At 54.3% G+C, this 100,221-nt stretch carries 87 protein-coding genes, 1 tRNA gene and 1 pseudogene; 31 read left to right on the top strand and 58 right to left on the bottom strand.

Annotated elements, in window-relative coordinates; genetic code table 11:
* Positions 1-116 precede the first annotated feature (116 nt).
* Together B4O97_RS19360 and B4O97_RS19770 are read left to right on the top strand one after the other, a co-directional pair.
* On the top strand, positions 117-242 hold the full coding sequence (locus B4O97_RS19360) for an N-6 DNA methylase (RefSeq protein ID WP_269844569.1): 126 nt from the start codon (positions 117-119) through the stop codon (positions 240-242).
* A gap of 249 nt (positions 243-491) precedes the next feature.
* Positions 492-626 carry a hypothetical protein gene (locus tag B4O97_RS19770; RefSeq protein WP_269844568.1) on the top strand — a complete coding sequence of 45 codons (135 nt, stop codon included), beginning with the start codon at positions 492-494 and terminating at the stop codon, positions 624-626.
* A 200-nt stretch (positions 627-826) separates the two neighbouring features.
* Here the strand turns inward: B4O97_RS19770 and B4O97_RS19630 are convergent, their stop codons facing one another.
* From B4O97_RS19630 to B4O97_RS14310, 10 genes are all read right to left on the bottom strand, one after another.
* Positions 827-1,357 carry a hypothetical protein gene (locus B4O97_RS19630; protein WP_198947085.1) on the bottom strand — a complete coding sequence of 177 codons (531 nt, stop codon included), beginning with the start codon at positions 1,355-1,357 and terminating at the stop codon, positions 827-829.
* Between the two features lie 398 nt (positions 1,358-1,755).
* The gene (locus B4O97_RS14350; RefSeq protein ID WP_083051837.1) at positions 1,756-2,358 is read right to left on the bottom strand and encodes a molybdopterin-dependent oxidoreductase; all 603 of its coding nucleotides are present in this window, start codon (positions 2,356-2,358) and stop codon (positions 1,756-1,758) included.
* 399 nt (positions 2,359-2,757) lie between these two features.
* Positions 2,758-3,870, bottom strand: a complete 1,113-nt coding sequence (locus B4O97_RS14345) for an ABC transporter permease (RefSeq protein WP_083051835.1) — start codon at positions 3,868-3,870, stop codon at positions 2,758-2,760.
* 34 nt (positions 3,871-3,904) lie between these two features.
* A complete protein-coding gene (locus B4O97_RS14340) occupies positions 3,905-4,975 on the bottom strand; it encodes an ABC transporter permease (RefSeq protein WP_083051834.1) in 1,071 nt (356 codons plus the stop codon).
* 1 nt (position 4,976) lies between these two features.
* Positions 4,977-5,720 (bottom strand): ABC transporter ATP-binding protein, encoded by a 744-nt coding sequence (locus tag B4O97_RS14335; RefSeq protein WP_083051832.1) that lies wholly within the window; start codon positions 5,718-5,720, stop codon positions 4,977-4,979.
* Entirely contained in the window at positions 5,717-6,622 is a 906-nt protein-coding gene (locus B4O97_RS14330) for an ABC transporter ATP-binding protein (RefSeq protein WP_083051831.1), read from the bottom strand. The genes B4O97_RS14335 and B4O97_RS14330 overlap by 4 nt, the downstream gene beginning before the upstream one ends.
* A 7-nt stretch (positions 6,623-6,629) precedes the next feature.
* Positions 6,630-7,511, bottom strand: coding sequence for an HlyD family secretion protein (locus B4O97_RS14325; protein WP_158084312.1), 882 nt, complete (start codon positions 7,509-7,511; stop codon positions 6,630-6,632).
* Positions 7,512-7,531: 20 nt separating this feature from the next.
* On the bottom strand, positions 7,532-8,833 hold the full coding sequence (locus B4O97_RS14320; RefSeq protein ID WP_158084311.1) for a TolC family protein: 1,302 nt from the start codon (positions 8,831-8,833) through the stop codon (positions 7,532-7,534).
* A complete protein-coding gene (locus B4O97_RS14315) occupies positions 8,830-9,480 on the bottom strand; it encodes a TetR/AcrR family transcriptional regulator (protein ID WP_083051826.1) in 651 nt (216 codons plus the stop codon). The genes B4O97_RS14320 and B4O97_RS14315 overlap by 4 nt, the downstream gene beginning before the upstream one ends.
* Positions 9,481-9,727: 247 nt before the next feature.
* Positions 9,728-10,693 carry an AraC family transcriptional regulator gene (locus B4O97_RS14310; RefSeq protein ID WP_083051825.1) on the bottom strand — a complete coding sequence of 322 codons (966 nt, stop codon included), beginning with the start codon at positions 10,691-10,693 and terminating at the stop codon, positions 9,728-9,730.
* Positions 10,694-10,903: 210 nt separating this feature from the next.
* Here B4O97_RS14310 and B4O97_RS14305 point away from each other — a divergent pair, with 210 nt between their 5' ends.
* Positions 10,904-11,407 carry a type 1 glutamine amidotransferase domain-containing protein gene (locus tag B4O97_RS14305; RefSeq protein WP_083051823.1) on the top strand — a complete coding sequence of 168 codons (504 nt, stop codon included), beginning with the start codon at positions 10,904-10,906 and terminating at the stop codon, positions 11,405-11,407.
* Between the two features lie 85 nt (positions 11,408-11,492).
* Complete coding sequence (locus B4O97_RS14300; protein WP_083051822.1) at positions 11,493-13,313, top strand: alpha-amylase family glycosyl hydrolase; 1,821 nt, start codon at positions 11,493-11,495, stop codon at positions 13,311-13,313.
* Positions 13,314-13,317: 4 nt separating this feature from the next.
* On the opposite strand, the gene clpB is transcribed toward B4O97_RS14300, so the two are convergent.
* The 3 genes from clpB to B4O97_RS14285 form a co-directional block, all read right to left on the bottom strand.
* The gene (gene clpB, locus B4O97_RS14295; protein ID WP_083051843.1) at positions 13,318-15,933 is read right to left on the bottom strand and encodes an ATP-dependent chaperone ClpB; all 2,616 of its coding nucleotides are present in this window, start codon (positions 15,931-15,933) and stop codon (positions 13,318-13,320) included.
* 135 nt (positions 15,934-16,068) lie between these two features.
* Positions 16,069-16,299: a DUF3783 domain-containing protein gene (locus B4O97_RS14290; RefSeq protein ID WP_083051820.1), complete on the bottom strand. Its 231-nt coding sequence runs from the start codon at positions 16,297-16,299 to the stop codon at positions 16,069-16,071.
* A gap of 9 nt (positions 16,300-16,308) precedes the next feature.
* Positions 16,309-17,223: a ketopantoate reductase family protein gene (locus tag B4O97_RS14285; RefSeq protein ID WP_083051819.1), complete on the bottom strand. Its 915-nt coding sequence runs from the start codon at positions 17,221-17,223 to the stop codon at positions 16,309-16,311.
* Between the two features lie 138 nt (positions 17,224-17,361).
* Here B4O97_RS14285 and B4O97_RS14280 point away from each other — a divergent pair, with 138 nt between their 5' ends.
* A complete protein-coding gene (locus tag B4O97_RS14280) occupies positions 17,362-19,059 on the top strand; it encodes an FAD-dependent oxidoreductase (protein WP_083051817.1) in 1,698 nt (565 codons plus the stop codon).
* Positions 19,060-19,079: 20 nt separating this feature from the next.
* Here the strand turns inward: B4O97_RS14280 and B4O97_RS14275 are convergent, their stop codons facing one another.
* From B4O97_RS14275 to B4O97_RS14220, 12 genes are all read right to left on the bottom strand, one after another.
* Positions 19,080-19,526 (bottom strand): PTS sugar transporter subunit IIA, encoded by a 447-nt coding sequence (locus B4O97_RS14275; RefSeq protein ID WP_083051816.1) that lies wholly within the window; start codon positions 19,524-19,526, stop codon positions 19,080-19,082.
* Positions 19,527-19,549: 23 nt separating this feature from the next.
* A complete protein-coding gene (locus B4O97_RS14270; protein WP_083051814.1) occupies positions 19,550-20,035 on the bottom strand; it encodes a universal stress protein in 486 nt (161 codons plus the stop codon).
* Between the two features lie 10 nt (positions 20,036-20,045).
* The gene (locus B4O97_RS14265) at positions 20,046-20,675 is read right to left on the bottom strand and encodes a V-type ATP synthase subunit D (protein WP_083051813.1); all 630 of its coding nucleotides are present in this window, start codon (positions 20,673-20,675) and stop codon (positions 20,046-20,048) included.
* A 2-nt stretch (positions 20,676-20,677) separates the two neighbouring features.
* Entirely contained in the window at positions 20,678-22,093 is a 1,416-nt protein-coding gene (locus B4O97_RS14260) for a V-type ATP synthase subunit B (RefSeq protein WP_083051811.1), read from the bottom strand.
* Complete coding sequence (locus B4O97_RS14255) at positions 22,086-23,867, bottom strand: V-type ATP synthase subunit A (RefSeq protein WP_083051810.1); 1,782 nt, start codon at positions 23,865-23,867, stop codon at positions 22,086-22,088. Before B4O97_RS14255 ends, B4O97_RS14260 begins: the two co-directional genes overlap by 8 nt.
* Positions 23,864-24,514, bottom strand: coding sequence for a V-type ATP synthase subunit E (locus tag B4O97_RS14250; RefSeq protein WP_083051808.1), 651 nt, complete (start codon positions 24,512-24,514; stop codon positions 23,864-23,866). The genes B4O97_RS14255 and B4O97_RS14250 overlap by 4 nt, the downstream gene beginning before the upstream one ends.
* A 21-nt stretch (positions 24,515-24,535) precedes the next feature.
* Positions 24,536-24,844, bottom strand: coding sequence for a V-type ATP synthase subunit F (locus tag B4O97_RS14245; protein ID WP_083051807.1), 309 nt, complete (start codon positions 24,842-24,844; stop codon positions 24,536-24,538).
* A gap of 15 nt (positions 24,845-24,859) precedes the next feature.
* On the bottom strand, positions 24,860-25,228 hold the full coding sequence (locus tag B4O97_RS14240; protein ID WP_083051805.1) for an ATP synthase subunit C: 369 nt from the start codon (positions 25,226-25,228) through the stop codon (positions 24,860-24,862).
* A 14-nt stretch (positions 25,229-25,242) separates the two neighbouring features.
* Positions 25,243-27,300: a V-type ATP synthase subunit I gene (locus B4O97_RS14235; RefSeq protein WP_083051804.1), complete on the bottom strand. Its 2,058-nt coding sequence runs from the start codon at positions 27,298-27,300 to the stop codon at positions 25,243-25,245.
* A complete protein-coding gene (locus B4O97_RS14230; RefSeq protein ID WP_083051802.1) occupies positions 27,300-28,361 on the bottom strand; it encodes a V-type ATPase subunit in 1,062 nt (353 codons plus the stop codon). The genes B4O97_RS14235 and B4O97_RS14230 overlap by 1 nt, the downstream gene beginning before the upstream one ends.
* A complete protein-coding gene (locus tag B4O97_RS14225; protein WP_083051800.1) occupies positions 28,358-28,690 on the bottom strand; it encodes an SPFH domain-containing protein in 333 nt (110 codons plus the stop codon). The genes B4O97_RS14230 and B4O97_RS14225 overlap by 4 nt, the downstream gene beginning before the upstream one ends.
* A gap of 106 nt (positions 28,691-28,796) precedes the next feature.
* A complete protein-coding gene (locus tag B4O97_RS14220; RefSeq protein ID WP_198947084.1) occupies positions 28,797-29,876 on the bottom strand; it encodes a mannonate dehydratase in 1,080 nt (359 codons plus the stop codon).
* A gap of 336 nt (positions 29,877-30,212) precedes the next feature.
* Between B4O97_RS14220 and B4O97_RS14215 the strand changes: the two genes are divergently transcribed.
* The 6 genes from B4O97_RS14215 to B4O97_RS14190 all read left to right on the top strand — a co-directional run bounded on the left by B4O97_RS14215 (position 30,213) and on the right by B4O97_RS14190 (position 36,356).
* Positions 30,213-30,716, top strand: coding sequence for a nitroreductase family protein (locus B4O97_RS14215; protein ID WP_083051798.1), 504 nt, complete (start codon positions 30,213-30,215; stop codon positions 30,714-30,716).
* A 117-nt stretch (positions 30,717-30,833) separates the two neighbouring features.
* Positions 30,834-32,888, top strand: a complete 2,055-nt coding sequence (locus B4O97_RS14210) for a PAS domain S-box protein (RefSeq protein WP_158084310.1) — start codon at positions 30,834-30,836, stop codon at positions 32,886-32,888.
* Between the two features lie 96 nt (positions 32,889-32,984).
* Positions 32,985-33,917 (top strand): helix-turn-helix transcriptional regulator, encoded by a 933-nt coding sequence (locus tag B4O97_RS14205; RefSeq protein ID WP_083051795.1) that lies wholly within the window; start codon positions 32,985-32,987, stop codon positions 33,915-33,917.
* A gap of 79 nt (positions 33,918-33,996) precedes the next feature.
* The gene (locus B4O97_RS14200) at positions 33,997-34,446 is read left to right on the top strand and encodes a GyrI-like domain-containing protein (protein ID WP_083051793.1); all 450 of its coding nucleotides are present in this window, start codon (positions 33,997-33,999) and stop codon (positions 34,444-34,446) included.
* Positions 34,447-34,502: 56 nt separating this feature from the next.
* Positions 34,503-35,705, top strand: a complete 1,203-nt coding sequence (locus tag B4O97_RS14195; RefSeq protein WP_083051792.1) for a hypothetical protein — start codon at positions 34,503-34,505, stop codon at positions 35,703-35,705.
* Between the two features lie 117 nt (positions 35,706-35,822).
* The gene (locus B4O97_RS14190; RefSeq protein WP_083051790.1) at positions 35,823-36,356 is read left to right on the top strand and encodes a hypothetical protein; all 534 of its coding nucleotides are present in this window, start codon (positions 35,823-35,825) and stop codon (positions 36,354-36,356) included.
* Positions 36,357-36,375: 19 nt separating this feature from the next.
* Here B4O97_RS14190 and B4O97_RS14185 read toward each other — a convergent pair whose 3' ends face one another.
* From B4O97_RS14185 to B4O97_RS14175, 3 genes are read right to left on the bottom strand one after another with little or no spacing between them, the layout of a single operon-like run.
* Positions 36,376-36,993 carry an HD domain-containing protein gene (locus B4O97_RS14185; RefSeq protein WP_083051789.1) on the bottom strand — a complete coding sequence of 206 codons (618 nt, stop codon included), beginning with the start codon at positions 36,991-36,993 and terminating at the stop codon, positions 36,376-36,378.
* A gap of 13 nt (positions 36,994-37,006) precedes the next feature.
* Positions 37,007-37,477 (bottom strand): YbaK/EbsC family protein, encoded by a 471-nt coding sequence (locus B4O97_RS14180; RefSeq protein WP_083051787.1) that lies wholly within the window; start codon positions 37,475-37,477, stop codon positions 37,007-37,009.
* A gap of 4 nt (positions 37,478-37,481) precedes the next feature.
* Entirely contained in the window at positions 37,482-37,841 is a 360-nt protein-coding gene (locus B4O97_RS14175) for a DUF7670 domain-containing protein (protein ID WP_083051786.1), read from the bottom strand.
* A gap of 197 nt (positions 37,842-38,038) precedes the next feature.
* Between B4O97_RS14175 and B4O97_RS14170 the strand changes: the two genes are divergently transcribed.
* Genes B4O97_RS14170 through B4O97_RS14160 form a run of 3 tightly spaced genes read left to right on the top strand, consistent with a single transcriptional unit; the run spans position 38,039 to position 39,499 of the window.
* Positions 38,039-38,452 carry an SRPBCC domain-containing protein gene (locus B4O97_RS14170; RefSeq protein WP_083051784.1) on the top strand — a complete coding sequence of 138 codons (414 nt, stop codon included), beginning with the start codon at positions 38,039-38,041 and terminating at the stop codon, positions 38,450-38,452.
* 26 nt (positions 38,453-38,478) lie between these two features.
* A complete protein-coding gene (locus tag B4O97_RS14165) occupies positions 38,479-39,084 on the top strand; it encodes a DUF1697 domain-containing protein (protein WP_233143068.1) in 606 nt (201 codons plus the stop codon).
* Positions 39,085-39,097: 13 nt separating this feature from the next.
* The gene (locus B4O97_RS14160; RefSeq protein ID WP_083051783.1) at positions 39,098-39,499 is read left to right on the top strand and encodes a RidA family protein; all 402 of its coding nucleotides are present in this window, start codon (positions 39,098-39,100) and stop codon (positions 39,497-39,499) included.
* An 82-nt stretch (positions 39,500-39,581) separates the two neighbouring features.
* Here the strand turns inward: B4O97_RS14160 and B4O97_RS14155 are convergent, their stop codons facing one another.
* Both B4O97_RS14155 and B4O97_RS14150 read right to left on the bottom strand, forming a co-directional pair.
* Positions 39,582-40,145 (bottom strand): YeeE/YedE thiosulfate transporter family protein, encoded by a 564-nt coding sequence (locus B4O97_RS14155; RefSeq protein ID WP_083051781.1) that lies wholly within the window; start codon positions 40,143-40,145, stop codon positions 39,582-39,584.
* 9 nt (positions 40,146-40,154) lie between these two features.
* Positions 40,155-40,661 (bottom strand): YeeE/YedE thiosulfate transporter family protein, encoded by a 507-nt coding sequence (locus tag B4O97_RS14150; protein WP_198947083.1) that lies wholly within the window; start codon positions 40,659-40,661, stop codon positions 40,155-40,157.
* 185 nt (positions 40,662-40,846) lie between these two features.
* Between B4O97_RS14150 and B4O97_RS14145 the strand changes: the two genes are divergently transcribed.
* The 4 genes from B4O97_RS14145 to B4O97_RS14130 are packed head-to-tail and all read left to right on the top strand — an operon-like array spanning position 40,847 to position 47,439.
* Positions 40,847-42,337 carry a DUF3375 domain-containing protein gene (locus tag B4O97_RS14145; RefSeq protein WP_158084309.1) on the top strand — a complete coding sequence of 497 codons (1,491 nt, stop codon included), beginning with the start codon at positions 40,847-40,849 and terminating at the stop codon, positions 42,335-42,337.
* Positions 42,330-42,896: a DUF4194 domain-containing protein gene (locus B4O97_RS14140; RefSeq protein ID WP_083051778.1), complete on the top strand. Its 567-nt coding sequence runs from the start codon at positions 42,330-42,332 to the stop codon at positions 42,894-42,896. Before B4O97_RS14145 ends, B4O97_RS14140 begins: the two co-directional genes overlap by 8 nt.
* Positions 42,897-42,898: 2 nt before the next feature.
* Positions 42,899-46,309 (top strand): ATP-binding protein, encoded by a 3,411-nt coding sequence (locus tag B4O97_RS14135; RefSeq protein ID WP_083051777.1) that lies wholly within the window; start codon positions 42,899-42,901, stop codon positions 46,307-46,309.
* Positions 46,306-47,439: a Wadjet anti-phage system protein JetD domain-containing protein gene (locus tag B4O97_RS14130; RefSeq protein WP_083051775.1), complete on the top strand. Its 1,134-nt coding sequence runs from the start codon at positions 46,306-46,308 to the stop codon at positions 47,437-47,439. The genes B4O97_RS14135 and B4O97_RS14130 overlap by 4 nt, the downstream gene beginning before the upstream one ends.
* Positions 47,440-47,683: 244 nt before the next feature.
* Here the strand turns inward: B4O97_RS14130 and B4O97_RS14125 are convergent, their stop codons facing one another.
* The 18 genes from B4O97_RS14125 to B4O97_RS14040 all read right to left on the bottom strand — a co-directional run bounded on the left by B4O97_RS14125 (position 47,684) and on the right by B4O97_RS14040 (position 73,089).
* Positions 47,684-48,058 (bottom strand): response regulator, encoded by a 375-nt coding sequence (locus B4O97_RS14125; RefSeq protein ID WP_083051774.1) that lies wholly within the window; start codon positions 48,056-48,058, stop codon positions 47,684-47,686.
* Positions 48,058-48,528, bottom strand: a complete 471-nt coding sequence (locus B4O97_RS14120; protein WP_083051772.1) for a chemotaxis protein CheX — start codon at positions 48,526-48,528, stop codon at positions 48,058-48,060. Before B4O97_RS14120 ends, B4O97_RS14125 begins: the two co-directional genes overlap by 1 nt.
* Positions 48,529-50,676, bottom strand: coding sequence for an ATP-binding protein (locus B4O97_RS14115; protein ID WP_083051771.1), 2,148 nt, complete (start codon positions 50,674-50,676; stop codon positions 48,529-48,531).
* Between the two features lie 262 nt (positions 50,677-50,938).
* Entirely contained in the window at positions 50,939-51,484 is a 546-nt protein-coding gene (locus B4O97_RS14110; RefSeq protein WP_083051769.1) for a GNAT family N-acetyltransferase, read from the bottom strand.
* Positions 51,485-51,783: 299 nt separating this feature from the next.
* The gene (ygeW, locus tag B4O97_RS14105; RefSeq protein WP_083051768.1) at positions 51,784-52,980 is read right to left on the bottom strand and encodes a knotted carbamoyltransferase YgeW; all 1,197 of its coding nucleotides are present in this window, start codon (positions 52,978-52,980) and stop codon (positions 51,784-51,786) included.
* Between the two features lie 156 nt (positions 52,981-53,136).
* Positions 53,137-56,007: a molybdopterin-dependent oxidoreductase Mo/Fe-S-binding subunit gene (locus B4O97_RS14100; RefSeq protein ID WP_083051766.1), complete on the bottom strand. Its 2,871-nt coding sequence runs from the start codon at positions 56,005-56,007 to the stop codon at positions 53,137-53,139.
* Positions 56,004-56,804, bottom strand: a complete 801-nt coding sequence (locus tag B4O97_RS14095; protein ID WP_083051765.1) for an FAD binding domain-containing protein — start codon at positions 56,802-56,804, stop codon at positions 56,004-56,006. The genes B4O97_RS14100 and B4O97_RS14095 overlap by 4 nt, the downstream gene beginning before the upstream one ends.
* Before the next feature lie 348 nt (positions 56,805-57,152).
* Complete coding sequence (locus B4O97_RS14090) at positions 57,153-58,523, bottom strand: 8-oxoguanine deaminase (RefSeq protein WP_083051763.1); 1,371 nt, start codon at positions 58,521-58,523, stop codon at positions 57,153-57,155.
* Positions 58,524-58,886: 363 nt separating this feature from the next.
* The gene (locus B4O97_RS14085) at positions 58,887-60,350 is read right to left on the bottom strand and encodes a pyridoxal-phosphate dependent enzyme (RefSeq protein WP_083051762.1); all 1,464 of its coding nucleotides are present in this window, start codon (positions 60,348-60,350) and stop codon (positions 58,887-58,889) included.
* Positions 60,347-61,204, bottom strand: a complete 858-nt coding sequence (locus B4O97_RS14080; protein WP_233143065.1) for an FAD binding domain-containing protein — start codon at positions 61,202-61,204, stop codon at positions 60,347-60,349. The genes B4O97_RS14085 and B4O97_RS14080 overlap by 4 nt, the downstream gene beginning before the upstream one ends.
* Entirely contained in the window at positions 61,201-61,680 is a 480-nt protein-coding gene (locus tag B4O97_RS14075) for a (2Fe-2S)-binding protein (protein ID WP_083051758.1), read from the bottom strand. Before B4O97_RS14075 ends, B4O97_RS14080 begins: the two co-directional genes overlap by 4 nt.
* Positions 61,670-63,811, bottom strand: coding sequence for a xanthine dehydrogenase family protein molybdopterin-binding subunit (locus tag B4O97_RS14070; protein WP_083051757.1), 2,142 nt, complete (start codon positions 63,809-63,811; stop codon positions 61,670-61,672). Before B4O97_RS14070 ends, B4O97_RS14075 begins: the two co-directional genes overlap by 11 nt.
* On the bottom strand, positions 63,808-64,959 hold the full coding sequence (locus tag B4O97_RS14065) for a threonine synthase (RefSeq protein WP_083051755.1): 1,152 nt from the start codon (positions 64,957-64,959) through the stop codon (positions 63,808-63,810). Before B4O97_RS14065 ends, B4O97_RS14070 begins: the two co-directional genes overlap by 4 nt.
* Positions 64,956-66,191, bottom strand: coding sequence for a YgeY family selenium metabolism-linked hydrolase (locus B4O97_RS14060; RefSeq protein ID WP_083051754.1), 1,236 nt, complete (start codon positions 66,189-66,191; stop codon positions 64,956-64,958). Before B4O97_RS14060 ends, B4O97_RS14065 begins: the two co-directional genes overlap by 4 nt.
* 33 nt (positions 66,192-66,224) lie before the next feature.
* Entirely contained in the window at positions 66,225-67,553 is a 1,329-nt protein-coding gene (gene ssnA, locus B4O97_RS14055; protein ID WP_083051752.1) for a putative aminohydrolase SsnA, read from the bottom strand.
* Positions 67,550-70,684, bottom strand: a complete 3,135-nt coding sequence (ygfK, locus tag B4O97_RS14050) for a putative selenate reductase subunit YgfK (RefSeq protein ID WP_083051751.1) — start codon at positions 70,682-70,684, stop codon at positions 67,550-67,552. Before ygfK ends, ssnA begins: the two co-directional genes overlap by 4 nt.
* On the bottom strand, positions 70,684-72,051 hold the full coding sequence (locus tag B4O97_RS14045; RefSeq protein ID WP_083051749.1) for a dihydroorotase: 1,368 nt from the start codon (positions 72,049-72,051) through the stop codon (positions 70,684-70,686). The genes ygfK and B4O97_RS14045 overlap by 1 nt, the downstream gene beginning before the upstream one ends.
* 297 nt (positions 72,052-72,348) lie before the next feature.
* A complete protein-coding gene (locus tag B4O97_RS14040; RefSeq protein WP_083051748.1) occupies positions 72,349-73,089 on the bottom strand; it encodes an SDR family NAD(P)-dependent oxidoreductase in 741 nt (246 codons plus the stop codon).
* A 286-nt stretch (positions 73,090-73,375) separates the two neighbouring features.
* Here B4O97_RS14040 and B4O97_RS14035 point away from each other — a divergent pair, with 286 nt between their 5' ends.
* Positions 73,376-74,119: a GntR family transcriptional regulator gene (locus B4O97_RS14035; RefSeq protein ID WP_083051746.1), complete on the top strand. Its 744-nt coding sequence runs from the start codon at positions 73,376-73,378 to the stop codon at positions 74,117-74,119.
* 17 nt (positions 74,120-74,136) lie between these two features.
* Here the strand turns inward: B4O97_RS14035 and B4O97_RS14030 are convergent, their stop codons facing one another.
* The 5 genes from B4O97_RS14030 to B4O97_RS14010 form a co-directional block, all read right to left on the bottom strand.
* Positions 74,137-74,883: an SDR family NAD(P)-dependent oxidoreductase gene (locus B4O97_RS14030; RefSeq protein WP_083051745.1), complete on the bottom strand. Its 747-nt coding sequence runs from the start codon at positions 74,881-74,883 to the stop codon at positions 74,137-74,139.
* Between the two features lie 47 nt (positions 74,884-74,930).
* Positions 74,931-75,899 carry an NAD(P)-dependent oxidoreductase gene (locus B4O97_RS14025; RefSeq protein ID WP_158084308.1) on the bottom strand — a complete coding sequence of 323 codons (969 nt, stop codon included), beginning with the start codon at positions 75,897-75,899 and terminating at the stop codon, positions 74,931-74,933.
* Positions 75,900-75,933: 34 nt separating this feature from the next.
* Positions 75,934-76,251, bottom strand: coding sequence for a hypothetical protein (locus tag B4O97_RS14020; RefSeq protein WP_083051742.1), 318 nt, complete (start codon positions 76,249-76,251; stop codon positions 75,934-75,936).
* A gap of 2 nt (positions 76,252-76,253) precedes the next feature.
* On the bottom strand, positions 76,254-77,132 hold the full coding sequence (locus B4O97_RS14015; RefSeq protein ID WP_083051741.1) for an NAD(P)-dependent oxidoreductase: 879 nt from the start codon (positions 77,130-77,132) through the stop codon (positions 76,254-76,256).
* Between the two features lie 210 nt (positions 77,133-77,342).
* On the bottom strand, positions 77,343-78,632 hold the full coding sequence (locus B4O97_RS14010) for an NCS2 family permease (protein ID WP_083051739.1): 1,290 nt from the start codon (positions 78,630-78,632) through the stop codon (positions 77,343-77,345).
* Between the two features lie 177 nt (positions 78,633-78,809).
* Here B4O97_RS14010 and ade point away from each other — a divergent pair, with 177 nt between their 5' ends.
* A complete protein-coding gene (gene ade / locus B4O97_RS14005) occupies positions 78,810-80,534 on the top strand; it encodes an adenine deaminase (protein WP_083051738.1) in 1,725 nt (574 codons plus the stop codon).
* A gap of 6 nt (positions 80,535-80,540) precedes the next feature.
* A complete protein-coding gene (arcC, locus tag B4O97_RS14000; RefSeq protein WP_083051736.1) occupies positions 80,541-81,485 on the top strand; it encodes a carbamate kinase in 945 nt (314 codons plus the stop codon).
* Here the strand turns inward: arcC and B4O97_RS13995 are convergent.
* From B4O97_RS13995 to B4O97_RS13985, 3 genes are read right to left on the bottom strand one after another with little or no spacing between them, the layout of a single operon-like run.
* The gene (locus B4O97_RS13995) at positions 81,482-82,261 is read right to left on the bottom strand and encodes an ABC transporter ATP-binding protein (RefSeq protein ID WP_083051735.1); all 780 of its coding nucleotides are present in this window, start codon (positions 82,259-82,261) and stop codon (positions 81,482-81,484) included. The genes arcC and B4O97_RS13995 overlap by 4 nt on opposite strands.
* Positions 82,258-83,253 (bottom strand): FecCD family ABC transporter permease, encoded by a 996-nt coding sequence (locus B4O97_RS13990; protein WP_083051734.1) that lies wholly within the window; start codon positions 83,251-83,253, stop codon positions 82,258-82,260. The genes B4O97_RS13995 and B4O97_RS13990 overlap by 4 nt, the downstream gene beginning before the upstream one ends.
* Positions 83,250-84,326: an ABC transporter substrate-binding protein gene (locus B4O97_RS13985; RefSeq protein WP_083051732.1), complete on the bottom strand. Its 1,077-nt coding sequence runs from the start codon at positions 84,324-84,326 to the stop codon at positions 83,250-83,252. Before B4O97_RS13985 ends, B4O97_RS13990 begins: the two co-directional genes overlap by 4 nt.
* A 107-nt stretch (positions 84,327-84,433) precedes the next feature.
* Here B4O97_RS13985 and B4O97_RS13980 point away from each other — a divergent pair, with 107 nt between their 5' ends.
* Entirely contained in the window at positions 84,434-85,012 is a 579-nt protein-coding gene (locus tag B4O97_RS13980; RefSeq protein WP_083051731.1) for a nucleotidyltransferase family protein, read from the top strand.
* Here the strand turns inward: B4O97_RS13980 and B4O97_RS13975 are convergent.
* Positions 84,999-85,454: a hypothetical protein gene (locus tag B4O97_RS13975; protein ID WP_143305717.1), complete on the bottom strand. Its 456-nt coding sequence runs from the start codon at positions 85,452-85,454 to the stop codon at positions 84,999-85,001. The two genes, B4O97_RS13980 and B4O97_RS13975, sit on opposite strands and share 14 nt — an antisense overlap.
* Positions 85,455-85,549: 95 nt before the next feature.
* Between B4O97_RS13975 and B4O97_RS13970 the strand changes: the two genes are divergently transcribed.
* The 9 genes and pseudogenes from B4O97_RS13970 to B4O97_RS19840 form a co-directional block, all read left to right on the top strand.
* Positions 85,550-85,622 (top strand) — tRNA-Met (locus tag B4O97_RS13970).
* An 85-nt stretch (positions 85,623-85,707) separates the two neighbouring features.
* Entirely contained in the window at positions 85,708-87,111 is a 1,404-nt protein-coding gene (locus B4O97_RS13965) for a tyrosine-type recombinase/integrase (protein ID WP_158084307.1), read from the top strand.
* The gene (locus B4O97_RS13960) at positions 87,092-88,162 is read left to right on the top strand and encodes a hypothetical protein (RefSeq protein ID WP_083051726.1); all 1,071 of its coding nucleotides are present in this window, start codon (positions 87,092-87,094) and stop codon (positions 88,160-88,162) included. Before B4O97_RS13965 ends, B4O97_RS13960 begins: the two co-directional genes overlap by 20 nt.
* 222 nt (positions 88,163-88,384) lie before the next feature.
* Positions 88,385-91,504: a DUF499 domain-containing protein gene (locus B4O97_RS13955; protein WP_158084306.1), complete on the top strand. Its 3,120-nt coding sequence runs from the start codon at positions 88,385-88,387 to the stop codon at positions 91,502-91,504.
* Positions 91,501-92,082, top strand: coding sequence for a DUF3780 domain-containing protein (locus tag B4O97_RS13950; protein WP_083051723.1), 582 nt, complete (start codon positions 91,501-91,503; stop codon positions 92,080-92,082). Before B4O97_RS13955 ends, B4O97_RS13950 begins: the two co-directional genes overlap by 4 nt.
* Position 92,083: 1 nt before the next feature.
* A complete protein-coding gene (locus B4O97_RS13945; protein ID WP_158084305.1) occupies positions 92,084-93,760 on the top strand; it encodes a DUF262 domain-containing protein in 1,677 nt (558 codons plus the stop codon).
* Between the two features lie 9 nt (positions 93,761-93,769).
* Entirely contained in the window at positions 93,770-96,679 is a 2,910-nt protein-coding gene (locus B4O97_RS13940) for an anti-phage-associated DUF1156 domain-containing protein (RefSeq protein WP_083051720.1), read from the top strand.
* Positions 96,676-99,414, top strand: coding sequence for a phospholipase D-like domain-containing anti-phage protein (locus tag B4O97_RS13935; protein WP_083051719.1), 2,739 nt, complete (start codon positions 96,676-96,678; stop codon positions 99,412-99,414). Before B4O97_RS13940 ends, B4O97_RS13935 begins: the two co-directional genes overlap by 4 nt.
* A gap of 152 nt (positions 99,415-99,566) precedes the next feature.
* Positions 99,567-99,803 (top strand): annotated as a pseudogene (locus B4O97_RS19840) (FAD-dependent oxidoreductase); the annotation flags it as partial.
* 116 nt (positions 99,804-99,919) lie between these two features.
* Here B4O97_RS19840 and B4O97_RS19525 read toward each other — a convergent pair.
* The coding region (locus B4O97_RS19525; RefSeq protein ID WP_158084303.1) for a hypothetical protein at positions 99,920-100,221 on the bottom strand (302 nt) is incomplete at its 5' end.

Below are 100,221 nucleotides of genomic sequence, written 5' to 3'. Positions count from 1 at the left end.
AAGCGAACGACCAGGCGGGTCGCACAGCCGAGCAGTGAGCGAAGCGAACGACCAGGCGGGCCGCATAGCCGAGCAGTGAGCTAAGCGAACGACCAGGCGGGTCGCACAGCCGAGCAGTGAGCGAAGCGAACGGCCGGGCGGCGGTAGTACTGCCGGATAACGTACTCATCGAAAGCGGTGCGGGCGAGACGGTCCGCAAGCAGCTGCTCGATTCTGCGCCTGCCTACGAGGATCTTCTATAAACCCGGGGTAAAGGCCAATGTCCTCTTCTTCGACAACCGGCCAGGTCCCCGGTAGTCGTGGACCCGGAAGGTCTGGATCCACGACTACCGCACCAATGTTCACCATACCCTGGAAAAGAAGCCCCTGCGCCTCAAGGACCTGTCCGACTTTATCGCCTGCTACAACCCTGAAAACCGCAAAACAGACGAGAGACCTGGTCGGAGGAGAATCCCGAAGGCCGCTGGCGCAGGTTTACTTACGACGAGAGCATGGCCCGGGACAAAACCAATCTGGACATCTTCTGGCTTAAGCACAAGAGTCTGGCCGACGAGATCATCGAAAACCTAGAAGCGGGGCTCAAGGCTTTTCGGGAAGTGACGCCGATAATAAGCAACCCCAGATAGAATACATACCCGCTTCAGGGGCGCCAGGCATGAACACCTTTCTTGATTGTTACCTGTGCCTGTTGCGTCAGGTCCTGACCACCGCCCGGATCGCCCGAATATCGAACGCCTAAGGCTGGAGGCTTTATGAGGGGAAACTAAAAACACGACAGCCGCCTTCAAGGGGCGGCTGTCGCAAAACGGGGACCCGAGATTACCGATCAGTCGTCATCGTCGTTGTCGTCATCGTCATCGTCATCATCATCATCGTCATCATCATCGTCATCATCGTCATCATCATCATCATCATCATCATCATCATCATCATCATCATCATCATCATCGTCATCATTGTCGCCATCGTCATCGTAGTCATCGTTATCATCGTCGTCGCCATCGTCATCGTCATCGTAGTCATCGTTATCATCGTCGTTATCATCGTCGTCGTCATCGTCGAGAATGAACTCTTCGCCGTCCCGAATCACGGTCTTAACCTCAATTTCGAGGCTGTCGTCCTCACTCTCCATCTCGCCGCGGACCGTGAGCTCGTCGCCTACCGCCAGTCCGAGACGATCCATCTCATTCTGAGACATACGGACCCGATATTCGCCGTCGGATGTATTGAGAGTGACGTAGGGAGACCCGTTCACCTCTGTATCTATCGAAATAACGGTACCCGAGACCTCCACCTGCTCCGCTGCACCTCCGGCGAAGACGGCCGCCGCTGCGAGAACTACCAATCCTGTAATCAATGCAAGTTTCTTCATAGTATGCTCCTTAATCTGATATTTCTTGTCAGATATAAAGATACCCCCGGGTGAACGAAAAAACCGGTTTTATATAGTATTTTTTATATGTTTACCAGCGGAGAGATTACCGAAGGCTTCACTCGCCCCAGGGACGCGGAGGGCCGGGCGGAAGCCCGGGTCCGTCAGGACGGAAGCGGCCCGCCGGGCGCACGAAGTAGCCCGGCAAACAGGCCGCGAACCCCGGAGCAGGCCCGACGGCGAAGCCGGGGGGCCGAAAGAAAAAATCGGTACTGTTCTGTTTCGCGGACTTATTCGATGGCTACTTCAAAACGGTAATGAAAATACGTAACAGATCCACCATCAGGAACATTATTACCGGAATATGTGTCCGGGGCAAACTACTACTCGACCCGTATTATCTGCAGCCACTTGACCCAGTTGCTGCCCTCGGTATCGCCGGCCACCAGTCTGAGGGGAAAACCGTGAACCCGATGCAGGGTCTCTCCTTCGAAAGCCCAGGCGACCAGGAAGTCGTCCGCAGTGGCGCGTTCAACAGGAAACCGGGTACGGTAGCTCTCATCGGGTACGGCGAATATTACCGTTTTGGCATCATCCCTGATCCCGGCCTCCTTAAGAAGTGTCCTTACAAGAACGCCGCTCCAGACCCCTTCATCGGTAAAATAGCCTGGACAGACCAGCCGTACCCGTATATCGACAGTGGCCAGGGCCTTTACCTCAGCCAGGGAGAGGGAGAGCGGTTTGTCCACCTTGCCGGTGACTGTCAGCCGGTAGGTCTCTTCATCCAGATCGATGGGTTTCGCGGTATAGTGCAGCCCCATAAAGAGATCACCAAACTCGAGATCCTCGGGATTGAGAACCTCCTCTTCTACCCAGACGGAGGCGGATGATTCAGCATCCGAAGGCAGAGACTCGGTCTGTCCGCCGGAGAAGAGCATGAATATCATACTGATGAGAATAAATAGTGAAGAGATAAATCTTTTCATCCGGTACCCCGCTTCGTTTTCTGTTCATGATACCAGGGTATCACCTGATACCCTTTCCAGGTCGGAGGAAGCTTGCTGAACCTCGGCCCGAAGTGTCTCCAGCTGCCCCCTCGTTTCTTTCAGTATATTCTATATGGCCTGACATTTCCCCCTTCTTGCGCTTATCTTTACCCTGAAAATTCTGTGAATTGCCCGCCCCTGAGATTACCGAGCCTGGGTGGTGGGGAGAGGATGGACGGTACCCGGAGCTCCCAGCCCCAGGGACGCGGAGGGTCGGGCGCAGCCCGGGTCCGTCAGGACGGAGCGGCCCCCCGGGCGCACGTAAGTAGCCCGGGAAAAGGGCCGCGAACCCCGCAGCAGGCCCGACGGCGTCAGCCGGGGGGCCCGGAACACAGATTCTCAGCCGCTCTTTTTCTGGAAGGTGAAGATGCTGGTGCCGAAGATCACCAGTCCCAGGGCGCTCAAGGGGAGCAGCTGGTCGGCCAGGAGCTTCAGCGGCGTGGCCTTGAGATAGATCTCCCGCACGATGGTCATCATGAAGCGCAGGGGGTTCAGCATCGTCAGCCACTGCAGCCAGCGGGGCATGTTCCGGATGGGAATGAAGAAGCCCGAAAGCAGGATCATGAAGATCATGAAAAACCAGGCGATAAAGAGGGCCTGCTGCTGGGTGCCCGCCGCCGAGGAGACGAGCAGCCCCAGACCGAGGGTCGAGAAGAGGTAGAGCAGCAGCGCCAGGTAGAGGCTCAACAGGCTTCCGGCCAGGTGCAGACCGAAAACCAGCTCGGCGACCTTCAGCAGTACCGCCACCTCGATGAAGGCGTAGACCAGAAACGGAATCAGCTTGCCGAGGATAAGCTGGCTCCGGTTGATGGGGGTGACCATCAGCTGTTCGAGGGTGCCGACCTCCTTCTCCCGCACCAGGTTCATGGCGCCGATCATCAGAGTGATGATGGTGACGATAACCACGACGATGCCGGGAACCATGAAGGCGGCGTTCTTGAGCTCGGGGTTAAAGAGGTAGTGGTAGACCAGGCGCGGGCCGGGGGCGCCGCCGGCGTCGAGGGGCACGGCGGCCAGGCGGAGGCCCTGTTCGGCGGCGATCTGCTGCAGGTAGCCGTAGGCGGTCAGGGCCTTGTTGCCGTCCACCGCATCGATCAGGACCTGCAGTTCGGCGGAGGCGTCGCGCTTCAGGTCGCGGCCGAAACCGGGGGGAATGTAGATGCCGATGCTGGCCTGCCAGCGCTGAAGGGCGTCGCCGAGTTCCTCGTACTCCTCCACCGTGCCGATGACGTTGAAGCGCTCGTTGGTGCTGACGCTGCGCACGAACTCGCGGCTGAGCGCGGTCCTGTCGAGATCGCAGATGAGGGTCGGCACGTTGGTGGTCTCGATGGTCAGCGCGAAGCCGAGCACGATCAGCTGGAAGAGGGGCGCGATTAAAAGAAAGCGCAGATAGAAGGTATCGGCCCGCAGCTGGAGGATCTCTTTTTTTACCATCGCAATCAGGGTTCGCATCGTCGTCTCCTTAAATTCCGGTTCCCCGTCTGAATCAGCCCTCGAGATAGGCCTTGAAGCGGCGTATCGCCACCAGCAGGAAGAAGGCGCTGAAGGCGGAGAGCATCAGGATGGGGAAGATCAGCTCCCGCTGAGTGTTGCCCTTGAGCATCAGTCCCCGGATGATGATCAGAAAATACCTGGCCGGCACGATCCAGCTTATCGCCCGCAAAAGGGAGGGCATCGACTCGAGGGGAAAGATGAAGCCGGAGAGAAAGAGGGTCGGCAGCAGGGTTCCGATCAGGGAGAGCAGCATGGCCGTCTGCTGGCTGGCCGCCACCGTGGAGATCAGAATCCCGAAGGAGAGGCCGGTCAGACAGTAGAGGATCAGGTAGAAGAGCATGGCCGGAATACTGCCCCTCATGGGGACGCCGAACATCAGCACCCCGCAGAGCACGATCAGGGTGCCGATAACGAGCGACAGCAGCAGGTAGGGTACCACCTTGCCGATGATGACCTCGTAGGCGTGCACGGGACTCAGTTTGATCAGATCGAAGGTGCCCTGCTCCTTCTCCCGGGTGATGGTCAGACTCGTCAGCAGGGCGGTGACCATGATGATGATCAGCGCTGTCAGGGCAGGGACGAAAAAGAAGGCGCTGTCGAGCTGCCGGTTGTAGAGGAAGGCCGGGACGGCGACGATCGGCGGTCTGCGGGTCCGCGCGTCCGAGGCGCGCTCTACCACGGCATCGATGTACTGCCGCACGATCAGCGCCCGGTTCGAGTCGGAGGCGTCGATCTGCAGGTCGACCGCCCCACCCCGGCCGTAATCCCCGGGGATGGTCAGAAGCGCGTCGGCGACGCGGCGGCGGAAGAGCTCCCGCCCGGAGAGTCCCCCGGCCTCGGGGAGTGTAAAGAATTCCGAGCCCCGGAAGCCTGCGATCAGCTCCCGGGAGGCCGCCGAATTGTCCAGGTCCTCGACCGCCAGCCTGATATTCGGAATCTCCAGGGTCATCGCGTAGCCGAAGAGCACCAGCATCAGCACCGGCAGGATGAAGAGGATCATCAGCGTGCGGTAGTCCCGCACAATATGTTTGAACTCTTTCAGGATAATGCCGTAGAGTCCCATGCTACTCCTCCCGGTCGCTTTCGACGGCCCGGATAAAGGCCTCGTTGAGGGTATCGGATCCGTATTTGCGCTTGATGGCCGCGGGGCTGTCGAGGTCGATCAGGCGCCCCTGGCTCATGATGGCGATGCGGTGACAGTATTCGGCCTCGTCCATGAAGTGGGTCGTCACCAGGACGGTGCGCCCGGCGGACGAGAGGTCGTAGATCTCTTCCCAGAACTCCCGGCGCCCCAGGGGATCGACGCCCGAGGTCGGTTCGTCCAGGAAGATGACCGGCGGTTCGTGCAGCAGGGCGCAGGTTAGCCCCAGCCGCTGCTTGAAACCCAGGGGCAGCTTCCCGGCGCGGCCGCTGCCGGGAGCCCCCCCCAGCTGGGCGCGGATTCTCCTCTTCTCCGCCTCCAGGCGCTCGGGGTCGACGCCGTAGACCGCCCCGAAGAAGTCGATGTTCTGTTCCGGCGAGAGGTCGCCGTAGAGGGAGAACTTCTGGGACATGTAGCCCAGGCGCCGCTTGACCTGCTCGGGATCGGCGGAGACCGAGACCCCGTCGATCAGGATGTCGCCCTCGCTGGGGCTCAGCAGCCCGCACATCATGCGGATGGTCGTGGTCTTGCCGGCGCCGTTGGCTCCCAGAAAACCGAAGACCTCCCCGGGGGCGACCTCGAAGGAGATGTCGTCCACCGCGGTGAAGGCGCCGAAACGGCGGCTCAGGCCTTGAATTGAAATCATCATGGATGAATCGCTCGTCATCTGAGTATCCCCGCCAGAAAGATGTCTTCCAGGTCAGGTTCGATCTCACGGCTCGTCCCTGATGAGCGAGTCGGAAGGTCGGCCGCAGCGTCTCCTGCCGCGGCGGGCAGCACCAGGTGCACGCTGCGCCCCGACAGATAGACCGGCCGCCCGGACCAGGCGGCGGCCAGCTCCCGGCGCAGATCCTGAGGCGCCAGCTCGGAATCCTCGAACTCGATGATACGGCCGTCGAAACCGTCGATCAGCTCCCGGGGAGCTCCGGCGTTCAGGATGCGGCCCTCGTTCATCAGGTAGATCCGGTCGCACTGCAGGGCCTCTTCCATGTAGGGGGTCGAAACCAGGATGCCGATGCCCTCTCTTTTCAGTTCGCTCAGCATCCGCCAGAACTCCCGGCGGCTCAAGGGGTCGACGCCGGTGGTCGGTTCATCGAGCACCAGCAGACGAGGCTCCTGCATCAGGGCGCAGGAGAGGGCCAGTTTCTGCTTCATACCCCCCGAGAGCGTGCCGGCCCGGGCGGCCTTGAAATCGGAGAGGCGGTTGAAGGTGTAGAGCCGCTCGCTCCTGGCCGTGTACTCCGCAGGCCTGCCGCCGTGAATCCTGAAGGAGAAGCGCATGTTCTCCTCCACGGTCAGATCCGTATAGAGGGAGAAAACCTCGGGCATATAGCCGATTCCGCCGCGTCGGCCCCGCTCCGGGGTCTCGCCGAAGAGCTTCAGTTCGCCGCCATCACTTTCAAGCAGACCGAGGACGATGCGCATGAAGCTCGATTTCCCGGCTCCGTCGGGTCCGATAAGGCCGGTGATCTCCCCGGCGGCCGCATGGATGTCGACGCCCTCGAGGGCCCGAATCTCGCCGTAGCGCTTGCTGATCGCTTCTGCTTCAATACATTTCGCGGCGTTCATTCTACCTTTACCACTCCAGCACGACAGGCATGCCTATCTTCAGGATTCCGTCGGGATTCTCGATCCCGACCCGTACCGCGTAGACCAGGGCCTCGCGGTTCTCGGGGGTGAGTACCTCCCTGGGGGTGAACTCGGCGCTGGAGTTGATATGCTCGACCCGGGCGCGGAAGGTGTTTTCCCCCAGGCGGGCGGTCATCTCCTGACCGGGACTGATCTGCGCGATACCGGACTCGCCAAGATAGAGATAACACCAGACATATTCGAGACTGACCAGCTCCACCACCGGACGCAGCGCGGGAACGAACTCCCCTTTCTCGAAATAGACCTGATCCACATAGCCTGCGGCGGGACTGGTAAGAGTGGCCTTGCTGATCATCAGATCGAGTTCCTCGAGCTTGTAGCCGATCTCGTCCTGCTGCCGCTTGAGGGACTGTTCTTTGATACGCAGGGTCGTCAGCTCCCGCTCCCACTTGTCCGCGTTCAGTTTCAGATCCCGCACCTTCTGATCCGAGACCGCCTGTTCCTTCAGGAGCTCCAGATTGCGGCGGTAGGTGGTCGCATAGTAGTCGCGGGTATCCTTGACCTGCGCGGTAGTGAGGGTGAGCTCCTGGAGCTGCAGCCCGATCTGATCCCGCCCGGCGATCAGCGACTTGCGCTGAAGTTCCAGCGCGGCCGTATCGATGCGCCCCACTGTCTGCCCCTCGGCCAGTCGGTCGCCTTCCCAGACGCTGAGCTCCAGGAGCCGGTCGCTTACCGGCGAGGAGACGCTGTAGACCCGGCCTTCCACCTGCCCGGTAAAGCTGCGCTCGCCATCGCCCGCACCGCAGGCTGCCAGCAGCAGCACGAGCGCTGTAAAAATTCCGTTTCGAATTATCCTGTTCCGGTTCATCCCGGTACTCCTTGGCATACTCATTTGGTATTCCTCCACAGGGGACGATTGATCAGCAGCAGGTAATCCTGATAGAGCGACAGCAGCCGGATTTCCAGCCCCTTGGCCCTGATGTCCGCGGCGGTAAGCTCCTGTTCGGCCTCCAGCACCTCGAGGGTGCTCTGTTCGCCGGCGTCCCAGAGCTGCTGTATCAGTTCGTACTTGCGCTGCTTGTTCTCGAGCAGACTGCGGGCGGTGGTCAGCTGTTCGGCCGCCGACTGCAGGGACTCCCCGGTCTGCCGCCCCCGGGCCAGCAGATTCGTAAAGAGCTCCTCCCGCTCGGCCGCCAGCTGCTCCAGCCTGGCCCGGTCACGCTCGAGGGCGTTGCCCCGCCGGCCGCCGTCCCAGAGATTCATTGAGACCTCCACACCGCCCTGGTAGTAAAACTGCCACTCGTCGGCGAAGAAATTGGCTCCCGGCCGGCCGTAGTTGAAGCTGCCGAAAGCGGAAAGCCGGGGATAGTAGTCACCGCGATGAATCTCCGTTTCCAACTCGCGGGCCTGCCGTGTATAATCGGTAGCCCGGTAGTCGGCGTTGGACGCCAGGTCAGCTCCTTCGATATCGACGGCCTCCACGTCCGGCAGCGCGAGATAGGCCTCCTCCACGGCTAGCGCGTCGAGGTCCTCCGCGCCGCTGAGACTTCTGAGGCTGATCAGAGCCGCGCGGCGGTCCGCCTGCTGCTGCCGCAGCTGCAGGTTGAGCTCGGCGATGGAGGCGTCGATCTCGAGCAGGTCCAGCTCCGAGGCGAAGCCCTGAGAGAAGAACGACTCCACCCGGCGGCGATTCAGTTCCAGCCGGGCCAGACTGGCTTCCAGGGACTCCACCGAAAGATCGGCCAGGGAATAGCCGTAGGCCGCCTGGAGCAGACTGAAGCGCAGCGCATCCTCGCGCATACTTTTCTGAAAGCGTACTTCGGCCAGCCGGTTCTCCGCCGCCGCCAGCCCGTAGCGCCGTGTGAATCCGGCGAATATCAGCTGCCGGGCGGTGAGATTAGCCGCATAGGTATCCTTAACCCCCGCCTCGACAGTGGTCGTACCGCCGCCGGGTTTGGGCTGCTCCATCTCCGGCAGCTCGGATACGTATGAAACGCGAAATCCGGCGCTCAGATCCGGCTGAAAGGCGGCGCCGGCATCGGCCACGACGGTTTCGGCGGCGGCCACACCGGCCTCGATCCGGGCGAGCCGACTGTCCTCCTCCAATGCCAGCTCAAACAGCTGGGTCATGGAATATTCCCGGGCCCCCAGGGGCGTGGATATAAGCGCCAGCAGCGTCGCTAACTTCAAGATTCTGTGCATCCTGATTCCTCCCTTGGACGAATCGATTCCCAGATGAACTCCACCACCTGATCGGCCCGCTGCCCGGTCATCGCTTCCTGTTCTTTTTCCGGCACATTCAGAACAGCAAAAAACAGCGGCGAAGCGACAAAATAGAAGACGTCGAGACTGATGATGTTCATTAGAAAATGGAAGGGATTCACCCGCCTGATTTCGCCGTCGTCCATCGCCTGCTGCAGCCGGGCAAAGAACCTGGTCGTGATGATCTCGCGGTTCTCGGTTAACAGCCCGACGAATACCGGAATCACCTCCTCCCGGTTGGTCCACATCTCGGCCATGAAGAACTGGAAAACCTGCGGATTGCTCTTCAGCGCGCCGATGTGCCCCCGGATAAAGGCCTCGAGGACCTCTCGGATGGGCATGGAGAAATCGATGCTCTGCAGCATGGACTTCAGGAGCGAGGAGAGGACCTTCCTTAGAACCGCCTCGTAGATCCTGTCCTTGGAGCGGAAGTAGTAGTGCAGCAGAGCCTTGTTCACCCCCGCCTCGTCGGCGATCTCCTGCATGCGGGTACCGGACTTGCCGCGGCGGATGATCACCCGGTAGGCGGCGGCCAGGATCTGCTCTTCTGTGCCTCGATCGATATCATTGGTCATCTTGTAAAACCTCTTGGTTTAACCTTATGGTTAAACCAATACGGTAAATTATTGATCCCGTCAAGTCGCCTCCCCAAAAAACCCGGGAAATCGTCTCTTTTTACAGTTTTTCCGCCTTCTGTCCACGGAACGGGAACAGAGCCGGCAGGTCCGCACGATTTAAGAGAGCACAGGAAGCCCCTGCAGCCGGGGACTGCAGGGACCGTGCGGGGTGAAGATTGATTCTTTCTCTGTCAGTTCTTCAAGCTTACAGCGGGGCGACCGGGATGTGGATCGCCACCCGGTGCCTGCCTTCCGGGTGTTCTTCCGGATCGTTCAGATAAACCTCGTAGCAGGGCCCCTCACTGCACTGATACCCGCTTTCCGGGAGCCACCCGGCAAAGAGGCTGTTCCAGGCATCACCGTACTCATCAGCGGATATAAGAAACTCTCCAACCGCATAGCGCCCGGCGGGAATGGCGGTTTTACCTATATCTCCGGAGACCTCCGTATCCGGAGGAACGGTAATACAGACACTTATCCTGAGCTTCTCCTCTTCGGTTATCTCCGGAGAATCATGATAGATAGTAAGCATCTCCGTTTTGCCAGCCTCGAAAAGCTGCCGCGGGACGGCCCATTTCAACAGTCGGGAGAACAGACCGTGAAAGAGTTCCTCGTTACCGGCATAGGGACCGGTGTGTCGGACATAGGCCACTGTCTTTTCCTGCTGTTCATCTACCCGCACAGTGTAATCGAGATTTTTTGTCGGTGTTTTCATAGATACCCTCCATTTCTGTTGTGTATACACAGAATACGAGGATTCCACCGTGGTTGCTTCGCAATATATGCTCATGGGATGATATCGCTTGCTCTGCAGTTTGCAATTCCTGCTGTATTCAGCGTCACCACCGGCCCGCCATTCGCTGGGACTCATGCCGAAATGATCACGAAAAGCCCTGGAGAATACTGCAGAAGAGGAAAACCCTGATTCAATACCGATACGGGTTATCGTCATATCCGGACGTCCAGAGATATACCCTGCAGCCCGTTCCAGGCGCAACCGCTGAATATAGGCTCCCAGAGATTCACCGAGGGCTGCGGAAAAAATCCGGGCAAAGTGGAACCTGGAAAAGGCAGCTTCCCCTGCCAGGGTTTCGTGGTCCAGATCCTCCCCCAGGTGAGAGTCAATATACTCGAGGACCCGGTTCAAACGCCTGAGATATTCCACTTTCATGGAACGATTTTATAATTCTTGATCCAGCTGCTGCAAGACGTGTTCAAAACGGCAGCCTCTTTCCAGATAGAATGTCCCGCCAGGCAAGATTTGCCCGGTTTCCGGAATCACGTAATAAAACAGAACAGACCACTGAAAGCCGGGAATTTTTGACTGATTGCCATGAGATCCGTACCTTATTACCCAGCGAACACAATACAGGAGACAACTATGAAGAAAATTCTGGCTTTTATAGATGAACAGTTTGAAGATCTCGAGCTCTGGTATCCCGTACTGCGCTGCAGGGAGGCGGGCTTCCAGGTCGACATAGCCGGCAAGGAGGCGGGAAAGGTCTACCACGGAAAACACGGCGTACCCGCTACATCAGAGGTCTCCTTCGAGGATCTGAAGGCCGCCGACTACGACGGCCTGCTGGTCCCCGGGGGATGGGCACCGGACAAACTCCGGCGCTATGAAGCTGTATTAGGCTTGACCCGGGAGATTTTCAAGGCAGGGAAACCGGTGGGTCATATCTGCCATGCCGGATGGGTACTCGCCTCGGCTGACATAGTGAAGGGTTATACAATGACCTCGACCCCGGGTATCAAGGATGATCTGATCCATGCGGGAGCGGAATGGGTGGATAAAAGTGCCGTCACCGACCGCAATATCGTTTCGGCCCGAAAACCTGCGGACCTTCCCGATTACATGGCGGCATATCTGAAGCTTTTTTAGACAATTCCGTTGTTCGGCTCCTCCTCCCGGGCTTATAATTAATCATGATCCTTATGTATGAGTTTTCGTGGAGGAGAAGATGCCCATGAAAGAATTACGGAGTATTGGGGATATTGACTTTACAAGTCTGGTCCGAGACAGGGAATATTACCCCTCCCCTGATGACTGGGAGGATCAGGTAATCTATTTCCTCATGGCCGACCGCTTCTCGGACGGTAACGAAAACGATGAGGCCCTCTACGACGCAGAACGCGATTATGAGCTCGTAAAGAAGAGCGGAAAAGAAGAGGATTGGCAGAGCTGGGGGAAGCGCTGGAACGGTGGTACTCTTACAGGGGTTCTGTCAAAGCTCGATTATCTGCAGCAGCTTGGGATTACCGCCGTCTGGATAAGCCCCATCTTCAAGCAGGTCTCCTTCCAGGAGTCTTATCACGGTTATGGCATTCAGAACTTCCTGGCCATCGATCCTCACCTTGGCAGCGATCAGGATCTCAAGTTCCTTGCACAGGAGGCCCATAAGCAGGGCATGAGGGTCATCCTGGACATCATTATAAACCACTCCGGTGATGTATTCGCCTACGAGAAAGAGAACACTCCCTGGACCGGGGAGCAGTACCCGGTAAAAGGATACCGCAACGCGGAAGGTAAACCAGAGATTCCTTACGGGGAAGGAAAGGATCGGGAATCTGTGTGGCCCGACGGGGCCGTATGGCCGCGGGAAATGCAGTACCCCTCCGCCTATTACCGTAAAGGATATATTCAGAACTGGGAGAACTATCCGGAATATGTGGAGGGGGACTTTTTCAGTCTCAAAACCCATAACCTCGGTACCGGCGGCAGCGGAGAGGAGTTCCAGCCATCCCCTGCCCTGAAAACAATTACCGAAGCCTACAAGTACTGGATCGCCTATGCGGACGTGGATGGTTTCCGTATCGACACGGTTAAACACATGGAATGGGGAGCAACCCGCTATTTTGTGAGGGAGATCCACGAGTTCGCCAAGTCCCTGGGCAAGAAGAATTTCTATCTTATCGGGGAGATCACCGGAGGCCTGGAATATGCCATCAAGGCCTTTAAAGAGACGGGTCTGAACGCCGCCTTGGGAATAAATCGCATACCGAACCAGCTCGAAGGCTGTGCAAAGGGAGCGGTTAATCCGGAGGATTATTTCGCAGCCTTCTCCAACAGCCAGCTGCCGGGGGACGACGATAATCGCTGGTACCAGGACAACGTGGTCACCATGTTTGACGATCACGACATGGTCAGCCTGGAAGGAGACTGGAAATACCGCTTTGCCGCCGACAAAGAGACTGCCCCCCTCTTATTGAACGCCCTCTTTCTCAATGTCATGGGTCTCGGGATTCCATGCATCTACTACGGTACCGAGCAGGGCTTCGACGGCGGCGGCGGCGAGGACAGCTACATTAGGGAATGCATGTTTGCTGGGAACTTCGGGGCCTTCAGGACCCAGGGCAAACACTTTTTTAACACCGCCAATCTTATCTATGTGGAGCTGGCAAAGCTCCTAAAGCTTCGGCACAGCTACCTCATTCTTCGGCAGGGCAGGCAGTATCTGCGCCCTATCTCCCATGACGGGGAGCGCTTTGACTATCCCCGGAAAATCGGGGAAGGCCGGATAACCTCGGTCGTTGCCTGGGCCCGGATATTCAACACGGAGGAAGCTGTGCTTGCCTTCAATACGGATATGGAGAACGCTTTGACTGTGAGCATCGCCGTGGACTCATCTCTGCATACAGAAGGAGACGAGTTCCAGCTTCTATATAGCTCAGATCCCGGAAAGAGTTCGGAAAGGGTAAAGGTGGAACAGGCAGGGGATAACCTGGCCGTAAAAGTCGAGGTCCCCCCGGCAGGCTGCCTTATGCTCTACCGGGGAACTGCCTCCTGACTCTCTATACTTCGACCCGGGCGGCTCTCTTCGTATTCTTCCCGGCTTTTGCCGTAAAGACAAGCTCCCCGTCGGAAGCGCTGACGGACACCTGTGAACCTTCGGGGATCTCTCCTGCCAGGATCTTTTTGGCCAGGGGGTTCTCCAGTAAGCTCTGGATAGTCCGTTTTACCGGCCGGGCGCCGAAGGCGGGGTCGAATCCCTCGGCAGCGACCAGCTCTTTGGCTTTGGCGTCCAGCACAAGGGTCAGATTCCGCTCCTCCAGACGCTTTGCCAGGCGCTGCAGCTGAATATCGACAATCTTCAGGATCTGATCTTTCCCCAGGCGGCTGAAGATGATCGTCTCATCCAGGCGGTTCAGGAATTCAGGCTTAAACGAACCTTTTAAAAGCAGCTCGATCTTCTGCTTCACCTCCGCCGGATCCTCGACCTGGAGGATCAGGTCGCTCCCCAGGTTGCTGGTAAGGATTACGATGGCGTTGCGGAAGTCTACTACTCTGCCCTGGCCGTCGGTGAGCCGTCCGTCGTCCAGGAGCTGGAGGAGTACATTGAATACATCGGGATGGGCCTTCTCCACCTCGTCAAACAGAATGACCGAATAGGGCCGGCGCCGCACCGCTTCGGTCAGCTGGCCGCCCTGGTCGTAACCCACGTATCCGGGAGGCGCCCCGATAAGGCGGCTTACGGAAAACTTCTCCATGTACTCGCTCATGTCGATCCGGGTAAGGGCCCGCTCATCGTTGAAGAGAAAATCCGCCAAAGTCTTGGCAAGCTCCGTCTTGCCCACACCGGTGGGTCCCAGGAAAAGAAAGGAACCCAGGGGCCTCGCGGCATCGGAGAGGCCGGTCTTGTTGCGCCGGATCGCATCGCTGACTGCCTCGATCGCGTCGTCCTGGCCCACAACCCGCTCTTCCAGGATCTTTTCCAGTTTCAGATACTTGGCCATCTCCGAGGAGAGCATCTTGGACACGGGAATCCCCGTCCAGGTGGAGACTACCTGGGCTATATCCTCTTCCGAGACTTCCTCCCGCAAAAGACGATGGTCCCCTTTAAGTTCCTCCAGCTCTTTACTGCGGGCAGCGATCTGGGCATTGGCTTCCGGGATTTTTCCGTGTTTTATCTCCGCGGCCCTGGTAAAGTCGCCCTCCCGTTCGTAGCGGGTCTCCTGGAGCTTGTACTCCTCCAGCTTTGCCTTGAGGGAACGGATCTCGTCGATAATGTTCTTCTCGTTCTTCCACTGAAGCTGCATGGCATCCCGTTTATGGGTGAGCTCGTTCAGCTCCTCCTGCAGCTTAGCGAGCCGCTCCTTACTGGCGGCATCTTCTTCCCGGGAAAGGGCCTGTTTCTCTATGTTCAGCTGAAGAATACGCCGTTCAATCTGATCCAGCTCCGTGGGCTGGCTCTCTATTTCCATTTTCAGCCGGCTGGCCGCCTCGTCTACCAGGTCGATAGCCTTGTCCGGCAGAAAACGGCTTGTTATATAGCGGTCCGACAGGGTTGCCGCAGCGATCAGGGCGTCATCCCGGATACGAACCCCGTGGTGAACCTCGTAACGTTCCTGAATACCCCGCAGAATGGCAACGGTATCCTCCACCGAGGGTTCGGCGGTGTAGACCTGCTGGAAGCGGCGCTCCAGGGCAGCGTCCTTCTCGATGTGCTTGCGGTACTCATCCAGGGTAGTTGCACCGATGGCCCGCAGTTCACCCCTGGCCAGGGCCGGCTTGAGCAGGTTTGACGCGTCGGTGGACCCTTCAGCGGCCCCCGCCCCCACCAGGGTGTGAAGCTCATCGATGAAGAGTATGATCTGCCCGTCGGAAGCGGCGATCTCGTTGATGACAGCTTTCAGGCGCTCCTCGAACTCGCCGCGGAACTTGGCCCCTGCAATCAGGGCCCCCAGGTCCAGGGCCAGAAGACGCTTGTTTTTCAGGGAATCCGGAACGTCGCCGGAGACGATCCTTCTGGCCAGTCCCTCGACAATGGCGGTCTTACCGACTCCGGGTTCGCCGATTAATACCGGGTTGTTCTTGGTCCTGCGGCTCAGAACCTGCATAACCCGGCGGATCTCCTCATCCCGGCCGATTACCGGATCGAGCTTCTCCTTCCGGGCCAGGGCGGTGAGGTCTTTGCAGTACTTCTCCAGCACCTGGTAGCGTCCCTCCGGATCCTGATCGGTTACCCGCTGATTTCCCCGGATTGATTTCAATGCCGTGATAATCCTGTCCTTCGTCACTCCGTAACGGCGCAGCAGGTCAGCTGTACGGTTCTCGGCGGAACTCATGCTCATGAGGATATGTTCGGTGGAGACATACTCGTCCTTCAGGGACTCGGCATCCTTCTCCGCGCTGCTTAAAACCCGTGAAAGCTCCGGGGATATGGTAACTTGAGCTCCTTCCCCGGAGACCCTGGGCTTCGATGCGGATATCTGGGAAAGATCCCGTCTGAGGGTCCCGGCATTCACACCCAGGGAATCCAGAAGCGGGGGTACTACCCCGTCCTCCTGTTCCAACAGGGCCAGGAGCATATGGTCCACATCGATCTGGGCGTGTCCCGAGCGGTTGGCTTCAGAATGGGCAGCCTGCAGGGCCTCCTGGGTTTTGGTAGTCATCCTGTTGTATTGCATATATTCCTTCCTCATCTCCGTGTGTCACGGATTATATTCAATGGAGATTATGTACAAGTTTCTTTGTGTATGATTAATATAGCGATGAATCCCGGCGGGGGGCAACTTTTTTAAAACGGACTGCTCTCGGGCCAGCTACTCTTCGGCTTCCCTTTTCGCTGCCCGCTCTTCTTCCCTCTTGAGCATATACTCATGCTCCTCGACCACATCGCTTATAAGGTCCCTGATTTTCCATTCCAGATTGTTCTCTGTGGTCATGCAGAAGGCTACCTTCCGGGGTTCTGCAATATTTGCCTTTAAAAGGCGCATCAGGCCCAGTACTTCATCCTGGTCGAAGCCGTGAAACATGATCAGTTTTTCAGACATTGGGTCCTCCTAGGTCAGGTACAACAGTTCCTTCATCTTGATTATTCTGAACAGGGTCTGGTTTACCGGTACGGGTATGGAGTGCTTTTTTGCTCGTTCCATAAGTTTTCCCGCAAAGGCCTCGACCTCGGTCTTTCGTCGAGCCTCGACATCCTGAAGCATTGAGGTTTTCCCCTCCGGACCGAGCTTGTTCATTATGGAGTACCAGGCGGGGACATCCTCATCCCGCAGGTCCACACCTTCGGCCTTGGCGACCCGTACCGTTTCCAGCATGGCATCTTCCATCAATGCCTGCACGGTTTTATCGGCATGAAAGACCCCATAGGGAGCACCGGTTACGGCAGATACCTGGTTCATACCGATGTTGATCATCCACTTCCACCAGAGGGAACGGATAATATCCTCCGGTACATCCCAGGGGATTCCTGCAGTATCAAGGAGTGCGGTTAACTCGTTAAGGTCCCCGTCACGGGAATCGTTATTCTTCGTGCCCAGCAGAAGCTTTCCGGGGTTACTGTAATTGAGGCTGTTCCCCTCTTTAACTGCATCCATCCCCACGGCAACGCTGTAGAGCACCTTGGCCTGAGGGAACCTCTCTTCAATAAAGCGCTCGCTGTCGATACCGTTCAGCACCGAAACAACCAGAGTACCCTCTTCAAGAAGGGCATCCAGCAGCGGAACAATGGATTCAAGGTGGTGGTTCTTCACTGCCACCAGGACAATATCGGGCTTTTCGCCAAGCTGATCCGGAGAAAAAGCCTGGAACCTGTGTTCCTTTCCGTTGATGGAATAAACGGTTTCATTGATTCTTCGGACCCTGTCCCCTTCCGCGATAAAAAAAAGCTTGTCCTTCAGCAGGGTCGCCAGGGGTGCTCCGTACAACAGGCCTAAAGCGCCTGCGCCAATAACAGCAATCGAATTCATTAATCACCATGATATAACACAAGAAGGGATGAGGGCAATGCAATAAATAGTAGTTTCACAATATACGTTAACATGTTAATATATTGATAATGATATTCACTATATTTGCTCAATGCAACAAACGAAAGGAGAAGACTTATGGCAAAAAAAATTCTCGTAATCGGCGGCTCCGCCTCCGGTCCGAAGGCTGCGGCACGGGCCAGACGCCTCGATTTTGACGCTGAGATTATAATCCTGCAGAAGGCCCACGATCTTTCCATGGCCTCCTGCGGATATCCCTATTATGTTGGTGGTTTCTTTGACGACAGGAACCAGCTGCTCTGTACACCCACCGGGGTAGTCCGGGACCCGGTCTACTACATGAAGGCCAAGAACATAATCGCCAGGACCGATACGGAAGTTACCGGCATCGACCGTAAGGCAAAGAAGGTAACGGCAAAAAATCTGCTTTCCGGAGAGACCGAGACCTACGAGTATGACAAACTGATCCTGGCCATGGGGGCCACACCCAGAATGCCTCCTGTTCCGGGTATTGATCTGGACGGAATAACCACCCTGCAGTCCATGCCGGACGCCGATTATCTGCGCAAGGTTCGGGATGAGGGCAAGATACGAAAGGCCGTTGTCGTGGGCGGCGGCTTAATCGGAATAGAGACCTGCGAAGCCCTGCAGCTTGCGGGTATCAAGATTACCGTGGTGGAAATGCTGCCCCAGATACTGATGTTCCTGGACTGGCAGCTGGCAAAGATCCTTGAGAACCATGTCAAAGCCCATGCCGCGGATGTAATAACCGACAACGCTGTTTCGGCCTTCCTGGGGGATGAGAAGGGTAAACTCAGGGCGGTCAAACTGGCCAACGGAGATGAAATCCCCTGCGAAATGGCGGTAGTCGCCATAGGTGTAGTGCCGAATACAAAGATCGCAAAGGATGCGGGAATCGAAACAGGAAGAACCGGAGGAATCACGGTCAATGAGTACATGCAGACCAACGATCCCGATATATACGCTGTGGGTGACTGCACGGAAATCCCCCAGCGGCTGACCGGCTCCAACGTACATGCCCCCTACGGTGACCTGGCCAACCTGGAAGGGCGTGTTGCCGGGGAGAATGCCGCACGGGGCAACATTGTCACCTTCCCCGGAACCATTCAGACCGGCGTCTGCAAGGTCTTTGACTTTTCCGCCGGTTCCACGGGCATATCCAAAGCCCAGGCCGAGAAACTGGGTTACAGGAATGTGGTTTCCGTTACAACCTCGGGCCCCGATAAACCGGGCTTTATGGGGGCAAAGATTCTGATCAACAGGATGATTGCCGACGGAGATTCGGGAAAGATCCTGGGTTTTCAGTGTATCGGGATGGCCGATGCCAGCAAACAGATCGGTATGGCGGCAATGGCGATCATGGGGGGACTTACCGTTGACCAGCTGGTCAACGCCGATCTGCCCTACGCCCCTCCCTTCTCCCTGGCCATCGACAACATCGTCGCCTGTGCCCATGCCCTGCAGAACAAGATCAGAGGCCTGATGGAGGGCTGTTCGGCGGTAGAGGTCAAGGCAAAACTGGATAAGGGGGAAAAGCCTTTCATAATCGATACCCGCAGCCCCGAGGAGTGGGAAGAGATGCGCTTAGGTGTAGGAGAACACCTGATCCCTGTAGGCGCGTTGCGCCACCGGCTCAATGAGCTGCCGGAAGACAAGAACACCGAAATCATCACCTACTGCAAGATATCCCTGAGGGGTTATGAAGCCGCCCGGACATTGATTGCCAACGGCTACACAAACGTCAAGGTAATGGAAGGCGGTCTGATGGCCTGGCCTTACCACAGGGAGAAATAACTCTTCTGCTGTACAGCCTGTTAATCCCTGAAAAGGTCAAGAACCTCTTCGGAGGAACGGGCAGAGCTCAGCAGCCTCATGAAGGAGGCGGAGCGGGAAATCTTGGCGACCTCCGACAGGGCCTCGACATGGGGACCCGACTGGTCGGGGGGAGCCAGCAGCAAAAAGAAGACCCTGGTCGGTTTGCCGTCCAGAGAGTCAAAATCGACCCCCTGGGGGGCTACTCCCAGGGCAAGGGTCAAAGATGAGACCAGGTCGGTCTTGGCATGAGGAACGGCGATTCCCTCTCCCAGGCCGGTACTCCCCTGGTCTTCCCTCTGTCGAATCGCTCTAAAGGCTTTATCGAGGTCGCTGATTCGCCCGGAATCATACAGAAGGGTCAGAAGCTCCAGGATAATATCGTTTTTTTCCGTCTTTTCAAGCGGGGCTTTTACATTGTCGGGATACAGCATATCGGCAATGGCCATGGTTCAACCTTCCTTATCTTAACCTAGAGTTCTTCATAGAGCGACCAGATACGCTCCTCGTCCTTCGCTATTATAACGGTACAGTCCACACTTCGGACCGCCCTTTCCACCTCATTGTAGATCTCATCCCGACGGCTCTGAACCCGGGACAGGGCACCGATGACCAGGGTATCGATTTCCAGTTCCCGCACGGCCTTTTTAATTTCCGTCAGAACCGATCCTTCCACCTTGCGCCTGGCCAGAGGAACATTCTTGGCAGAGGCGAGTTCAGCCGCATGATTCAGATATCGCTCGGCATCAGCCTCCAGATCCCTGGCGTATTCCTGCTCCTCCGACTCGATAAAAATCCTGGCCCGAAGCAGATCCTGCAGGGCCCTGGTATTTACCACGTAAAGGGCATGCAGGGTGGCACTGCTGCTTTTTGCCAGGCATACGGCATACTCGGCGGCGGTAACGGACTCTTCGGTACCGTCAATATAGACAAGAATTCGTGATATTACATCGGACATGCTGGTGTACCTACCTTTTTTTCTTTTCAAGACGGTTTTTAACCATCTTCATCAGGATGATCATGTCCCGTTCATTCTCCTCCAGGCGGCTGCTGATAAAACGCACCGTCTCCTGGAGGTCGGGAATCGCGATCTTTTCCAGGGCGTTGACCTTCCGGATGGTCTTCTTGACCTCGTTGGCCAGGCGCATGATGGAAATTTTCAGTTCCGCCAGACGTCCCATGAGTTCCAGGGCTGTCTTGAAGCGGGAGATGCTGATATCGATCCAGAAGCTGGTATCCAGGGGAGAAAAATAGGGCGGATGCTCCTGATAGGAGGTCTCCACCTGGGGAAGAGAGACCCCCATGATGCGACGTTCGCTGATCTTTATGGAAGAGCTGATATTGACGGCACTGGCGATGGAGACGGTCCTGCGCTTTCCCATGGCAAGGGCCGCGGACTGGTAGCTCGAATAGGCCTCAGCCAGGGCGGTGTCCACCTTCTCCTGATAATCAACGGTCTGGTCTATCAGGTTCAGAAGCTCGTTGATCAGGATATTCCTCTTCTGATCCAGCAGGTCATAGCCGAGCCGGGCGAACTCAAGCTCATTCTTCAGTTTAAGGAGATTGGTCTTGGTTGGAGCAATACCGCCGCCGGCCATACCTAGCGTTTCTCCGCCGTCCTGCCGTAGTATTCGTCGATCTCTTCCTCGGTAACCCGGTGAAGCTCTTCCGCCGGCAGTTTGCTCAAGACCTCCCAACCCAGATCCAGGGTATGCTCGATGGGCCGATCCTCGTCTGATCCCTGGGTAACGAAGTGCTTTTCGAAGGCTTCGCCGAACTCCATGTACTGGCGGTCCAGGGGGGTGAGTTCCTCTTCTCCGATAACCGAGGCCAGGTTGCGCACATCCTTGACGTAACTGTAAGCCGCGAAGAGCTGGCTCGCCAGATGAGGATGATCCGCCCGGGTCATGCCCTCCCCGATTCCGTCCTTCATGAGCCGCGACAGGGAGGGGAGCCCTGCAACAGGCGGATATATTCCCCGGCCGTGCATCTCCCGTTCAAAGACAATCTGCCCCTCGGTAATATACCCTGACAGGTCCGGGATCGGATGGGAGATATCATCGTTGGGCATGGTCAGAATCGGCAACTGGGTAATGGAGCCCTTGAAGCCCTTCAGCATTCCCGAGCGTTCGTAAATCTCCGCGAGATCGGAATAGAGATACCCGGGGTAGCCTTTACGGGAGGGAATCTCCCCCCGCAGGGTGGAAATCTCCCTCAAGGATTCGCAGTAGTTGGACATGTCGGTCATGATGACCAGCACGTGCATATCCTCCCGGAAGGCCAGATGCTCCGCCAGGGTCAGGGCGCTTCTGGGGGTTATGAGCCGCTCGATGGAGGGATCATCCGCCAGGGAGAGAAAGAGGGCCACGTTCTCCAGGGAGCCGGACTCCTCGAAGGAGGAGATAAAATAACGGGCCACGTCGTGCTTGACCCCCATTGCGGCGAAGACCACTGCAAAATCGCTTTTTCCTCCCTGTATCTTCGCCTGCCGGGCGATCTGGGCGGCGAGCTCGTTGTGGGGCAGACCGCTTCCGGAGAAGATTGGGAGTTTCTGTCCCCGGATCAGGGTATTCATGCCGTCGATGGCGGAGATTCCGGTCTGGATAAAGTCCCGGGGATACTCCCTGGCAGTGGGGTTGATGGGGCGGCCGTTTACATCCTCCCGGGCATCCCCCACGGGGGCGGGACCGCCATCGGCCGGTTCTCCCAGCCCGTTGAAAACGCGGCCCAGCATGGACCGGCTTACATCCAGCCGGTGGGGCTCCCCCAGAAAGCGTACCCTGGTCGAAGGAAGGGTCATGGAGGCGGTACCGGAAAAAACCTGGACCACCACCACATCCTCCGAGGTATCCAGCACCATTCCGAGACGCACAGCCCCGGAAGAGTCGGTACACTCCACCAGTTCGCGGTACCCCACCGGATGGGTTTTGCGTATAAAAATCAGCGGCCCGTCGATTTCGTCGATTCCCACATACTCCCGGCCGGAACTCAGTTGTACAGTATCCGATTCAGACATAGATCGCCTCCAGTTTGTCGATGGACCGTTCCAGCCTGGCTGCCAGTCTGTCTATGCTTTCCACGTCTTCGTTGGCGACGGTGAATTTCATCTTGATAATCTCCTGAAGCACCTTCATGCGCCGCAGTTTTACCAGGGTTACACCCCGCCGGATTGCCTCGTTTCCCCGACGCCAGTAGAGGAGAATCAGCTCAAGCATACGCTGCTGCTTCTCCACGGTGGAAAAACGGTCGATGTCGTCAAAGGCGTTCTGCTGCAGAAAGGCGTTTTTGAAAACACTGCAGACCTCGATAACAAAGCGCTGGCTGTCCGGCAGGGCGTCGGGGCCCACCAGCTTGACCACCTGCTGCAGGCGCACCTCCCGCTGCAGGAGGTCGAGCATCTCCCGGCGGTCTTCCTTCCAGGCGCTTCCCACCCGTTCCTCCCACCAGGGGAGTACATCGTTCAGGTATTCGCTGTAGCTGTCGAGCCAGGAGATGGCCGGATAGTGGCGTGCATTGGCCAGCTGCCGGTCGAGCCCCCAGAAACAGCGCACAAAGCGCCGGGTATGCTGGGTGACGGGCTCGGAGAAATCACCCCCCGGGGGCGAGACTGCCCCTATAATGGTGACCGAGCCTTCTTCGTGTCCCAGGGTCTCCATATAGCCCGCCCGTTCGTAGAACTCGGCAATGCGGGTCGGGAGGTAGGCGGGAAAGCCCTCCTCGGCGGGCATCTCCTCCATACGTCCCGAGAGCTCCCGCAGTGCCTCGGCCCAGCGGGAGGTGGAGTCGGCCATTATGGCGACATGATAGCCCTGGTCGCGGTAGTATTCCGCCAGGGTCACCCCGGTGTAGATGCTGGCCTCCCGGGCGGAGACGGGCATGTTCGAGGTGTTTGCTATCAGGATGGTGCGGTTCATGAGACTCAGACCGCTCCGGGGATCTACAAGACGGGGGAACTCCGTCAGAACATCGGTCATCTCGTTGCCCCGTTCCCCGCAGCCGATGTAGACGATGATATCCGCATCGCACCACTTGGCAATGGCGTGCTGGGTCATGGTCTTCCCGGTACCGAAACCGCCGGGAATCGAGACGGTGCCTCCCTTGGCCAGGGGAAAAAGGGTATCGATGACCCGCTGGCCTGTTATGAGGGGAGTCGCCAGGGGCAGCCTTCCGCCTGATGGCCGGGCTTTCCGGATCGGCCAGCGCTGCACCATGCTGAGCTCCCGCAGGCCGGAAGCGGTTTCCACCTTGAGGATTACATCCTCGACCCGGTACTCCCCCGCCCCGGCGGCCCAGACGATCCGTCCGCTGCAGTCCGGTGGAGCGGGAATACGGTGCAGTACCTGTTCGGTCTCCTGAACGGTGCCGATTATCCTTCCTTCCGTGAGGGCTTCCCCCTCTTTTAAAAGAGGGGTATAGGACCAGCTGCGATCCCGGTTCAGGGAGGGTACGCTTATCCCCCGGCTGATGTACTCCCGGGAAATTTTATAGATCTCCTCCAGGGGTCGTTGAATACCGTCATAAATAGTCCCCAGCAGTCCGGGACCGAGTTCCACGCTCAGGGGCATGCCTGAACCGTAGATATTCTCTCCCGGACGTATGCCGGTGGTATCCTCGTAGACCTGGATAATGCCCCTGGAGCCCGAGAGCTTGGTAACCTCCCCGACAATCCGGACTTCCCCGACCTCGACCATCTCGAGCATCCCGGCGTCGGTAATTCCTTCGGCCTCCACAACCGGCCCGTTGACCCGCCGTACCCTGCCAATAATCCTGTCCGCTTCTTTTTTACTCATGATGCCTTTCCATCTTGCCCTTCGATCTCCCCGGCGATTATCCGTACAAGCTCCCGGCGCTGCCGCCGCATTCTCGCTTCGAAGCGGTTGTCAAAAACCATTCTGCCCGAAGGGTCCCTGCACACAATGCCGGGACCTGTCGCAGTGTCGTCCTCCTGCAGTTCAAGAGCGGTCTTCAGACCCCGCCGGGAAAGAAGCTCCTGTGCTTCCGCGAGAAGTTCCCGGTCGATGCGTCCCTTCCCGGAGGAGGGAACACACACCAGAACCTTAGCGGTTCCGATTCCTTCGGCGGCCTCGGCGATCAGTTCCCTGCAGATATCCCGATACCCGGGGCTCTGCTCAAGCTGCAGCAGCCGCTTCCTGAGCTGTTCAAGGAGCTCTTCGTTGAGCCTTTCCCGGGCTCTCAGTTCGATGCGCCGAAGTTCCGCCGCCACGGCTGTCTCTCCGGCTTTCAGCACCGAGCGGCGCTGAGTCTCCGCCCGCTGTCGGGCCTCCTCGAGTATCCTGCGGCACTGGTTTTCCGTGGACTGCTTCAGTTCTTCGGCCTTCTGTTCGGCTTCTGATCGGATACGTTCCGCCTCTGCTCCGGCCTCACCGAGGATTCCATCCAGAATGGGGAGTCCGGTATCTGCACTGTTGTCTCTCATGATGACATCCTTGACCTGTTTTCAGGAAAGATTGATGCCGATGGCTTTGTTCACCATCTCCCGCAGAGCAGGACGTTCCGGGTCCCTTCCCCTGCGGCCGGGGATCTCCACAATCAGGGGGAAATGCTCGCTGAAGATATACCGGTCTATCCGGGTGCGGATCAGATCCGCGGCATCCTCGGTGATGATGATTATACCGGTCTCTCCGGAGGAGATAGCTTCGTTAAAAGCCGACTCTGCCTCTGCAGCTGTCCCGGCTACCCTTCCGGGAACACCGACCATGGCAAAACCGAGGACCGCATCCTCATCACCGATCAGGAAATAATTCATTCCCCCTGATTTCCCTTAAATCTTTCCCAGAATCATCAGGGCGGTAATAAACCCGAAGACCACGAGTCCCTCGGCCAGGGCGATGAAGATCAGGGCCTGGCCTGCAATCTCAGGCTTCTCCCCAATGGCGCCCATGGCTGCCGCACCGACATGGCTTATAGCGATCCCCGCACCTATGGCCCCGAGACCGAAGGCCAGGGCCGCGGCTATGAGTCCGAACTGCTGGACCCCCGGGTCAACCGCCGCTGCAGCTTCTGCTGATGCCGCCTGATCGGTATCGGCAAAAAGCCCTGTCACGGATACCAGACTGATAATTGCCATAACGATGACCATTATCATCAGCCGCATTGAAACCTGTTGTCTGAATTTCTTTCGTACATCCATTGTATGCTCCTTGCTTACATGCTGCTCCGGAGGGAGATCGGGGCATAGGCCCTTCCCGAACCGGTAAAATATTTAGAGAAAAACTCGTAATAGTTCAGCCTCAGGGATTGAATACCCGCAGAGAGGCCTTCCAGGGTGATTACCAGAATATTGCCCGTCAGCAGGATCAGCAGGGACCAGAAAGAGAATGAGCCCGACGGGGAGGCCATTGAGGCAATCTGGTCAAAGGCTGTCATAAGGCTGACGTGGGCGATACCGAGGCCCGCAACCCGCATGAAGGAGAGGGTGTTGGCCAGGTAACCGGAAAAAATCTCCAGCAGTTCCACAATCCACTCCATCAGAAAGGTCATGATCGCGGTAAACCCCAGGCCGGCCCCCTTTGTCCTGTGGCGCAGCCGGTGGATCGGGTGCTTGAAGAAAAGAAGCAGCGCCGGTATGCCAAAACCTGCCAGCAGTACCGCATCCGACGGAAGCTCCCTGTAGCCGCTGCCGGCAAAGAAGAAGGCGGCGTATATACCCCATGCGTAGATCCAGGCCCCGAGGATTCCTCCCTTTTCAAAGGTCAGGGAGAACCAGTCCCGCTTTTTGAACAGATTGATCCAGTTCAAAAGGAGCCCCGTGGCCAGTACCGCTATGCCGAAAACAATGGTAATGAAGAGAATATCGTAGACCGACCGTACGGCAGGGTTTCCGCTGGAATGACCAGAGACCAGGGCATGATAATTGAACCAGAGAGGCGGCAGCCAGGGACGGCCGAACCAGGAACCGAAAAGGGTACCCGAAACAACCGCCGCAGCACCGCAATAGGCAATGAGGGTAAAGAGCCGGCGCATCTTACCGGCAATTCCCGGAATCAGACGGGGCCCCAGGAGTCCGATCAATATCAGGACAAGGCCCTGCCCCGCATCGGCGAACATCAGACCGAACATGCTCAGAAAAGCCACGGCCACAAAGGGAGTGGGGTCCACCGAACCGTACTCGGGGATGGCATAATTCTCCACCAGCATCTCGAAGGGTTTCAGGAAACCGGGATTATGAAGCTCCACAGGTGCCGGGACCTTTCCTCCCGTGGAAGTCCGGACCTCACCGGCCTCGTGCCATTCGATCCAGCAGCGGGAGTTCGACGCTTTCCGTATCACCGCTTCCAGGGATGAGGTTTTGTCAGCCGGGACCCAGCCGGTAAAAAGGACGGTTCGTTCTGTATGGGAAAAGTTCGACCTGATCTGAATAAGCTTTTCGTGTACCGCCAGGCTTACCCACTGTTCCTGCAGACGGGAACGCTTATCCTCCAGCATACCTTTATACTCTTCAGCCGCAGCCTGCTGCTGCTTACGGAGCGCCTCCTTCCGGGACTCAAGCTCCTTGAGGGCTTCAACGTGATGCTTCTGCCCGCCGGCCTCCGGAAGCTTTTCCTCCCGCCAGCCGTACTCTTCGAGGATCGAAAGGATCTCCCGGGAGTCCCTTCGCAGAGAGATGACCATCAGGGGAAGACGCCCCTCCCTTTCCGGCAGGTCCATCAGAACCGAGGGAAAGCGGTGGATACGCTCCCGGGCCTGCACCCGAAAGCCCGGTACGATGCTGCCGGTCCTGACGGATATGAAGGAATCCTCCCGCCGGGCAAGCTTTTCTATACCCCCGGGATCAGGCCCTTCCCCGGGCAGCTCGAAATGATGCCAGAGGTCATCCAGCTTCATCAGCTCCTGGTTCAGTTCCCGCTGACGGTTCCTGATCTCCTGCAGGCCTGCGGCAAGATGGTTAAGACCGTTTTCAATTTCATCAATATCGAGATCCGGTACCGTCTCAAGGCTCAAGGGGGCTGTTTTCAGGGAGAAACCCGGCATTGAGGAGGTCAGATTCTCGATCCTGAGCCGGTCGTCCCTGAGTCGGGAGGCGGATTTTTCTCCGCCCTTTTCAGCCTCGGAGCCCCTCTCAAACGACGAAGCTCCTTCAGGGAGGAACTCCTCTATCCGGACAAAATCAAGAAGACCGACCTTCAGGAGTTCTCTGGAAACCGCCTCGGAATCCCTGCGCAGCACTACAGCGGTAAGATGCCGCATGGTTGAGGTAAACATCAGAGATACCTCCCGATTGTCTCTTCTCCAAGGCCGTAGTATTTCGCGTTCAGAATTGTAGAAAGGCGCCGGACCTCACGGCTTCGAATACTGAAGTAGGCAAGAATTATACCCACGGAAAAAGGGTCTCCCCCCAGGAGCCTGCTTACTTCCTTGAAAAGGACCTGGCGCAGGTACTCTTCCAGCAGGAGCAGCCGTGACGACGCATCCCCGGAGGAACTGAAGGAGGACAATTCCGGATATCCCTGCAGAGCTTCAGGTGGCAGGTCCCGGGAATCCTGGGTGCCGAGGGAGGACAAAGCCGCTTCAGGATCGATGCGGTATCCCCCGGAAATCAGGCAGCCTCTGATCCGGTCTGCTTCGAAGCCGTAAAAGCTGCGGAAACGGACAATCCGCTCCAGATTTTCAAGATCAATTTCCATTCCCAGGATCCGTGCCACCACAGCCCGGTCCTCATCCCCCAACCCGGCAGAGGCCTCCCTTACGCGGGAATAATAGAAGCGGTCGAGGTCCGTCTCCAGAGAAAAGAGGGAACGGGAACTGATGATTTCCTCGGCGTTGGCAGAAACCAGGGACGCATAGGGAGTGCCTTCCAGGGCAACCTGAAGAGCCTCGAGGTCAGCGGAGTTGACAATCTGGTTGATATCCATTCCATGGTAAATGGTTCCCTGATACATATAGCCCAGGGGAGAACTGATGTCCCTTCGGCGAACAGTACGGTCCAGCCAGAGCCGCAGGGCTTCCTTGAGATTCTCTATTTCGGGACGAAGCAGCAGGGCATTGACAAAGACAAGCAGCTCACCGTCAACCATTTTCTGGATCTCCCGGTAAAAATGAAGTTCCATGGAAAACAGCTCCAGTTCAACGAGCTTGAGGTCTCCGGTTTCAGCATAGATACGCTCGAGGGGGGCGAAGGGAGTCTCCTTCAGAAGCTGTACCGCCTCGTTGGGGGTGGCAGTACGGCTCAAACGGATAAAAAACTCATCCGGCAGAACCAGGCTCAAACGGGTTTTGAGCTTGGCGTTGATAAAGGCGTAACGGTCGAGTCTGCCCCGGCTCATAGACGACCTGTGGTCCCCTTGAAAGGCAGAACCCTGGATACGAGTTTTTCCAGAAGGACCTCGGAGCCTTCACGGAGCCTCTGTTCACGGGTCTCTGCATTGCCGCGTGCTTCGTCCAGGGTTTTTTCCCGGTAAGCCTTCGCCTCTGAACGGGCCTCGGAAAGGGCGGTCTGGATGATCTTTTTAGCCTCGGCCCGGGCATCGGCAAGACGCTCTGATGATTCCTGTTCGCTCTGCTTCCGGAGCTTTCCAGCTTCCTCTCGGGCGGTCTCTATGAGTTTCTGGGCGGTCTTTTCGGTCTCTTCGACTTTTCTGATTATCTCATTCACTGTTTTCCGTACTCACATCACTTTCTCTGTACGCGACTGGTCTGTCGGCAGAATCATCATAGCGCAGCAGAGAATGTAGTGCAAGCACACATGCACGGTTAAAATATCAGCCGTAAACCTGGCACAATCCCCTCATATACCCCAGGGCATAGGCCATTCCGGCATGCCAGGGAGCGGCACAGCTCATCTGCGGGGTATGGTCAGGGATAATAACCCCGTCGTAGCCGTTCTCCACAAGGATACGGATAATGCGGGGCATATCGATGTCACCTTCGTCAACAAAAACCTCGTGGTATTCGGGAATCTTGCCCACAACATTACGAAAATGAATATAGGCGACTTTCCTCTCCCTGACGAGCTCTTCGGTTAAACGGTACACATCGCTTCCCTGCATCTCCTGAACCGTACCCAGGCACAGTTCTGCCCTGCTTGCAGGACTCTCCACCAGACCGAAGAGCTTCCGGTAAAGTGCATCCCGGTAGATCAGCCGCGGCTGCCGGCGTACCCGCTCCGCGGGAGGATCATCCGGATGGGCGGCCATGGTAACGCCGGCCTCCTCGGCCACGGGAACAACGCGCTCCAGAAAATAGCGCAGCCGTTCCCAGAGTTCCTCGTGGGAAATCTCCGGGAGCATCTCTCCGGTACGGGTGCTTTCGTAGGCCATATTCCAGACCATTCCTTTCGGTATCGGGGTATCATCCACACCGGAGACCCCCACCGACTCCGCGCCGCCCCGGGCAAAGGGACCGTGAACCCGGCCGGCAACACCGGCCAGGCTGAAGTTATATCCCATTACAGATATGCCGGCCTGGCCCATGTTGCGAATGATCTCCCTGATCCATTCAATCTGTTCATCCCTCCGGGGACCGGCAAGGAGTACATCGTACCAGTGGGCAGGATCAAAGTTTTCCAGGGCATAGAGATCAATGCCGTGAGCCGCCATGCGTTTCTTCAAATCAGTCAGGGAAGAGACGCTCCAGATCTCCCGATCCCCGGAGGTACTCCCCCAGCCGTTCTCGCCGTCAATGGGCTGATCATCCGTGACGGGTGCGCCTTTCAGCTGTCCGGTGTAGTCTGTCAGGTGTACAACCGCGTGGGTAGCACCCGCCTGCCGGGCAAAGCGGTAGTTGTCGTCATTCAGCATATGCCGGTAAAATCCAAAACCGATTTTCAGGCTGCTCTTCATTCATTACTCCTTCTGAAGGGTTAAATATCGTAAATCAATCCCCAAAAGTACAGTCCCCTCAGGTTTCCACGCCGACAGGGCTTGTTTATGCGGATTACATACAGGGTACCTCAACAACAGAATATACCCTCTTGACAATCCGGTCTTGAACTATTTGCATATAGGGCACCTCTAAAAACGTGGTATTTTTTCCATAGTCAAGGAGGAAAGATTTTGTAGCGCCCGCAAACTCTTGTGGTAACAAGAGTTGAGGACCGCGGGAAATCTTGACATCGCAGGATATGGGAAAAAGAGTAGTTGGTAGAGGTGCCACTCAGAATAAAAGGAGAGGAAGAGATGGATTTTTTCGAAGTCATTGAGAAACGCTTCAGTGTCCGTGGATATATTGACAGGGAAGTAGAACAGGAAAAACTCGACAGGATTCTCGAGGCAGGCCGCCTTGCGCCGACGGCATGCAATCTGCAGGCCTTCAGGATTCTGGTTATCCCGACAGAAAAGTACGCAGAAAGGCTGAAGAAGATCTATTCCAGCTCCTTTTTCAGCAAGGCACCTCTGGTACTCGGGGTCTATGCGGATTACGATGCATGCTGGGTCCGGGGTGACGGAAAAAATTACGCCTATGTGGACGCCGCCATCGTAATGGACCACATGATACTGGCCGCTGCAGCCCAGGGGCTCGGTACCTGCTGGATCGGGGCCTTCGACAGCCAGGCGGCCAGAGATTTCGCCGGGTTCGGTCCGCAATGGGAGCCGGTGGCTTTTACTCCCCTGGGATATACCGAACGGACTCCCCGGGAGAAACAGCGGAAGAATCTCGATGACCTGGTAAGGTATATGTAAACACCTGCGGCCAACACCACAATTCATGGATCATCCGCTCCACAGCCTCCTCTCCAGACAGTCGGCTGTCGGCCGTAGCTTGCAAAAGCCCTGAGGATGCAGAATACTGGATACCATATGACCCGACACAGCGCTTCCGGCGAACAACCGGACCTTACGATGTTTTTTTCCCTCAGCCCTGACCTGCTCTGCATCGCAGATACAAGCGGAATCATCCTCAAAACAAATATGGCCTGGAAAGATATTCTGGGGTACGAACCGGAAACCATGGAAGGAATAAATTTCCTGGAATTTATACATCCTTCCGAGAGAAAACAGACCCTTGCTGCTGTTCGCAGGAACCTGAACAGCGCAGGCTCCATAGCTTCCTTTGAAAACCGGATACAACACACCGAAGGCGGCTATCATGACCTCGAATGGCGGGCCATCAGACGAGACAAGCTTATCTACGCAACAGCCAGGGATGTAACAGAGCGAAAGCGGGCCGAACACAGCCTTCTGCTGCTTTCCAAGGCAGTTGAACACAACCCTGTCTCGGTAGTCATAACGGATACATCGGGAACAATCTCCTACGTCAACGAAAAATTCACCGAATTGACCGGCTATAAACCGGATGAAGCCATAGGTGAGAACCCCGGCATACTGAAATCGGGCGAACAGGATTGCGCCTTTTATACAGATCTCTGGAATGCCATCAGTTCGGGGAAAAGCTGGAGGGGAGTCTTCCATAACAGGAAAAAAAACGGAGAACTCTACTGGGAGTCCGCACTTATTGCTCCTATTTTAAAGGAGTCCGGAGAAATTTCCAATTATGTGGCCATAAAAGAGGACATCACCCTCAGGAAATCAATCGAAGACAAACTGCGACAGAGCAATGAGCTTTTAAATCTGTTTTTCCGCCAGTCCCTTGACGGATTCTTCTTCATGATGCTGGACCGGCCCCTGGAGTGGAATGAGTCGACAGACAAGGATGCGGCTCTGGACTATGCCTTTTCCCATCAGAAGATAACGCGAATCAACCGGGCAATGCTGGATCAGTACGGAGCGGAGGAAGAGAATTTTATCGGACTGACCCCCGCCGATTTTTATCAGCACGATATGGAGTACGGCAAAAAAGTCTGGAGAGAGTTCTTCGATAACGGAACGCTCCATGTGGACACTACGGAAAAGAAATTCGACGGAACACCGATGACCATCGAGGGAGACTATATCTGTCTCTACGATGAAGAAGGCAGGATCACAGGACACTTCGGTGTACAGAGAGATGTTTCCTTCGAGAGAGAAGTCAAGGAGAAGCTTCGGGAAAGCGAAGAACGCTTCAGACAACTGGCGGAGAATATTGACCAGATATTCTTTCTGCGTACGGAACACAGAATGCTCTATGTAAGCCCCGCGTATGAAAAAATCTTCGGGCGAAGCTGTCAGAGTCTGTACGACAATCCAGATTCTTATCAGGAAGTCATCCATCCGGAGGACAAAAACGAGGTTCTGCGCTGGTATACGGAGGACAAATCCGAATATGAGTACAGAATCATTTTACCAGACGGCAGCGAACGCTGGATTTGGGCCTCCACATTTCCAGTGCACAGCTCCAGCGGAGATACTCAGCGGATAGCCGGAATCGCCAGAGACATAAGTGAGCGTAAACAGCTGGAGAAGCAGCTTCATGAAGTCTCCATCAGAGACACCCTCACCGGCCTGTACAACCGCAGGCATCTCTTCGAGATTCTGGGAGCCTTGATTGAAAAGGTTGAACGCGGGGAAGAAATATTCTCCCTGGCAATTCTGGATATCGACCATTTCAAGTCCATAAATGACAACTACGGCCATGTCGCCGGAGACCTGGTCCTGAAGGAATTTGCACAAATACTCTCCCGGAGCATTCGCGGATACGATACCCTGGGCCGTTTCGGGGGCGAAGAGTTTCTTATTGTGTTCACCGGAATGGCACAGGAAAAAGCCCATAAAATGATGGACAGAATACTTGCCGCCGTCAGAGAAATGTCGATTCCCTACGGGGAAGCAGCAATCAGCTTTACCTTCAGCTGCGGTATTGCAGATTCAAGGGTCTGCATGCAGCAGGGGTGCGATCTGGAAAAGATTATCAACGAGGCGGACACCAAGCTGTACCGGGCAAAAAGGGCAGGCAGGAACCGGATTTACTCTTCCTGACCGTGGATTCACAACGAATCAGGACCCGGAAGAATACCATGCGCACACGACACGGAAACAGTATACCCATGACGCGAATGGTGTTACCATCGACCCATGAAGCTGGACCGCCTGCTGTCGGAGATCATTTTTCTGCTGAACCGGGAGATGGTCAGTGCCTCCTCCCTGGCTGAACGTTTCGGTGTTTCCAGGCGGACCATACAGCGGGACATGGAGTGCATCGAACTCGCGGGAATTCCCATCTTTACCCTGCAGGGCCCCCAGGGAGGCTATGGAATAGTGGAATCCTACAAGATGGAACGCCAGCTGATGAGCGTCGACGATTTCTACTACATTGTAACAGCTTTGAAAGGGGTTGCCGGTTCCCTGGATGACGAACACCTGGACAGCACCCTGCAGAAAGTGCAGACCCTTCTGCCCAGGACATCAACCGATATCTTCTTCGGCAGGAACGAGAAGCTGTCCCTGGACTTCAGTATGCTTGGCGGCGATCAGAGACACCGGGAAGCCTTCAAGATTGTACGGGAAGCTGTGGAACATGAACGTCTGCTGCGGTTTCGCTATACCAATAACAAACTGGAATCCACCACCCGAATCGTGGAACCCCTCACAATCGCTTTTCGCTGGAGATCCTGGTACCTGTACGCCTACTGCAGAAACAGGGAAGACTACCGCCTGTTCAGAATATCCCGCATCCAGGACCCGGAAATACTGGCATCGATCATACACCGCAGAGAGCTCTCCTTTGAGCAGTTCCTGGAAGATAATTACCGGAAAGTCTCTACCGAAGCCCTTGAAATTGAGCTGAAATTCGCCCCGATCATGCGGGCCATGGTGGAGGAGTACTACGAACCAAGGCTGTGCCGTATTCTGGATGACGGAAGTCTGCTTGTCCGAACAAGGATGCCCGAAGACGGATGGCTCTACGGTTACATACTCTCCTTTGGTGAATATGTGGAGGTTCTGAAGCCCCATCGGCTGCGGAAGATTATTGCGGAAACTGCGGGAAAAATAGAAAAAATTTACTGATCCTGTTTTTAATTACGACAGACAGCTGTCGCATACCCCGTGCCATTATAAACTCATCATACAATAACAGGAGAAAATCATGGAAATCAGAGAAGTCAAAGAACAGCGCACCCTGGCAATGCGCTTTACCACCCCCGTGAGCAAACTGTCTGCGATCATGGGTCAGCATTACGGAGAGATCGCCGCCTTCATGCAGCAGAAGGGAATTCCCTTTGCCGGCGCTCCCTTTGCTCTTTACCACAATATGGACATGGAGGCCCTGGATGTGGAGATCGGGTTTCCGGTCCAGAAGGCCGTCGAAGGAGACGACAGAATTCAGGCTGGGACCCTGCCGGGAGGCAGGGTCCTGTATACCCTGTACACTGGACCCTACTCCGAAATAGAGAAACCCTACGGAGAGCTGATGGACTATATACAGAAACACAAGCTGAAAACCGCATCAGTCAGCTACGAGTATTACCTGAACGATCCGGCAACGACCCCGGAAAAGGAGCTCCGGACGGAGATCTACTTCCCTCTGGAAGATTAGTATTCACAGATCCCGGACACTTGCACCGGGCCGGAAGCTCCCTGTAGAATGGACAGATGTTTGTGGTACCCCTTCCTCTGCCGCCGTTTTCCCGCATTGAAAAGCTGTACATGCCGAGAATCAGGCGGTATGAAAGGGCTCTGGTCCGGATGCATAAGGAACTGGAAAACCTCTTTGCGGAACAGGATCTGAAAGTAACCATCAAGTACCGGGTTAAATCCCTGAAAAATCTCTATGATAAGCTGTGCCGCAGACTTTCATCCCTGCCGGCGGGGACACGCCATATCATTCCCACTGATCTGATGGGAATGCGAATTGTGTGCCCCTTCCTGTCTGATATAGATACGGCAGCCCGACTGATCGAAACCAAGTTTTCCGTAACAGAGAAAGAACAGAAGGGTGCTGATTTAGGGTTCAAGGAATTCGGCTACGAGTCGCTTCATTTTCTGATCCGTTGTCCTGATACAATCAGGGATAAAGAAAAACTGAGTCCCGATACAGTTATAGAAATCCAGGTGCGGACCCTGCTGCAGGACGCCTGGGCAGAGGTTGAGCACCGGCTCATTTACAAATCGGAGTTCTCGCCTCTGGACGAGCCCCTGAAAAGACGTCTTGCGGCATTGAACGCAAACCTCACCCTGTCGGATATTATGTTTCAGGAAATCAGAGATTATCAGGAAACCCTGCATGATCAGCTGCGGCAACGCAGGCATGCCTTCTGGAACAAACTGAATGTCCTCGAGGATTCGCCCTTCAGCATGGAAGAGGAGGAAAAAAGCGATCGACAGGAAGGACCGGTCCCCCGCAATAACGACGAAAGACTCCTCGAAGCCCTGCTCGCCCATAACGAAGGGGACCTGGAACGGGCAGTGGAGATTTACAGTGTAATTTTGGAGAATGAACTTCGCCGGGACCTCCGATCCATCGTCTATGTTCATCGGGGAATGGCCTATTTTACCAAGGATGATCTTGCAGCTGCTGAGAGGGACTTCTCACAGTCCATCGGTGAGGATCCTGAAAACAGCAAGGGATACCTGTATCTGGGACTCGTAAAGGCGGTGCAGCAGGAATACAGGGCAGCCTTTGACAACTTCGACCAGGCCCTGATCCATGATCCCTTTTCCCAGGACGCCCTGCTTGAACGGGCCAAGCTTTTTCATAAAATCGGTGACATTGTCAGCTGCAGCAGCGATTGCCGCCGCATACTGGACATTAATCCGGGAAATAAAAAAGCACAGGAACTCCTGGAGCAGGTATAGATCGTCTTTTTATCCGATTCTCGCGTCCGCAGGTCCAAAAAATGGTGTTTTCTTGTTAACTCCCCTGTTACGGGTTATATATTACAGCATCACACTTGGCGCCGGCGGAGAAAAGGGATGGAAAGATCACGAAACGTTTTACCTGACAGCATCATGAAGCATCTGTACGAAGCGGCGGAAGCCTTCGGACTCGAAACGGACGAAGATACGATTGCCCGGCTGGGGGCCTGCTGGCTCGAAAAGAAGGACGCCTTCGACAATCTGATAATCGAAAAGGGAATGGACGATGTCGGTTCCTTCAGCAGCACCGACAACAGGGGCGCCCTTATGCTGACATATTCAGGCTCCCTGGTTTCTGTCGGTCCGCTGACCGATGACGGTCGCATAATCGAGTATACCAGCATAGGCTTCCGCGGAGACGTACCCCCCTCGCTGTCCAGAAACAGCTGTTCTCTTTCTTCCGACGGGGAAGTCGACAAGCCCCTTACGTTTCAGAATGGTCCGCTCAAGCAGACCTCACGAATTTTCAGAATAGCCGTATGTCCGGAAAGCCTGTCCGCCGCGGACCAGAGCAGGCTCCTGGGCCAGACCTCCGCCTTCATTGCCGAATCCTTTGCGGGGATCAATCAGGACGCCATAAAAAACAGCTGAAAGAGACATTGCCTGAAGCTCAAGCTTCCGGTTCCGGAAAATAGCCCCTCTGAACAGCGATCTTCAGCAGCTTCTGCACAAAATCCCAGATTCGGGGGGACCCCTCCGCGATCTGTCTGTTCTTCTCGATCACCATGGCACAGGAAATGTTGTTTTTTTTCCAGGTAAAGCCTTCATTGAGAAAGTTTTGAAGCAGGGGTTCAAGACGATCGAATACGGCGGCAAAACGGGCTTCATTCGACTGACGGGCCTCGAATTCATGCCAGACCCCGATAAAATAATCCCGCTGGTCGGCATCCAGCATGCCGAAAATCCTCCGCGCCGCCTTCTCCTCCTCGATATGGGCGGATTCCCGTGCTTCCGCGTACAGAAAGGTATCCCCCGCATCGATCTCGACGATATCATGGATAAGGAGCATAACCAGGACCTTCTCGATATTTACCTCAAAGTCCGCGTACTCCTTCAGAAGGATCGCCATCAGGCTGATTGTCCATGAGTGCTCCGCGTCATTTTCGAAACGGGAAGCATCAAAAAGCCGGGACTTTCGCAGGATGTTCTTGACTTTGTCTATCTCGACAAGAAAATCAAGCTGTCTCTCCAGGCGACTGTTATCAGTGATTCCAAAATCTGCCGACATGCTATCCTCCTTCTCAGATCCAGTCCTTGCAGACATCGATCCAGGATTCAGCCCGGGAATATCTCTCCAGCTCCTCCGGGCTGAGCTCTATAGCGCTGTTGCTGCTCCCGCAGGCGGGAAAGACCGTGGTAAACCTCTTCAGGGAGAAATCGAGATACACCGGCGTACCCTCGGGCACGGCGAAGGGGCACACCCCGCCCACCCGGTGCCCGGTTAATGCTTCCACCTGCTCCGGGCTTAGCATCTTTGCCTTTTTACCGAAGAGCTTTTTGTATTTCGCGTTATCGATCCTTGCATCCCCGGCCGTCACGATTAATACACATCTGTCATCCAGCAGAAAGGACATCGTTTTGGCAATTCGTTTCGGCTCGCAGCTCAAAGCCCTGGCCGCAAGCTCGACGGTGGCGCTTGAGACATCAAACTCGAGGATCCTGTCTTCCATATTCAAGGTGCTGAAATATTCCCTGACTGACTCAATTGACATGAACTCATCCTTTAGCGTGGGGTCGCGTGAATTCTGATATACCATAGAGCAGACCGGCAAGAAAGGGAACACCCATAAACACAGGAATCTCGCCTTCGGTTATCATACCTGCAGCAAAACCGATACTGAGGGGCATAAGCACCAGCACAGCGCCCAATTTCTCATACCTCCAGCCGAGCCCCAGGCCGATAAACATCAGCGGGAATATAATCAGCCAGAGATTATCCAGTGTGGAATAAGCGGGATCAGCAAAAGGCAGAGGACTCCCGTATCCGAAATAAAAAGGAAGGCCTATAAGAATTATAAGGGCAGACAGAATCCGAGCTGTCCAGCGGATTACCCTTGTACTGATAAAACCAATCATACTTCTTTGCCTGTGTATGAGTAATCTAACGGACGAAATCCGCAGCTGTCAACACAGATTCGTCTCAATGAACACAGCTATCCGGAACCGTAAAAAGGATCGAAAAATCCGGATAACTCCCTTGATTTCCTCGTATATTTATGACTATTTTTGTTAGTTATAGTATAGTCTGGAAATGCCTGTTCGAGGAGGCAGCAATGAGCGAAAAAATTACCGTCGAAACACAAGTAGAAAAAGATACGCCCTCGGTCTGGAACAGCTGGACATCTCCGGAACATATTATCCACTGGAATTTCGCTTCTCACGACTGGATATGTCCGCATGCAGAAAACAATCTGAAACCGGGCGGCAGATTTTCTTATCGTATGGAAGCAAAGGACGGGAGCGGGGGATTCGATTTTTCCGGGGAGTACCTTCTCGTTGATGTCAATAAGACCATCGAGTTCTCCCTTGATGACGGCAGAAAAACTACCGTCCGATTTTCATCTGTTGATGATGCTACGAAAATTGAAGAAACCTTCGATGCAGACAAATCGACTCCGTTGGAAATGCAGAAAAATGGTTGGCAGGCAATATTGGATAATTTCAAGAAATACACAGAAGGATTATAAATCCGGAGGAAAATCCTATGTAATCAATGTACATGCCAGGGAATTGTTTCCACATCACCTGGGTCGCCGGGAAACTTAATTCAATAAAAGGAGATCGGAAAAACGTGAAATACACTGCGCTGCTGAGAGGAATCAACGTCGGGGGCAAAAACAAGGTTGAAATGAAGAGACTTAAAGATATCTTTGCGTCTCTGGACTGTAGCAATGTCTCGACGTACATCAAATCAGGAAATGTATTCTTTGAATCCGATCAGATTCGGGACAGGCTTCACGAGAAAATCATGGACAGCCTGAGCAATGAATATGGATTCCAGATTCCCCTGCTTATTAAAACACACCAGGAAATTCGAAGGATCGCTGATGCCATTCCGCTGAACTGGAAGAATGACTCGGAACAGAAAACAGATGTCGCCTTTCTTTTTCCGGAAATAGATTTTGAAGAAACAGCCGACAGCCTGCCGGTTAAGAAGGAATTTATTGATCTCAAATATGTCGAAGGGGCAATAATCTGGAACGTTAAAAGGGAGTTTTTAAACAAAAGTCAGTTGACGAAAATCATCGGCCATCCGCTGTATCAATCAATGACGGTAAGAAACGTAAATACCGCACGATTTTTAGCGGATAATATGTAAAAAGGCAGACCATATGAAAATACTGTATTTAAATCCGGACAACATGGCAGAACCCAGGGGATATTCTCATACCATATCCGTATCGGGAAACCACAGAACAATCTACATTGGCGGGCAGAATGCGATAGACGAAAAGGGCGATCTTGTCGGTAAAAACGATCTGGAGCTGCAGACAGAACAAGTACTGATCAACATTCGCAAGGTATTGGCTGCCGCAGATGCAAAACTCGAGAATGTCATCAAGTTTATCATTCATATTCTGCAGGGACAGGATCCCCTGGACGGTTTTCGGGCCTTTCAGAAACAATGGGGTGATAACCAGAGGTTTCCCGCAGTTACCGTTCAGTTTGTCCCTGGTTTGGGGCATCCTGACTGGCTGGTTGAAATAGACGCCATCGCGGCAGTTCCGGAATAAACCCCTGAATCCAAAAGGTATCCGCCAGAGAGAAGAATTTTTCATTCCCTCCGGCGGACAGTAAAACACCAGGGAGATTTAACTAAAAGTCTCCATTGTAATCTTTACCCATTTCTGACTTCCACGGACGGCGGCGTTCAAGAACGCCAAGAAAAATTGCGATGATAATCGCCACCGGAAACCCCAGGGCCCAGAAAGGCAGCCCCAGGCTTTGGGGAATCGTGATTTTCCCAGGTCCCTGATTCAGCCCCGAAAGCAGGGGCTCAAAGTATCCGTATATCACAACTCCGAACACACCCCCCGCCAGAACAGCCCAGGCATCCTTGTATCCCGCTCCGATCTGTGCCGGAAGGGTTGTGGGACAGCCCCCTGCAAGGGCGACACCTGCACCGAAAATCAGTCCGCCGGCGATAGTGGCGGGATAAACAGCAGCCTTCGGACCCGGATCAACAAGTCCCAGAATATTAAGAACGGAAATCACCACCATTGACGTCGCTATGGCGGAGAGAAAAACCTTGAGCACGGTGAGGTTCCTGAACTGAAAGAGTCCGACCATCATTCCTGGCTCAAAAACACGGCTTTTTTCTATGGCAAAGCCGAAAATCAGCCCCATTACTATACCCGTAACAACAAATGTAAATGCCATACATCCCTCCTACAAACGCCGCATGATGTTTGCTGCAGCCATACCGCCCAGAAACATACTCACCACTACAACCATGGAAGATACTGCCAACTGACCCACTCCTGAAATACCATGACCCAGGGTACAGCCTCCCGCCCAACGGGCACCAAAAAGAAGGATAAAACCACCGATGAAGGCCATACCCAGACGCTGAACCAGTGTCGCGCCTGTCGCTGTCTTCCATATCGGTGAATAGGACGGCCTCCGGCTTGCTGATAAACGGGAAGAGATAAATGCGCCAATACCGATGGAAACAACCATACTTGCCTGCCAGAGATAGCTCAAGGAGGTCATATATTTTTCGAAGTAGCCGATCTCCTTGATCGCCGGATCTATCAGCCCCGCAATATAGGCTGAAACGGATACATAGGAAGACGAAGCCCCAAGGGCTGAACCGATGATCAGAAACGCGGGAATCTGCAACAAGCCGATTACAATACCGGCTGCATAGGGCGACCATGCTTTGTCTTTAACCATTACACTGCTCCCTCCTGAAAAAATTTTCAGCATCACCCCGGTCTTTGAAACCCGTCGGGTGATGCCGTTCCTGTTTTTAATAATAAGTATCAATTGCGTTGAAGGCAATCAAAATCAGGAAGAGGTCCCCTTCGCCATAATGACACTTACCTCAGTTATCCATGCTGTGTTATAAAGGCAGTGTAATGTATTCAATCAGAAGCTCCGAAGAAGATCAGACCCCATTGGACTACTTCGGTCTCCACCGGTTGTTCGATGACCAACCATTATTACGCCTATTCCGGAGGCAAAATCCGGCACTGGTTATCGCAGTCCTGTATGAGCTGTTCAAGAAAAAGGAAAGGCTTATCGTCAGCTATCAAGATGCTGTGCTGGAGACAGGCCTCTTTCTCGATGATATAGCCGAACCTGATTCAGAGAAGATAGATTCCATGGAAAAGGCGGAAAAACTGATTCAGGAATGGTGTCGTCACGATAACCGCTTCCTGCGCCGTTACCTGGATCAGTCGGGAGAACCGGTCCTGGAACTGACTCCTTATACGGAACGGGCGATACGCCTGATCGAAGATATGAGTCGAGTCAGCTATGTAGCTACTGAATCACGCTTCACCGACATTCTTCATCGTCTGCGCCGTCTTTCCCGGGAGTCAATAGCCGATCCCGAGGAGAAGATCGCCGAATTGAAGAAAGAACAAGCAGAACTCCAGGCAGAAATAGACTTGATTCAAGAACATGGCGAGGTTGATTCTCTGGATAAACGGCAAATGGGTGAACAACTCTTTGAGCTTTCCAGAAGCGCCCGTGATCTGATCGCCGATTTCTCCAGCGTTGAAGAAAACTTCCGGGGAATACTGAACCGTATTTATAAAGAGGAGGTGGAATACAGCTCCTCCAGGGGACAAATCCTGAAGGCCGCACTTAATGCTGCAGACGAACTGCACAATACTCCTCAGGGAAAAAGTTTCGATGCGTTCTGGAATTTCCTTGTAACCGATTACGGCAGGGACGAGATAAACACACTGGTAGAAAAGATCTTCGCTTACGTAACCCAGCGGGGAATGGAGACCGGCGATACCTTTCTGCTGCGCCTTAAATCACTCCTGCTGAATGCAGGTAAGCGCATTATAGACTCCAACCGTCGCTTGACGGAGCGGCTAAACCGCATAATAGTCGGACCTGAGGCTGAACGTTCCCGGGTTCTTCTTGATAAGATAAACGAAATCAAGACAATAGTGCTTAATCTGAACGGCGACCTGCCGGATGAAGACTCATTTATGCTCATCGAGACTGATCCGGAGATTTACCTGCCCATGGAGCGTCCTCTTTCCGTTCTTCAGGAAGAAACCGATTTCAGTCCTCCTGAAGAACCCGAGCTAGATTCTCCGGACCTTTCACCTCTGGCAAATCTTTTTTACATTGATTACGGCCTGCTGGAAAACAACATCGCCAGAGAGCTTGACCGCAGAACATCAGTTTCTCTGGATTATCTGCTTTCAACGTATCCTCCCGAAAAGGGGCTTGCTGAAATTATCGCGTATCTGGATATTGCAAGCCGCAGTCCGCACAACAGGATCCTGGAGACCGGGTTTTCGTTCATCTACAGCTTTGACGGAATAACCCGGAATATACATATACCCCGGGTCCTTTTCTCAAACGAAGGAACAGATCATGGCTGAATACGCCGATTTCGCGCCCCTGGTCCTTAAACTACTTAAGGGTCCTCTCTATTACGACGACCCGCATTGGGGAGAACTACTGATATTGCAGCGAAAAGCCGCCGACTACCTCTCCCGTATCGGCCTTGAACTGGTTCTCTCCGAGGCCGAAGGGTTTGCCTTTATTACCCAGAAGGACGGGCAGGAGGACGGGGACCTTCCGCGACTTACTCCGCGCCGGCCTCTTTCCTTCGAAGTCTCCCTGCTTGCGATTCTGTTGAGGGAGGAACTGGAACGTTTCGATCCGGATAAAAGCGACAGCCTTAAAGTGTTTATCAGCCTCTCACAGATACGGGACAAACTTCGCGTATACTTTCCCGATTCCGGCGACGAAGTGCGTCTTATTCGTGATCTGGACAAGCACATTTCTGCACTGGAACGCCTTAAATATATCCGTACGGTATCTGCTGAGCTGAAAAGCGATGATCCCCGCTTCGAGATCCTTCCCATAATGAAAGCCAGAGTGACTCCGGAGTTCATAGATGAGTTCAAGGCAAAACTCACCGATGGAGAAAAGTAAATATGGAGATGCTGTTTCCTGAACAGATTATCGACAGCGGGTTCCGGCTGGCGTATCTCGAGATCTATAACTGGGGCGGATTTCACGAAAGAATATGGCGGATCAAACCAGACTGCGAATCCATCCTGATTACGGGGGCGAACGGTTCGGGAAAGACGACCCTGGCGGATGCCCTTGTTACACTCCTGGTTCCCCCGGTCAGACGCCATTACAACCAGTCCTCCGGAAGCGAACGTAAACGGGACCGTACCGAAGAGACCTATGTACTTGGAGCCTACGGAAGTATTCGCAACGATGATGCCGGCCGTTCCGCCGTCTCAAATCTGCGGGATAAAAGCTGCTACTCCATTCTGGTAGCGGGATTCAGCAACAATCTAAACAATGCTTCTTTTTGCCTTGCCCAGATCCGCTGGTTTTCCGCTTCGGGACTACAACGGGAATATATTACCGCCGACGCCCCCTTGCATATTCAGGAGCATTTACAGCCCCTGGACGCAAAAAGAGAATACCGTAAACGTCTGGGCAGTATCCCGGGAATCGCCTGGCACGACAGTTTCGCAAAATATCAGCAGTACCTTATCCGGGCTCTTGGACTCCGCTCCGAGAAAGCACTGAACCTCTTTTCCCAGATAGTCGGTGTAAAACAGATCGAAAACCTGAATGTTTTTATCCGTACCCACATGATAGAAGAGCCGGGAATGGAGGAGGATTTTCATAAACTCAAAGGTAATTATCAGGACCTGCTGCAAACCCACAACAAGATTGAGATGGCGGAAAAGCAGCTGGAATTCCTGACCGAAATAAAGGAAAACGGTGAAAAATACCGCACCATTCAGAAGGAGCGGGAACAGCTGCATAGCATCAGCCAGGGGATACCTTTCTTCTTTGCCGCACGTATTCAGGAAAAAGCCGAAGAATTTCACGCTGAGCAATCGTCTCTGCTGGAAAGGCATCTGTCGGAAAAAGGACGGATTGAACAGGAAAAGGAAAAAACAGCGCGTGAACTGGAATCAGTAAACACTGCTATCGCCCGGGATTCGACTTCCGGCAGACTCAGGGAAATCGAAAACAACCTTTCGGGAGCACGGGAACGGATACAGGAGCTCAAAAAACGTCATTCCCAATATATAAGATGCTCTGAGTCCCTGGGCCTGCCCGCCCCGGTATCCGCAGATGTCTTCAACACAAACAGAAGCACGGTACAAACGCTGATCAAAAAGAAGGAAAATCAGGTTAAAGAGGCGGAAAGAGACCTTCGTAACATCGAACGGAAGCAGGAAGACCAGGAAAGCATCTCCTCAGAACTGGAAAAAGAGATTAAATCCCTCCGGGATCGACGATCGAACATCCCTTCAAAAGTCCTCCATCTGCGAAGGCAACTGTGTGACGCTCTTGAAGCAGCCCCTGCAGAACTCCCCTTTGCAGGAGAGCTTATACAAATACGGGAGGATGAAAGGCGCTGGGAACAAGCAGCGGAGAAACTGCTGCACAGCTTCGCCCTTAGTGTCCTGGTGCCCGAAGGCCTGTATCAGCAGGCGACTACCTACATCAATTCAACCGATCTTAAAGGCAGACTGATCTACTACCGGATACCCGATAGCCGGAGTAAATTCCAAAGCGGTACCAGAGAAGAACTTTTTACCCCGGAACCTGCAACCCTGCCTGCAAAACTGGAAGTACGCCCGGACACCCCATTCTCTTCCTGGCTGGCATCCACGCTCCTTGACCGCTTTGACTACCTGTGCACCGATGATCTTAAAGAGTTTTCCCACACAACCTATGCTGTTACTTCCCGGGGGTTGGTTAAGGGCAGGCGAAAACATGAAAAAGACGATCGTCCGGGACGATGGGACAGAGACCGCTATGTTCTCGGTTGGGACAACAGCCGGAAGATCGCCTTCCTGCAGGAACAACACCGGAATACAGGTGCGATTCTGGAAGAACTGAAGAAATCCGTCAACAAATCCCAGCAGACAATTGCAGGACTGAGGGACAGAATAGAATCCGGAAGAACAATTGTCGCCTTGGAACAGTACAGTGAAATTGACTGGGCGGAGCTTGCCGAAAGAATCGGCGATCTGGAGGCCCAGAAAACGTCCCTGCTGCAGAGCGCGGACGCGCTGAGGGCTTTGGAAGCAAAGAAAGGGGAACTGGAAGAAGCCCGCAGAAAAATGGAAGAAAAACGCGACAATCTTCTTGAAGATATAGCCCTATGCAAGCAGAAAATCAGCAGTCTGAAGGAACAGATAAAAACCAGCCTGGCGCTGCTGGAAGAACTCGATGAAACTCAGCGGTCAGAACTCGACAGTGTTTCCCCGTTTATAGAAAAACTGCTCACCCGTAAGAAAACGGAAGGCTTCGACCCTATTGAAAGGATTAAATCACAGCAGATAGCTGTAATGGAGGAGAACCGCTCCAACATCGAGAACACCGTAAAGAAGATCGACAAGGTCAGCCGGGACCTGATTAATGCCATGAACCGGTTTCTATTCCCCGGAGCTGAACTGGCAAGGAGTTTTCCCGGGTGGTCCTCGGATACGCATCATCTCTCCGCCAACCCGGATTTTCTTGATGATTTTATTTCGGTCCACGACAGAATACAAAAGGACGACCTGCCAAAATACAAAAAAGACTTTCGCAAGTTCATGAATGAGCGAATGTTCGAAAACATCATTTCCTTCAGCAATACCCTTGATCTTACCGAGAAAAAGATCAAGGAAGATATCGGAAACCTCAATCGCTCTCTGATTTCGGTCAGATATTCCAGACTGCCGGAAACCTACATACGCCTTGATACCAGGGCCGCCCGGGATGTGTCCGTTCAGGAGTTTCGTGCCCTTTTGAGAAGCTCCATGGGAAACGCCAGGCAAACCGGAAGTGGCGGAGAAAACAGTGAAGTTGAGCTGGAAGCCTCCTTTATACGGATACAGGAACTTATTTCGAAACTCTCCGAGGACGATACCTGGCGAAAGAAAGTTCTGGATGTACGCAACTGGCTTGAGTTCGGCGCAATAGAATTGTACCGGGACAACGATGAGCAGAAACAGTACTACGAGGATTCCATGAGCCTTTCCGGTGGAGAAAAGGCCAAACTTGCCTATACGATCCTCGCTTCCGCCGTAGCCTATCAATACGGACTTAACCGTGAACAGCACGAGCAGACAGGTCGCTCCTTCCGCTTTATTATTGTGGATGAAATATTTTCCAAGGTCGATCCGGAGAATTCAGAATTCGCCATGGATCTGTTCAAAACCATGGGTCTACAGCTGATGATCATTACTCCCCTTGACAGGATCAACATAGTCGAAAAGCATATCGGATCAGTCTGTTTTATCGAGAAGCAGAAAGAGTATGCTGTGCCGCATCATCTGAGCATAGAGAACTACCGGGAAATGCAGGCCATGAATCAATGATAAGCCCCGAAGAACTGCGAAGCAGATTGTTAACCCGCTACCCTGAATTCCTGAAACTGGTTGTCACCGGGGAATCTGTCTTCCCTTACCGGCCGAGGGTCAATCTCAAAATTGATTTCAGTCAATATAACGAGGCGGTAAGGCAGATCCGGAAGCTGGAAACGCAGGCCAAAGAACAAAAGGGATTCGGGTACGTCATTGAGTTCAAAACCGTCCGGACAAGGAAATTCGGAACTCAGACCATCCCCAAGGCGATTCTCTTCGAAACACCGGAGGACCTTTTCCGGTTTATCGGGAAAAAAGCTGAGGTAGCCGCTCTTTTTGAGGCGATCGATCTTACCCGAAAGACTATCGCCGTACCAGACCCATGGCTGTGCCGAAACATTCCAATGATTCTACGTTACCTCGACAGATGGCCGGATATTCTCCGCACGGCGCATCAACTATCGGAGCTTCATACCAACACCGATCTGAGAGGGCTCAACCGTCGAACCCTTCCCATCAGCCTTGACACCAAGTTTATTGAGCGGAACAGAACCCCCATACAGAAAATACTGGAAGAGATGGGAAGAGAATCCCTTGATCTGGATAGTCCGATTTACTCCAGTGATTTTTTTGTCTGGACACGCTTTTATGAAGCGGCGTACTCTTTTTACAATGCCGACATGGGGATCTTCCCCGTGGAAGAATTTTCCACTATGGAACTCCCGGCTGAACGGATCCTTGTAATCGAAAACAAGGCATGTTTTATCCGCCCCCTTCCGCCGCTTATTACATCGATACTGAAAAGAGAATCTCAGGAGACAACCTTGCTTATATGGGGACAGGGGAACGCCTGTCAGCGGCTAAAGGAAGTTCCCTGGCTGATGCGTAAAAACCTGTATTACTGGGGCGATATGGACCTCCACGGACTGGCGATCCTGGGCCGCTTCCGCAGCATATTCCCCCATACCCTTTCGGCAGGAATGGATCTGGCGACGTACAAGCACTATACCAAGTTCGCAGTTCCGGGAGGGTCCCTTGACCGAGGCAGCTGGTACGATTATCTGAACCTGGATGAGAAGGAGCTGGCAGACTACTTGATCGAGCATCCGGAAATATCACGGATAGAACAGGAACGGGTGCGATAGGGATTGAATCTATCGAGCACCCTGTCAGGCTCTTTTTTACAAACTGTTGACCACCAGACCGGTATAATCCCCACCGGAGAAGGGCTCATCGTCCCGTTCGACTCCTTCCAGAGTAAAGCAGACGGAACTGGAACTACAGATCCCAGGATATCGCAGATAGACGGGACGGAGAAAGAAGGCCTTCCGAGACTCATTAAGGCTGCACCACGGACAACCAGATCAATGGAGTTTATTACTTATTCCCTTATCCGGGATTGGTTCCGTTAGACATAACCCTTTCTACAGCCTTAAGAACCCGGGGGGATTCAAAGGGTTTAATAACAAAATCCTTAGCCCCGCCCTGAAGTGCTTTTATCACCAGCCGCTGCTGTCCTACGGCACTGACAATTATGATCCGCGGAGGAGGAGTTCTCTGCATCAGGATCTCCAGGGCTTCCATACCATTGGTATTGGGCATGGAAATATCCAGGGTAATAAAATCCGGTTTATATCTGTCATACATTTCAATGGCTTCATTGCCATCTCCGGCCTCCGCCACGATTTCATACCTGGGTTCGAGAATTTCACGGAGCCGCAGGCGCATGATTGCGGCGTCGTCCACGATTAATCCGCGTATCATTACAGCACCTCCTCCATTATCGCAATATTGATTTCGAGCATCCCCATCTCAGAGAGGAGCCTGAGCGAAACTGTCGGCATCTCAAGAAAATCAACCACCATCTGATCTCCCGTAAAAACAGCCGGAGGTGTCAGATTTATGATCTTATCCTGACCGGCCAACTCAATACTGGCCTGGCCGGTGATCATATTTCCGATTTCTCCGACCGCCGAGTTAATATACTTTTTCAGCTCATGGGGCAGTTTGTTCGGCAGCATGGCATGGGTAATATCCTGGGCGAAACTTTTATCCAGAGAATAGACCACCTGCCCGCGAACATGACCGGTTATTCCAAGGATAATACAGACCGGCAGCCCGGGAATGGGAGCATTCTTTTTAATCAGGGATTGACGGGACATATTAATATTCAGTTCTTTCTTGAATACGTGTACCGCGCTTCGTATAAAAACGTTGGCATATTCTGCTTTCATCTAATATCCCATCCTTTCATTTGGAATCACAATAATAAAGGTTGTACCCCTGCCCGGGGCGGTGGATACCCTGATTTTTCCACCGATCTGATAGATCGCGTCTTTTACCGCAGCCAGTCCGAATCCCCGGCCGGCAACAGCGGTCACAGTATCAGCGGTTGAAAACCCCGGTTCAAAGATCATCTTAACACTCTCCCTGGTTGACAGAGATCCCCCGTCGTCCAGCCATCCGATCTCCCTGGCCCGTTCCGTTATCTTTTTCACGGAAAGACCGGCCCCGTCGTCGGAAATCCTGATCTGGATTTCCCGCCCCTCCAGGCTGGAGTGGATTTTAATGTTACCTTCGGGGTTTTTACCGGCTTTTTCCCTGTGCCTCGGAAATTCAATACCGTGGGTTATCATGTTTCGAAGGATATGATTAACCGCATGCAACAGATTCTGGTATTGTTCAGGTGTAACGGAAATCTCGTTGTCTTCGATAAGGACATTCACCCTTTTCCCGTTGGTTGCAGCGAGATCCCGGCTCATATCACCAAGGCGCATGAACAGCATTGAGAGAGGCAGATACGAAAGAACATCGATTGCATGAATCAGATACTTGTCTTCCGGGTAGCGATCCCGCACGAACTTTCGAGTCTTCTCGAGCAATCTCAGGCTGATCTCAATCTTATCCGCCCCTTTAAGCCATTCCTGGCCAAGGACCTCAACCACGCTGGAGACTTCATCGTTAAAAGCCTTTTTCAACTCGGCAATCTCGTTGCCCAGGGGTTCCTCGTCGGAGAGTATGCCCTGGGCAATCAGGACATCTTCCAGCATGTGAGCAAGTTTCGAGGTCCGGGCCATCCTCAAAAAGGAAGCGTTGGCCTTGAAGGTGTGAATATCACGGATTATCTGATTTTTTCTCTCTTCATCTGCGTGGAAGTTACCGTCCACAATACACTCTTCCAGGGCTGCAAAGAGCTCCCTGGCATCATCCAGAATACTCAGGAAATAGCGTTTGGAGGTCACTGCCTTCAGAACCATTTCCCGCTGGCTGTTCTCTCTTTCAAGAGTTCTCTGCAGTTCTTCAGTCTCGGAAATATCCCTGAGCTGTCCCATGATTGTGGACTCATCAACCAGACGAAAACTCATTTCAATAGTCTTGTCATTTATGAACGTCTTGGAATCCAGAACATTAAAAACCACCTCCGGATGGGAGGTTCCTGAGAAAACCAGGGCCATGGCATCGGAGAAATCCTCCTGCCGCTGGCTGGAAGAAAACAGAACCTGGGCAATGTTCTCCCCCGCGATCGAGCGCCCGAAGATGGTATTGCATTCCCGTGAGATTTCAGGATTGATGATCAAATCAGGTCCGAAGGTAATATACCCCACCCCGGAAAAGTCCAGAAGGTTTTGAATGGCCCTGGTCCTCTCCCTGACCTGTTCTTCCAGGTCGATATTGGCCTGACGAAGGACCCGCAAACTGAAGGTCAGAACAAGAACGATCAGCAGCAGAAGAAGTACCAGAACAATACCGGACACAGTAAACGTCTGTTCCAGCGCTCTGTCGGTTTCATCCTGGACATTGCCTCTCAACTCTTCCACAGCGGAGGTAATAAACACCCGCAGCTGGGCTGTTCCCGTTCTCAGCCTCAAATACGCCAGATTCAGCTGATAAACGTCCTCCTGCTGCCCTGAATCGACTCCTGTTTCACTTATCAACCGCGAAACCTGGGAAACCATGCTGTTGATATTGTCATTGGTATTCAATTCAACCTTGGAATCCAGGAAGTTCAACAGAAACTGATCACCGGAGAAATAGTTCCTGACGGTATTTTCCCATGAGCTTCTGATCTGGCCTATCTCCTGGCTTATTGCTGAATCCACGTGCTGCAGCCCCGGGTGCTGGGACAAATTATTCAGATCAATATAGGCATTTTCAAGGGATTCCCGCCATACTTCCCGGGAAGCCCGGATATCGTCGGAATCGTACAATAGGAAGTAGGTATCATTGACCAGCTGCGCCATTTTTGTGAGAGTTTCATCCATCTGGGTCTTCAAGTCCGACAGGCGGGCTACCCTCTGATAGGTAAGAAAGGAACTTCCAGCTCCCACAAGCAATACGAATATAATAAATACCAGTAATGCCCAAAACCACGTGCGACGCATATAAACTTCCTAAAAATGAAAATCAGTAAACTATAATTGAGGATTTCAGGATATTGGATGATTCGGGTGCCGTCAAGCGAAAAAATGTCGTACCGGCGCAAGTACTGTCATCCCCGTACGGCACCGGCAAGGACCGACAGGCTACTTCTGTCCTCCTTCCCCGGAAACATGCATCCTGAGAATTGATGGACACGGCGGGATTCACGCAATGCGCGAAAGCCCCTTGAAGAGGACACAGTACGCATTGCGTATAACGATCCCCTTAATCCCCTGAAACATCCCTTTTCAGAAGACTGTAGATCTCCAGATCCGTATAGACCCCGCCGGAAAGAAGCTCCCCGTCCCGTTCAACTCCTTCCAGGGTAAAGCCAAGACGCAGTGGAATCCTTTTGCTCCCTTCGTTTCCAACGGCGCACTTTATCTGTATCCGGTTCATTCCCAGCTCGCTGAAGGCAAACTTGCAGAGCCGCTTCACCGCCCGGGTCACGATCCCCCGCCCCTGCCGGTCTTCCGACAGCCAGTAGCCTATCTCGGTCTTTTTATTCTGTCTGTCGGTATCCTTGAAACCGACAAGCCCGATGAAGGTATCCGTATCTCGAATCGAAAAAACATGCTCGAAACGATCCTCAGGGGCATCCACAACGGAAGAAACAAACGCCCGGGAGTCTTCTAGGCGTATTGTTGTTTCCACAAAGGGCAGCCACCTGCCAAGATACTCCCTCTGTCTGTCGATGGTACGGAAAATATCCCCGGCATCGGTGGCGTGTAATTCCCGCAGGGTAATGGTTTTATCTATCTGAAAATCCATATAATCTGTATTTCATCCTGTTTTTGGAACAGAGATGCACAGCATACCAAGGATTGAGGAGAATCACCGCCGAACCTCAGAGGGCGCCGAGTTTTCTCCTGTCACCTTCTTCCCCTCTGCGTCCCTCAGCGACCTCTGCGCAGTTTCCTCTCTGCGTTACTCTGCGGCCTCTGCGTCCCCTCCGCGGCCTTCCCCTCTGCATCCCTCAGCGACCTCTGCGCGGCCTTCCCCTCAGCGACCTCTGCGCGGTCTCCTCTCTGCGTTACTCTGCGGCCTCTGCGCGGTTTCCTCTCTTCTCCCTACTTCACCCGCTTCTCTCCAGCCTCCAGCAGTCCTTTCAGCTTCGCCGCCGGGTCCTGAAACTTGCTCAAGAGAATCATCGCAGCGATTATGTAGGGCTTGTAGCTTGCCTGCTTGTACAAAGGTATCCGGTAGCGGTCAAAAACAGAGGCAGCCACCTCGCCCTGCCTGCAGCTCACACCGCTTATGTCCGCCGGCAGACAGTGCAGATAGAGGGCTTCTCCCCCCCGGGTCCCGGCCATCAGCTCCTCGCTGCACTCCCAGTCGGTGTGTTTCGCATTCTGTGCAAGGAGCTCCTTCTCCAGGGCCTTGATTCCGTCGAAGTCGCCCCGACCGTAGAGCTCCGTCCGTTTTTCCATGGCAGCGAAGGGTGCCCAGCTCTTGGGGTAGACAATGTCTGCTCCGGCAAAGGCCTCTTCCATGCTGTTCACTCGCTCAAAACTCCCCCCGGACCTTTCAGCGTTTTTCCCGGCCACAGCCTCCACCTCCGGCATAACCTCGTAGCCTTCAGGATGGGCCAGCACAACCTCCATCCCGAAGCGGGTCATCAGACCGATTACCCCCTGGGGCACCGACAGCGGCTTTCCGTAGGAGGGACTGTAGGCCCAGGTCATGGCGATTTTCCTGCCCTTGAGCTTTTCCACACCCCCGAAATGGTGAATCAGGTGCAGCATGTCCGCCATCGACTGGGTGGGGTGATCAATATCGCACTGCAGGTTCACCAGGGTCGGTCGCTGCTCCAGCACCCCCTCGGCGTGTCCCATCTCCACCGCCTCGGCAACCTCCCGCATGTAAGTGTTCCCCTTGCCGATGTACATATCGTCCCGTATCCCGATCACGTCCGCCATAAAACTGACCATATTGGCGGTTTCCCTCACCGTCTCGCCGTGGGCAATCTGGCTCTTTCCCTCGTCCAGGTCCTGCACCTCAAGCCCCAGCAGATTGCAGGCCGAGGCATAGCTGAAGCGCGTCCTGGTCGAATTGTCTCTGAACAGGCTTATCCCCAGCCCGGAATCAAAGAGCCTGCAGGATACATTCTCCTCTCTCAAAGCCCTCAGCGCATCCGCCGCCAGAAAGGTCGCGGCAATCTCGTCGTCCGTTTTCTCCCAGGTCAGCAGAAAATCCTTCAGGTACATCCCGCTTCCCTGCTTTTTGGCCAGCTCAGCTATCAGAGCTTCAATCCTTGTCCGTTCCATCTTCTCTCCGTTTCAATCCAGTTTTTTTTCAGGGCGTACCCCTCACCGCATACGCGGCTCGGGTCGGGCTCCTCCGGGCTCCGCCTTCCGGCTTCGGCCCGGCCTCAATCGGCCGGTCGCCTGACGGCCCCTCCGGATCCCTTACGCTCGTCGCGACTAAATCTTGCCCAGGGCCTTCAGCACCTTTTCCGGACTGAAGGGCCAGTCCCGCATCCATACCCCCACCGCGTCGTAAATCGCGCTGGCTATGGCGGGAGCGGCCCCGTTCACGCTGATCTCCGACACCGACTTTGCCCCGAAGGGCCCGAATGGGTCGTCCGTCCGTACCAGCACGGATTTAAAATCCTCCGGGATATCCCCGATCATGGGAACCCCGTAGCTCCTCAGGTCCGTGGTCAGGCAGCGGCCGGATTTGTCAAAGATCATCTCCTCGTACAGGGCATGTCCCATGGATTTGACCACCGCACCGTAGATCTGCCCCAGGGCGTACTCGGGGTTGATGGGGGTACCGCAGTCTTCCAGAGCGTAGTACTTCTGCACCGTAACCTTCCCGGTGCGGGTGTTCACCGCCACCTGGCAGAAGTGGGCACCGTAGGGAAAGGAGAACTTATCCGTCACAAAGGAGGCCGAGGCTATCAGCTGTCCTGTGCCCTCTCCCCCCTGGGTATGCCAGGCCAGTTTACGGTAGCTCAGCTCGCCCTTTTTACCCCGGGCGATTCCCGGAGCAGCCAGCTCGATATCCTCTTCCTTCTCTCCCAGAATCGCGGCAGCCTCCTTTTTAATCTTGCCCGCCATCTTCAGCGCCGCGTTGTAGGTGGCCCCGCCGGAGAAGAAGGTTCCGCTGGAGGCGTAGGCCCCGGTATCGAAGGGAGCCATATCGGTATCCCCGGACTGAACGGTAATCACCTCCAGCCCGCACTTCAGGACCTCCGCTGTCATCTTGGCGCTCACCAGGTCGAGACCGGTACCAAGGTCGGCCCCCCCGGACTGAACCAGGAAACTGCCGTCTCCAAGCATTTTGATGGTAGCGTTGGCGGCATCCAGCCCCGGGAGCCCAGAACCCTGCTGCACCGTGGCGAATCCCTTGCCGATCCTTACATCCGGATCGCCGGAATCTTCCCGCCTGCCCCAGCTGATCATCTCAGCCCCCTGTTCCAGGGCAGGACCCAGACCGCAGCTTACCGCCGGCGCCGCCGCACCTTCCCGGCCTTCACCAAGGCATTTGAGAATCTCCAGCATGGCCCCTTCGGTTACCCGGTTCTTCTCCACCAGTTCCAGATGGTCCATCCCCAGCTCCGCCGCCAGTTCCCGGACTGCGAGCTGCAGGGCATAGTTCCCCTTGGGAGCCCCGTAGCCCTGGTAGGCCCCCGTGGGAGGCCGGTTGGAGTAGCAGGCCACGACCTCGAAGCCGGCGTTGTCGCACAGAAACAGGGGTAGGCTCTTGGAGACCCCGTTCATGGGCACCGTCAGGGCGTGGGCACCGTAGGCCCCCTGGTTTGACTCCATCTTCATGAACATGGCCGTAAGCCTGCCGTCCTTTTTTGCCCCCAGCTTGACGGTAATGCGCATGGGTTTTCGGGTGGAGTTGGCGATGAACTCCTCCTCCCGGCTGTACTGATGGAACACAGCCCGCCCGGTTTTCCAGGCGCAGAAGGCGGTAAGTTCCTCCAGAACAATATCCTGCTTCGATCCGTAGCCGCCGCCCACACGCTCCTTGATTACCCGCACCTGGTTTTCAGGCAGGTCCAGCAGGGTGGCGACAATGCGACGTACGTGATAGGGCACCTGGGTCGACGCATGAATAACGAGCCTGTCCCCTTCGACCCGTGCATAACAGGTATGGGTTTCCAGGGGAGTACACTGGATCTGGGTGGTGGTATAGGTCCTTTCGATTACCGTATCAGCTTCGGCGAAACCTTTTTCAAGATCACCGATACCCCCGGAAACCGAAGCGGCTATGTTTTTCCTGGGGTTCCCGCCGATGGGGAACTGATAGAGTACCGGTTCTTCCCCGTCATCCGCCCCGGCGTTCAGTTCATTCAGATCCTCCGGAGCTCCGTCGACATACTCGATTCTTCCGCCGTGAATAATGGGAGCATCCTCCGCCCAGGCATCGTCCCAGTCCAGCACCACCGGCAGCAGTTCGTAGTCCACCTTTATCAGGGAGAGGGCCTTTTCCGCTGCCTCATCCGTCTCGGCAACCACCACCGCCACCCGGTCGCCCACGTGGCGAACCTTTCGTGAAATCAGCATCCTGTCGTAGGGGGATGGTTCGGGGTATCCCTGTCCGGCCTGGCTGTAGGTCCGCTGCGGTACGTCCTTATGGGTAAAAACCGCCACCACACCCTTCACGGCCTCCGCGGCCCTGGTGTCGATGGATCGTATCCTGGCATGGGCGTGGGGACTCCGCAGGACCTTGAGAATGCAGCTTCCCGGTTCAACCCGGTCTTCAACGTAGACCTTCTCACCCGCGACCATGCGGGCGGAATCCTTCTTGGGCGCCGGTTTGCCGACTATGCTGTACTCTTCCCCGAATTCGGGGATTCCCTCGTTTTTATAGGACGGATCCTTCATGCGGGCGGCGGCAATGCGTACGGCATCGAAAAACTGTTCGTAGCCGGTAGCCCGGTTAAAGAGCCCGGAAAGGGCATCCTTCACCGCCTCCCGGTCGGGATCGGGATTTCGCTTCAGGAGTTCATGAATCATCAGCGCCGCCGCGGGAGAATTGTAACCGGACTGCACGCAGCCGGCTTCCAGCATGGCCTGCTGTACGAAGCTCGGGTTTCTGCTGCCGCCGTAAAACTCTATCGTGCGGACCTCCCGCCCCTCCAGCTGGGGGGCCAGCAGCAATCCCGAAGAGACGGCCTTTCCGTCAAGGATAATCGTGTCGGAACCGGCGAAACCGCGGCCGTTATCGGAATCCCGGATCGAGGCGATGCCGTTGCGCTGCAGAACTTTCTGTGCCTTCTCCCCCGGGGCAGTTTCGAAGGAGATCTCCCTTCCGTTCAGGATAAAAGTTACCTTCATTTGAGCACCTCCTCTGCCAGACCGCGGACAAGATCGGCGATCAAAACCGAGTTGATATAGGTTTTATACTCCCGGCTTCCCAGGATATCCTCCTCGGGATGAATCGCCCCTGCCACCGCCACTTCCAGGGCCTGTCCGGATTCCAGGAGTTTCCCGGAGACAATCCCCTCTTCGATTTCTCTCAGGCGCATCGTTCTCGGAGCAACACAGCCCGCCGCTACCACGGCTTCCTTAACAGCGCCCCCTTCAGCCCGCATCCAGGCCGCCGCGCTTACCACCGGCAATGCCTGGTGTGACCGGGACTCCTTTATTGCCCGGCACGCTCCCTCCAGGGGAGGAATGCGAAAACGGATTATCAGGGTCTCGTTATCCCCGTCCACATACTCATTTACTGATACCGGCCCGGCGACTGTTTCCGCCACGGCTCCGAGGGCCATCAGTGTGGGTATCAGGTAGGAATCGGGCCTCTTTGCTCCGACGTTACCGCCGATGGTCGCAATATTGCGGACACTTCTATTGGGAATAAATCCCGCCGCCCTGCGCAGAACATCAGGTATAAGATGGCTGTCTGCAATATCCTGTAAAGTGGCACCGGCACCGATCAGAAACTCGTTGCCCTCCCGGGAAATACCGGACAAATCGAGCCCGGAAATGCTTACCACCTTCTCCGGGCGGTGGCCATGCTTCAAAAAAGGTGACCGGTTCACCTGGGTCCCCCCGGCAAGAAACACATAGCCCGCCTTGTTAAGCTCCACGGCCTCTTCAATACTCGAAGCGAGTTTATAGTCCTGCATCATCCATACCCCCTCTACCTGTTCTCCATAACTCTCAGCGACCTCTGCGTGGCCCCAATCCTCAGCGTCCCCTCTGCGTCCTCACCGGCCTCTGCGTGGTATCTTCTCTGCGTCCTCAGCGGCCTCTGCGTGGCTATTCCTCCGCGTCCTCTGCGCGGTCTCTTCTCTGCGAACCTCAGCGGCCTCTGCGTGGCTATTTCTCCGCGTCCTCCGCGTCCTCTGCGTCCTCTGCGCGGCCCCAATCCTCAGCGTCCCCTCTGCGTCCTACCAGCCTCTGCGCGGCTATTTCTCCGCGTCCCTCTGCGTCCTCTGCGCGGTCCTTTCTCCCCCTGCACGGTTTCCCAGGCTCGGCTAGACAATCCCCGCTTTTTCATAGAGTCTCGACGCCGCCGCATTTGCCCTGCGACTCAGATCCTCCTCGTCTATGCCGGTAAGACGTCCTTTTTCCACCACGAGTTTTCCGTTGACAATGGTGTAATCCGTTCCATGGTTGTAACCGGAAAAGATCAGCGCCCCCAGAGGATCCGACAGGGAGCCTGCATACTCCAATTTATGCACATCAAAGAGGGCTATATCCGCAGGTCCGCCCTCTTCTATTATACCAGCTTTTTCGAAATTCAGGAGTCTGGCTCCGTTCTCGGTCGCCATCCGGAAAACGTCCCGACCTGTTAACGCATCGGCACCATGGGCAACCCGCTGCAGGAAAAGAGCATTCCGGATCTCCCCGAGCATATCTGAAGAATCATTTGAAGCAGAGCCGTCCACCGCCAGGGCAACGTTTATCCCCATCTCCTTCATCTCTTTCACCCTGCAAATCCCCGATCCAAGGCGCATGTTGGAAGTCGGGCAGTGGGCAATCTGACAGCCCGTCTCTTGCAGGACTGAAAGCTCATCATCGGTAAAATGGATTCCGTGGGCAAACCAGACATCGGGGCCCACAAAGTCACAGTCCTCCATCACCTTCAAGGGCCGCCGCCCCAGGGTTCGTTCGCAGAATTTATTCTCGTCCTTAGTTTCCGCCAGGTGGGTATGCAGCAGCACCCCGTACTTTCGCGCCAGAGCCGCGGTATCCTTCATTGACTGTTCGGACACCGAAAAGGGACTGCAGGGGGCAAGGGCTATTTTTCGCATGGAAAAAGGATCGGAATCATGAAACTCCCGGATCACCCGCTCGGAGTCGACCAGGATATCGTCTTCACTCTGGACTACCGTATCCGGAGGCAGCCCGCCGTCCTTTTTGGAAAGGCTCATGGATCCCCTGGTGGGAGAAAAGCGTATTCCCGTGTCTCCGGCAGCCTTGAACTGAAGGGCCATAATATCAGCCCCCACACCTCCGGGATACAGATAATGATGGTCGGTCGTCAGGGTACAGCCGGTTTTAAGCAGTTCCGCCGTAGCCAGAGCTGTGGACCAGTAGATGGCATCCTCATCCAGATATTTCCAGATTTCATATAAATAGACCAGCCAGGTAAAAAGCTTGGCGTTCTGCACCGCCGGAAGATTTCTGGTAAGAGTTTGATAAAAATGGTGATGAGTATTTACCAGGCCGGGAATTACCACATGCCGCGAAGCATCTATTACCCTCCCCTCAGCATCTGCAGGCATAGCAAGATTCGAACCGACTGCCTCGACGCGGTTTCCCCGGATCAGAACATCCACTCCAAAGCTGCCCGGATCATCCGCCGACTTTACCAGGTAAAAACAATTCTTCAACAAGATCATAGCCCCTCCAAAAAATCCATCATGAGTACTGATTCAGAACAGAGATGCTCGCTTCAAAGATTCACCCCGGAGTCGCAGAGAACACAGAGTTATCTTCCATTTACTCCTCTGCGACCCTCCGCGGCCTCTGCGCGCCCCCTCATCTCTGCGTCCTCAGCAACCTTTGCGCGGCCCCTCTCCATCCTCTGCGTTACTCTGCGACCTTTGCGCGGCCCCTCTCCATCCTCTCCGTTACTCTGCGACCTCTGCGCGGTCATCTCCATCCTCTGCGTCCTCAGCGGCCTCTGCGCGGCCCCTCCATCTCTGCATCCTCAGCGGCCTCTGCGCGGTTCCTCTTCATCCTCTGCGTTACTCTGCGAAATCCTACATATACCTCCGCACCCGCTCGTTAAACTCCAGGATCAGTTCATCAAGTCTGTCCTTGGCCCGGTAGATATTCTCCCAGTAATCCCTGTCGTACCACTGAGCGTTTATCTCGGCATAGGTTTTTCCCTGCTGCTCCACCCAGGTGTAGTATTTCAGGTTATGAATACGCTTGCGGTCCTCATAACGAAGCTCCAGCAGGGCGTCGATACCGGTTCTCCGGAGAAGTTCAAAGTCCGCCACGGCGTTGTCCCTGGTGTAGGGTCCCCGCTCCGCGTTAAGCTCCGCAAGACGGGAGGTGTACATAGCTTCCGAATCGGTGAAGACCGTCATTACCACATCTTCTTCCGTCAGTTCATAGTATTTGGCAAATTTGATGGCCGTGAGCAGATTACAGATACTGCTTATACCCATCACGTTCAAAACCTCGATCAGGGACGGATCCACTCCTTTTTCTTTCAGGTAGGCCTTGCCCAGGGCTTCGTTAAAGAGCCGTAAAAGTCTCATGGTCGCTTCGTCGTCGATGGCTACAACCATATCGGTATTCTTCAGATTGTGTATCCAGGGTACATGCTTGTCACCGATTCCCTCGATGCGATGTCCGCCGAAGCCGTTGGAAAGCAGGGTGGGACACTGCAGGGCTTCACTCACCGCAAGTTTTGCCCCGGGGTAGACCCGCTTCAGGTACTCACCGCTGGCAGTGGTTCCGGCGGAACCCGAGGAGACACAGGTACCGGCAAAACGGTCTTTGGGTCCCATTATCTGCTTCAGAACCTTTTCCATTGAACGGCCGGTTACCTCGTGATGCCAGAGATGGTTTCCGAATTCTGAGAACTGGTTGAAGATAAAAATGCTGTCTCCCCGCTCGGCATTGAGTTCGGCGCACTTGTCAAAGATCTCCTTTACGTTGCTTTCACACCCGGGGGTTGCAATGGTCTCGTCCGCCATCTTCCTGAGCCAGTTGAAACGTTCCTGTGACATTTCCTCCGGGAGTATCGCTACGGATTTACATGCCAGCAGGCGGGAAATATAGGCCCCTCCCCGGCAATAATTACCAGTGGAAGGCCAGACCGCCATGTTCTTTTCCGGATCAAACTGTCCGGTCACCAGAGTCGGGGCCAGACAGCTGTAAGCGGCTCCTACCTTATGGGCGCCGGTGGGAAACCACTTGCCCACAAGACCGACAACCCGGGCCCTTATTCCCGTCAGGGACGAGGGAATTTCGATATAGTTAACCCCGCTGTAGGTGCCGCCGGTCTCCAGAGCTTCGTTCTCCCAGGTTACCCGGTAAAGGTTTCGGGAATGGACCTGGTTCAGCCCGATACCCTTGAGCTCTTCCTTGATTTCGGCCGAAACAGTATCGGGATCCGCCATCTCCTTGTATGTCGGCAGAAGAATCCCCTGCCGGGCACAGAGCTGTGCGTTTTTTTCAATCTGTGCCTCATGTACGGTCAAATCAATCATAAATCCTCCGGAACAATAGTTTTCAGTTGTTCAATAAATTCCATTAAACTGTTCAAGGCGATCTTCCTGCGGTATGTCGCATTGGATCGCTGGTCATCGATAGGTTGTATACGTGTTTCCGCGGCTTCTGACACTGCACGGGTGTCTATCTCTTTCAGCGATGCGCCCTGTACCAGGGATTCCGCCTCCGACAAACGGATTACCGTTGGCGCCACCGCGCCAAGGGCAAAACGGAAATCAAGGACCTTTCCCTTATCTATCTCTGCGTAACCTGCGGAGGAGAGTTTTGACAGGGCATTGGCTTTTCGGGTCCCCACCTTGCGGTAGTAAAGCCTGCCTTTCTCAGGCAGCAGGGGAAGCTCAATTCTCAGGAGTATTTCATACTCCTTGAGGGCGGTCTGTCCGGGACCGGTAAGGAATTCGGCAATTGGAAGACTCCGTTCTCCCTCCCGGGAAACAGCTACAACCTTGGCCTGATGCACATACAGGGGCGGCAGGCTGTCCGCTGCAGGGGAGGCGTTACAGATATTCCCTCCCAGGCTGGCCCTGTTCCGGAGGGCAGGGGCCGCGATCAGCTGCACGGCCCGGCGAAGCAGTTCAGGGGTTCCAGGAAAAGCCAACAGTTCCGCCATGCTGACCCCCGCGCCGATCCGCAGCGTACCATCCACGATTTCCAGGGTTTTCAGCTCATCCAGGGCATCGAGAAACAGTACCGGGGACTGTATCTTCGGAAGGGTCCCGGTGTAACCACGGTGACGCACCATCAGATCGGTCCCTCCGGCAAATGGCAGGGCCTTATACTCAGCCCTGAACTCCAGAGCATCCTCAAGCCGTGTCGGTCGCAGTCTTTTCACCAGGCGACCCCCTGCTCCCGTGCCCTGCGCGCGGCCAGCATCACACCATCGATAATCATGTCATAACCGGTACAGCGGCAGATGTTTCCCGAAAGGGCCAGGCGTATCTCACCCTCCGTCGGATCGGGGTTCCCCTTCAGAAGGGCCAGGGTTGCCATCATCATGCCGGGGGTACAGAAACCGCACTGCACTGAATGGGCCTCAGCGAAGGCTTCGCTCAGGATTTGTCCGGCCGCACTTTCCCGAAGACCGTCGATGGTCTCAACGCGGGTGCCTTCGACCTGTGCCATGGGGATAAGACAACTGTTCACCAGTCTGCCGTCCATCAGAACACTGCAGGCGCCGCACTCCCCCTCTCCACAGCCCTCCTTGGTTCCTGCCATGGAGAGGTTCTCCCGCAGGATGTCCAGAAGCCGTTTCATGGGGTCGGCCTGTACCAGAACAGGCATACCGTTTACAAAGAATTCAATCGTCATTGTTCATAATCTCCAGTAAGCGTTCCGGGGTAAGGGGAACATCAGGACAGTCCCTGCCCGTGGCCTGCTCAAGAGCAGCGCAGAAAGCCGCGTGTCCGCCATCATGGACGATCTCTCCCACCCCCTTGGCACCAAAGGGGCCGTACTCATAGGGATTGTCCAGGGTACAGGCTCCCGTACGGGGAAAATCCAGGCTGGTGGGAACAATGTAGTCCGCCATGGTACGCTGACGAAATACCCCGTCACCGTCGACTTCAAGATTTTCAAGACAGGCGTAGCCCAGGGCCTGGCTCATGCCCCCCTGGATCTGGCCGGCCACGACCCTCTCATCAATGGCGACTCCCACGTCATAGACACCCCAGGCCCCGAGGACTGCGGGTTCCCAGGTCACGGGATCCACCTCGACCTCGACCACGTTGATCCCCCAGCCGAAGGCCGGATAGGCGTCCCCGGTCAGGGTCTCCTGCTTCCAGCGGACATAGGGGGGCATGGAGTAGTGCTCCTCGATCTCCTGGACCTTTCCGCCGACCCACTCCTTTTTCAGCCGCTCTGCCGCCTTCTGAACCAGGTATCCCACAATCATCATGGTCCTGCTCGCCACGGTGGGACCTGAATTGGGAACCTTGTCGGTATCGGGGTTGTCGTAGCGGATCCTTTCCCGGGGGAGGTCAAGAATGCGGGCCACAATTTTTGGAAAGGTAGTCTGTGGTCCCTGCCCCATATCGATGTTGGCAATAAGAATGTCCACGCTGTCGTCGGCGTTTTTCCGCAGGGAGGCCTTTGCCTTTATAAGACGCTGCTCTCCGTCGCCGGTAAAACCGCAGCCATGGTTGAAAAAGGAGATGCCGATACCTTTCCAGGGCTCCTTCCGGTACCGTTCACGTTTTTCCCGGAAGCCGGAAATCTCCAGGGCTTTTTCTATAAGGCGGTCCATGATGACGTCTTCGTGGATTCTGCCGCCGGTGATGGTGGGGTCCCCCTTGGCAGCGACATAGGGCATCCGGTAATCAACAGGATCCGCCGAGAACTCCCTGGCAGCCTTCTCCATGTGCATCTCCAGGGCGTAGATAGCCTGGGGGGCCCCGAAACCGCGAAAAGCGCCGGAGGGCACGGTGGAGCTTGCCACCGCCCTGCCCCGAACCCGCACATTGGGGAAATTATAGACCCCGTTGGAGGTAAAGATGGCACGCTGCAAAACTATCAGGGAGTAGCTTTCGTAGGCACCGCCGTCGATGATTATGTCGTAATCCATGGCTGTGATCCGTCCATCCGCGTCATGGGCGGTGCGGATCCGGGTCCGTGAGGGGTGCCTCTTGGAGGTCCAGGAGAGGTCCTCGAAACGGTCGAAGACCATCCTCAAGGGTTTTCCGATTTTGACGGCAGCCACCGCCAGGGGGGCTCCCATAATCTCAGGGTAGTCCTCCTTGCCGCCGAAGGCGCCGCCGGTGGTTGTCTCGATGACCCTGACCTCATAGCCCTCGCCCAGTACCTCTTCCACGGAATGCTTAACGTAATAGGGGCACTGCATGGACCCCTGAACCACCACCTTCCGGTTCTCTTCCTCCGTCCAGGCCATGAGCCCCTGGGGCTCCATATAGAGCTGTTCCTGAAACCCGGTGGAGTATTCTCCCTCCACGATCCGGGCCGCAGAGGCGAATGCTGCGTCGGGATCGCCTTTTTTTATATGGAGATCGGCATAAATGTTGTCTGTTCCATGGATGGGACCGCCGACACAGGCAAGCCCCTCATCGATACCTGCAGCGGGGATTCCCGCCTCGTAATCCACCTCGATTTCCTGAAGGAGTTCGTCAACCATGTCCGGGTCGGGGCCCGCCAGAATGAGGATGATCTGTCCCCTGTAGCGGATCTCCTTTTCCGCAAAGGCGGGCAGGTCGTTCTTGATCAGGGCTATATGGTTGGCCGCAGGGATATCCCGATAGTCAACCGCATGGTAGCCCTCGGGGAGTTCCGGTAGTTTGATGGAGCGTATTATCCCCCGGGAAAAAGGTGCCCGGTAAAAACGGGCGCACAGCATATCATCATGGGGATAATCGGCAATATAGCGTGCCCGCCCTTCGGCCTTGGCCCTGCCGTCGGCCCGGGGAATCGATTTGCTTATATCGGCACTCATGACAGGCTTACTCCCTTTTTGGCAGAGTCGATGTCCTTCAGGCCGTTTCCGGTAATCAGTACTGCCACTGTGGCTCCGGGATCTATTTCATCCTTCATCTTTACGAATCCGGCCCACGCGGCGGCGGCGGCGGGTTCAGCGAATAGTCCGGACCGGGAGGAGAGGCTCCTCTGGGCGGCAAGGATTTCCCGGTCGCTCACGATTACCGCTTTTCCACCGTGGCGCTGAAGGCGTCCCAGGGCAAAGAGTCCTCCCCGGGGTACATCCACAGAGATGGAGTCGGCAATCGTCGACGACGCGACGGGTGTCCCGAAACTGCCGGCATCCAGGGCACGGCTTATGGCCGCAGAACCCTCCGCCTGGACCGCAACGCAGCAGGGCATCCGGTCTGCCAGCCCCAGGCTGAACAGATCCTCGAAGCCCCGGTAGACGCCGCTCAGGATTACCCCGTCTCCGGTAGGGACGAAGACGTAATCCGGTACACGGCCTCCCAGCTGTCGGAAGATCTCCAGGGAGACGGTCTTCTTGCCTTCAATGGTCAGGGGATTGTGGGCGGTATTCCGCGAGAGTCCGCCCTCCCCGGCGACACAGGCCATGGAGCGGTCGTATGCCAGGTCGTAGGTTCCGTCGACCCGAATCAGGTCCGCACCATACTGAAGGGACTGAACAAGCTTGGCAGGCGGAGCAGAAGCAGGAAGAAAGAGCTTAACCGAAAGTCCCGCCGCGGCACCGATTCCCGCCATGGAGGAGCCGGCATTGCCGGTGGATGCCACCACGATGCGTTCGATGCCTTCCCGTCTGGCGTAGGCGGCCACCAGATAGCTGGCCCTGTCCTTCAGGGATCCCGTGGGATTCCGGCTGTCATCCTTCAGAAAGAGTTTTGGAAATCCGGTCTCCCTGCGCAGAATTTCCGGTTCCCACAGGGGCGTCTGCCCCACGGGAACCGGGGGAAAGTACTCCCGTTCCACCGGCAGCAGATCCAGGCTGTCCCAGTCCCGGGGGAGCTGCCCTTCCGGACGGAACTCCAGGACCCCCATCAAGGGCTGGTCCGGGGTCTGCCGGGATGCGCAGTCGTCGCAGAGCATCCGTTCAGGGGTAAATTCGTACTCCCGGCCGCAGAGGCTGCAGGCACAGCTGAAACTGATCATGCCCCGCCTTTTCCTTCCTGCCCTTCCAGGGCGTAGGGCAGCATGGCGTAGAAGGCGGAACAGATAACAAGATCCTCCACCCGGGTCTTTTCGTTGGGGGCATGGGCCTGGTTCTCATCCCCCGGGCCGAAACCTATGGCGGGGATTTTGTGCCGTCCCGTTACCGCCACCAGGTTGGTGGAAAAGGTCCACTTGTCGATTACCGGGGATTTTCCCCAGAGCGCCTCGTAGGCACGCCTGCCGGCCTGGACTATCTCGTGCTCCTCGGGGATCTTCCAGGTGGGGAAGTAGAGTTCCTGGCTGTAGTCGGCCTCCTTCCATCCCCGCTTCTCGTATCGGGGCATGCTGACGCTTACGGCGGATTCATCTTCACCGATGGCCCGGGCCATGTACTCCTTTACCTGGGATATGGCCAGCTCCTTGTCCTCCCCCCAGGTCAGTCGCCGGTCAAGATAGAGCATGGCCTGATCCGGAACGGCGCACTGGCTGGGACCCTTGACATCGATCTGGCTGACGACGATGGTCCCCTTTCCAAGGAAATTGTCCTCATCAGGCTTGAGGTCGCTGTTCAGCTGCTCCATTGCCAGGGCTGCCCGGGCAGCCTTGTAGGCTGCGCTCTCTCCCCGTTCCGGGGCCGAGCCGTGAGCGGAGACACCTTTCAAGCGGGCGACCATCTCCATCCTGCCCCGGTGTCCCCGGTAAAGCCTGCAGGATGTAGGTTCGGTGGAGACGGCGAAATCGGGCTTCAAACCCTCCTCCTCGATCAGGTACTTCCAGCACATCCCGTCGCAGTCCTCTTCCATAACGGTAAAGGTAAAATAGACCGAGTACTCCCCGTCGTAGCCCAGCTCTTTCAGAATACGTCCGGCGGTAATCATCGAGGCGGCTCCCCCCTTCTGGTCCGAAGCACCCCGACCATAGACAAAGCCGTCGGAAATCTCTCCCGAAAAAGGATCTTTCTGCCACTGGGCGGGATCTCCCACCTCGACGGTGTCGATATGGGCGTCGATGGCCAGCTTCTTCGGGCCCGATCCGACCCGTGCTATTACACTCCCCAGGCCGTCGATCCGCACCTCGTCGAAACCGTACTGTTCGCACATCTCTTTTATGCGAAGACAGACATCCTTTTCAGCGGAGCTGTAGGATTTAAGCCTGATAAGATCGCTCAATACCCGGGCCGCCTCGTCACGATAGCCTTCAGCCTTCTTCAGAATCATTTCTTGTACGCTCATTAATTTCCCCTGCCTTAAGTATAGTATAGTTTTTTACGGCGTGATTCGGTCCATTCGCTCCCAGAGGCGCCGCGCCTGTTCCGCCGCATCACGGTATATATCCTCCCGGGGAATCCCCGGGAAACTCCGCTTTTCCATGACGATCCTTCCGTTTATCATGACCGTCTCTACAATGTTCGATGCCATGCCGAATACCATATGTCCCGCGATATTCTCCGGCTCAAGAGGCGTTGGAGAGGCATAGTCCGCCACAACCAGGTCGGCGGTATAGCCCGGTTCGATCCGACCGAAAGGCCTTCCGAAACTCTTTTCCAGAATACGGTTACCTGCAGCCAGAGCTGCCAGGAAGTCCCCCGGCCAGAGAGGCCCCTTCTCGTCCTTATGCTTGAAGTAGGCGCTCTGCATCTCGGCGAACATATCCGATCCGATACCGTCGGTTCCCAGGGCCCAGTTTTCGAGGCGGGGAAGATTGGGATTGTAGCCCACCCCGTTATTCATGTTGGACCTGGAGTTGTGCACCAGGAAGGCCCCGCGTTCGTTGATGCGCTCCACTTCGTCGGGGTTCAGATGGACACCGTGGACCAGGATGCTGTTGTCTCTGACCAGACCGAAGTTATCCAGCCGGAAAACCAGGTCTTTTCCGTAATTTATGTGGGAATGGGAGACGTCCCAGGCATCCTCCGCCAGGTGCACATGAAAACCCCGGCCGCGCTCTTCACAGGCATCAGCCAGGAGTTTCAGGGCGGCATCCGGCAGGGTGCAGGGGGCATGCCCCCCGATATGGGCCTCCGTCAGGCCGGACCAGGTCCCCGCTTTTTTTTCAGCATCGATACTCCGGGCAAAGGCGATGTTCTCGTCCACCCCTTCCTGCATCGCCTCTTCACCATGACGGTCGGTCACCTCGTAACAGGTGGTCCCCCGCAAACCCGTCTCCTCGAAGGCTTTTTTAAGAACATCCAGGGACCCGGAAATGAAGTTCGGCGAGGCGTGATGATCGATCACCGCGGTGGTGCCTGCGCGGATGGCATCCAGAGAACAGATAAGCCCCGAAGCACGAAGACTCCCGGAGTCCAGAGCCCGGTCCAGTCGCCACCAGAGATTCTTCAGAATGGAGACAAAATCCGGGGTGTCCCCGATATTCGCCATGATCCCCCGGGAAAGGCCGGAATAGAAGTGGGTGTGGGAACAGACGATCCCGGGGAAAAGCAGTTTTCCCGACCCATCCACGGTTCTTTCGACTCCCGCAGCATCGAGTCCCTTTCCGACTTTGATTATGGTATCTCCCTCCACCAGAACATCCTCATTATATCGTATCCGGGGAGGATCAAATTCCACCAGGGTCGCATTGGTAAACAGAATCATACCGCACCTCCCGAGGAAAGTCGGGTAAAGAGGTGGGGTCTTCGATGGTGAAGAAGCTCAAAGAGCCGATAAAAACGCGCTTCATCATCCCGTCCTTCCGAGCGCTTGAAGGCCTCCCCCAGGTCCAGGGTCTGTACCCGTCCCTGAAAACGTACGCGGAGGCTCCCGTTCTCAAGGAGCCAGCCGGGGTTGCTGCTGTTTTCAAAATCCGCCGGACTGCTGAAAACCGTGGGCTTGTCCGCGTAGGGGCGTCCGTCCCAGGGGCAGAACTGTCCGCAGTTGCCGCACTCGTTGCAGTAGGCATCGATATGCACAATCTGAAAGGCATCGTCAAATTGCTCCTGCCCCGCGGTTTCCACCTTTATATTGGCCCGGTTGGGGCAGACATCGACGCACTTGTTGCAGAGGAAATCGCATTCAAGACAGCGGGACTTTTCGGTGGCGCAGAAGGACGCCGAGTCGTAGTCGGACCGGGGATCCGGCCTGGAAGAGAGATGCCCTTTCTTGACGGCGATGTCCGCCGTCCGCTCCTCCGGATCCAGGTAGGGAATAAGCTCGCTCCGCTCCCAGAGGGAATCGCTTTTACGGCAGATGGCGTCGGCGGCCCTGCGGCCTTCGGCGATGCAGTTGACGATGGTGGATGCCCCGGTCCGGCTGTCTCCGATGAGAAAGATGTTTTCCCGATCAGTCTCCCCGCCTTCCCCGGTGGGAACCATGCCCTTTACATCGGGCTCGAGACCTGCGCTCTTCAGAGCATCGGAATCGGGATCATCACCCACAGCATAAATCAGACTGTCCGCCTTAATCTCTTCCGTCCTGTCCGTCGGAACAGGGCGCCTCCGCCCCGATTCGTCGGGTTCTCCCAGCTCCATTACCCGCAGGGTAAGACTGCCGTCGGCGCTAAAGCGTTCAGGGTTCCTGAGCCAGCGGAAGGAGATCCCGTCCTCCGCGGCGTATTCGTACTCCTCCCGGCTGGCGGGCATCTGCTCGAAGGCCCTGCGGTAGGCAATCTGAACCTCCTCGACTCCGGAACAGCGCAGGGCCGCCCGGGCGCAGTCCATGGCGGTATCCCCGGCCCCGATAACCACGACCCGGCGGCCCACCTTAAGGCGGGAGGGGTCGCGGTTGAACTGGGTCAGGAAGGAGAGGGATGGATAGATCCGCTGGCTGTCACCCTCTATGGGAAGCTTTCGGCTCCGGTAGGTTCCGAGACCCAGAACAATATAGGTGAATCCTTCTTTTTTGAGGGCTTCAATATCGATATTCTCATCCACCCCGAAGCGGAACTCCACTCCGTGCTGGCGGATAAAATCTATGTCCCGGTCAATGGCCTCCCGGCTTATCCGGAAGTGGGGCACCACGTAGCGCACGACACCGCCGGCATCCTCTTCCCGCTCAAGGACGGTTACGGAAAAACCTTCCCGGGCAAGGAAATAGGCCGCAGAAAGCCCCGCGGGCCCTGCTCCTACGACAGCGATCCGCTCAGGATGCCGGATCTCCGGCTTGACCCAGCGGCGCTGATACTCCTCCATACCTTTGAGCAGGGAGATCTTCTTGACCTCCCGGATGTTGAGGGCGCCCTCGTAATCCAGGCGGGTACAGACCAGCTGACACTGGTGGTCGCAGATGTGGCCGGTGATTGAGGGCAGGGCGTTGCGCTCGTAAATGCACTCCAGGGCCTCTCCGTACCTGCCCTCCCCGGCCAGGCGCAGGTATTCCGGAATATGCTGACCGATGGCACAGGCACTGACGCAGGGGGCTACATAGCAGTCGAACAATGGCAGTTCCCCCGGATTATGGACCGCATCGCTGCCCCGGAACTCCTTGGAGAGGCTTCGGTCCCTCAGGGAAGAGGCGGCAAGACTTTTCAGGGCCTGTACGTCGATGCGTTCCCTCTGCCAGTCGGCTTCAGGAAGCTCTTCCAGCAGCTTTGCAAGCTGGACCTGCCGCAGGTATCCGCCGGGCTTCAGAAGCTCCGTCGCCAGGGTGACCGGCCGGATACCGGTGGCGAAAACCTCCGCAGCGTTATGGATACTTATTCCGCCGGAAAAGGAGATGGGCAGTTCTCCGCCGAACTCCTCGGAAAGCCGGGCGGCAACGTTAATTGAAAGGGGAAAGAGTGCCCGGCCGGAGAGGTACATCTCCTCTCCCGGAAGCCGTCCCTGGTTGTTTCTACAGGCCAGGGTATTGGTCAGTTTGACCCCGAAGTTCCGTCCCGAATCCGCCGCCAGCTTCCGCAGCCGGGAAAGAATCTCAAGGGCCCGGGGAAGCTGAAGATCGTGTTCGAAACTCTCCGGATTGAGCTCCACATAGGTGTAGCCCAGGCCGTCCAGGATTTCCCGGACCGTCCCATAGCCCAGGAGGGTGGGATTCAGTTTTACATAGGTATCCAGCTTCTGCTCCCTGAGCATGTAGGAGCAGATCGCCTCGATCTCCTCCGGAGGGCAGCCGTGCATGGTGGAGAGGGTCACGGAACCGCAGATTTTACCGGAAACCCTAAAATCGGACAGAACCCGGCTGCGCCGCTCAAGTTCCGAGCCCTTCAGCAGCTCCGGGAGCATCTGTTTTGCCTGGTCGATCCAACCTGAAAAAAGCTTTTCCGACGAAGAGTCTTTCATGCGGCGGAGGTAGCGCTGCATGGGCTCACTTTTGATCCCTTTAAGATCGTAGCCGACGCTCATGTTGAAGACAAAGGAGCGCCGGTTTTCCGTCCGCCGGAGACCGAAGAGCTCTTCCAGAAGGTGCAGAATAATCCAGGCTTTGGCGTACTCCTGCCAGGCCTCATCCAGGGAGAGTTCCGTGGACCACTCGGTATTGTAACCCTCGTCGGCGGCATCGATACAGGGTTTTTCGATCTCCAGGGAGTCGAGGATCTGCACGGTTTTCAGCTCGATAAAGCGGCTTCCCGTCAGGTAGGAGGCGATAATGTTCGAGGCCAGCTGGGTATGGGGTCCCGCGGCGGGCCCAAGGGGAGTCTCCATGGGATTTCCGAAGATGGAAAGGCTTTTTCCGTTCTTCTTGCGAAACCACGAATCCTCTGGAAGATCGAAGATCGACCCGCCGTCCCTGTATTCTTCGAAGATCCGCGTTAAAAGCTCGTCAAAAGGCAGAAGCCTCATTGCATCTCCCATTACACACTCCTTGTCGGTCGTATAAACTCGCCCCAGCCGGCCTCCAGGGCACCCCGCCGGCGATCAAAGACAGTCCGGCCCCGGACCAGGGTCTTTTCCACCCTGCCGGTAAAAGTCCTGCCCTCAAAGGGAGTCAGTTTCCCCCTGGAGAGGAACTGGTCTCCCCGGACCGTCCAGTTTTCCCTGGAATTTATCAGAACGAGGTCGGCGTCCTTGCCGGTATCGATGGAACCCTTGCGGTCAAAAAAGCCGTAGCGCCTGGCGGCATTTTCCGAGGCGACTTCGAGAAAACGGGAGAGGGACAGCCTGCCGGCCAGGTAAGCTTCTGAAAAAAGAAAGGGCAGCATGGTGCCCGTTCCGGCGATCCCCGCGGAGTTCTTCCAGATGTCCCTTCCGGACTTCTCCCCCGCCGTTCCCGGGGCATGGTCCGAGGCCACAAACTCAATGGTTCCCGCCTTCAGCAGTTCCCAGAGCTTCTCCCGGTTACCCGCTTTCTTGATCGGCGGGGCTATCTTCAGGACCGCCCCCTGGGCGATAAAGTCATCCAGGCTGAAGGCCAGGTACTGGGGACAGGTCTCTCCGCTTATCCGGCAGCCCTCCGGCTGCGGAGCGGCCAAAAGCCGTGCCGCCTCGGCGGTGCCGATGTGTACGATATGCAGGTTTCCCCGGGCTTCCGCGGCAATCCGCAGGGCACTTGTAACGGCAAGGACCTCCGCCAGCTCCGGACGGGCAAGATACCAGGCCTCCGGGTCCCTGCGCCTTTTTTCCAGTTCCTCCGAGGCATTGACCACGTATTCGGCATCCTCGGCGTGGAGCAGCACAATGCTGCCGAGACCTGCGGCGATCTCCAGAACCTTACGAAAGCGCCAGTGGTCCAGAGCACCCCAGACCTCTTCCATCCCCGATACGGCGTAGACCTTGAAGCCCATTACCTGTTCGGCTATGGAAGCCATGGACTCCTCGCAGCCTGCGTCGAAGAGCTGCCGCGAGACGCCCCCGAAGAAGCCGAAATCCACATGGGCTTTCGGAGATACTATGTTCAGTTTTCCCTGAAGGGACCGGGAATCAGTTACAGGAGGCAGAGAGGTACAGGGCATGTCGATTACAGTGGTCACCCCTCCGGAGACTGCTGCAGCGCTGCCGTGGGCAAAATCTTCCTTGTCAGTATAGCCGGGGTCATAAAAGTGAACATGCGGGTCAATGCCGCCGGGAAGAACCCAGCAGTCCGATGCGTCCAGTATCTCGTCATCGTGATTCGCCGTAAGATCCCGGCCGATTTCGACAATACGGCCGTCCTGCAGCCTCAGGTCTTTTCGGAGGAATTCATCCTCGCCGCTGAAGGCAACCAGTCCGTTCTTAACGATCATAGCCTACCCCGTACCGTTATTTCGCGGGCCTTGGCATAAGGAGGGCCGGAGGTGAATAGCCGAACCTCTCCGTTCAAGGTCCAACTATTCTTTTTGGGTTTAACCTGAAAAAAAGAATAGGAAAAATCAGTCCGTCAGATAGCTGTACCCGGAACATTTTTTAAGATCCATGCAGCGTACACAAACCATACTAAAACCGCTCTCATGGACTGTCAAGTTTTAAAGGCGTGGAAGAAGGAAAAAAGGCGGACCCTCCTTAAGGGAATCCGCCTGCAGATAAGCCGGAAGATGTTCTGATCAGTCGAACTGAAGCCCGCCGTTCTGGTCAAGGATTTCACCGGTAATGAATCCCGACATGGGAGAAGCCAGAAAGCGTACAGCGTGGGCAAACTCTTCCGGTTCACAGAAGCGGCCCACGGGGATCTTGGCAAGCACGGCGGCCCGCTGTTCGTCATTGAGCTGCTGTTCCACCATGGGGGTCCGAACATAGGCGGGGGCAACGGCGTTGCAGGTGACCCCGGTCTTGAGGGTCTCCGCGGCAATGGAGAAGGTAAGACCGTTGATGGCGGCTTTGGAAACCGAATAGGTGGTGCCCGCAGTAATCCCCCCGGATTTTGACGCGAAGGAGCTGGTGTTGATAATCCTGCCCCACTTTTTCTCGATCATCGCCGGCAGACAGAGCTGAATAAGATAGAAGGCGCCGTCCAGGTTGACCGCCAGAACCTTGTGCCACTCTTCGGGGGTGGTGGCGGCGACCTTGTTGTTGGAGAGGATTCCGGCGTTGTTCACGAGGACATCCACGTCCCCCACCTCAGTCCTGACCTGCCCGATAGCCTTTTTGCAGGCCCCGAAATCGCTGATATCAAAGGCGATGGGATAGCAGTCCTGTCCCAGTTCCGCGGCAACCTTGTCCAGGGCCTCTTTTTTTACATCCGCCAGAACGACCCGGTACCCGTCTTCGATTAATCCCTTTGCGACTGCCTTACCCATGGTCCCGGCGGCGCCGGTTACCAGGGCGATCTTTTTTGCTTGATTCATATATCCGCTTCTCCTAAAGGTTATGCTGTAATAGAACCAGTCTGTAACACTCAGCGCCGGTGGTCAAGGGAAAGATGTATTCAAACATCCAGTTTTCTTTTACTTTTGTGTACAACCTGTCGGTTTTCCTTAACTATTTGTATTCATTTTCACCGAACCGGAAAATACAGCTGAATAAGACAGTACATACTTACATTATTACCTCTCCTTATCATCTCCCATTTTTCATGATACAATACTGTACACAGAGGGATTCCCGCAGCTGCCGGAACATCAGGAGAAGCGTATGCGCCTTGACAGGAACGCCATCGACAAGAGCATTCCGATTCCACTTTACTATCAGCTGAAGCAACACCTGCGGGATTACATCGATACATGCAGGGTGGGAGACCCCATCCCGACGGAGAACGAACTCTGTACACGTTTTGAAATAAGCCGTCCCACGGTACGCCAGGCAATCACCGAACTCGTGGCCGAAGGATACCTGGTACGAAGCAAAGGCAAAGGAACCTTTGTCACCAGGCCGAAGGTGCAGCGGGACTTCCGCCTTGCCTTAAGCAGTTTCAACCAGGAGATGCGGGACAAGGGTGTCAGCCCCAGTACCCGTGTTCTGGACCTTTATCAGACAAAGGCCGATACCGCGGTAGCGGAAAAACTGGGCCTGCAGTCAGGGGACACAGTGTTCTTTCTGCGCCGCCTGCGTTCCGCCGACCGGCAGCCCCTGATGATAGTAAACACCTTTCTGCCCGCAGGACTTGTTCCCGGCTTCGATTCCCACGACTTCAGCCAGGTCGCCCTCCATACTCTTTTATCTGAAACTTATGCCTTCGAACTGACCCTGATGCGGCGTTCCATTGAAGCCATTGCAGCCCCAAAGGAGGAGGCCACCCTCCTGGAGATAAAACCGGGCAGCCCGGTCCAGTACACAGAAACCATCGTATATACGGATCAGGATATTCCCATCGAGTTTTCCCTGGGCTGGTACCGGGGCGACCACAGCAGATTCACCCTTGAAGTGCGGGCGGAATAGACAGTATTCCCTCGGGATCAGTGAAAAACCTTGCCGCCGTCAACCACCAGGGTCTGACCGGTAATGCTGTCGGTTTTGATAAAGGTTTTAACCGCATCGGCAACATCTTCCCTCTCGGCAGCCTTCCCGATAAGGGCGGATTTCCTGGCTTTGTCAGCGTATTCAGGGGCCAGGTTTTCCGTCATTCTTGTCCCTTCCATGAGCCCCGGAGCTACACTGTTAACCAGTACGGAGGGAGCCAGGGCTACGGACATGCAGCGGGTAAGGTGGATTAAACCCGCCTTGGAAACGCAGTAGGCAATGCTGCTGCCGGAAGGACTCAGTCCTGCAATGGATGAGATGGTAACAATCCGGCCGCCCTTCTCCTTCATCTTCGGTCCGATCGTTCTCATGGCCAGATAGGGAGCGGTCAGATTGTAGTTGATAATATCATTCCACAAAGCGGGATCCAGAGATTCGAGGTCCGAGAAATTGACCCACTTATTGAAGGCCGCGTTCAAAACCAGAGCGTCGATCCCGCCGAAGCTCGAAACCGCGGCATCCGCCATTTTACCGATGCCCTCTTCGGTGGTAACATCGGCACTCACGGCCACCGCTTCCGTACCCATGGATCTCAGTTCCGCTGCATAGCCTTCGGCCTTCTCCCGGGACTTCAGATACACCAGAACGATTTTTGCCTTTTCCGCGGCAAGACTCTTACAGATGTACCATCCAAGTCCTCCGGTACCCCCGGTAACTACAGCCGTTTTTCCCTCAAGCTTCATACGTCCTCCATTTCTTTCTTATAAAACACCGTCTGAATTACAGAATCTTACACCAGATCCTGCAGTTCAGGAATCAGGGTCAATTCCGATAATTTCCCCTGTCCGTACTTTTTTGCATTTTCTATACAGGATTCAGCAATACGCCGATTGGCAGCCCCTGTATTGGACGCCACATGGGGAGTCATGATTACATTGCTCAGGGTACGCAGGTCCGCACCGGGAAGGGGAACATAGGGTTCCGCTGCGGTAACATCCAGGGCAGCACAGGCGAGTCTGCCGTCCTTCAGAGCGGAAAATAAATCCTGTTCATTTACAACTCCCCCCCGGGCAGTATTGATGAGTACGGATCCGGATTTGAAATACTCCAGCCTTTCGGCATTGAGAAATCCCCGCGTATGGGGATTGAGATTCATGTGAAGGGAGACAAAATCAGCATCTGAAACAGCCTCTTTAAAACTTGTGGTGAACTCATCAAAAAGATCGGGAAAAGAGCTGTGGATTCCTTCATTGATATCAAAAGCGACTATTCGCATACCAAGACCGAACTTTGCTATGGACGCCAGGGTGCGGCCGATTTTTCCGAAACCGATAAGCGCGAGGGTCTGGCCTCTGAGCTCCCGGGCCATTACCGGGTTCCATCCTCCGGATTTAACCTCCCGATCAAGGGTAACGATATGCCGTGCCGCAGCCAGCATGAGCGCAGCTGCATGTTCAGCCACCGACTGGTCAAGAGTCCCCGGCGTATTCGCTACGAGAATACCAAGCTCCCGGCATAATTCTACAGGGACAGCATCATACCCAACACCATAGCGTATGAGCAGGGAGCCTTTTTCAAGACCCCGGTAGAACTCCTCCGGATAGGGCTCGTGGCTTATTACAAAACACTTGACCTTCTCCTTTTTTTGCAGCTCGAGCATCTTCTTCCATTCAGTCCAGGGAAGAAGCGCTTTAACCATTCCCGATTCATCAAATACTCCAGGGACACGTTCATGAAGGTTGGGTTCCAGAATAAACATCGCATTAACTCCAGCTAAAATCATTTATAGGGTCTTACAGCTTCTTATATACATAATGGTAATGCCGTCCCTCGTAAAGGTGTTGAACGGATTTCAGGGCTTCAGAGGCCTTTTCCCGGCGGGGGGAGGATAGAGCCTCGTCGATTGCCTCCAGGGACGGGTAGTCGATTTCCTGCACCAGAAACACCTCGGCCGTTCCGTCGTCCCGGCGCAGGGGCCTGAAAAGCCGGACATCCGTGGCATGGAGCATCTGCCGCCAGGCGGGGAGGAGCCGCTCCTGAACCGCGGAATAAAACTCATCCTCCTTTCCCGGAAGAATACGGCCTTCGAAGATCGCGCTTCTCGTGTACATCCTCAGAAGCCCTCAAACTGCTTCATCATTGCCGCGGTATCCTCGGGGCCTATTCCTGCAGCTACAAAGAGGCGGTGCAGCTCGGTAACCGCCCCGGTCAGGGGGAGAGGCAGACGTTCTCCCATTGCGAAACTCTGAACTGCTTCAAGGTCCTTCAGCATATTGTCGATTCGGCCGGTGGGGCTGTAATCCCGGGCCGCCATTTTAGGGCCGAACTCCTGCAGAATACTGCTGTCCGCCCGTCCACCGGCAAGGGCGGCGGGAATCCTTGCGGCATCCACGCCTCCGGCTTCAGCGATCCTGACGGCCTCCGCAACGGCCTGAAAACCCAGGGCGCAGAGAACCTGGTTCACCAGCTTCGTGGTCTGCCCCGCTCCGGAGGGTCCCATGTGGCTGTAATTGGCACACAGGGAGTCCATAACCGCCCTGGCCCTCCCTACATTTTCTGCACTCCCGCCGGCCATAACCGTCAGCTGCCCGAGCTTCGCCTTCGGCGCTCCGCCGGAGAGGGGGGCGTCCACCCAGGCCATCCCCGAAGTCGCTTCAAGTTCCCGGGCCATTTCACGGGTGGCAGCGGGATCGATGGAGGACATATCTATCAGCATCTTGTCTCCGGAAGCCGACTCGGCAATGCCGCCGGGTCCGAAAACGGCGGAGCGCACTATCGCCGCGGTATTCAGGCTTGTTATGATGTAATCAGCGGCGTCGGCAGCCTCGGCGGGGGACCCCGCGGTACTGGCGCCCAGGGCACTCATCGCATCGAGCCTTTTCCGATCAATATCGAATACAGTTACTTGATGTCCGACTTCCAACAGACGGCCGGCTATGGCGGAGCCCATGATACCTATCCCCACAACCGAAACATTGACATGCGAACCCATAGGGAACTCCTCTTTTACAGAATCAAAAAAATCAACAGCCTATCATATGCTATTGTCATTACATAATAACATTTAAAAGCGGCGTTGCCCAGCACAACATAAAGGCACCTCTATAAACATGATATTAGTTTTCAGGTACCCAAAAATAAAATGTGCCGCGGTTTCCCGCGGCACAGAAATAATGCTGTCAGAATCAGTTTCAGAAAATCCCTAGAGGAAGAATTTCAGAATGAAGACTGCGGCTACAATGTAGGTAGCGATACCTACTTCTTTGGTGCGGCCGCTGAGGACTTTAAGAATTACCCATGAAGTAAGGCCCCATACGATACCTTCGGCTATACTGTAGGCCAGGGGCATCATAACGATCGCCAGGAAAGCGGGGACAGCTTCGGTAATCTCGGTAAATTCGATCTCTTTTACCGGGCTCATCATGAAAACACCCACCAGGATCAGGGCCGGGGCAGTTGCGGCTCCGGGTACCAGCAGGAAGACGGGGCTGAAGAAAAGAGCCAGGAAGAACATGGCTGCGGTAACAAGAGCGGTAAGACCGGTACGTCCACCCTCTTCAACACCAGCTGCGCTCTCTACGTAGGTAGTTACCGTGGAGGTTCCCAGCATGGCACCAACGGTGGTTCCAACGGCGTCGGCAAAAAGGGCCTGCTTTGCCCGGGGGATGGAACCGTCAGCCTGGAGGATACCTGCCTTGGTGGATACACCGATCAGGGTGCCTACCGTATCGAACATATCGACAAACAGGAAGGTGAAGAGGACGATCAGCATATCAAAGCTGAAGATGTTCGCGAAATCAAACTTGAAGAGTATGGGTCCCAGGGACGGGGGAGCTGCCATCAGCTTGAATCCTTCCAGGCTGGTAACACCCATGGGGATGCCGACAACCGTAGAAATGAGGATTCCCCACAAAAGGGCGCCTTTGACTTTGTAGGCGATCATGACACCGGTAATTATAAGGCCGATTACCGCCAGAAGAGCAGCGGGATTAGCCAGGGAACCGAGTCCCACCAGGGTCGCATCGTTGTTAACGATGATTCCGGCGTTCTGCATGCCGATAAAGGCAATGAAGAGTCCGATACCAACGGAGATTGCCCGTTTGATATTCATTGGAATCAGGTTAATGATGGCTTCGCGGATGTTCAGGAAAGTCAGAACGATGAAGATGATACCTTCGAGAAATACCGCCGTCAGGGCGAACTGCCAGCTGTATCCCATACCGAGAACAACAGCGAAGGCAAAGAAGGCGTTCAGCCCCATACCCGGAGCCAGTGCGAAGGGCAGCTTGGCAAACAGCGCCATAACAAGGGTCGCGATAAGCGATGCGACTGCCGTAGCGGTAAAGACCGAATCGGCAGGCATTCCCGCGGCGGACAGAATTCCCGGGTTAACCGCCAGGATGTAGGCCATCGTCAGAAATGTGGTAATACCGGCGATAACCTCCGTGCGAACTGTGGTGTTGTTCGCTTTCAGTTGAAAGAACTTTTCCATACTCTCTCCCTGCAATAATTTTTGTGTCCCCAAAACGGAACCGATCAGATATCAGTTTACCCGCAGGGCAAGAGTAGTGCAACGCAATTTTTTTCTCAGAGCCTTGAAAGAGTAAAAAAAGTTTGCCCCTGCGAAAAAGGGGCGCTATTCTGTAGGATACATACAAGGGGTTATATAATGGATTTGAAAAGGTTGATCGATGTTGCCGCGGGCCGGCGAAAGGCTGATCTTGTACTGCAGAATGCCCGTATTGTGAATGTCCACACCCACGAGGTAAGCGACGGGAGTCTGGCGGTTGACCAGGGCGTAATAGCCGGTATCGGAGCCTACGAAGGAAGAAAGGAGCTTGACCTGAACGGAGCCTATCTGCTCCCGGGTCTGATCGACAGCCATGTTCATATAGAGTCATCCCTGGTCTCTCCCGAGCAGTTCGCCCGGCTGGTGGTCCCCCGGGGAACCACAACAGTAATCGCGGACCCCCACGAGATTGCCAATGTGGCCGGCCTTGAGGGAATACGCTACATGATCAGTGCGGCGAAAAAGGCCCCCCTGGATGTCTATTTCATGCTGCCCTCCTGCGTTCCCTCCACCTCCTTTGAAAACGCCGGTGCCGTGCTGGACGCTGCAGCTCTGGAAGAACTGATAGACGACGATGCGGTCCTGGGCCTGGGAGAGGTCATGGACTACCCTTCCGTTGCAGCGGGGGATGAGGGCATTCTGGCGAAAATCGCCCTGGCGGCAAAAAGAAACAAACCCATCGACGGCCACGGCCCCATGCTGGAAGGCAGGGGTTTGAATGCCTACCGGGCTGCGGGAATCCAGACCGACCACGAATGCTCCACCCTGGACGAGATGCGTGACCGGCTGCGGATCGGGATGCGTATTCTGATTCGCGAGGGTTCGGCCGCCCGCAACCTTTCCACCCTGATAAAGGGGGTCGGCCCTCACACCTCCCGTTACTGTTCCTTCTGCACCGACGATAAACAGCCCGAACAGATCCTTAGCGAGGGACATATCGACCACAGCCTGCGCCTTGCCATTGAAAACGGGCTGGATCCCCTGACGGCCATACAGATGGGGACCCTCAACGCCGCCGAAGGCTACGGTCTCGCCCGCAAGGGAGCCCTGGCTCCGGGATTTGACGCAGACATGATTGTGGTGGACAACCTGCGGCACTTCACGGTGCAGCAGGTATACAAGAGGGGCGTCCTGGTGGCCAGGAATCAGGAAGCCCTCTTCGCTGTCAACACCCCGGACATCAGCAGGGTATCCGGAAGCGTCAAGGTCGGGGAGCTCTCACAGGAGAGTTTTCGGCTGAAGCTGCGGGGAGATCTGGTCAACGTTATCCATCTGCATCCGGGGAACCTGATTACAGAAAAAGCGGTGCGCAAGGTGTACATCGACGAGCAGGGTTTCTTTGTTCACCGGGAGAAGCTGGACATCCTTAAGCTCGCAGTCATCGAGCGGCACCGGGGGAGCGGAAATATCGGTCTTGGCCTGGTGGAAGGCTTCCAGCTGAAAAACGGCGCGCTGGCTACCACAATCGCCCATGACTCCCATAACCTGATCATAATCGGTGACAACGACCGGGACATGCTGACTGCCGCAAGGGAGCTGATATCCTGCGGCGGTGGAATGTGCGCCGTCAGGGAAGGCAAGGTGCTCGATACGCTGCCCCTGCCCATAGCGGGACTCATGTCCAATGAAGGGGCGGACCAGCTGAACCAGCGCCTGAGCAGAATCAACCGGACAGCCTACGAGGCCCTCCGGGTCAATCCCCAGGTGGACCCCTTCATGAGCCTCTCCTTCCTGGCCCTGCCGGTAATTCCGGAGCTCAAGCTCACGGATATGGGTCTTTTTGATGTTACAAACTTTGAATTTATCAATATCAATGCGGAGTAGCAGAGTATGAGTAAAACCATTGTTGTCGCCATCGGCGGTAACTCGCTGATCAGCGACCCGAAACATGTTACCGTCCCGGCCCAGTACGAGGCGGCCTATGCCACGGCCAGAAACATGGCCTCCCTGATTGTCTCTGAGAATCGCCTGGCAATCGTCCACGGTAACGGTCCGCAGGTTGGATTTATCCTTCGCAGGGCAGAAATAGCCAAGAACGAACTTCACATGGTGCCACTGGACTCCTGCGTCGCCGATACCCAGGGTGCCCTGGGCTACAATATCCAGACAGCAGTGAGAAACGTCCTGGGCGGGCTGCATCAGATCAGGAATGTGAGTACGGTCGTAACGGAAGTTGTTGTCGATCGGAACGACCCCTCCTTCCGGGCGCCCACAAAGCCCATCGGTTCCTTCATGGACGAGAAAGAGGCCAGGATGCACATGAAGAAAGACGGATGGTCCGTGGCGGAGGATGCCGGCCGCGGCTGGCGAAGGGTTGTTCCCTCGCCCCGTCCGGTGGAAATCCTGGAACTCGATGTTATCCGTCAGCTGGTGGAGAGCGGTACCATTACCATCGCTGCGGGAGGCGGCGGAATTCCGGTAATCCGGGACGACCAGGACCACTACGTGGGGGTAGAGGCGGTTATCGACAAGGACCTGGCGGCAAGTCTTCTTGCCCGGAGCCTTGCGGCCGATCTCTTCGTAATATCTACGGCGGTGGAGAAGGTCTGCCTGAATTTCGGTAAACCCGAGCAGAAATCCCTGGACGAGATCAGTGTCTCCGAGGCAAAGGCTTATATTGAGGCAGGGCATTTTGCCAGGGGAAGCATGCTGCCGAAAATCGAGGCCATGGTCGAGTTCGTTGAGGCCAGCGGAAAGAACGGTATAATCACCGATCCTGAACATCTGGCGGAAGCAATAGATGGACGGGGCGGTACCCGTATTGTTCCGGATTAGAGCACCAGAAAGGGAAAGGCCTCGCCGCCTATCCTGGCCTCCTGAAAGGAGACCCCGTAGAGAGTATTGAGCCGCTCCGCAGTCAGCCCCTCAGCGGCATCCCCGGAAAAGAGAAGCCTTCCCTGCTTCAACAGAACGGCCCGCTGTGCCGCCTGACGGGCGTGCAGGGGATCATGGGTCGTAAACAGAACCGTGAGCCCCTCCTGTGAAAGCCGACGCATCAGGCGAAAAATGAGCAGGGCGTTGGCAGGATCCAGATGACTGGTTGGTTCATCCAGCAGAAGGATCTTCGGTTCCTGGGCAAGGGCCCGGGCGATGGCCACCAGTTGCAGTTCTCCGGCGGAAAGCTCCTGCACGTTTCTCTTAACGAGCTTTTCAATGCCTGCCTTCCCGGCGGCTTCCTTTACGGCCTCCAGGTCCTTCCGTGTGGGTGTCTCCCAGAGGGCTATCCGTGAAGCCCGTCCTAACAGCAGGTATTCAAGCACCGGATAATTAAAGGGCAGGCTTCCGCTCTGGGAAACAAAGCCGATGTGACGTCCAAGCTCAGTCCGGGAGTAGCCCTCCAGACGCTGACCGAAAAGCGCGATACTCCCCCTGTGGGGGCGCAGATAGCCCAGCAGAAGACTCAGGATGGTACTCTTTCCCGAACCGTTGGGCCCGAGGACGGCGGTAACCCGCTGGGCTTCGATATCCAGGCTGAAGTCCGTAAAAAGGCCGGGACGCTCCGTATCGGCATGATAGGAGAAGCTCAACTTCCGTATGGCAAAGGCGCTCATCGGCGGAACCTCACCTGGCCGGAGGATAAAAGCAGAATAAAGAGCCCTGCTCCGAGCAGGGAGGTTAGAATCCCCAGGGGTATCTCGAAGGGAAGCAGCGCCCGGGCAATTCCGTCACAGACAAGCAGCATGACCGCCCCAAGGAGCATGGATGCCGGGAGGGAGAGACTCCCCTCGGCTCCGAAAACCCGGCGCGCCGCGTGGGGAACCAGGAGCCCCACCCATCCCACTATACCCGCCGCGGCGGTAACCCCGGCGGTGGCCACGGAAGCCGCCACAAGGAGCAGCATCCGCTCCCTGAAAGGATCGGCCCCCATGGAAAAGGAGGTAAGATCATCCAGACTGAGGATATTAAGCCGCCACCGGAAGAGATACAGAACCACCAGGGCCGGGAGGGAAAGAAGCAGCATTGACAGGGTCGTCTGCCAGGTCGTTCCCGCAAGCCCGCCGAGCATCCAGAAGGTCATCTCCTGCAGCTGGGACAGGGGATCCGCCATATATTTGAGCACACCGACACCGGAGGTAAACAGGGCGGATACGGCAAGGCCGGAGATTACCATGCGGATTACCCAGCCGCCGAAGCGGATGCTGCTGGCCACCCTGTAGGAGAGAAAGAGTCCCCCCAGGGAAAAAAGTACCGCAGACAGCTGCACCCCGCCGGGAAGCCGGGGGAATAGCAGAATTGCCAGGGCCGCGCCGAAGGCCGCACCCTGACTCACCCCCAGAAAACCCGGCTCCACCAGGGGGTTCCTGAAGAGCATCTGAAAAGCGCAGCCCGAAGCCGCCAGGGCGGCCCCCAGAAGGGAGGCACTCAGCACTCTGGGAAGCCTCAGACGCAGAAAAACCCTCAGACTCAAGGGGTCACGAAGAAGATCCCCGGGAAACAGAAACCCGGCGGTGGGAAAACGCCCCACAAGGAGGGACAGGGCAAAGAGAAGAAGAAAGAGTCCCCCGAGAAGAAAAATCCCCCGCCGCTGTTCCGGTCGGGTCAAAAAAGGTCTCCCGTAATACGGGGAAGTATATCCCGACGGAAACGGGCTTCGCCGATCCCGTAGAAATCCCGGAAAAAGGCGGCCGCCTCCCCTTCAAAAGGAGTATCGAAGGCCTGCGGATGCAGGACCCCGGCCATCCACCGGGCGCCCAGAATCCAGCGGGGATCCGGCTGCCCCCAGCTGTAGAAATCCGCGGGCATGGAGTAGACCCTGCCGTTCCGCACAGCCTGAAGTCCTGTCCAGAGGGGATCATTCTGTATTTCGTCCAGAACAGTATCGGTGGAACCGCGGAAGGAGAGAAAAATCATCACCTCCGGATCCCAGCGGGCAATCTGTTCAAACCCCACCTGGTTCCATCCCGGTTTTCCGGCAGCCTCCGTCCAGACGGGATCACCGCCTGCAAGACGAACCTGAACGGTCTGAATCCAGCCCTGGGGAGCCACGCTGAAGCTGTACCCCGAGTTACCGCTGTTAACGGAGAAGAGGGCCACCTCCGGTCGGGGGCGGTCTTTTACCTGCTGCCGGATATCCTCCGCCTGCCGGTTGAACATGGAGATAAGCTCCTCGGCCCGGGCCTGATCCTCCAGGAGAGTACCTAAAATCCTCAGGTCCCGCTCGAACTGCTCCGGGGTCTCCAGGTCGAGGTAGACCACCGGCACCCCCGCCGTTTCGATGGGTTTTCCCAGGGAATCCCGCAGGTACGATTTGAGCAGCACCAGGTCCGGGTTCTGGGCGAGAATCTCCTCGGGACCGACGTTCTTCTGAAGCCGGGCTTTTTCGTCCGCATTTTCATCCAGCACAGGGAAAAAATCCCCCATTCCCTGATCGGTAAACCCCACAGCGGCGACCCGCTCCGACGCACCGGGAAAAAGATAGAGGGCATCTACTATCATGATTACTGCCTTGCCGGCGGTTACAATCCTCCGGGGAGCTTCGGGGAGTTCAACGCTCCGCCCCAGGGCATCCTGGACAACAATCTGCGGAGCCGATGCCTCCTGCACTCCCTCAGCGAAAAGGGGAGCCCAGAGACTCAGGCCAAGCAGAATGAGTATTACAGCACATCTGTTTTTCATAGCAGCTTCCTTTTTTAGTTACATACCGTTGCAAGGAGTTTACGACCAGGAACCGGAATCGTCAACGCCGGATTGTCAACAGCGGCTGCTGCGGATAGACTGCCATCATGAAAAGTCCGCAGCCCCTTGGCGCCTGCTGCATTGTCCTTGCCGCAGGGGAGTCTTCCCGTATGGGAAGACCGAAGCAGCTTCTCGAGCTCGACGGGAAACCCCTTTTTACCTATGCCCTGAATACAGCCCTTGAGGTGTGTGAGGAGGTAATCCTGGTCCAGGGAGCAGTCGACCTTTCGGGATACCTGCCGCCGGCCGGGAACCTGAAACTGGTCACAAACCGGGACTGGCACAGGGGAATGCTCGGATCCCTGCAGACAGGACTTGCCCGGTGCCGGCATACAAGGGTCTTCGTAATTCCCGCGGACCTCCCCATGGTTCAAGCGGCTACCTACCGGCACCTTGCAGGGGCCCAGGGAACGGCTCCCGCGGCATTCCCGGTCTGTGATGGACACAGGGGACATCCGGTGCTGCTGGGTCCCGAGGCTGTATCTCTGATAAACACCGCGGATCCGGAGCTCAAGGCCATGAAGGTAATAGCCCCCCTCGATCCCCTGGCAGTGGAAGTTACAGATTCCGGCATCTACCGTGACATCGACACCCCGGAGGAGTGGGAGCGGCTCAAAGGCGAATGATCCGGTCGGGAGAAAAGCCGAAATAATCGGGAACGACCTCAAGCAGGGAAGGCCGGACGCTTACAGTAAGATCGGAACCTGCAGTAAGAAAAATCCGTAAAAGCGGCGCGAAGCCCCTCCCCTCCAGCTCCAGAGGGCCGACCTCATCCAGGATCAGCTCCTTCGGAGGCGAGCCCTCGAATGCAGCCCAACAGGATTCAGCCGCAGCAAAGGCGGCGGGATTGAAGAAAAAACGCCTGAAGGGGAACCATCCCCGGGGGGCATCGGTGCCGGTCGGCCTTGCCAGGGGGATTCGTCTCCCACCCGGCAGCGTAAGAAGATCGTAACCGGGAAAGCTTTTTACCGAAAGCCAGGCCGCGGTCCCGGACCGTGACCCCCGCTCGTGTAAATGGCGTGTTTTACCGGCATCGATTTCGCCCGTTACAATGGTTATGATGGACATGTCGCCTGTCATAGTAGACCGGGGCGGACAGGCCGGCAAGAGCACCTTAAGGGCCTTGACTCTTTTGGGGAAAATGAATAGATTACTTTCAACGACGCAGGGTAGAGCAGTTGGCAGCTCGTCGGGCTCATAACCCGGAGGTCGCAGGTTCGAGTCCTGCCCCTGCTAAAATAAGCCTTTTCATTATAAAGGTTTAATCGATTGCTACCGGAAAACCGGCGCAGTCCGCAATCCAATGTATGATGATCAATGTATGATCATCGAAGGAGCGGGTATGCGCCGTTTTTCGTTATATCGTCGCGGAAAAGTTTATTATTGTCAATTTTACAATCCAAAAACAAAAAAGTATCTTTCCGGACGCTCCACCGGTCAAACAAACCGTAATTCGGCGTATCTCGTAGTACAAAACTGGATACAGAATGGTATTCCTACCCCAAGATCAGATGAGTCGGCCCGATCAGTTTCCGACATACTCAACCTCGCCACATTAATTGAGACTCTTCGCACTATAGATCTTTCAAAGAAAGATGTTGGCCGAATAGTCGACATCCTTAAGCAACGAGACTTAATCGAAGGAGTCATAGATACAAAAAACAGCAGAGATGAGATCTTTACCTTATTTCTAAGGCGGTTCTGGAGTTGGGATCAATCGCCTTATATTAATGAAAAGCTTGCTCACGGACAGCAGATAGGTGAACGTCACTGTTATGACATGCAACTCTGGCGAAAAAACTACTGGGACCCATTTTTTAGTGACATCTCCCTTTCTAAAATAAAAAGAAGTGATCTTGTCCAATTTTCTCTCTGGCTCTCAGAGAAAAATCTGAAACCCAAAACAATCAACAATATTTTATCAGTGGGGACTGTTGCGCTCAGATGGGCAAGCGACAATGAACTGATAGTCTCAAATCCTGCCAAAGGATTAGCAAAGTTCTCCGGGCATCCGAAGAAGCGAGGCGTTCTGGAGCAGGTAGAAGCACAGAGACTCTTTGAATTGGACTGGGACGACCAACGAGCCCGCATCGGCAATCTGCTAGCCATGACAACCGGGCTACGTGCTGGTGAGGTATTAGGTCTTCAAGTCAGGGATATTAAGGACGACAGGCTCCACATTCGCCATTCATGGAGTACCAAAGAGGGCCTTAAATCTACAAAAAATGGTGAGGAGCGTACCATTCCTCTTCTTCCATCGGTTCGGCGGCAACTATTGAGACTTGCAGCCGATAATCCTCATGGATTAGGCCCCGCATCTTTCGTTTTCTGGTCAACAAGGACACCAGAGGCTCCCATGGATTTTCATTTTCTGTTGAACAGTCTCAAAACAATGCTTCTCAAACTAACCCTACATGATCCATCAACGGTCTCCGCTGAAGAGCTGCAACAAGCAAAACTATACTGGCGCACACGGAACATAGTTTTTCATTCATGGAGGCATTACTTCGCCACCCATCTGGCTAATCGAATAGACCTTCGGGCGGTGCAACTTGCTACTGGACATCGGAGCCCCAACATGGCGGCTCACTACGCCAACCACGCACAGGAACAGGACTTCAAGCTAGTATCAAACGCCATAGAAGAAGCATTCGGTACTATTATCCAATTCTCAATTCCGCAAAAAGAACAGAAGGAGTCTCAATGTGAACACCTTACAATGTAACACTGGAAGAACTGATATAAATCATATCAGCACAGAAACGTCACTAGCTCATTGGCCTCTTCCAACTTACCCCCGGCTGGATACATGCCTTATTTCTATTCCACTGGATACAGTTAATGAGATCGAACTAGACTCATTGATTGAAAATACAACTACAGTTAATGGAGACAAGATAGTAAGGGCGGTATTAAAGGTGGCGCCAATTCACCTACCCTACGGTGTCCGGGGGATCAATATCGAGAAGGATCAAGTTCTTATTGAGCTCTCTGCAAAGATTCTTCAGGATCGCTATTTTGACCTGATCAATCGCAACACGATTGAACTAGCATTACACAGGCTGAATGAATGTCCGAGCATAACACTCAATATAAATAAGGTATTGGACAGTGCGCGCGCCTTCAGGTGCGATTCAACAACCGATATTTGGACCTCCCAATATCCCCTTGATTATATAGCCGCTCTTCGTCTTTCTGTTATAAACCCAAAATATAGGAAAGAATTATATGGAAGAGACGAAAGTGTGGTTTATTTAGCCAGAACCAAGTCCCGACAACGGCGACTCATTGTCTACTGGAAATATCCAGAGATGTTGAGGGATAGAAAACTCTCCCAATTTCTTAAGCCAACAGATTTCTTTCCAGTCATCCGGATAGAGCACAATCTTAAGACGTTTCAAGATATCCGGGCTGCCTTTAAAATCAAGGATATTTGTCTTGCTGACATCCTGAATAGTCAACATAATCCAAACATAGCTCTCTTCAACAGGATTAATCCTGAGTATCCTCGGTTGATTGACCCAAAATCTACACAGCATCGATTCAGTGATATTGAGAAACAAGAAGGAAGAATCAGTATCCTGAAGAAGTTTGACTATGACCTTGAATCGGTTAAAGCCTTTATTAGAGCGAACGTGAAAGGCAACACATCTGCATACACGAAAAGATACATACAGCTGAAATCGCAACTCTTTTCAGATCAGGATGAATCTGGAGAGATCCTTATAAGAGAGTTAAAGCAGAAAATTATCTCTGCCTGGCGTTGTCCAGCGTAAGGTGTATCTGTATTCTAATCCCGTATGTTTTGACAAGACTCCTTCTCTCTTCATTATCTATGATTTATGTATTTTTCACTTGACGGAAAAGCTGATTCCTCCCACCATAGTATTTACCCTTTTGCGCAATTTTATGTTTTTGACCGAACTATCTTTAAGAAGATTAACTGCTTTTGGTGGACAGTACCTGGTTTAGGACATGTAATATTTGGGAGAAGTGATATGGCCAACTTGCAGGCGTTGAAGTCCTCATGTACACCTCGACAAAGTGTATTTGATAAGTCTCGTAAAGACGTAGTTCTCTACCTGGGCGACCTTTTAAACGGGCGCTTGACGGCAGAAAACGCGGAAGCATTCTATGAAGAGAACTTTATCACCAAGGGAATGAGGTCTCTGGTTGATCGGGTGTTTGACCGCCTGACAGGAAAGAAAGATCAAGCTTCGACCTTCCTCCTTTCCCAGGCTATGGGGGGTGGAAAAACTCACTCTATGTTGGCTTTGGGCCTACTGGCAAAATACCCTAGTATTCGTAAGAAGTTCTGGCCTGATCACGATTTAGGGGATGAACCTATCCGGGTAGTAGGATTCGATGGTCGCGAATCAGATTATCCTTATGGGGTTTGGGGATCGATTGCAGAACAGCTCGGGAAAAAGGAGGTGTTTCAGGATCTGTACCAACCACTGCGGGCCCCAGGAGCTACCTCTTGGATAAACCTGTTGCAGGGGGAGCCCACCATAATTCTGCTTGATGAGATGCCCCCCTACTTTATGAATGCGAAATCGGTACAGGTCGGTAACGGCGATCTGGCAGATATTACCACAACAGCACTCTCCAACCTTATGATTGCGGCGAATAAGGAAGAGCTGCAGAACGTGGTTATTGTAATCTCCGATCTCTCCGCCACCGCCTATAAAACAGATGGTAAGGCAGCAGGAGTTTCTGCCGCACTGGACAATCTGGCCCAGGAAACAAACCGCAGTGCCATGATCATCGAGCCGGTGGCAACCGTAGGGGATGAAGTTTTCAATATTCTGCGTACCCGGCTCTTCGAAAAGCTTCCGGAGATCAAGGCAATCGATGATGTAGCAGTTGCTTATTCGGAGGAAGTAAAGAAAGCGAAGAATATGGAGCTTACTTCAGAATCTCCGGAAACCTTTGCAGCTGAACTTCGCGAATCTTACCCATTTCATTTTTCGCTGCGCAATCTCTATGGTCGCTTCAAAGAGAACCCAAGCTTTCAGCAAACCCGGGGCCTATTACGGCTTATGCGAACAATTATCTCGAATATGTGGGAAACCGGAAAGGCTGAGAATCGTTATCTTATTCATCCATATGACATTGATCTGAATGACAATGATATATTCTCGGAATTTGAACGCATTAATCAGTCCTTAAGCGAAGCCATCCGCGTCGATATCGCCAATGATGGAAAATCTCACGCTGAAGAGATTGATGAGCAATATCAAAACAGCGATGCCAGCGATGTAGCCAAGCTGCTGTTTATTGCATCCCTTTCGGTATCCACTAACCCCATTCTTGGTCTGCGAGACCGGGAAATAATCGGTTGGATGTGCACCCCTGGGCGGGATGTACAGAATCTGATCAAAGATGTAATTGAAGTACTCCCCTCCCGAGCCTGGTACCTTCACCAGACTGCGGACGGCCGGTTTTTCTTTAAGAATGTGCAAAACCTGTCGGCAAGGGTCTACGATATTAAGCGAAACAGTACTCGAGAGAACAATATCCAATCCTTAAGAAAAGTTCTGGAAGAAATGTTCAAACCTCAGATTGGAGACCTTTACCAGAACTTGTCCGTACTCAAACCTATAGATTCCGTGAGTCTGGATCAAACAAGGACAACTCTCATTATTACTGATCCTTATACTGGGGCGAGTACAGAGAAGCCTCTGCACCCTGACTGGTTCGATTTCTGGGATCAGCAAACCTTCAAAAACCGGGCTCTTTTCATCACTGGAGACCGAAACACAATGGATCAGGTTCTGGATAACGCAGCATCCCTCAGGGCAATTAACCTGGTCCGGGAGGAACAGAAAAAGGATGGGTTGTCTGCCAATGATCCTCAGGTAAAAGAAGCGGATAAAAGTCTTGACCGGTATCAGATCCAGCTTAAAAGCTCCCTTCAAGCAACATTCTCCCTTATTGTCTATCCATCTCTTGATAGATTACGCAGCGAGAATATCAATCTTAACTTTACCGACAACAACTTTGATGCGGAGAAGCAAGTCCGTAAAACTCTCCTGAATAACCAGAGCTTTTCCGAAGAACCGGCGAATGATAACTGGGTAAAAAAAGTTGAAGCCCGGCTGTTCGATGGTCAGAATCCGGTAATCTGGAATGAAATCCTTAAACGAGCAGCTATAAAAACATCATGGCAGTTTCATCATCCGCATCTGCTGGAGGATATCCTCAATCACGCGCTCCGGGTAGGTTTATGGAAGCGCGAAGGTAATCAGGTTAGAAAAGGTCCCTTTGAAAAAGATCCAACCGGGGTGAAGGTGATTGTTAAAAACCGAGACGAGCATACCGGTGAAACAATCCTTCAAATCACTCCCGAAGGAGGAAGGGTTGTATACTATGAAATCGGCAAACACAAGCCCAGTTCCGCTTCCCTGCAAGTAACGGATTATCAGAATTTCCGCACAAGGGAGCTGTCTCTGACCTTCCTTTGCGTTGATGATTCGTCTGACCCTCGTCCTACCGGGGAACCTTTATACTGGAAAAACCAGGTAACAATAAAGGGGCAATTTTATCAGCAAGGCGATGAAATCATGTTCAAAGCCCTTTCCATTCCGCCAATCCCTCTTAAGTATACCACCGACGGCAGTAATCCTCTTTCCCATGGGGTGCCATATAACGGGGACTTTTTGGTACCTAATGGGGCCCAATTAATTCAGGTCCTGGCACAAAAAGATGATATCCAGGCCAAGGAGACGTTCACTGTAAAGTCTGCAACTGGACCAGTGGTTGCCCCAGATAAGCCCCTGGATTGGAAGACAGAGAACAGGTATTACAATATTCCCCAGACCGATGCTTACAGTGTTTTTGAAAAATGTACAAAGTACAATGCACGCCTGGCGAACGTTTTTATGACCATTATTCACAACAATAGTGGAGAAACCCTCTCTTATACCCTACCCGAGGGTATAGGAAAAACCGCCCATGAGCTATCCTCCCTGATGGCAGCCCTCCAGGAACTTATAGGAGAAGCAAGCGTGCAGGTAGCCATTGGTAAAATCAGCTTTGAAACCGGGCAGGCCTTTCTTGACTGGGCCCAAGAAGAGAAGTTTACTCCCGATCCCCAGGAAGTAGAACAGAGATGAGTCAGACTATAGGATTCGGCTTTATGCCGGACCAGACCTCTCACAGCTTTGTGGTACATCTTCCTGCAGGGAGCCGACCGGACCGGGAGGTTGCCATAACAGAAGAGTTCCAGTGGAGCGATGAGCTGGTTCCCTACCATCAGCGTTTGGATGGTTTTCAGCATCAGGACCTGAAAGTACTGCTGAGCTACACTGTATGGTCCGAAATTGCCGAAGAGGCCAAGAATGAGTTTAACCGCCGCCTTATCCGTCACGGTAAAAAGAGCGGCCGATGGCCAAAGAGCGGCATGATAACTATAGACAAGAACTTCGGTAAAGAGCTGGTGCTTCTGTGCTGGGCGGTGGAAGATGCGGACCCCCTTCAGGTACCAAACACGTTGCGGAACTGGCTGGGATTAAGTCCCGAAGAACGCTGGTGGCTCTACACCATGACCAACGCTGCAACGGGACAGGCCTTGAAGGGGCGGAACAAGGGGTGGCGCAAAGCTGTACGATTTGCTCTCTGCGAGAACCCCATAGCGGATTCTGTAATTAAAAGACGAAACAGCGATTTTGAACTTGATTTGTTTGGAGAGTAGCGTGGCGTATCAGGAATTTTCAGTTTTAGAGGTAATCAAAAAAATCAACAATGTAGATGACCAGGGCTTTTTTTTACCCTATGTCCAGAGAGATTATGTGTGGGGCACACGATATCAGGCAGAAGAACGTATATGCAACCTGTTTGATTCCGTTTTTAAAGGATATCCGATTGGGTCTATAATTCTTTGGAAAACCAACGAAGAGATCCCTTTTCATTATTTTATTCAGGATCTGGATTCGGACACGACAAGGTCCACAAACCAGGACAATGGTGTCCACAGTATATCGAAACATCTTGTTTACGATGGACAGCAGAGGCTCCAGACCTTGTTCAGCGTTCTGCGGCATAGCTTCAATGGTAAGGTATTGGCTTTTGATCTGCTCTCTGATTCTGATGTAGATATGGATGATACGGGTTTCAGGTTTATCGATCGAAATTCTCCTCACGAACCTCACCTGTTAAAGTTAAACCGGCTTTTTTCCAAAGACATTGAAAAAGAAAACGCTTTTCGGCGGGAACTGCGTAATGAAATTACCCTGGATCTGGACGAAAAGCAGGAGGAACTTTTTGAGGACAATTTTCATAAGTTATGGATGGCATTCCGAACCAATTCGCTGAAGCCCCTGGTTGCCTGGATTGTTGATGAAGTGAAAGAAGAAAAGGTCAACCAGATTTTCATGCGCCTCAACACAGGGGGTATTCCCCTTACCCGGGCCGAACTTATGCTTTCCACTTTAAGTGTCGGTAACACCGATATCCATGATTTTCTCAAGGATTTGACGGAGATAATAGAAAACCAGTCCGGTGGTTATGTTTTTGACACATCTGAACTCCTTCGTTTTCTAAACCAAATCGTTAAAGGAAACTTGCGGATCGATGTCAGCCAGACCAGTAAAGATGAACAACAAGAAATTTTGGGAATCCTGGATGAAAACTTTGAGAAACCTGTGACAAAATTCTTCGAACAGTTTCTAAAAGTAGAGTTCAACATCACCAGTAATTCCCTGATTCCTCAAAAATATGCCCTGTATCCGTTGATCGTGTATTTCTACAAATTATGGAATAAGGGAAACAAGGATTACAACCATTTGAACGAACCACAAAAAATGCTGGTAAAAAAATACTTTATTATCTCCCAGCTTAAGGCCTGGAATTTACAGGGGGATATTGACCAATCTTCGCGCAAGGTTATTGAAATCTCAGATGCACCAAGCTGGAGTGGAGACTTTCCCCTTGCAGATGTTATAGCCATTGTAAAGGCTAAGAACAAACGCGGAACCGAAATAGAGGAAGTTGACTTGGCCAACAACAGCTGGTTCGCTTTAAAGATCATCAGAAAGGATACGGTATTCCTGTTTTCTTCTACAAAAAGCGGTCGCATAAACCCCGAGCTTGAGCATATCTTCCCAAAAGGCCTGTATCCCGATAAGGACTACAAGCAGGAGGTGAACATTCTTTGGAACCTCGATGCCATTTCCGGGCAGATCAATAATCAAAAAAAGAACAAACACCCAAAGGAATATTTTCAGAATAACCAGAGTTTCTTTGACCATTATAAATTTTTACCCGATCTGAACAGCGCGGAATGGGATGACCACAAGCTCTTTATTGAGAAACGGAAAGAGCGGATGATTAATGAATTTACCCGCCTATACGACATCACTATAACAAAATAGGAGTCCGCCATGCCCCACACCCCTTTTATTGAAACACAATTTCCCCTGGCACTATTAAGTGCCGAGAGCTACAAAGAGCGGAAAGCCGGGGCCGGTCAAACATTGACCGGTCTGGGCAAGTGGTGGGGCCGCAAACCGTTGATTTTAGTCAGAGCGGTAATAGTCGGACTCCTGATGCCCGCCTCCGGTGATCCAGCAAAGGACCAGGAGGTCTTCTTACGGATTCTGACCATGGACCCAGAGGGGTTGTGGAAGCGAAAGAACAAAGCCCTGGGAACAAAGACAATTGCTTCTCTGGTATCTGCAAAAGAAGCTGAAGGGATGCTCGATTACTCAGGAGACAAGGTCTCCTGGATAAGCGGGGTAACCAAGGAGAATAGGGAGCAGCTTGAGCGACTGGCTTTCAACAGGCTAAGCTATGATGACAAGTTGAACTTTTGCCAGCGTCCGGAGCAAATAGACGGCCCGGGGGATGAAAGCTGGAAGATTATAAATGAACACCTGAGAACCAGCGCAGGGAACCTGAATGAACTACTGAATGAGTTATCCATAAAAATCTACAAGCATACCGCCCGGGTCGGGGATGTCTTTTGCGGCGGCGGCAGCATCCCATTCGAGGCTGCCAGGCTTGGGCTGGAAGCTTACGGAAGTGATTTGAACCCCGTGGCGGCGCTTTTAACCTGGGCAGCCATTAACCTTATAGGGGGTGGCCCTGAGGTCCAAAAGCAGGTGAAAGCAGCCCAAAAAGCTGCCTGGGAGGCTGCGGACAAACAGATAGCTGAGTGGGGGATTGAACACGACGGCAGGGGCTTTCGGGCAGATGCCTATTTATACTGCGTGGAGGCTAAAAGCCCTGCCACCGGATTGTGGGTCCCGCTTGCTCCCAGCTGGATCATCAGCGAAAAATATCGAGTGGTAGCGGTGCTGCACCGTAACGATGATAAAGGCAACTATGATATAGAGATTGTTACCGGGGCCAGCAAAGACCAGATGGTAAAAGCCAAAATGGGAACAGTTCAGAGCAGCTCCCTGGTTTGCCCTGAAACCGGCAACATATACAGCATGGCTTCCATCAGGGGAGATCGGCAAACCGCTGAGGGGGGCACGGTTTACGGGCTTCGCTTATGGGAGAACCAGGACATAGTTCCACGCCCCGAAGACACCCTGCAGGAACGGCTCTATTGTGTGCGCTGGGTCAGTGAGGAGGGGGAGCGGGAATACAGATCAGTTTGCCAGGAGGACCTAGAACGGGAAGAGAAAGTGCTGGCCTTACTGAGAGAGCGTTTTACCGACTGGCAGAATTGGGGGTATATCCCCTCCAAAATAATTGAGCCGGGATACAACACGTCTCAACCTATTCGGGAGCGTGGCTGGACCCACTGGCATCACCTGTTTCATCCGCGACAGTTATTGATGCACGGGCTGTACATGAAATCTGTAACCTCATTTAAGAATATAGAAGAAAAAATTGGAAGCATTATCTCAATGAGTAACGCTGTAGATGCAAATTCAAAGTTAGCACGTTGGCAATCTCAATTAGCAAAATCTGGAGGAATCGGTGTTGTAACGCCTTCTTTCGCCAATCAAGCATTGAATCCAATTCTAAATTTTCCGGTTATTCCATCCATTTTAATGCAAGATAGATATATCAGACTCCCTTCAATAGCTGATCAGATTACTTTTCATGAAAGAAATACTATTCTTGCAGTTGATGCGACTCAGGTCGTAGTTCCAAGTGATTTATGGATAACAGACCCCCCATATGCGGACGCGGTAAATTATCACGAATTGGCTGACTATTTTTTGTCTTGGTATGAAAAGCATCTTCCTAAGATCTTTTCAAATTGGAACAGAGATGGTAAATCTGCCCTAGCCGTCAAAGGCTCCGGAGAGGACTTTAAACGCAGTATGGTGGATATCTACGCTAACCTTACCAGGAACATGCCGGATAACGGCTTTCAAGTAGTCATGTTTACCCATCAGAACGCGGGTGTATGGGCGGACCTGGGTATGATTCTCTGGGCGGCGGGATTAAAGGTCACAGCAGCCTGGACCATCGGCACAGAGACCAGCTCGGGGCTTAAAAAAGGCAATTACGTACAGGGGACCGTGTTGCTGGTACTGCGAAAGCGTCTTGAGCAAAATAGCGTGTTCCTGGACGAACTCTACCCCATGGTGGACGACGAGGTAAAGCGTCAGCTGGATCAGATGCACCGGGTGGATGAGGGTTTTATGCCCCAGTTTGGAGATACAGATTACCAGCTGGGAGCCTATGCCGCCGCCCTCAGGGTACTCACCAGTTACGCTGACATCGAAGGACAGGATATCCGCCACGAGCTATTCCGCAGCAGGAAGAAAGGGGAAAAGTCCCCCTTCGAACTGATCATCGACCGCGCAGTCAGTATTGCTGCGGGGTATCTCATTCCCCGGGGGCTATCCCGTCATGTGTGGGCCAACCTGAACAGCTACGAACGGCTCTATCTGCGGGGTCTGGAGCTGGAGCGCCACGGTGAACTGCGGAACGGAGCCTACATGGAGCTTGCCCGGGGTTTTGGGGTAAGCGAGTACAAGTTTCTGCTGGGTAATTCCGCAGCCAACGAAGCCCGCTTTAAGACACCCGCTGAGTTTAAGAAGAACCAGCTGGGCGACGGCCTTTGGGGCGATTCCCTGCTGCGACATCTGCTATTTTCCATCCACCTGGCCACGATACATCAGGATGTCCGCGAGGGTTTTAACTATCTTAAATCCGCCCGACGGGATTACTGGTCAAGGCGAGAAGACATTCTTGCTCTTCTGGCCTTTCTTTTGGAAGGACGGGCATACCAGCACCTGGAACACTGGAAGATGGAACTGGAATACACTGAACTTCTGCAAGGGCGTATTACCAATGATTTTGCCGCAGGGAATACCGATCCATGATCAATCGCTATGTGTTCCATCGAGAAAAGAAGGGTACCAGCTTTCTACCGGAGCGACTTAAGAACGCCTTGAGTTACGATCGGATTGCCGGGTATTTCGACAGCTCCCTGCTGGAGTTTGCAGGGGAAGCCTTTGAAGAGGTCAACGGACCAATCAGAATTATCTGCAATTCAGACCTGAATCCGCAGGATATTCTAACCGCTCAGAGGGCTGAGCAAGCCCAGAAAATTTCGTTTTTCAAACATGACGCCGAACATCTTGCCGCAGAAGGAAAAGCACGACTAAAACGTCTATACCACCTGCTGCAGAAGAGGGATCTCCAGGTACGGGTGCTTCCCAACGAAGCTTTTGGTCTGGTCCATGGAAAGGCCGGAGTAATCCGATACGAAGGAGGCCGCAGGACCAGTTTTCTTGGATCGGCAAACGAAACCTTCTCCGGTTGGAATCTGAACTATGAACTGGTATGGGAAGACGACAGTCCTGAGGCATGCGACTGGGTCCAGCAGCGTTTCGACGAACTGTGGCAAGATTCCAGAGCGGTTCCATTAAGCGACACAGTTATTAAAGAGGTGGAACGACTCCTTGACCGCCGAGAGCTGGATATTGAGCAGTGGAAAAAGAAGCCCAACCCCGCAGGATTGCTGGTGGAATCCCCGGTGTACAGAACACAGTTTGGATTGTGGCCCCATCAGCGCTATTTTGTGGCCAGCTTCTGGAAAGCCCATACGGAAATCGGCGCCCGCTATATTCTGGCCGACCAAGTGGGACTCGGTAAAACCATTCAGCTGGGTATGGCTGCACAACTTATGGCTTTGAGTTCCGAAAAGCCGGTTCTGGTGCTTCTGCCCAAAACGCTTATGCAGCAGTGGCAGACAGAGCTTATGGACCTAATGGAGGTACCTTCCGCTGTATGGAATGGTAAGTGCTGGGTAGATGAGAATGGAGTTGAGTACCCAGCAATGGGGACCAAGCCACTTACACAGTGCCCGCGCAAAATAGGTCTTGTTTCTCAGGGACTTATTATCCAAGGTAGCAACGCGTCGGAACAGCTACTTTCCCTTGAGTGGGAAGGAGTTATTGTTGACGAAGCCCATCGGGCCCGAAGGCGGAAACTTCCTTCCCAGGATAAAATCGGAGAGCCTATTCGGAATCCCAAAGCTGAAGGGAACAAGCTTTATGCGTTTCTTTCGGAAATTTCCAGTCGAACCCGGTCCATGTTGTTCGGGACAGCAACTCCTGTCCAGATGCATCCTATTGAGGCCTGGGACTTGCTTCGCCTGCTATCCTATGGCAGTGATCATGTTCTCGGTGGAACAGGAAGTAACTGGCGGAAACCACAGGAGGCCCTGCCCTACCTTTTGGGGGACGCCGTGCCTCCTCGCTCAGAAACCGACCGATGGGAATGGTTAAGAAATCCTTTTCCACCATCCTGGGAAGATAATGCCTTTAGACAAGCACGTTTACAGCTGCATCTAAAAGATACTCAAGCCTATGTCAGCGGAGAGTACACCAACTACCATAACCTTCCTGTTGCAGCTAAAGTCCCGATCAGCCTGGCGGCATCCCAGCTTTTTACAAGGTACCACCCTTTTCTCAGAAGTATTATCAAACGCACCAGGGATTACCTTGAAGCCACCATTGACCCCAAAACCAATCAACCGTATCTGCAGAAAATCAATATAAAACTTTATGACGAAGCGATTCCCCTGCAAAGCTACCTGTACACAGCCTATAAACAAGCTGAAGATTTCTGTAAAGCCCTTGCAGCCCGGGTGAAATCCGCGGGATTCTTTAAAACCCTACTCCTACGCCGGATCGGAAGCTCCCTAGAGGCAGGTATCAATACTGTGCGTGTGCTTCTTAATAACTGGTCCGATAGTATCGTATTAGAGGAGGAAGACGACTATTTCGATTTTATGGATGATATACCGGGAACTGAAAGTACAGAACTTAAGACACTTACCAGTGAAGAAAAGGTTCTTCTCCAACAGTGCCTGCAGAATCTGGAAATGGGGCGCTCCCAGATTGATGCAGATCCCAAGCTCGATACAATAATAGAATATTTGAATTATTATGACTTCGCGAAAAAAGGCTGCATTCTGTTTTCACAGTATTACGATACAGCCTGGTATATCGGGGAGCGAATTGTAGAACATTACCCGGATCAATACATTGGCCTCTATGCTGGTAGTGGTAAATCCGGTATCTGGATTGAAGGTCAATTCCATAAACGAGAGCGAGAAGAGATTAAAGCCAGAGTAAAGGACCATTCCATACGTCTCATAGTGGGAACCGATGCGGCAGCCGAGGGGCTTAACCTCCAGAGCCTGGGGACTCTGATTAACATTGACCTTCCGTGGAACCCGACAAGACTTGAACAGCGAAAGGGCCGTATACAGCGCATCGGTCAGCATCTGGAAACCATTGAAATTCTCAATCTCAGGTATAAAGATTCTGTGGAGGACAAAGTCCACGAACGCCTATCTGGAAGGCTCCAGGCAATCCACGCCCTTTTTGGCCAAATCCCGGAGGTCCTGCAAAACGTCTGGATTAAAGCTGCCATTGAGGATCTTGAAGAAGCTCAGAAGTACATCGAAGACTTTCAGAACAAGGCAAAGAATCCTTTCCAAGGACGATACGAGCAAATGGACGGAGTCCCTCAGGACTGGGACACTTGGAAAGAGGTTGTAAATAAGCATGAAAAGATTCAGGAATTAAGGAAAGGGTGGAAATAATGTCCACCGGAAATGCGACTCTGTTCTCGAATTTTCCAAGAATTGATTGGTGCCATGGTAAGACCCAAGTTCAGGAGTGTTTATTTTTAGCATAAACCACCCTACCATATGCCCAGTATAATTAGTAACGATCAAAGGATGGCGGTTCTTTCGGTATTACCTATCGGTGTTTATTGCCCTTAAAAATTGATAATTTACTTGCAGCAGGAAGAATAGTTTCCGCGACACATGTAAGTTCTGGTTCAGTCAGGGTTATGGCTCAATGTATGGCAAATGGGCATGCTGCTGGCGTAGCAGCAGCACTATCCATTGCTAATGACTCAACACCTAGAAATCTTAATGTGAATTTATTACAAGAAACATTAAGGTCACAAGCAGAAATCTTATGAAGAGAGAAATTATCAACGGAGCTCTGTATTCAGACAGGTGCAAAGGAAATGTCATATTCGATTGAAAGCGGACCAAGTCTTTCCTCCGGTGTTGAGATTATAATAATAACCAGATTTTACAGGCAGATCTCAGACAGTTCCCTACTTAAAGGAACTGCAGCCTCCGCGTCGGGGGTTGAGGTCTGAATCATCACTCCCCGTCTGCCGAAATAATCAAGAACCATCTTCGTATACTCCGCGAGGTCCATCTGGGCCTTGTCTCCGTGGTCCCAGTAAAAATGCCGCAGGCAGAGGGGAACCTTGCCTGCGGCGGCGTCCCGGATTACCTCCCAGTTCGGGTTCTGGGGAATGGTGAAATCGAGCCCCTTGAGCCCCTCGGTCTCCATCATCGGTACAACGACGTTCTGCACATCCCCGC

The sequence above is a fragment of the Marispirochaeta aestuarii genome (assembly GCF_002087085.1).
Lineage (GTDB): Bacteria > Spirochaetota > Spirochaetia > JC444 > Marispirochaetaceae > Marispirochaeta > Marispirochaeta aestuarii.
The sequence above is the reverse complement of the archived record's forward strand: the minus strand, read 5'-3'. Positions and strand labels throughout refer to the sequence as shown.

Coding starts and splice junctions, on each gene's coding strand:
- B4O97_RS14040 (WP_083051748.1), bottom strand. CDS start 73,089: ATGAATCAAGCAAAAAAGATCGCCCTGGTAACCGGCGCCGCCGGGACC.
- B4O97_RS14125 (WP_083051774.1), bottom strand. CDS start 48,058: ATGATACGCGGATTAATCGTGGACGACGCCGCAATCATGCGCCTGCGG.
- B4O97_RS13975 (WP_143305717.1), bottom strand. CDS start 85,454: ATGTCCATCATAACCATTGTAACGGGCGAAATCGATGCCGGTAAAACA.
- B4O97_RS14190 (WP_083051790.1), top strand. CDS start 35,823: ATGGAAAGATCACGAAACGTTTTACCTGACAGCATCATGAAGCATCTG.
- B4O97_RS14280 (WP_083051817.1), top strand. CDS start 17,362: ATGGCAAAAAAAATTCTCGTAATCGGCGGCTCCGCCTCCGGTCCGAAG.
- B4O97_RS13985 (WP_083051732.1), bottom strand. CDS start 84,326: ATGAAAAACAGATGTGCTGTAATACTCATTCTGCTTGGCCTGAGTCTC.
- B4O97_RS14305 (WP_083051823.1), top strand. CDS start 10,904: ATGAAGAAAATTCTGGCTTTTATAGATGAACAGTTTGAAGATCTCGAG.
- B4O97_RS14165 (WP_233143068.1), top strand. CDS start 38,479: ATGTACATGCCAGGGAATTGTTTCCACATCACCTGGGTCGCCGGGAAA.
- B4O97_RS14290 (WP_083051820.1), bottom strand. CDS start 16,299: ATGTCTGAAAAACTGATCATGTTTCACGGCTTCGACCAGGATGAAGTA.
- B4O97_RS14195 (WP_083051792.1), top strand. CDS start 34,503: ATGTTTGTGGTACCCCTTCCTCTGCCGCCGTTTTCCCGCATTGAAAAG.
- B4O97_RS14335 (WP_083051832.1), bottom strand. CDS start 5,720: ATGACGAGCGATTCATCCATGATGATTTCAATTCAAGGCCTGAGCCGC.
- B4O97_RS14245 (WP_083051807.1), bottom strand. CDS start 24,844: ATGAATTATTTCCTGATCGGTGATGAGGATGCGGTCCTCGGTTTTGCC.
- B4O97_RS14015 (WP_083051741.1), bottom strand. CDS start 77,132: ATGGGTTCGCATGTCAATGTTTCGGTTGTGGGGATAGGTATCATGGGC.
- B4O97_RS14065 (WP_083051755.1), bottom strand. CDS start 64,959: ATGATCAGTTTCAGCTGTGCCTGCAGCCTCTGCGGCCGGGAGTACGAA.
- B4O97_RS13940 (WP_083051720.1), top strand. CDS start 93,770: ATGCCCCACACCCCTTTTATTGAAACACAATTTCCCCTGGCACTATTA.
- ygfK (WP_083051751.1), bottom strand. CDS start 70,684: ATGGGAGATGCAATGAGGCTTCTGCCTTTTGACGAGCTTTTAACGCGG.
- B4O97_RS14140 (WP_083051778.1), top strand. CDS start 42,330: ATGGCTGAATACGCCGATTTCGCGCCCCTGGTCCTTAAACTACTTAAG.
- B4O97_RS19770 (WP_269844568.1), top strand. CDS start 492: ATGGCCCGGGACAAAACCAATCTGGACATCTTCTGGCTTAAGCACAAG.
- B4O97_RS14210 (WP_158084310.1), top strand. CDS start 30,834: ATGACCCGACACAGCGCTTCCGGCGAACAACCGGACCTTACGATGTTT.
- B4O97_RS14175 (WP_083051786.1), bottom strand. CDS start 37,841: ATGATTGGTTTTATCAGTACAAGGGTAATCCGCTGGACAGCTCGGATT.
- B4O97_RS14315 (WP_083051826.1), bottom strand. CDS start 9,480: ATGACCAATGATATCGATCGAGGCACAGAAGAGCAGATCCTGGCCGCC.
- B4O97_RS14265 (WP_083051813.1), bottom strand. CDS start 20,675: ATGGCCGGCGGCGGTATTGCTCCAACCAAGACCAATCTCCTTAAACTG.
- B4O97_RS14070 (WP_083051757.1), bottom strand. CDS start 63,811: ATGAGTGCCGATATAAGCAAATCGATTCCCCGGGCCGACGGCAGGGCC.
- B4O97_RS13955 (WP_158084306.1), top strand. CDS start 88,385: ATGGCCAACTTGCAGGCGTTGAAGTCCTCATGTACACCTCGACAAAGT.
- B4O97_RS14325 (WP_158084312.1), bottom strand. CDS start 7,511: ATGAACCGGAACAGGATAATTCGAAACGGAATTTTTACAGCGCTCGTG.
- clpB (WP_083051843.1), bottom strand. CDS start 15,933: ATGCAATACAACAGGATGACTACCAAAACCCAGGAGGCCCTGCAGGCT.
- B4O97_RS14215 (WP_083051798.1), top strand. CDS start 30,213: ATGGATTTTTTCGAAGTCATTGAGAAACGCTTCAGTGTCCGTGGATAT.
- arcC (WP_083051736.1), top strand. CDS start 80,541: ATGAGTAAAACCATTGTTGTCGCCATCGGCGGTAACTCGCTGATCAGC.
- B4O97_RS14345 (WP_083051835.1), bottom strand. CDS start 3,870: ATGCGAACCCTGATTGCGATGGTAAAAAAAGAGATCCTCCAGCTGCGG.
- ygeW (WP_083051768.1), bottom strand. CDS start 52,980: ATGGAACGGACAAGGATTGAAGCTCTGATAGCTGAGCTGGCCAAAAAG.
- B4O97_RS14045 (WP_083051749.1), bottom strand. CDS start 72,051: ATGATCGTTAAGAACGGACTGGTTGCCTTCAGCGGCGAGGATGAATTC.
- B4O97_RS14270 (WP_083051814.1), bottom strand. CDS start 20,035: ATGTCCGATGTAATATCACGAATTCTTGTCTATATTGACGGTACCGAA.
- B4O97_RS14160 (WP_083051783.1), top strand. CDS start 39,098: ATGAAAATACTGTATTTAAATCCGGACAACATGGCAGAACCCAGGGGA.
- B4O97_RS14230 (WP_083051802.1), bottom strand. CDS start 28,361: ATGAGCCGGGGCAGACTCGACCGTTACGCCTTTATCAACGCCAAGCTC.
- B4O97_RS14155 (WP_083051781.1), bottom strand. CDS start 40,145: ATGGCATTTACATTTGTTGTTACGGGTATAGTAATGGGGCTGATTTTC.
- B4O97_RS14150 (WP_198947083.1), bottom strand. CDS start 40,661: ATGGTTAAAGACAAAGCATGGTCGCCCTATGCAGCCGGTATTGTAATC.
- B4O97_RS14110 (WP_083051769.1), bottom strand. CDS start 51,484: ATGGATTTTCAGATAGATAAAACCATTACCCTGCGGGAATTACACGCC.
- B4O97_RS14250 (WP_083051808.1), bottom strand. CDS start 24,514: ATGAGAGACAACAGTGCAGATACCGGACTCCCCATTCTGGATGGAATC.
- B4O97_RS14260 (WP_083051811.1), bottom strand. CDS start 22,093: ATGTCTGAATCGGATACTGTACAACTGAGTTCCGGCCGGGAGTATGTG.
- B4O97_RS14120 (WP_083051772.1), bottom strand. CDS start 48,528: ATGAAAGCAGAATATGCCAACGTTTTTATACGAAGCGCGGTACACGTA.
- B4O97_RS14130 (WP_083051775.1), top strand. CDS start 46,306: ATGATAAGCCCCGAAGAACTGCGAAGCAGATTGTTAACCCGCTACCCT.
- B4O97_RS13935 (WP_083051719.1), top strand. CDS start 96,676: ATGATCAATCGCTATGTGTTCCATCGAGAAAAGAAGGGTACCAGCTTT.
- B4O97_RS14095 (WP_083051765.1), bottom strand. CDS start 56,804: ATGATGCAGGACTATAAACTCGCTTCGAGTATTGAAGAGGCCGTGGAG.
- B4O97_RS13965 (WP_158084307.1), top strand. CDS start 85,708: ATGATCATCGAAGGAGCGGGTATGCGCCGTTTTTCGTTATATCGTCGC.
- B4O97_RS14060 (WP_083051754.1), bottom strand. CDS start 66,191: ATGAGCGTACAAGAAATGATTCTGAAGAAGGCTGAAGGCTATCGTGAC.
- B4O97_RS14310 (WP_083051825.1), bottom strand. CDS start 10,693: ATGAAAGTGGAATATCTCAGGCGTTTGAACCGGGTCCTCGAGTATATT.
- B4O97_RS14255 (WP_083051810.1), bottom strand. CDS start 23,867: ATGAGTAAAAAAGAAGCGGACAGGATTATTGGCAGGGTACGGCGGGTC.
- B4O97_RS13950 (WP_083051723.1), top strand. CDS start 91,501: ATGAGTCAGACTATAGGATTCGGCTTTATGCCGGACCAGACCTCTCAC.
- B4O97_RS14330 (WP_083051831.1), bottom strand. CDS start 6,622: ATGAACGCCGCGAAATGTATTGAAGCAGAAGCGATCAGCAAGCGCTAC.
- B4O97_RS14185 (WP_083051789.1), bottom strand. CDS start 36,993: ATGTCGGCAGATTTTGGAATCACTGATAACAGTCGCCTGGAGAGACAG.
- B4O97_RS14235 (WP_083051804.1), bottom strand. CDS start 27,300: ATGTTTACCTCAACCATGCGGCATCTTACCGCTGTAGTGCTGCGCAGG.
- B4O97_RS14170 (WP_083051784.1), top strand. CDS start 38,039: ATGAGCGAAAAAATTACCGTCGAAACACAAGTAGAAAAAGATACGCCC.
- B4O97_RS14085 (WP_083051762.1), bottom strand. CDS start 60,350: ATGATTGATTTGACCGTACATGAGGCACAGATTGAAAAAAACGCACAG.
- B4O97_RS14030 (WP_083051745.1), bottom strand. CDS start 74,883: ATGAAGCTTGAGGGAAAAACGGCTGTAGTTACCGGGGGTACCGGAGGA.
- B4O97_RS14135 (WP_083051777.1), top strand. CDS start 42,899: ATGGAGATGCTGTTTCCTGAACAGATTATCGACAGCGGGTTCCGGCTG.
- B4O97_RS14275 (WP_083051816.1), bottom strand. CDS start 19,526: ATGGCCATTGCCGATATGCTGTATCCCGACAATGTAAAAGCCCCGCTT.
- B4O97_RS14115 (WP_083051771.1), bottom strand. CDS start 50,676: ATGCGTCGCACGTGGTTTTGGGCATTACTGGTATTTATTATATTCGTA.
- B4O97_RS14285 (WP_083051819.1), bottom strand. CDS start 17,223: ATGAATTCGATTGCTGTTATTGGCGCAGGCGCTTTAGGCCTGTTGTAC.
- B4O97_RS14200 (WP_083051793.1), top strand. CDS start 33,997: ATGGAAATCAGAGAAGTCAAAGAACAGCGCACCCTGGCAATGCGCTTT.
- B4O97_RS14205 (WP_083051795.1), top strand. CDS start 32,985: ATGAAGCTGGACCGCCTGCTGTCGGAGATCATTTTTCTGCTGAACCGG.
- B4O97_RS14240 (WP_083051805.1), bottom strand. CDS start 25,228: ATGGATGTACGAAAGAAATTCAGACAACAGGTTTCAATGCGGCTGATG.
- B4O97_RS14350 (WP_083051837.1), bottom strand. CDS start 2,358: ATGAAAAGATTTATCTCTTCACTATTTATTCTCATCAGTATGATATTC.
- B4O97_RS14035 (WP_083051746.1), top strand. CDS start 73,376: ATGCGCCTTGACAGGAACGCCATCGACAAGAGCATTCCGATTCCACTT.
- B4O97_RS14090 (WP_083051763.1), bottom strand. CDS start 58,523: ATGATCTTGTTGAAGAATTGTTTTTACCTGGTAAAGTCGGCGGATGAT.
- ade (WP_083051738.1), top strand. CDS start 78,810: ATGGATTTGAAAAGGTTGATCGATGTTGCCGCGGGCCGGCGAAAGGCT.
- ssnA (WP_083051752.1), bottom strand. CDS start 67,553: ATGATTCTGTTTACCAATGCGACCCTGGTGGAATTTGATCCTCCCCGG.
- B4O97_RS14010 (WP_083051739.1), bottom strand. CDS start 78,632: ATGGAAAAGTTCTTTCAACTGAAAGCGAACAACACCACAGTTCGCACG.
- B4O97_RS14020 (WP_083051742.1), bottom strand. CDS start 76,251: ATGTACACGAGAAGCGCGATCTTCGAAGGCCGTATTCTTCCGGGAAAG.
- B4O97_RS14220 (WP_198947084.1), bottom strand. CDS start 29,876: ATGAAGAGCAGCCTGAAAATCGGTTTTGGATTTTACCGGCATATGCTG.
- B4O97_RS14300 (WP_083051822.1), top strand. CDS start 11,493: ATGAAAGAATTACGGAGTATTGGGGATATTGACTTTACAAGTCTGGTC.
- B4O97_RS14075 (WP_083051758.1), bottom strand. CDS start 61,680: ATGACGATTGAATTCTTTGTAAACGGTATGCCTGTTCTGGTACAGGCC.
- B4O97_RS14145 (WP_158084309.1), top strand. CDS start 40,847: ATGTATTCAATCAGAAGCTCCGAAGAAGATCAGACCCCATTGGACTAC.
- B4O97_RS14340 (WP_083051834.1), bottom strand. CDS start 4,975: ATGGGACTCTACGGCATTATCCTGAAAGAGTTCAAACATATTGTGCGG.
- B4O97_RS14025 (WP_158084308.1), bottom strand. CDS start 75,899: ATGTTTATTCTGGAACCCAACCTTCATGAACGTGTCCCTGGAGTATTT.
- B4O97_RS14100 (WP_083051766.1), bottom strand. CDS start 56,007: ATGAAGGTAACTTTTATCCTGAACGGAAGGGAGATCTCCTTCGAAACT.
- B4O97_RS14180 (WP_083051787.1), bottom strand. CDS start 37,477: ATGTCAATTGAGTCAGTCAGGGAATATTTCAGCACCTTGAATATGGAA.
- B4O97_RS13995 (WP_083051735.1), bottom strand. CDS start 82,261: ATGAGCGCCTTTGCCATACGGAAGTTGAGCTTCTCCTATCATGCCGAT.
- B4O97_RS13980 (WP_083051731.1), top strand. CDS start 84,434: ATGAAAAGTCCGCAGCCCCTTGGCGCCTGCTGCATTGTCCTTGCCGCA.